General features: G+C 68.6%; 103 protein-coding genes and 1 pseudogene (1 of these 104 only partly in view). 67 read left to right on the top strand and 37 right to left on the bottom strand.

All coding sequences use genetic code 11. The features are described from left to right. Window positions 1–416: 416 nt before the first annotated feature. On the top strand, window positions 417–1,532 hold the full coding sequence (locus VGP60_RS06620) for an SGNH/GDSL hydrolase family protein (RefSeq protein ID WP_327546976.1): 1,116 nt from the start codon (window positions 417–419) through the stop codon (window positions 1,530–1,532). A gap of 58 nt (window positions 1,533–1,590) precedes the next feature. Next, the gene (locus VGP60_RS06625) at window positions 1,591–2,232 is read left to right on the top strand and encodes a class I SAM-dependent methyltransferase (RefSeq protein WP_327546977.1); all 642 of its coding nucleotides are present in this window, start codon (window positions 1,591–1,593) and stop codon (window positions 2,230–2,232) included. A gap of 1 nt (window position 2,233) precedes the next feature. Here VGP60_RS06625 and VGP60_RS06630 read toward each other — a convergent pair whose 3' ends face one another. Continuing rightward, the gene (locus VGP60_RS06630; protein WP_327546978.1) at window positions 2,234–3,388 is read right to left on the bottom strand and encodes an MFS transporter; all 1,155 of its coding nucleotides are present in this window, start codon (window positions 3,386–3,388) and stop codon (window positions 2,234–2,236) included. 401 nt (window positions 3,389–3,789) lie between these two features. On the opposite strand from VGP60_RS06630, the pseudogene VGP60_RS06635 reads away from it, so the two are divergent. Next, window positions 3,790–4,532: pseudogene (locus VGP60_RS06635) on the top strand (class I SAM-dependent methyltransferase). A 12-nt stretch (window positions 4,533–4,544) separates the two neighbouring features. Here the strand turns inward: VGP60_RS06635 and VGP60_RS06640 are convergent. Both VGP60_RS06640 and modA read right to left on the bottom strand, forming a co-directional pair. Next, a complete protein-coding gene (locus VGP60_RS06640; protein ID WP_327546979.1) occupies window positions 4,545–5,414 on the bottom strand; it encodes a hypothetical protein in 870 nt (289 codons plus the stop codon). A 29-nt stretch (window positions 5,415–5,443) separates the two neighbouring features. Next, window positions 5,444–6,223, bottom strand: coding sequence for a molybdate ABC transporter substrate-binding protein (gene modA / locus VGP60_RS06645; RefSeq protein ID WP_327546980.1), 780 nt, complete (start codon window positions 6,221–6,223; stop codon window positions 5,444–5,446). Between the two features lie 245 nt (window positions 6,224–6,468). Here modA and VGP60_RS06650 point away from each other — a divergent pair, with 245 nt between their 5' ends. From VGP60_RS06650 to VGP60_RS06660, 3 genes are read left to right on the top strand one after another with little or no spacing between them, the layout of a single operon-like run. Then, complete coding sequence (locus VGP60_RS06650) at window positions 6,469–6,750, top strand: hypothetical protein (protein ID WP_327546981.1); 282 nt, start codon at window positions 6,469–6,471, stop codon at window positions 6,748–6,750. A 28-nt stretch (window positions 6,751–6,778) separates the two neighbouring features. Next, window positions 6,779–7,282 carry a SigE family RNA polymerase sigma factor gene (locus tag VGP60_RS06655; RefSeq protein WP_327546982.1) on the top strand — a complete coding sequence of 168 codons (504 nt, stop codon included), beginning with the start codon at window positions 6,779–6,781 and terminating at the stop codon, window positions 7,280–7,282. Beyond that, entirely contained in the window at window positions 7,279–7,953 is a 675-nt protein-coding gene (locus VGP60_RS06660) for a hypothetical protein (RefSeq protein WP_327546983.1), read from the top strand. Before VGP60_RS06655 ends, VGP60_RS06660 begins: the two co-directional genes overlap by 4 nt. Before the next feature lie 274 nt (window positions 7,954–8,227). Here VGP60_RS06660 and VGP60_RS06665 read toward each other — a convergent pair whose 3' ends face one another. The 4 genes from VGP60_RS06665 to VGP60_RS06680 all read right to left on the bottom strand — a co-directional run bounded on the left by VGP60_RS06665 (window position 8,228) and on the right by VGP60_RS06680 (window position 13,567). Continuing rightward, window positions 8,228–8,548: a hypothetical protein gene (locus tag VGP60_RS06665; protein ID WP_327546984.1), complete on the bottom strand. Its 321-nt coding sequence runs from the start codon at window positions 8,546–8,548 to the stop codon at window positions 8,228–8,230. A 93-nt stretch (window positions 8,549–8,641) separates the two neighbouring features. After that, complete coding sequence (pip, locus tag VGP60_RS06670) at window positions 8,642–9,595, bottom strand: prolyl aminopeptidase (protein ID WP_327546985.1); 954 nt, start codon at window positions 9,593–9,595, stop codon at window positions 8,642–8,644. A 41-nt stretch (window positions 9,596–9,636) separates the two neighbouring features. After that, window positions 9,637–10,818 carry a lanthionine synthetase C family protein gene (locus VGP60_RS06675; protein ID WP_327546986.1) on the bottom strand — a complete coding sequence of 394 codons (1,182 nt, stop codon included), beginning with the start codon at window positions 10,816–10,818 and terminating at the stop codon, window positions 9,637–9,639. A 391-nt stretch (window positions 10,819–11,209) separates the two neighbouring features. Next, window positions 11,210–13,567 (bottom strand): glycosyl hydrolase family 95 catalytic domain-containing protein, encoded by a 2,358-nt coding sequence (locus VGP60_RS06680; RefSeq protein ID WP_327546987.1) that lies wholly within the window; start codon window positions 13,565–13,567, stop codon window positions 11,210–11,212. A 214-nt stretch (window positions 13,568–13,781) separates the two neighbouring features. Here VGP60_RS06680 and VGP60_RS06685 point away from each other — a divergent pair, with 214 nt between their 5' ends. From VGP60_RS06685 to VGP60_RS06695, 3 genes are all read left to right on the top strand, one after another. Beyond that, on the top strand, window positions 13,782–14,945 hold the full coding sequence (locus VGP60_RS06685) for an FAD-binding oxidoreductase (protein ID WP_327546988.1): 1,164 nt from the start codon (window positions 13,782–13,784) through the stop codon (window positions 14,943–14,945). A 185-nt stretch (window positions 14,946–15,130) separates the two neighbouring features. Further along, window positions 15,131–15,934, top strand: coding sequence for an ABC transporter ATP-binding protein (locus VGP60_RS06690; RefSeq protein WP_327547081.1), 804 nt, complete (start codon window positions 15,131–15,133; stop codon window positions 15,932–15,934). Further along, window positions 15,931–17,304, top strand: a complete 1,374-nt coding sequence (locus VGP60_RS06695; RefSeq protein ID WP_327546989.1) for a hypothetical protein — start codon at window positions 15,931–15,933, stop codon at window positions 17,302–17,304. The genes VGP60_RS06690 and VGP60_RS06695 overlap by 4 nt, the downstream gene beginning before the upstream one ends. Before the next feature lie 296 nt (window positions 17,305–17,600). On the opposite strand, the gene VGP60_RS06700 is transcribed toward VGP60_RS06695, so the two are convergent. Continuing rightward, window positions 17,601–23,102, bottom strand: coding sequence for a carboxyl transferase domain-containing protein (locus tag VGP60_RS06700; RefSeq protein ID WP_327546990.1), 5,502 nt, complete (start codon window positions 23,100–23,102; stop codon window positions 17,601–17,603). A 243-nt stretch (window positions 23,103–23,345) separates the two neighbouring features. After that, entirely contained in the window at window positions 23,346–24,647 is a 1,302-nt protein-coding gene (locus VGP60_RS06705) for a protein kinase domain-containing protein (protein ID WP_327546991.1), read from the bottom strand. A 165-nt stretch (window positions 24,648–24,812) separates the two neighbouring features. Between VGP60_RS06705 and VGP60_RS06710 the strand changes: the two genes are divergently transcribed. The 5 genes from VGP60_RS06710 (at window position 24,813) to VGP60_RS06730 (ending at window position 29,839) form a co-directional block, all read left to right on the top strand. Then, window positions 24,813–26,522: a protein-arginine deiminase family protein gene (locus VGP60_RS06710; RefSeq protein ID WP_327546992.1), complete on the top strand. Its 1,710-nt coding sequence runs from the start codon at window positions 24,813–24,815 to the stop codon at window positions 26,520–26,522. Between the two features lie 245 nt (window positions 26,523–26,767). Beyond that, window positions 26,768–27,781, top strand: a complete 1,014-nt coding sequence (locus VGP60_RS06715) for an alcohol dehydrogenase catalytic domain-containing protein (protein ID WP_327546993.1) — start codon at window positions 26,768–26,770, stop codon at window positions 27,779–27,781. A 1-nt stretch (window position 27,782) separates the two neighbouring features. Beyond that, window positions 27,783–28,502, top strand: a complete 720-nt coding sequence (locus VGP60_RS06720) for a hypothetical protein (RefSeq protein WP_327546994.1) — start codon at window positions 27,783–27,785, stop codon at window positions 28,500–28,502. 146 nt (window positions 28,503–28,648) lie between these two features. Further along, window positions 28,649–29,218 carry a TetR/AcrR family transcriptional regulator gene (locus tag VGP60_RS06725; protein ID WP_327546995.1) on the top strand — a complete coding sequence of 190 codons (570 nt, stop codon included), beginning with the start codon at window positions 28,649–28,651 and terminating at the stop codon, window positions 29,216–29,218. A 12-nt stretch (window positions 29,219–29,230) separates the two neighbouring features. Continuing rightward, a complete protein-coding gene (locus VGP60_RS06730) occupies window positions 29,231–29,839 on the top strand; it encodes a GNAT family N-acetyltransferase (protein WP_327546996.1) in 609 nt (202 codons plus the stop codon). Between the two features lie 140 nt (window positions 29,840–29,979). Here VGP60_RS06730 and VGP60_RS06735 read toward each other — a convergent pair whose 3' ends face one another. The 4 genes from VGP60_RS06735 to VGP60_RS06750 form a co-directional block, all read right to left on the bottom strand. Next, window positions 29,980–30,555, bottom strand: a complete 576-nt coding sequence (locus tag VGP60_RS06735; RefSeq protein WP_327546997.1) for a helix-turn-helix domain-containing protein — start codon at window positions 30,553–30,555, stop codon at window positions 29,980–29,982. 64 nt (window positions 30,556–30,619) lie between these two features. Next, complete coding sequence (locus VGP60_RS06740) at window positions 30,620–31,063, bottom strand: nitroreductase family deazaflavin-dependent oxidoreductase (protein ID WP_327546998.1); 444 nt, start codon at window positions 31,061–31,063, stop codon at window positions 30,620–30,622. Between the two features lie 27 nt (window positions 31,064–31,090). Continuing rightward, window positions 31,091–31,441 carry a VOC family protein gene (locus VGP60_RS06745; RefSeq protein WP_327546999.1) on the bottom strand — a complete coding sequence of 117 codons (351 nt, stop codon included), beginning with the start codon at window positions 31,439–31,441 and terminating at the stop codon, window positions 31,091–31,093. 17 nt (window positions 31,442–31,458) lie between these two features. Beyond that, window positions 31,459–32,178 (bottom strand): SDR family oxidoreductase, encoded by a 720-nt coding sequence (locus tag VGP60_RS06750; protein ID WP_327547000.1) that lies wholly within the window; start codon window positions 32,176–32,178, stop codon window positions 31,459–31,461. 85 nt (window positions 32,179–32,263) lie between these two features. Here VGP60_RS06750 and VGP60_RS06755 point away from each other — a divergent pair, with 85 nt between their 5' ends. Continuing rightward, window positions 32,264–32,860: a TetR/AcrR family transcriptional regulator gene (locus VGP60_RS06755; protein WP_327547001.1), complete on the top strand. Its 597-nt coding sequence runs from the start codon at window positions 32,264–32,266 to the stop codon at window positions 32,858–32,860. Between the two features lie 73 nt (window positions 32,861–32,933). Here VGP60_RS06755 and VGP60_RS06760 read toward each other — a convergent pair whose 3' ends face one another. From VGP60_RS06760 to VGP60_RS06775, 4 genes are all read right to left on the bottom strand, one after another. After that, entirely contained in the window at window positions 32,934–33,545 is a 612-nt protein-coding gene (locus tag VGP60_RS06760) for a hypothetical protein (protein WP_327547002.1), read from the bottom strand. A gap of 71 nt (window positions 33,546–33,616) precedes the next feature. Further along, window positions 33,617–34,576, bottom strand: a complete 960-nt coding sequence (locus VGP60_RS06765; protein ID WP_327547003.1) for a phosphotransferase — start codon at window positions 34,574–34,576, stop codon at window positions 33,617–33,619. Further along, window positions 34,573–35,454, bottom strand: a complete 882-nt coding sequence (locus tag VGP60_RS06770) for an SRPBCC family protein (RefSeq protein WP_327547004.1) — start codon at window positions 35,452–35,454, stop codon at window positions 34,573–34,575. The genes VGP60_RS06765 and VGP60_RS06770 overlap by 4 nt, the downstream gene beginning before the upstream one ends. Then, on the bottom strand, window positions 35,447–36,034 hold the full coding sequence (locus VGP60_RS06775) for a helix-turn-helix domain-containing protein (protein WP_327547005.1): 588 nt from the start codon (window positions 36,032–36,034) through the stop codon (window positions 35,447–35,449). Before VGP60_RS06775 ends, VGP60_RS06770 begins: the two co-directional genes overlap by 8 nt. An 80-nt stretch (window positions 36,035–36,114) precedes the next feature. Here VGP60_RS06775 and VGP60_RS06780 point away from each other — a divergent pair, with 80 nt between their 5' ends. Both VGP60_RS06780 and VGP60_RS06785 read left to right on the top strand, forming a co-directional pair. Beyond that, window positions 36,115–36,609 carry a hypothetical protein gene (locus VGP60_RS06780; protein WP_327547006.1) on the top strand — a complete coding sequence of 165 codons (495 nt, stop codon included), beginning with the start codon at window positions 36,115–36,117 and terminating at the stop codon, window positions 36,607–36,609. A gap of 93 nt (window positions 36,610–36,702) precedes the next feature. Further along, entirely contained in the window at window positions 36,703–37,737 is a 1,035-nt protein-coding gene (locus VGP60_RS06785) for a helix-turn-helix domain-containing protein (protein ID WP_327547007.1), read from the top strand. Here the strand turns inward: VGP60_RS06785 and VGP60_RS06790 are convergent. Continuing rightward, the gene (locus VGP60_RS06790) at window positions 37,724–41,431 is read right to left on the bottom strand and encodes a S8 family serine peptidase (RefSeq protein ID WP_327547008.1); all 3,708 of its coding nucleotides are present in this window, start codon (window positions 41,429–41,431) and stop codon (window positions 37,724–37,726) included. The genes VGP60_RS06785 and VGP60_RS06790 overlap by 14 nt on opposite strands. Before the next feature lie 401 nt (window positions 41,432–41,832). On the opposite strand from VGP60_RS06790, the gene VGP60_RS06795 reads away from it, so the two are divergent. Continuing rightward, window positions 41,833–44,823 (top strand): S8 family serine peptidase, encoded by a 2,991-nt coding sequence (locus VGP60_RS06795; protein WP_327547009.1) that lies wholly within the window; start codon window positions 41,833–41,835, stop codon window positions 44,821–44,823. A gap of 202 nt (window positions 44,824–45,025) precedes the next feature. Next, a complete protein-coding gene (locus VGP60_RS06800) occupies window positions 45,026–46,051 on the top strand; it encodes an ion channel (RefSeq protein ID WP_327547010.1) in 1,026 nt (341 codons plus the stop codon). Window positions 46,052–46,094: 43 nt separating this feature from the next. Here VGP60_RS06800 and VGP60_RS06805 read toward each other — a convergent pair whose 3' ends face one another. Next, window positions 46,095–46,469 carry a MerR family transcriptional regulator gene (locus VGP60_RS06805; protein ID WP_327547082.1) on the bottom strand — a complete coding sequence of 125 codons (375 nt, stop codon included), beginning with the start codon at window positions 46,467–46,469 and terminating at the stop codon, window positions 46,095–46,097. Between the two features lie 114 nt (window positions 46,470–46,583). Between VGP60_RS06805 and VGP60_RS06810 the strand changes: the two genes are divergently transcribed. Next, entirely contained in the window at window positions 46,584–48,068 is a 1,485-nt protein-coding gene (locus tag VGP60_RS06810) for a SulP family inorganic anion transporter (RefSeq protein WP_327547011.1), read from the top strand. Here VGP60_RS06810 and VGP60_RS06815 read toward each other — a convergent pair. Beyond that, window positions 48,055–48,399 carry a MerR family transcriptional regulator gene (locus VGP60_RS06815; RefSeq protein WP_327547012.1) on the bottom strand — a complete coding sequence of 115 codons (345 nt, stop codon included), beginning with the start codon at window positions 48,397–48,399 and terminating at the stop codon, window positions 48,055–48,057. The genes VGP60_RS06810 and VGP60_RS06815 overlap by 14 nt on opposite strands. 178 nt (window positions 48,400–48,577) lie before the next feature. Between VGP60_RS06815 and ligD the strand changes: the two genes are divergently transcribed. From ligD to VGP60_RS06850, 7 genes are all read left to right on the top strand, one after another. Next, on the top strand, window positions 48,578–49,504 hold the full coding sequence (ligD, locus tag VGP60_RS06820) for a non-homologous end-joining DNA ligase (protein WP_327547013.1): 927 nt from the start codon (window positions 48,578–48,580) through the stop codon (window positions 49,502–49,504). A 123-nt stretch (window positions 49,505–49,627) separates the two neighbouring features. Further along, the gene (locus tag VGP60_RS06825) at window positions 49,628–50,251 is read left to right on the top strand and encodes a response regulator transcription factor (RefSeq protein WP_327547014.1); all 624 of its coding nucleotides are present in this window, start codon (window positions 49,628–49,630) and stop codon (window positions 50,249–50,251) included. A 173-nt stretch (window positions 50,252–50,424) separates the two neighbouring features. Further along, entirely contained in the window at window positions 50,425–51,231 is an 807-nt protein-coding gene (locus VGP60_RS06830; protein ID WP_414640300.1) for a 2-keto-4-pentenoate hydratase, read from the top strand. After that, entirely contained in the window at window positions 51,228–52,124 is an 897-nt protein-coding gene (locus tag VGP60_RS06835; protein WP_327547015.1) for an acetaldehyde dehydrogenase (acetylating), read from the top strand. Before VGP60_RS06830 ends, VGP60_RS06835 begins: the two co-directional genes overlap by 4 nt. After that, the gene (gene dmpG / locus VGP60_RS06840) at window positions 52,121–53,152 is read left to right on the top strand and encodes a 4-hydroxy-2-oxovalerate aldolase (protein ID WP_327547016.1); all 1,032 of its coding nucleotides are present in this window, start codon (window positions 52,121–52,123) and stop codon (window positions 53,150–53,152) included. Before VGP60_RS06835 ends, dmpG begins: the two co-directional genes overlap by 4 nt. After that, window positions 53,149–53,934 (top strand): 2-keto-4-pentenoate hydratase, encoded by a 786-nt coding sequence (locus tag VGP60_RS06845; RefSeq protein WP_327547017.1) that lies wholly within the window; start codon window positions 53,149–53,151, stop codon window positions 53,932–53,934. The genes dmpG and VGP60_RS06845 overlap by 4 nt, the downstream gene beginning before the upstream one ends. Before the next feature lie 161 nt (window positions 53,935–54,095). Continuing rightward, entirely contained in the window at window positions 54,096–54,323 is a 228-nt protein-coding gene (locus VGP60_RS06850; protein WP_327547018.1) for a hypothetical protein, read from the top strand. 64 nt (window positions 54,324–54,387) lie between these two features. Here VGP60_RS06850 and VGP60_RS06855 read toward each other — a convergent pair whose 3' ends face one another. The 3 genes from VGP60_RS06855 to VGP60_RS06865 all read right to left on the bottom strand — a co-directional run bounded on the left by VGP60_RS06855 (window position 54,388) and on the right by VGP60_RS06865 (window position 56,950). Beyond that, entirely contained in the window at window positions 54,388–54,897 is a 510-nt protein-coding gene (locus tag VGP60_RS06855) for a PepSY domain-containing protein (RefSeq protein WP_327547019.1), read from the bottom strand. Window positions 54,898–54,974: 77 nt separating this feature from the next. Continuing rightward, window positions 54,975–56,258 carry a HAMP domain-containing sensor histidine kinase gene (locus tag VGP60_RS06860; RefSeq protein ID WP_327547020.1) on the bottom strand — a complete coding sequence of 428 codons (1,284 nt, stop codon included), beginning with the start codon at window positions 56,256–56,258 and terminating at the stop codon, window positions 54,975–54,977. After that, on the bottom strand, window positions 56,255–56,950 hold the full coding sequence (locus VGP60_RS06865; protein WP_327547021.1) for a response regulator transcription factor: 696 nt from the start codon (window positions 56,948–56,950) through the stop codon (window positions 56,255–56,257). Before VGP60_RS06865 ends, VGP60_RS06860 begins: the two co-directional genes overlap by 4 nt. Window positions 56,951–57,052: 102 nt before the next feature. On the opposite strand from VGP60_RS06865, the gene VGP60_RS06870 reads away from it, so the two are divergent. The 3 genes from VGP60_RS06870 to VGP60_RS06880 all read left to right on the top strand — a co-directional run bounded on the left by VGP60_RS06870 (window position 57,053) and on the right by VGP60_RS06880 (window position 59,474). Further along, window positions 57,053–57,511 carry a hypothetical protein gene (locus VGP60_RS06870; RefSeq protein ID WP_327547022.1) on the top strand — a complete coding sequence of 153 codons (459 nt, stop codon included), beginning with the start codon at window positions 57,053–57,055 and terminating at the stop codon, window positions 57,509–57,511. 63 nt (window positions 57,512–57,574) lie between these two features. Continuing rightward, window positions 57,575–58,408 (top strand): lysozyme, encoded by an 834-nt coding sequence (locus VGP60_RS06875; protein ID WP_327547023.1) that lies wholly within the window; start codon window positions 57,575–57,577, stop codon window positions 58,406–58,408. Window positions 58,409–58,559: 151 nt separating this feature from the next. After that, window positions 58,560–59,474 (top strand): DMT family transporter, encoded by a 915-nt coding sequence (locus VGP60_RS06880; protein ID WP_327547024.1) that lies wholly within the window; start codon window positions 58,560–58,562, stop codon window positions 59,472–59,474. Window position 59,475: 1 nt separating this feature from the next. Here the strand turns inward: VGP60_RS06880 and VGP60_RS06885 are convergent, their stop codons facing one another. The 3 genes from VGP60_RS06885 to VGP60_RS06895 all read right to left on the bottom strand — a co-directional run bounded on the left by VGP60_RS06885 (window position 59,476) and on the right by VGP60_RS06895 (window position 62,383). Beyond that, on the bottom strand, window positions 59,476–60,888 hold the full coding sequence (locus VGP60_RS06885) for a hypothetical protein (protein ID WP_327547025.1): 1,413 nt from the start codon (window positions 60,886–60,888) through the stop codon (window positions 59,476–59,478). A gap of 166 nt (window positions 60,889–61,054) precedes the next feature. Beyond that, window positions 61,055–61,921, bottom strand: coding sequence for an aldo/keto reductase (locus VGP60_RS06890; RefSeq protein ID WP_327547026.1), 867 nt, complete (start codon window positions 61,919–61,921; stop codon window positions 61,055–61,057). Between the two features lie 120 nt (window positions 61,922–62,041). After that, window positions 62,042–62,383, bottom strand: a complete 342-nt coding sequence (locus VGP60_RS06895; protein WP_327547027.1) for a TetR-like C-terminal domain-containing protein — start codon at window positions 62,381–62,383, stop codon at window positions 62,042–62,044. On the opposite strand from VGP60_RS06895, the gene VGP60_RS06900 reads away from it, so the two are divergent. Beyond that, on the top strand, window positions 62,366–63,490 hold the full coding sequence (locus VGP60_RS06900; RefSeq protein ID WP_327547028.1) for a hypothetical protein: 1,125 nt from the start codon (window positions 62,366–62,368) through the stop codon (window positions 63,488–63,490). The genes VGP60_RS06895 and VGP60_RS06900 overlap by 18 nt on opposite strands. Here VGP60_RS06900 and VGP60_RS06905 read toward each other — a convergent pair. Next, entirely contained in the window at window positions 63,468–64,250 is a 783-nt protein-coding gene (locus VGP60_RS06905; protein WP_327547029.1) for an NAD(P)-dependent oxidoreductase, read from the bottom strand. The two genes, VGP60_RS06900 and VGP60_RS06905, sit on opposite strands and share 23 nt — an antisense overlap. Before the next feature lie 83 nt (window positions 64,251–64,333). Here VGP60_RS06905 and VGP60_RS06910 point away from each other — a divergent pair, with 83 nt between their 5' ends. The 9 genes from VGP60_RS06910 to VGP60_RS06950 all read left to right on the top strand — a co-directional run bounded on the left by VGP60_RS06910 (window position 64,334) and on the right by VGP60_RS06950 (window position 74,845). After that, window positions 64,334–65,017, top strand: coding sequence for a GntR family transcriptional regulator (locus tag VGP60_RS06910; protein WP_327547030.1), 684 nt, complete (start codon window positions 64,334–64,336; stop codon window positions 65,015–65,017). After that, complete coding sequence (locus VGP60_RS06915; protein ID WP_327547031.1) at window positions 65,014–66,075, top strand: 4-oxalomesaconate tautomerase; 1,062 nt, start codon at window positions 65,014–65,016, stop codon at window positions 66,073–66,075. Before VGP60_RS06910 ends, VGP60_RS06915 begins: the two co-directional genes overlap by 4 nt. Window positions 66,076–66,156: 81 nt before the next feature. Next, window positions 66,157–67,140, top strand: a complete 984-nt coding sequence (locus VGP60_RS06920) for a DUF6282 family protein (RefSeq protein WP_327547032.1) — start codon at window positions 66,157–66,159, stop codon at window positions 67,138–67,140. Further along, on the top strand, window positions 67,137–67,853 hold the full coding sequence (locus tag VGP60_RS06925) for a PIG-L deacetylase family protein (protein ID WP_327547033.1): 717 nt from the start codon (window positions 67,137–67,139) through the stop codon (window positions 67,851–67,853). Before VGP60_RS06920 ends, VGP60_RS06925 begins: the two co-directional genes overlap by 4 nt. Next, on the top strand, window positions 67,850–68,494 hold the full coding sequence (locus tag VGP60_RS06930) for a 4-carboxy-4-hydroxy-2-oxoadipate aldolase/oxaloacetate decarboxylase (RefSeq protein WP_327547034.1): 645 nt from the start codon (window positions 67,850–67,852) through the stop codon (window positions 68,492–68,494). The genes VGP60_RS06925 and VGP60_RS06930 overlap by 4 nt, the downstream gene beginning before the upstream one ends. Beyond that, window positions 68,491–69,255 (top strand): ABC transporter ATP-binding protein, encoded by a 765-nt coding sequence (locus VGP60_RS06935; RefSeq protein ID WP_327547035.1) that lies wholly within the window; start codon window positions 68,491–68,493, stop codon window positions 69,253–69,255. The genes VGP60_RS06930 and VGP60_RS06935 overlap by 4 nt, the downstream gene beginning before the upstream one ends. Further along, on the top strand, window positions 69,252–70,103 hold the full coding sequence (locus VGP60_RS06940) for an ABC transporter permease (RefSeq protein ID WP_327547036.1): 852 nt from the start codon (window positions 69,252–69,254) through the stop codon (window positions 70,101–70,103). The genes VGP60_RS06935 and VGP60_RS06940 overlap by 4 nt, the downstream gene beginning before the upstream one ends. Next, window positions 70,096–71,121 carry an ABC transporter substrate-binding protein gene (locus tag VGP60_RS06945; protein WP_327547037.1) on the top strand — a complete coding sequence of 342 codons (1,026 nt, stop codon included), beginning with the start codon at window positions 70,096–70,098 and terminating at the stop codon, window positions 71,119–71,121. The genes VGP60_RS06940 and VGP60_RS06945 overlap by 8 nt, the downstream gene beginning before the upstream one ends. A gap of 94 nt (window positions 71,122–71,215) precedes the next feature. Next, window positions 71,216–74,845 carry a discoidin domain-containing protein gene (locus tag VGP60_RS06950; RefSeq protein WP_327547038.1) on the top strand — a complete coding sequence of 1,210 codons (3,630 nt, stop codon included), beginning with the start codon at window positions 71,216–71,218 and terminating at the stop codon, window positions 74,843–74,845. A gap of 153 nt (window positions 74,846–74,998) precedes the next feature. Here the strand turns inward: VGP60_RS06950 and VGP60_RS06955 are convergent, their stop codons facing one another. Continuing rightward, complete coding sequence (locus VGP60_RS06955; RefSeq protein WP_327547039.1) at window positions 74,999–76,099, bottom strand: winged helix DNA-binding domain-containing protein; 1,101 nt, start codon at window positions 76,097–76,099, stop codon at window positions 74,999–75,001. A gap of 70 nt (window positions 76,100–76,169) precedes the next feature. Here VGP60_RS06955 and VGP60_RS06960 point away from each other — a divergent pair, with 70 nt between their 5' ends. The 12 genes from VGP60_RS06960 to VGP60_RS07015 all read left to right on the top strand — a co-directional run bounded on the left by VGP60_RS06960 (window position 76,170) and on the right by VGP60_RS07015 (window position 83,740). Then, on the top strand, window positions 76,170–76,598 hold the full coding sequence (locus VGP60_RS06960; RefSeq protein ID WP_327547040.1) for a contact-dependent growth inhibition system immunity protein: 429 nt from the start codon (window positions 76,170–76,172) through the stop codon (window positions 76,596–76,598). A gap of 158 nt (window positions 76,599–76,756) precedes the next feature. Further along, window positions 76,757–76,993 carry a hypothetical protein gene (locus VGP60_RS06965; protein WP_327547041.1) on the top strand — a complete coding sequence of 79 codons (237 nt, stop codon included), beginning with the start codon at window positions 76,757–76,759 and terminating at the stop codon, window positions 76,991–76,993. Window positions 76,994–77,005: 12 nt separating this feature from the next. After that, complete coding sequence (locus VGP60_RS06970) at window positions 77,006–77,872, top strand: xanthine dehydrogenase family protein subunit M (RefSeq protein ID WP_327547042.1); 867 nt, start codon at window positions 77,006–77,008, stop codon at window positions 77,870–77,872. A gap of 1 nt (window position 77,873) precedes the next feature. Further along, window positions 77,874–78,392 carry a (2Fe-2S)-binding protein gene (locus tag VGP60_RS06975; protein ID WP_327547043.1) on the top strand — a complete coding sequence of 173 codons (519 nt, stop codon included), beginning with the start codon at window positions 77,874–77,876 and terminating at the stop codon, window positions 78,390–78,392. A 10-nt stretch (window positions 78,393–78,402) separates the two neighbouring features. After that, window positions 78,403–80,793 (top strand): aerobic carbon-monoxide dehydrogenase large subunit, encoded by a 2,391-nt coding sequence (locus VGP60_RS06980; protein WP_327547044.1) that lies wholly within the window; start codon window positions 78,403–78,405, stop codon window positions 80,791–80,793. Between the two features lie 9 nt (window positions 80,794–80,802). Beyond that, window positions 80,803–81,723: an XdhC family protein gene (locus tag VGP60_RS06985; RefSeq protein WP_327547045.1), complete on the top strand. Its 921-nt coding sequence runs from the start codon at window positions 80,803–80,805 to the stop codon at window positions 81,721–81,723. After that, complete coding sequence (locus tag VGP60_RS06990) at window positions 81,717–82,298, top strand: SRPBCC family protein (RefSeq protein WP_327547046.1); 582 nt, start codon at window positions 81,717–81,719, stop codon at window positions 82,296–82,298. The genes VGP60_RS06985 and VGP60_RS06990 overlap by 7 nt, the downstream gene beginning before the upstream one ends. Window positions 82,299–82,307: 9 nt before the next feature. Then, complete coding sequence (locus VGP60_RS06995) at window positions 82,308–82,562, top strand: hypothetical protein (RefSeq protein WP_327547047.1); 255 nt, start codon at window positions 82,308–82,310, stop codon at window positions 82,560–82,562. Window positions 82,563–82,574: 12 nt separating this feature from the next. After that, window positions 82,575–82,802: a hypothetical protein gene (locus VGP60_RS07000; protein WP_327547048.1), complete on the top strand. Its 228-nt coding sequence runs from the start codon at window positions 82,575–82,577 to the stop codon at window positions 82,800–82,802. Window positions 82,803–82,848: 46 nt separating this feature from the next. Further along, entirely contained in the window at window positions 82,849–83,088 is a 240-nt protein-coding gene (locus VGP60_RS07005) for a hypothetical protein (protein WP_327547049.1), read from the top strand. Window positions 83,089–83,090: 2 nt separating this feature from the next. Next, complete coding sequence (locus VGP60_RS07010) at window positions 83,091–83,378, top strand: hypothetical protein (protein WP_327547050.1); 288 nt, start codon at window positions 83,091–83,093, stop codon at window positions 83,376–83,378. Next, a complete protein-coding gene (locus tag VGP60_RS07015) occupies window positions 83,375–83,740 on the top strand; it encodes a hypothetical protein (RefSeq protein WP_327547051.1) in 366 nt (121 codons plus the stop codon). Before VGP60_RS07010 ends, VGP60_RS07015 begins: the two co-directional genes overlap by 4 nt. A 63-nt stretch (window positions 83,741–83,803) precedes the next feature. Here VGP60_RS07015 and VGP60_RS07020 read toward each other — a convergent pair whose 3' ends face one another. From VGP60_RS07020 to VGP60_RS07040, 5 genes are read right to left on the bottom strand one after another with little or no spacing between them, the layout of a single operon-like run. Then, on the bottom strand, window positions 83,804–84,244 hold the full coding sequence (locus tag VGP60_RS07020) for a hypothetical protein (protein WP_327547052.1): 441 nt from the start codon (window positions 84,242–84,244) through the stop codon (window positions 83,804–83,806). After that, on the bottom strand, window positions 84,241–84,513 hold the full coding sequence (locus VGP60_RS07025; RefSeq protein WP_327547053.1) for a hypothetical protein: 273 nt from the start codon (window positions 84,511–84,513) through the stop codon (window positions 84,241–84,243). Before VGP60_RS07025 ends, VGP60_RS07020 begins: the two co-directional genes overlap by 4 nt. A 9-nt stretch (window positions 84,514–84,522) precedes the next feature. Next, entirely contained in the window at window positions 84,523–85,650 is a 1,128-nt protein-coding gene (locus tag VGP60_RS07030; RefSeq protein WP_327547054.1) for a vWA domain-containing protein, read from the bottom strand. Beyond that, window positions 85,643–86,518, bottom strand: coding sequence for a MoxR family ATPase (locus VGP60_RS07035; protein ID WP_327547055.1), 876 nt, complete (start codon window positions 86,516–86,518; stop codon window positions 85,643–85,645). The genes VGP60_RS07030 and VGP60_RS07035 overlap by 8 nt, the downstream gene beginning before the upstream one ends. 2 nt (window positions 86,519–86,520) lie before the next feature. After that, window positions 86,521–86,775, bottom strand: a complete 255-nt coding sequence (locus tag VGP60_RS07040; RefSeq protein WP_327547056.1) for a hypothetical protein — start codon at window positions 86,773–86,775, stop codon at window positions 86,521–86,523. A 246-nt stretch (window positions 86,776–87,021) separates the two neighbouring features. Here VGP60_RS07040 and VGP60_RS07045 point away from each other — a divergent pair, with 246 nt between their 5' ends. The 10 genes from VGP60_RS07045 (at window position 87,022) to VGP60_RS07090 (ending at window position 100,832) form a co-directional block, all read left to right on the top strand. Then, window positions 87,022–87,918: a bile acid:sodium symporter family protein gene (locus tag VGP60_RS07045; RefSeq protein WP_327547057.1), complete on the top strand. Its 897-nt coding sequence runs from the start codon at window positions 87,022–87,024 to the stop codon at window positions 87,916–87,918. Between the two features lie 156 nt (window positions 87,919–88,074). Continuing rightward, on the top strand, window positions 88,075–88,530 hold the full coding sequence (locus tag VGP60_RS07050) for a MarR family winged helix-turn-helix transcriptional regulator (RefSeq protein WP_327547058.1): 456 nt from the start codon (window positions 88,075–88,077) through the stop codon (window positions 88,528–88,530). Beyond that, window positions 88,527–89,327, top strand: a complete 801-nt coding sequence (locus VGP60_RS07055) for an ABC transporter ATP-binding protein (protein WP_327547059.1) — start codon at window positions 88,527–88,529, stop codon at window positions 89,325–89,327. The genes VGP60_RS07050 and VGP60_RS07055 overlap by 4 nt, the downstream gene beginning before the upstream one ends. Continuing rightward, window positions 89,287–90,108, top strand: a complete 822-nt coding sequence (locus tag VGP60_RS07060) for an ABC transporter permease (protein ID WP_327547060.1) — start codon at window positions 89,287–89,289, stop codon at window positions 90,106–90,108. Before VGP60_RS07055 ends, VGP60_RS07060 begins: the two co-directional genes overlap by 41 nt. A 38-nt stretch (window positions 90,109–90,146) precedes the next feature. Next, window positions 90,147–92,258 carry a transglycosylase domain-containing protein gene (locus VGP60_RS07065; RefSeq protein WP_327547061.1) on the top strand — a complete coding sequence of 704 codons (2,112 nt, stop codon included), beginning with the start codon at window positions 90,147–90,149 and terminating at the stop codon, window positions 92,256–92,258. 140 nt (window positions 92,259–92,398) lie between these two features. Continuing rightward, entirely contained in the window at window positions 92,399–92,668 is a 270-nt protein-coding gene (locus VGP60_RS07070) for a hypothetical protein (RefSeq protein WP_327547062.1), read from the top strand. 43 nt (window positions 92,669–92,711) lie between these two features. Continuing rightward, window positions 92,712–94,538 carry a glutamine--fructose-6-phosphate transaminase (isomerizing) gene (gene glmS, locus VGP60_RS07075; RefSeq protein WP_327547063.1) on the top strand — a complete coding sequence of 609 codons (1,827 nt, stop codon included), beginning with the start codon at window positions 92,712–92,714 and terminating at the stop codon, window positions 94,536–94,538. A 137-nt stretch (window positions 94,539–94,675) separates the two neighbouring features. Continuing rightward, on the top strand, window positions 94,676–94,978 hold the full coding sequence (locus VGP60_RS07080) for a hypothetical protein (RefSeq protein ID WP_327547064.1): 303 nt from the start codon (window positions 94,676–94,678) through the stop codon (window positions 94,976–94,978). Window positions 94,979–95,450: 472 nt separating this feature from the next. Next, window positions 95,451–98,120 (top strand): AAA family ATPase, encoded by a 2,670-nt coding sequence (locus VGP60_RS07085; RefSeq protein WP_327547065.1) that lies wholly within the window; start codon window positions 95,451–95,453, stop codon window positions 98,118–98,120. Window positions 98,121–98,123: 3 nt separating this feature from the next. Continuing rightward, the gene (locus VGP60_RS07090) at window positions 98,124–100,832 is read left to right on the top strand and encodes a LuxR C-terminal-related transcriptional regulator (protein WP_327547066.1); all 2,709 of its coding nucleotides are present in this window, start codon (window positions 98,124–98,126) and stop codon (window positions 100,830–100,832) included. On the opposite strand, the gene VGP60_RS07095 is transcribed toward VGP60_RS07090, so the two are convergent. Beyond that, the gene (locus VGP60_RS07095) at window positions 100,822–101,583 is read right to left on the bottom strand and encodes a DeoR/GlpR family DNA-binding transcription regulator (protein WP_327547067.1); all 762 of its coding nucleotides are present in this window, start codon (window positions 101,581–101,583) and stop codon (window positions 100,822–100,824) included. The genes VGP60_RS07090 and VGP60_RS07095 overlap by 11 nt on opposite strands. A 503-nt stretch (window positions 101,584–102,086) precedes the next feature. Here VGP60_RS07095 and mtlA point away from each other — a divergent pair. Beyond that, on the top strand, window positions 102,087–103,148 hold the full coding sequence (gene mtlA / locus VGP60_RS07100) for a mannitol-specific PTS transporter subunit IIC (protein ID WP_327547068.1): 1,062 nt from the start codon (window positions 102,087–102,089) through the stop codon (window positions 103,146–103,148). Window positions 103,149–103,348: 200 nt separating this feature from the next. Here the strand turns inward: mtlA and VGP60_RS07105 are convergent, their stop codons facing one another. Continuing rightward, window positions 103,349–106,087 (bottom strand): ATP-binding protein, encoded by a 2,739-nt coding sequence (locus tag VGP60_RS07105; RefSeq protein ID WP_327547069.1) that lies wholly within the window; start codon window positions 106,085–106,087, stop codon window positions 103,349–103,351. A 291-nt stretch (window positions 106,088–106,378) separates the two neighbouring features. Here VGP60_RS07105 and VGP60_RS07110 point away from each other — a divergent pair, with 291 nt between their 5' ends. Further along, complete coding sequence (locus VGP60_RS07110) at window positions 106,379–106,660, top strand: hypothetical protein (RefSeq protein WP_327547070.1); 282 nt, start codon at window positions 106,379–106,381, stop codon at window positions 106,658–106,660. A gap of 29 nt (window positions 106,661–106,689) precedes the next feature. On the opposite strand, the gene VGP60_RS07115 is transcribed toward VGP60_RS07110, so the two are convergent. Then, on the bottom strand, window positions 106,690–109,449 hold the full coding sequence (locus VGP60_RS07115; protein ID WP_327547071.1) for an AAA family ATPase: 2,760 nt from the start codon (window positions 109,447–109,449) through the stop codon (window positions 106,690–106,692). Between the two features lie 1,013 nt (window positions 109,450–110,462). On the opposite strand from VGP60_RS07115, the gene VGP60_RS07120 reads away from it, so the two are divergent. Next, window positions 110,463–111,155 (top strand): PAS domain-containing protein, encoded by a 693-nt coding sequence (locus VGP60_RS07120; RefSeq protein ID WP_327547072.1) that lies wholly within the window; start codon window positions 110,463–110,465, stop codon window positions 111,153–111,155. 22 nt (window positions 111,156–111,177) lie between these two features. On the opposite strand, the gene VGP60_RS07125 is transcribed toward VGP60_RS07120, so the two are convergent. Next, window positions 111,178–111,939, bottom strand: coding sequence for a DeoR/GlpR family DNA-binding transcription regulator (locus VGP60_RS07125; RefSeq protein WP_327547073.1), 762 nt, complete (start codon window positions 111,937–111,939; stop codon window positions 111,178–111,180). A gap of 264 nt (window positions 111,940–112,203) precedes the next feature. Here VGP60_RS07125 and pfkB point away from each other — a divergent pair, with 264 nt between their 5' ends. Further along, a complete protein-coding gene (pfkB, locus tag VGP60_RS07130) occupies window positions 112,204–113,145 on the top strand; it encodes a 1-phosphofructokinase (RefSeq protein WP_327547074.1) in 942 nt (313 codons plus the stop codon). A 63-nt stretch (window positions 113,146–113,208) separates the two neighbouring features. Further along, window positions 113,209–113,868, top strand: partial view of a PTS mannitol transporter subunit IICB gene (locus VGP60_RS07135; protein ID WP_327547075.1) — the 5' portion only. The gene runs 462 nt beyond the window's last position; 660 of the gene's 1,122 nt are visible here — the first part of the coding sequence; it begins with the start codon at window positions 113,209–113,211; its stop codon lies beyond the right edge, outside the window.

Genomic DNA, 113,868 nt, shown 5'->3' on the forward strand with positions numbered 1-113,868 from the left:
CGTGTCCTTCACCGCGCTGCAGGACGACAACTGGGGTGGCCCGGTGACCTACAGCGGTACCCGTACCTCTTACCTCGTCCGCAACGGGGTGGCCACGCCGTCCGCCCAGTACTCCTTCACCGGAGTCAGCCGGGACAGCGCGTGGGTGAACGGGAACCCCGCCACCTGCGCTTGATCCGCCCGGGCCTTGGGGGTTCGCCTCCACGGCCCGGCGTCATCGCTTGACAGCGGTCTCGGTCTTCTGATCGGGTCTTGCTGTCGTATTCGAGTCTTTCGCGTGAATGCGGGTGACGATGGTGAGTGGCGGAATCCGGGCGGCGGCACTTGCCGGATGCCTGGTCTTGGCTTTTGCCATGGGGTGCGGGCCGGCCCCGACTCCTGAGGACCGGCCGACCCCGGCGACTCCCGATAGCTGGGTGGGCACCTGGGGCGCGTCACCCGCCGGGGCCAAAGCCGGAACCGGCACCGGCTACGCGGGTTACTCGATTCGCAACGTGGTCCACACCAGTGTCGGGGGAACCTCCGCGCGGGTGCGGCTGTCCAACGCGTTCGGCGGGGTCCCGGTGCTCATGGGCCATGTCACCATCGCCGTCGCGGCGGGCGGTGAGACGGCCGACGCGGTGCCGGGCACCGTCCGGGAGCTGACCTTCGGCGGGCGTTCCTCGGTGAGTGTCCCGGCCGGTGGGAAAGTGAGCAGCGACGCGGTGGCGTCGGCGGTGCCGGCGGACGGCGACCTGCTCGTGACGACGTACACCCCGGAGCCGTCCGGGCCGGTCACCTACCACCCGATGGCGGCCGAGACCTCCTTCTACACCCGCGACGGCGACCACGCGATGGACACCGCGGGCGACGCCTACCACGAGCGCACGGATTCCTGGCACTACGTAAGCGAAGTCGCCGTGCTGGGTTCGGGCGCGACCGGTTCGGTGATCGCGTTCGGCGACTCCATCACCGACGGCCACTCCTCGACATCCGGCGCCGCCCACCGATGGCCCGACTTGTTGGCGGACCGGCTCAAGGAAGCACCCGGCGGTTCCCGTCGCGGTGTGCTCAACGCCGGCGTCAGCGCGAACCGATTGTTGCTGGGACAGGCCGATTCCGCCGGCCGCAGCGCGCTCACGCGGTTCGACGACGACGTGCTCGCCAGCACCGCACCGCGCACGGTGATCGTGCTCGAAGGCATCAACGACATTCTGCTGACCCCGCGGCAGACCGATCCCGCCCCGATCATCGACGCCTACCGCCGGCTCACCGAACGGGCTCGCGCGGCGGGACTGGCCGTCCTCGGCGGCACGCTCACCCCGTTCAAGGGTTCGGCCACCTCCGAACAGCTCGAAGCGACCCGCACCGCCGTCAACGACTTCATCCGGACCGGTGGCCTGTTCGACGCCGTCATCGATTTCGACGCCGCTGTCCGCGACAAGACCGATCCGGCGAAGCTCGCCCCGGAATTCGACTGCGGGGATCACCTGCACCCCAACGACGCCGGCTACCGGGCGATGGCGAACGCCGTCCCGGTGGACCGGCTTTGACCGGCCGTCACCCCTCCGGAGATGGCTGATCGGTTCCATCGGGTGTAAAGGTGATCACATGACTGAATCTCGCGTACCCGTGTCGGCGGCCGAAGTGTATGACGACCTGGGTGGGGCCTACGAAGAAGCATTCGGGCATCAGCCGTCGTCAGCCGCTCTCGACCATCTGGTGGAGGTGCTGCGTCCCGGGTCCAGGGTGCTGGACCTGGGATCGGGCACGGGATGGCCGGTCGCCGCGACCGTCGCCGCGGCCGGTCATGAGGTGATGGGTTACGACGTGTCGGAGACGATGGTCCGTCTCGCGCGTGAGCGGGTTCCGGCGGCCCGGTTCGACCGTGCCGACATGCGGACCTTGGATTTCACCCCGGGGACCTGGGACGCGGTCCTGGTGTTCTTCTCCATGCTGCAGCTCCCGCGACCGGAACAGGACGCGATGGTCGCGAAGGTGGCGGGGTGGCTCGCGCCCGGTGGTTATTGCGTGCTGGGGACGGTGCCCAGTGACATCGACGGAGTTACGGCGGAGTGGATGGGGCATTGGATTCAGGTGTACAGCTATTCGATTCCCGTTCTGCGTCAGCGATTCGAGGAGGCCGGCCTGCGGATCATGCGTGAGGACCTCGTCCACTTCGAGCCGAAAACACCGGACGCCGCCCCGGAACCGCAGGTGTATCTGACAGCTCGCAAACCCATCGACGGCTGAGTCACTCCTTGAGGCTGGTTTCCTTGACGCGCAAGGCGGGCGCCAGGAAGAAGACCGCCAACGTGAGCACGCCGGCTCCGGCGATGGCCCACTGCAGTCCGACCAGCTTGGTCAGCGCCCCGACGAACACGGGCTCGACGAGGAAGCCCAGATAGCCGCACGCGGCGACAGCGGCGATGGCGCGTCCCGGCGATTCGGGCTGTTTGCGTCCGGCGACGCTCCACGCGATCGGTACGATCCCGGCGACACCGAGGCCGACCACGGCGAAACCGATGATGGCCACGACCGGGACGGGCGCGGCGAACACCAGCGCGAAACCGAGCACGGCGACCGCGGTCACCACCTGGATGAACAGCACGGTGCCGATCCGCAGCACGATCCGGTCGGCGACCAGCCGCACCGCGATCATCGTGATCGAGAAAGCGAAGTAGCCCAGCGAAGCCAACGCGGCCGGCGCGGCGGTGACGTCGCTGAGGTACACCGCGCTCCAGCTGTTGACGGTGCCCTCGGCGAGGAACCCGCAGAACGCGATGATGCCCAGCGGGATCAGCGCACGGCTGGGGAGCGCGAACGCCGCTTCGCCCTGGCCGCGGTCGGCGCCGGTGAGGAACCTGGTGCCTGTCGCCCACAACGCGAGCAGGAGCAAAAGCGCGCCCGCACAGGAGAAGTGCACCGACAGCGGTACGTGCCAGGTCGCCATCAGCGCCGCCACCCCGGACCCGGCGAGCCCGCCGATGTTCCAGAACGCGTGGAACCCCGCGAAGATCGGGCGGCCGTACTCGTCCTCGACCCTGGCCGCGTGGGCGTTCATCGAGACGTCGAGCAGGCTGTTGCCGATCCCCACCACGACCAGCGCGCCGACGAACGGCGCGAACCCGGGCGCGAACGCGACCATCGGAAGCCCCGAGCAGATCACGACCGCGCCGATGACCACCCCCGACCGGCTGCCGATCTTGGCGATCAGCGGCCCGGCCACGAGCAACGCGACCACCGACCCCGCCGCCAGCCCGAACAGCCCGACCGCCAGCTGCCCGGTGCTCAGCCCCAGCCGCTCCTGCACGGCCGGTACCCGCGCGGCCCACGTCGCGAACGCCGCTCCGCACACCGCGAAGACCACCGAGACACCCACGCGCGCTTGCCGAAGCTCCCCAGCCATGGCCACACCGTACCTGCGGTTGATCTTGGGTATCACGAGATGTCGACATCACGTGATACCCCGCGTCCGCAACTACCGCCATCTGTCGACAGCTTTTATGGGGCCCTGGTGGGCCATCGTGAGCGGCGGAAAGTTTTCACTCCAGCTGGCGGGTCGCGCGGACTCTGCGAGAGAGGCACTTTGGTGAGAAAGCGCGCCGCGTCGTGACCCCAAAGCGGCGTTGGGGGCAGTGAGTGACCCCAACGCCGCATTGGGGTACTTCCCAGCCCACCCCACCGACGACAGCGGCGCCGCGACCTGGAAGTCGACTCCGGCCCACGCCAATTTTCACTACAGATGGCGAAGGTCGTTACCCCTGATCACGGCCTCGGTGTTTGATGAGCCTTGAGGAAAGGGGTGGCATGGAGGGTGCGCTGTACGACGAAATCGGCGTCGGTTACGCGCTCGGGAGGCGCACGGACCAGCGATGGCTGACACCTGTGCTCGCCGCGCTCGGCGGTGCGCGCACGGTGCTCGACGTCGGTGCCGGTACCGGATCCTACGAGCCCGCGGATCGGGCGGTTTACGCGGTGGAGCCGTCGTCGGAGATGATCCGTCAACGGCCGGGTGGTGCGGCGCCCGTGGTCCGGGCGGTGGCGGAAGCGCTTCCGGTGCGGGATTCCGCGGTCGAGGCGGTGCTGGCGGTACTCACCGTGCACCATTGGGCCGATTGGCGCCGAGGGCTCGCCGAACTGCGGCGAGTCGCGCCGTTGCGGGTGGTGCTTGCTTACGACACCCGGCGCCACGCGGAGTTCTGGCTCGTGCGTGAGTACGTCCCGGAGATCGCCCGGCTTGAGTTGTCACGGCCGTCCGCCGAACAGATTGCCGAGGAATTCGGTGCGCAGGTGGTTCTTTCGCTGCCGGTGCCGTGGGACTTCGCGGATGGGTCTTTCCGGCGCACTGGCGGCGTCCGGCCGCCTACCTCGACGAGCGGGTCCGTCGTTCGTGCTCGGCGTTTGCCCAGGCCCCGGCCGCCGCGGTCGAGCGGGGAATGCGGCGCTTGCGCACGGATCTGGCCAGTGGACGGTGGCAGCGTGAGCATGAGGAGTTGCTCGGTCTCGCGGAATGGGACGCCGGGTTTCGGTTGATCGTCTCCCGTGACTGACTCGCTCGCCGGTCAGCCGACCGCGAGGGTGACGACCCCCGAGACATAGCGCCCGCCTTTGACGTCGCCGTTGGGCACGAGCCGGGGCTGGGTCAGCGGAACGCCATCCTTCACAGTGGACACCAGCAGCTCCCGGCCGCCGACATAGGTTTCCGCGAGGGTGACGGCCGCGCCGTAGCCGTCCCCGCCGATCGCGACGACCGTGGTGTCCGGCAGTGGGAGGATCCCGGCGGCGAGCAGGACCAGGCTCAGCGGCGGTCCGGATTCCGTGTGGGTCTGCGGGGTCGTGCCCGCCAGGAACGTCGATGTCACGCGGCGCGCGGGGAGACGGGACAGCAGGGCCGCGGACAGCGTGACCGTCCGATGCGGACCGATCACCCGGATCGAGCCCGGTGCCACGGCGTCCGCACCGGCCGTGGACACGGCGACGCGGATGGCTGTCAGGCCGCTGATGCTCCGGGTCCGGGTGCGGTCGCCCGGCACGACGAGCTCGATCTCGCGCCCGGCGGTGGTGAGGACGGCCGGATGGTTCCCGAAATCGGGAGTGAGCTCACCCAGCGCGAAGGTCACCGACCGGTGGTGTTTCCCGGTCACCGTAAGGGAAACCCGCAACGCCGTGTTCTTGCCTGGCGGCAGGTTCGGGGTGGCCGCGGTGACGAGGTCGTCCAGGTCGGTTCCGGTCACCGTGCGCGGGCCGTGCCCGGGATTGGTGATCGGATAACCGGTCTGGGGCAACGCGGCGAGCTGGGCGGCGGTGTAGCTCGCGGGGGAGGCGACGGCGCCGGTGATCGAGACCGTGCCGGTGTCCGCCGCCGTCGCCGTGCCGGACAACGCGAGGAGCAGCGCGCCGGTCAGGACCGCTGTTCGGGCAAACCTGCGCATGGACTCTCCTCCGTTCGCCGCTTTCGGTGTTATGGCGTGACGAACCCGACCTTGCCCAGCTCCTGCTTCCCGGCCGCACCAAGCACGAAATCGGTGAACTCCTTCGCCAGCGCCGCCTGCGGAGCGTCCTTCACCACCGCGATCGGGTAGTCGTTGACCGCCCCCGACGCCTCCGGGAAGTCCACCTTGTCGACCTTGCCCGCCGCCGACGTCGCATCCGTCACATACACCAGCCCCGCGTCGGCGTCACCGGACTGCACCTTCGCCAGCACCGCCTTGACGTCCTGCTCCTGACTCGCCGGCTTCAGCGTGACGCTGGTGCTCTTCTCCACCTTCTGCTCAGCGGCACCACACGGCACCTGCGGCGCGCACACCACCACGATCACGCCGTCCTTCGCCAGGTCCGCGAAAGACTTGATGCCCTTCGGGTTGCCCTTGGGCACCGCGATCGTCAACGTGTTCTTCGCGAACACCGTCGGCTGACCGTCGACCAGCCCGGCTTTGGTGGCTTTGTCCATGTTCGCCTGATCCGCCGACGCGAACACATCGGCCTTCGCGCCCTGCGTGATCTGCTGCACCAGCGCCGAGGACCCCGCGAAGTTGTACTTCACGTCCACCCCGGGATGCGACGCCTCGAACTGCTTCTCCAACGCCCCGAACGACTCCGTCAGCGACGCCGCCGCGAACACCGTCAACGTCCTCGACTCCGGCGCAGCCGAGCTGCTCGGCGCGGAACCGGAGTTCGTGTCCGAACCACACGCCGTCGTCACCAGTGCGACAGCGGCTACGGCGACCAGGATCTTCTTCATCGAACTCCTTCAGACAGGCAGGGCGCACCCACGAGGGTCCGCAGATGCGGTTCCGATCAGGAATCCTAACCGATTCCACGGATCACACCAGGTGTGTCCCGCCTGTTATGCGTTGTCGGGCTCGGTGACTTCTTCGTCGGTGAGAGGCCTCGGCAGGCGCGGTAGGCGGTGTTCGTGTCGCTGGTCCACGAGATGTCGACATCACGTGATCTCTTAGTTTCTGAGAGATCGCCATCTGTCGACAGATGGCGGAGGTCGTTTCATGCGCCTTGCCGTCCCCGCTCGACGCGGCAACCCCGTGCCGCGTACAGCACCAGCCCGCCGACGCCGAGCCCGTAGGCGATCAGCGACGCCGTGAGGTCGTTTCCGGTTGGCCGCCGCAGGCCGCGAGGGACAGGACCGCGATCGCGGCCGCCGCGTACCTGAACCGGAACAGTGAGGTGGTGGTCATGCCGGGAAAGACGGGCGAACGCGCCGGGAAGTTGACTGGCCGGGTACTCAACCTTTTGCGCGCCTGGCTCGTCTGAGGGGATATGTATCCAGGTTGGGCCCGGTATGGCCAGGGGTGACGCCGAGTTCGTCGCGTTCGTCGAGGCGTTCTCGGCCCGCCTGCTGCACGCCGCCTATCTGCTCACCGGCGACCGGCACCAGGCCGAGGACGACGTGCAGACCGCGCTGGTGCGCACCTACGCGTCCTGGTCGGGGATCCAGCGCAAGGACCCGTTCGCCTACACCCGCAAGGTGCTCGCCAACCACGTCATCGACCGCTGGCGCCGCCCGATCCGGGAGAATGCGGGCGAACTGCCCGAACGGGCGGTGGGCGACGATTTCGTCGACGGCGTCGCCGCGCACGAATGGCTGATGCGGGCGCTGGCCGGATTGAGCGCGCGGGAACGTGCGATCGTGGTGCTGCGGCACTACTGGGATCTGTCCGAAGTGGACGTCGCCGCCGAGCTCAAGGTTTCGGTCGGCACGGTGAAAAGCACCAACTCGCGGGCGTCGGCCAAGATCCGTGTCGCCGTCGAGCCGGAGACGTCCACGGTGGGACCACGATCATGACCGATCTCGAAGCGCTGCGCTCCGCGCTCACCGCGGTTCCGGCAGGACAGTTCGGCAAGGTCGACGTGGACCGGATCATGGAACTCGGCGCGCGGAAACGCGCCCATCGGCGGATGGGCGTCGTCGGCGGCGCGCTGACCGCCGTCGTCGCCTTGACGGGCACGGTTTTCGGCGTCGCCCAACTGCGGGAGGGACCGCCGCCGTCCCTTGCCGTCGCCTCGCCGGAAACGGTCATCACCACCCCGGCGTCGCCTCCCGGGATCGTCGTGACCACCGGTGCCAGTGATCCCGGCGGCGAGATCGTGCTGGTGCTCCAGCAAGGGACCTCGTCCGGCACCGTCGCCTACGGGCTGTCCCTTGAGCACCGGGACGCATCAGGCCGGGTTACCGAGGACACTACGACGGGCCTGCGCGCGGCGTCCCCGGGTTTCCACGCGCTCACCGCCGGCAGGCCGGGACGCGATCTGCCGCTCTACGGCTACTACGCCGGCCCGGCTCGGCGGATCACCGCGCAGGTCCACGACCTGACTGTGACCGCTCAGGCAGCCGTGCTGCCCGGCTTGGATGTCACGGTGTTCTGGTTTCCCACCAGGCACACCGACCTTTTCGGCGACGCGCCCTGGGTCCCGCTCTACGCCTACGACGCGAACGGGCTCCGCATCGGTTCGTAAGGGTAGCAACGTGACAGCCGGCGCCGCTCTGCTCGGGGCGTGCGGCACCACCGACTGCGCCCCCTCATAACGTTCTTGAGCGCACCGGCGGGCCCTCCTAGCCACGAGATGTCGACATGACGTGATACCCCGCGTCCGCAACTACCGCCATCTGTCGACAGATGGCAAAGGTCGTTCAGGACCTCCCACGACATGCCACGTTTGCTTTGCCTATAGAACACTTGTTGCCACTCACGACTCCACCTGACCAGCGGAAACGTGCGGCAGGGGCCTGTCAGTGCTGTGTCCGCACTTCGCATTTCCAGACACCGGAAGCGGATTCCTCGCAGCTGACGTAGTGGGTGTCCGCGTCGGACTTGCTGCGGCGCCAGGGCATGGTCGCCTTGCCCGCGAGCAACGCCTCGATCGTCTGGACCTCCTGATCGCGCGGCTCCGGGTGGTGCTCGTAGGACGCGCGCCCGAGGGCCAAGGCGACCGACATGGCGAGGAGGTTGAGTTCGTTGGGCAGCTCGGGGGTGGTCGAACCGGCGGTGGGTTCAAGACGCACGCCCTCGCCGGGGACCTCGACCACCTGAGCGGTGTACTTGCTGGTCATGAGCCGGATTCCCTTCACCGAACGGATGTCTTCTGGTTCGCGACGCCCAGCGTAAGCCGTTCCCGCCCGCCCGCCCGCAGCCGTAGCGAGCACTCACGCCCGGGCGAACTTGTCGAGCGAGTCGCGGATCCGGTCGAGCATGGCCGCGCTGCCGGTGTGCCCGGAGTCGTCGATGACGGCCAGTTCCGCGTCCGGCCACGCGTTGGCCAGCTCCCACGCGGTATTGAGCGGGCAGCTGAGGTCGAGCCCGCCGTGGATCAGAACCCCGGGGATCCCGGCCAGGCGTCCCGCGTCCCGCAGCAGCGCGCCCTCGTCCAGCCAGGCCGCGTGGGCGAAGTAGTGCGTGCAGATGCGGACGATCGCCAGCCGGTCCGCGAGCGGGCGGCCGCCGAAGGCGTTCGACGTCTCGCCCGGTTCCTGCGCGATCACCGCGTCTTCCCAGGCGCACCAGGCATTCGCAGCCCTGATCCGGACCTCCGGATCGGGGTCTTCCATGAGCCGTGCGTAGGCGGCGGGGAGGTTGCCGTCGGACTCGCCGGCGCTGTCGCGGAACCGGGCCCACTGCTCGGGGAGGAAGCGCCCCGCGCCCTCGTAGAGCCAGCCGATTTCCGTGCGGCGGCTGGTCGTGACCCCGGCGACGACGATCTCCGACACCCGGTGCGGGTGCCGCTCGGCGTAGGCGAGGAGCAGGGTGGAGCCCCAGGATCCGCCGTAGAGCAGCCATCGGGGAACGCCGAGGTGCTCGCGTAGCCGTTCCATGTCGGCGAGCAGGTGTTCGGTGGTGTTGTGGCTCATGTCGGTCTCGGGGTCGCTCGCGTGCGGGGTGCTGCGACCGCAGCCGCGCTGGTCGAACAGGATGAGCCGGTAGCGGTCGGGGTCGAAGTACCGGCGCCGGACGGGCAGGGCTCCCCAGCCGGGACCGCCGTGGACGAACAGCGCGGGCTTGCCGTCGGGGTTGCCGGAAACCTCCCAGTAGACATGGTTTCCGGTGCCGACGTCGAGCAGGCCGTGGTCGTACGGCTCGATCGGCGGATACAGCTCGGTCATGCCGGGTCCCTTCGCCGTCCTGATGTAATAGTGCTGTTATATCAGGCGAGGAGGAGCGCGGCGTCCCACGGGACGGTGCCGGGCGCGGCGAAATGGGCCAAGGCCAGCGCGGTCCCGGCGGCGCCTTCGAGAAGACCGGCCCGATCCTGGCCGTGGTAGCGGAAACCGAACGGGGCGCCGTCATCGAAGTGCGTCAAGACGTCCGCCGCGAGGATCGGCAGGTGGGCCAGCAGCGTGGGGTCGTCGCTGTCGGCGGCCATCTGCCCGGTGATGTGGAGCAGCCCGGCGGCGCCGTGGCAGAGGGAGGCGTCGATGAACCGGCGCTCGTGTCGCGGCCGCGCCAGCAGCGCCCGCATCGAGTTCACCGCGAGATCGGTCCAAGCACGCTCCGCCAGCGCGAAACCGGCGAGCTGCAGGGCACGCGCGACCCCCGGCGTGCCGTCGCACCACCCCGCCAGCGCCGGCGAGGCCGTCCCGTCGAAGGCGACGTGCCGGGGCCAGCGCGGGCCGAGTCCGGCCAGCCACCACGCCATCGCCTCGATGGTCAGGTGCTGGTCCGCCACGATGATGCCCCGATGGGTGGCGAGCGAGAGCAACGCCAGCGGCCCGGCGACACCGTGCGCGAGCCCGACGCCGAAATGCCCGTGGGGGAAGGCTTCTTCCGGTTCACCGGACGGTCCACTCGCGACCCACCAGCCCGGAACCTCCCTTCCCTGAACCGAATGCGGGTGTGCCAACGAAACCAAGGCGGTGAGTACCGCGCGCAGCTCGTCTTCGCGTCCGGCGGCCAGCAGATAACGGCCGAGTCCGGTGAGCCCGGTGACCGTGTCGTAAGCCCGGTAGTTCTCGCGCCGCAAGGCTTTCTCGGTGAGGGCGTCGACCGCGCGCACGGCGGTGTCGGCGGCGGTGTCACGCAAGGAGCGGTAGTCACCATCGGAGGTCGCGGCAAGCTGAGCGGCGAAGGCCAAGGCGACGTCCCCGCCGAAGAGCCCGTTGTACCCTGTGCTCGTCCGCCCGTGCGTCGCCGCGGCGAGATGGGCGTGGGCGTGTTGCCTCATGTCCGGCAGGCTCGCGAAGAGCACGGCGACCCCGGGGTGGCCTTCGCCCAGCCCGGTGGCCGACCAGGTGCAGGCGGTTTCGCGGACTCGCGCCGGGTCCGCGAGACGACCGGCGACGAGTTCCGCCACCTCGGCCGCCCGGCGCCGCACATCCACCGGGGTCATCCCGCCCACGCCTGCCGATTGCCGTCGGTGACGGTGGGGCGGAACAGCTCTTCAGAAGCCATGAAACCTACTGGGAATTCGGGTTCCTCCGGACGGCGCCGACCCGCACGACTCTATTTCCGCCGCCGACGGGTTCGCCATCGAACGAGCGGCCTCTGGCAAATGAGGCATGAATCGGTGCGCGTTGTGCCAGGCGTGAGTCGCCGCCGTCCCGTTGAGCGGAATCAGGTCGCCGAGCCGACGAGCCGGTAGCCGGCCTCGCGCAGGGTATCGGTCGTCGTGCGAATCCGCCTTTTCCGTGATCGCTCGGCACGTCGTGTACGTGCCGGTGCGACGTTCTCACCGGCACGTACACAAAAAATGGACGCCGAGTGCACGAATCAGGTCTCGGTCAGTTCGGCTTGACGGTGACCGACTGGCCCGGGCGCAGGCTGATCTTCTTGCGCCAGCCACCCGCGCGGAGTTCGGTGTCTGTCCCGCCGACACTGCGGACGACGGCCTGCGTGACCTTCCCCGACTTCCAGCTCAGGTCCACTTCGAACCCGCCGCGTGCGCCGATTCCGGTCACCTGTCCCGAGTCCGCCCACGCCTTCGGCAGCGCCGGGAGGAACTCGATGACCCCGGGGCGGGAGTACAGCAGCATTTCGAGCATCGCGGCCGGGGCGCCGAGGTTGGCGTCGATCTGGAAGATCGTGTAACTGCCCTGGCTGTACATGTCGAAGAAGTTCGCCGAGGTGCCGTTTCCGTTGCTGACCGAGGGCTTCAGGACGTTCTTCAGCAGTTCGTAGGCGCGTTCGCCGTCCTTGAGCCGCGCCCAGCACAGCGCCCGCCACGCGCACGCCCAGCCGAAGCTGTCCATGCCGCGCGCGATCAGGAGCTGGCGGATGCCTTCGATGAGCGCCGGGGCGGCGGTATCGGTGGCGATGCGGTCACCGGGGAAGAACCCGACCAGCGGCGAGAGGTGCCGGTGGGTGGTCTCGCCGAGGTTGTCCGGCGACATCCATTCCTGCAGCCAGCCCGTTTTCGGGCTCACCTCGGGCAGGTGCAGCTTGGCCTGCAGGCCCGCGATCGTGTCGCCGTAAGGCTTGTCCTTGGCCAGCAACGCCGTCGCCGCGCGGTAGTGCTCGAAGAGGTCCCACACGATTTCCTGCGAGTAGGTGTTGCCCTTGCTGTCCTGCGGGCCGTGCTCGGGCGACCAGTCGCCGTCGTCGACGAGCACGTCCCGGCCGTTGTGGCTGATGGTGATCAGCCGCGACTCCCAGAACTCGCAGGCGCCCTTGAGGATCGGGTAGATCTTCGCCAGGAACGCCTTGTCCTGAGTGAATTCGTAGTGCTCCCACAGGGAGTTGCACAGCCAGGCGTTGCCGCCGGGGTGCCACCACCAGCCCTGCCCGCCGTGGATGTTGGTCGAGAACGCGACGGCCCAGCCGCCGATCTTCCCGGTGGAGTTGCGGAAACGGTTGCGCGAATCGTTGAACAGGCGCTGGGTGATATCGGACCACGACGAAAGCTGCGACACGAGGTAGTCGGCGAGCGCGTCGAAGCACTGGGCGAGCCCGGCGCGGTCGGCCAGCCAGTAGTTCATCTGGATGTTGATGTCAGTGTGGTAGTCGCCCATCCAGTCGGGCGTGTTGTTGCTCAGCCACAGGCCCTGCAGGCCCATCGGGAGGCTGTTCCGCGAACCGGTGATGGTCAGGTAGCGGCCGAACTGCAGGTAGCTGGCCTCGAGTTCGGGGTCGGGCTGGGTGGGGTTGGTGAAGCGCACGGCGATCCGGGACCACGAGTCCAGCGACCGCTGGGTCTGGTTGGAGCGCCCGAGGTCGATGGTCATCCGGTTGTAGAGCGCGTGGTAGTCGGCCACGTGCGTGGCGAGCAGGGTGTTCCCGGCGACGGCCGCCGCGGTGCCGGCCTTCGTCTTGGCGATGGCCAGCGGGTCGCTGCCAGGGGCGCGGAAGCCGGTCGTGGCGTCGGGGGAGTAGTTCGTCCCGCCGCTGACGACGATCACGACCTCCTTACAGCCGGAGAAACTGACCTGCGTGCCGGTGACCTTCACCGTGCCGGTGCTGCTCGACGCGGTGATCGTCGCCGCGTACTTGAGGCCGTTGTCGAACGCGGCGGAGAAGGCGTTGTCGGCGATCTTCTCGTCGTGCGTGCCCTCCAGCGACACCGTGCCGGTGTACGAGCCGCCGCCGCGCTGGGTCAGGCGGATGACCACCACGTCGTCGGGGTGGCTCGCGTAGACCTCACGCTGGTACCGCACACCGCGGTGGTCGTAGCTCGCCGACACCACGCCATTGCTGAGGTCGAGCTGGCGGCGGTAGCCGCTGATCGCGGACGCCGCGTGCGCGGGAACGGCGATCCGGACCTTGGCGAGCAGGTTGAAGCTGCCGAAATGCACGCGCTCGTAAGGGAACTGGCCGTCCCCTTCGAGCTCGGTGTTGCGATCCCCGGTCCATAGCGACGCGTCGGTGACGTACAGGAAATCCGACATGGCATTCCCGCCGACGAGCGCGCCCAGCCTGCCGTTCCCGACGGGCAGGCCCTGCTCGATGATCCGGTTCTCGTCGGCGGGCGTCGGGTACCAGAGCGTCGAAGCCTGCCCTTCCGGGACGAGCGTGACGTCCAGAGGTCTGATGACTTCGGCGTGGGCGGTGAACGTGGGCAGTCCGCTGAGGGCGAAACCCGCCCCCACAGCACCACCGAGCTTGAGGAAGTTTCGGCGAGAGGGCGAGGAAGAGGTGTTCGTCATAAGGGCGAGTCCGTTCGGTGACTACAGTGGCAACCGGCCGTGAACCGCCCAAACATAGGATGTATGTTTCCCGCTCGTCAACCGACGATCGGGGCTGGTTATTTTTCCCCGCCCCGATCTCTCAGTGGCCAAGAGATCGCCACCTGTCGACAGATGGCGAAGGCGCACGGCACTAGCCTGGGTTTGCGGTGACGACGCCGGGGCGGGAGTGTTCGTGCATGCTGGTCGACGAGCTCGCCGGGGTTCTCCCGGCGGACAGGATCGTTCGCGATCCGGACGCGAGGTCGAGCGGCTGGCGGTCGTCGAGCCCGGGGTCGTCAACGACGATCTGCGCGCGGCCTGTGCCGAGCGGGGGCTCTGGTATCCGCCGGATCCGGCCAGCTCACCGTGGTCGACGCTCGGCGGGAACGTCGCGACCAACGCCGGCGGGCTGTGCTGCGTGAAGTACGGCGTCACCCGCGATTACGTGCTGGGCATGCAGGTCGTCACCGGGACGGGCGAGCTGGTGCGGCTCGGCCGCCGGACCGCGAAGGGGGTAGCGGGCTACGACCTCGCCGGGCTGATGGTCGGTTCCGAGGGCACGCTGGGGGTGATCACCGAAATCACCGTGCGGCTGCGGGCACAACGCGCGCCGGAACGGACCGTCGCGGGCTACTTCTCTTCGACAGTCGCGGCCGGAGTGGCGGCCGCGGAGATCGCGGCGGCCGGGATCGTGCCGTCCGCACTCGAGCTGATCGACAAACACTGCCTCGCGGCGGTGGACGCGTGGAAGAACATGGGCCTGTCGGCCGACGCCGAGGTCGTCCTGCTCGGCCGGAGTGACGCGCCGGGCGCGGCGGGCGAGGTCGAAGCGGCGACCATGTTGTCCTGCTTCGAAAAAGCGGGCGCGACCTGGGCGGCGCAGTCGTCGGACCAGGCGGAGGCGGACGCGCTGTTCGAGGCGCGGCGGTTGGCGTATCCGGCGCTGGAGCGGCTCGGCCCGGTACTGACCGAAGACGTTTGCGTGCCGGCTTTCCGGGTCCCGGAGATGCTCGCGCGCATCGACCGGACGGCCCGGCGGCACGACGTCGTGATCGCGAACATCGCCCATATCGGCGATGGGAACCTGCACCCGCTGCTGATCACCCCGCCCGGTGACGACGCCGCGCGGGCCCGCGCGCAGCTGGCCTTCGACGAGATCATCGCCGACGCGCTCGACCTCGGCGGCACGGTGACCGGCGAGCATGGCGTCGGGCTGCTCAAACGCGACGGGCTGCGGCAGGAACTGGGCCCGGTCGTGCTGGACCTGCACCAGGCGGTCAAAGCGGCGCTCGATCCGCACGGAATCTTCAATCCCGGCAAGGTGATCCCCGAAAGGATGGCCCGAGTATGCGAGTGACCGCCAATTCCCGCACGTCGCCCCCGTGGTCCGACGTGCCCGCTAGGCCCGTCCATGAGATCTTGGGCCTGTGACGCGCGACACAGGAAGCCGAGAACCCATCCCGCGATCGCGGCGTCTTGCCTGAGGTGGCGGAACCGGACGAAGCGCAGGTCGTCCGCCGCACGGCGAAGGGGGACAAGGCGATGCGTGCTGTCGAGGCCGCGGAGGTCGCACCGGCGACCTATGCGTGGAAGATCAAGGCGGAAGGGCTGAAGGTCCGGGTCGGCAGGCGAAAGCTGGCCGTGAACGGCGTCGACTTCGAACTGGGGCCGGGGGTCCACGGGCTGCTCGGCCCGAACGGGGCGGGGAAGACCACGCTGATCCGGGCGCTGGCGACGGTGCTCCGGCCGGCGGAAGGCGGGCTGGCGCTGCTCGGTGAGCCTGTCGGGGGGCGCGTCGACCAGCGCCGCCTGCGCCGCCGGATCGGTTACCTGCCACAGACTTTCGGGTACTACAGGCGATTCACGGTCCGCGAGTTCGTCGAGTACATCGCGTGGCTCAAGGAAGTGTCCAAAGAGGACATCCCCGGTGAGGTCCAGCGCGCGATCGAACGGGTCGGCCTGGCCGATCGCGCGGGTGACCAGCTGAAGACCCTGTCCGGCGGGATGCTGCGGCGGGTCGGGATCGCCCAGGCGATCGTGAACGATCCGGACATCCTCCTGCTGGACGAGCCCACCGCCGGGCTGGATCCCGCGCAGCGCGTGCGGTTCCGCGAGCTCATGGCCGAGCTGGGCCGGGACGCGTGCATCGTCATCTCGACGCATCTCGTCGAGGACGTCGCCACCGCGTGCACCGACGTCATCCTCTTCGACGAAGGAAGGCTTGTGTTCCAAGGAACTCCGGACGCATTGGCCGCGGCCGGCGGCCCGGAGCACGTCGGCGACAGCCCGATCGAACGCGGCTACTCCGCGCTGCTGGGCCACGACTCGGGGAAGGGGAACTGGTGAACGCGCGCATCCTGCGGATCGAACTCCGCCGGACCATCGCGCCATGGGCCGCGCTCGTGAGCCTGGTCGTCGCGCTCGGTTTCCTGTATTCCTTCTCCGGTCCGTGGACGAAGGAACTGCTCGCATGGAACGAACAGTGGACGCTCGCCGCGTACTGGACCCGGTTCCTGCTGGTGTTCCTGTGGCCGATCGCGATCGGTGCCGGCGTCATCGGGGGCATGCGCGACAGCCGATCCGGCATGGTCGAACTCCTGACGACGATGTCGCGTCCGGGCCTGCACCGGGCGACGAAACTCGCCGTCGCGCTGGGTGGCCTGCTGGCGCTGAGCTACCTGGTGGTCTTCGCTGTCGGCGCGGTCCAGGCAATGCTGAACGGCGGGTTCTTCTCGTTCGCCTGGCTGCCGATCGTGCTGGTCGGCGTGCTCTCGCTGATCGCGGGCGCCTGGATCGGACTCGGCGTCGGCAGGCTGCTGCCCCATCCGCTGACCGCGCCCGCGCTGGCTGTGCCGGTGTTCGCCGCGGTGCTCGTGTTCCCGAGCGTGCCGGCTCCCGAAATCATGTTCGAGGGGCCCGTCCCGCTTCGAGTCGGGCTGCTGTCGCCCGCTTTCCATGTCGTCGACGACCCGTTCCTCATCACCGCGGGCCGGGTCGACCTCGGCCAGTCGATCTGGCTGGCCGGGCTGGCCATCACGGGACTCCTGTTGCTGGCGGCGGGATCCAGGCGGGCGAAGGCGCTCGCGGCCGTTCCCCTGGTGGTGGCACTCGCGGTCGCGCTGCCCGTCCTGCCCGCCACCTCGGCCGAGAGCAAGAGCGTCGATCCGGTCGCGATCGAGCAGGTGTGCGATGGCCCGGTCTGTGTCACGCGGATGAATGAAGCCCAACTCGCCCGGATCGCGGGGCCGGCGAAGGAAGCGTTGCAGCTCTTGGGAACGTTGCCGGGCGCCCCGGTCAAGGTCGTGGAGCTGGACCGGCGGCTGGGGCTCGACGAGGTGCCGCCGCGCGCCGCCGACGCCGTGATCGCCGATCTCAGGGACTGGTCCCTGCGCTTGTCCACCGAGACGGGTGACGTGAAGCGGGCTTTGCTCGCCGGTGCCGGCACGCCGTCGTGCTTCGGCTACCTAGGCGGTCCGTCTCTGGACGAACGCACTGCCAGGACGATCGCGGCAGCCTGGTTCCTCGGCGACCTGAAACCGTTGAAGTTCAGCGGCTGGGTCAACAAGGAGTATGCCGCGTCGACCGAACGGCTATGGGCGACGTTCAGGGCCCTGCCGGAAGGGGAACAGCGGACGCGGATCATCGCGCTGCGACAGGCCGGCTTGACCTGTCAGGGAAACCAGCTCGACATCCTCGTCGGCGGAGGCGCTCGGTAAGAGCCGGGATCGCGGAGCCGGAGGCTTCGTGAGGGTCTTACTACATCGATGCGCGTCAGGAATCCGACGTCCTACGACTGTGTTCGGCGCTGGCACCATCACGCGCATGAGCCAGACCGGACCAGTGGCGGTGCCCGAGTGGCGGGACTTCCCGCGCGGCTACAGCGAAGACTATCTTCAGCGCCTTGATGGTTGCCGCTGGGCAGGCCGTCGTGAGTGGCTACGAGTGCTAGAACACTCGTAGCCACTCACGAGCCACCCATCCAAGCCGCGCCTGCATCGGCTGTCGCCAGGGCCTACTTCAGGCCGTTGGCGATGGCCTCGATGATCTTCGGGCGGATTTCGGCGGCGCTGATGATGGCGTCGACCGAGCCGACCTCGACGGCCCGCTGGATGTTGTGCACGGCGTCGAACTCCGCCGCCACCTCACCCAGCTTCTCCGTCCGCACCGCGCCGCGGACTTCGGCGAGTTGCGCGGCCAGGGGAGCGCGTTCCGCACCGCTCGTCTCGGCGACGCGGGCTTCGAGGTCGCTGACGCGGGGGTCGTTCTTCGTGCGCTTGTTGACCTCGCCCACGAAGACCACCGCCGCGGCCGGCGCGCCACCGAGGACCGACGCGAACGAGCCCTCGACGGCGAGCACCGTCATGTTCGGGTTGAGCGCCTTGGAGAACACGACGAACGCGCCACCGTGGTACCGCGAGATCACGACGAACACGATCGGGCCCTCGAAGTTGACGATGGCCCGGCCGATCTCGGCGCCGTACTCCAGCTGCAGCTTCCGCATCGACTCCGGCGAGCCGTCGAACCCCGAGAGGTTCGCCAGTACCACCAGCGGCCGGTTCGCGCTGGCCGCGTTGATCGCCCGCGCGGCCTTCTTCGCCGAGCGCGGGAACAGCGTGCCCGCGGTGTAGGTGTCGGGACCGTCGTTGGGCGGGAAACCCCGCCGCGGCACCGCGCGCGACTCGATCCCGAGCAGGCACACCGGCCAGCCGCCGAGGTGCACGTCCTGCACGACGGCGGTGTCGGCGTCGGCCATCCCGGCCCAGCGCTCCAAGATCTCGTGGTCCTGGTCGGACACCGCCTTCATCACCGAGCGGATGTCGAACGCCTTCTTGCGGTCCTTGTTGGTGAGCGGCGAGAAGATCTCGCCGACCGTGGTGAAGTCGCTGCCCGCCCCGGCGTGCGGGTAGTCCGAGACGTCCCGGTCGACCGGGTCGGTGGTGACGGCCTTGCGCGGCGTCGCCTCGCCCGGCGCGATGTAGGCGTGGTCGTAGTACGCCATCAGGATGTCGCGGGCGGCCAAGAGGTTCGGCGCCCAGTACTGTGCCTGGCCGTTCGGGCCCATGATGCGGTCGTAGCCGCCGATGCCGTAGTTGTCCTCGGCCGACACACTGCCGGAGAAGTCGAGCGACTGCTTACCGGTCAGCACCATCGCCGAATCCGGGGTCATCACGAGGATTCCCTTGGTGTGCATGAGCATCGTGGCTTCAGCGTTCCAGTACGGCTGCGCGCCGACGTTGATGCCCGCGGAGACGATGTTGATCTCGCCGCCGTCCTGGGTGAAGGTGATGATCCGCTTGAGCGCGGCCGCCACCCAGTCCATGTTCTCGGTGCCCGACTCCATCGAGATCCGGGCGCCCGCCGACAGCGCGAACCACTCCAGCGGCACCTTCATCTGCTCGGCCAGGTCGAGCGCGGCGATGACCCGCGCGCACTCCGGCTCGGACAGCGCGCCGAGCGACTTCGTCGGGTCGCCCAGCAGGATCACCCGCTGGACGCCTTCCGGATAACGCTCTGTCGGCGTGCTGACGACACCGGCGACGATGGCGGCGGAGTTCTTGCCCCGCGGGCGATCCGTCGCGGCCAGCGCACCGCTTTCGTCGAAGTCGTACTCGACGAACGAACCCCGCGAGCCGGTCAGCATGCCCGTCAGCTCGTACGGGTACACCGTGCCGCGACGGGCCGACGTCAGGACCTTCTGGCGATAGTCGTCGAGCGGTTCGATGATCTCCAGCGACGGCTCTTCGACCCTGAGCCGCACGCCGGTACCGGCGTCGTAGCCGATCCGCACGGCGATGTCGGTCAGCTCGCCGGTCTCACGATCCCGTTGGCGCCCAAGGAAAAGCACCTCTTCGAGGCCCGCGTCCGCCGTCGTCGGCAGCACGCGCCGGGCGACGTCGTTGAGCTCGTCCATGGTGAGCTCGCTCGGCGGCCAGATGTAGACCAGGATCCGGTTGGTGTCGAACCGTTTGCGCGCCGGCCGCCGTGCCTGCACGCTGCGGATCGAGTCGAGGCAGGTGGCGAGGGTGTCCTCCACCGCGGGCAGCGACACGAGCCTGCCGTCGTTGTCCCGCAACGGGGTCAGGTCGCGGACCTGCGCCAGCGCGACGAGCCGTTCGTCGCTCGGGTTCTTCGGCGCGACGCATTTGAACAGGTACACCTCTTCGTCCGACGACCGCAGCCGCGTGAGGTCGAAGTTGCGCAGCCGCTCCAGCTGCATCCGCTGCGCGATGAGCGGGTGCAGCCCGCGGATCAGGCGCTCTTCGGCGAAGCCGGTCGACGACGGCCGGAAGGTGAAGTGGTGGTGCATGACCGCACCGCGACGGCCGGCGACCGTCGTGGTGATCCGGCGGACCTGGCTCGGCAGCTGCTGTGTCGCGAGGACTTCGCGCAACGCCGCCGCCAGCGCGTCGGGGTCGTCGGGCTGGTCGGTCCAGGTGAGGTAGACGTCGGCGACCAGGTCGCCACCGTCGGCGAGCCCGCCGAGGGCGTGGACGGCTTCACCCAGCGAGGAGAAGTCGACCGCGGTCGACGCCACGCGCGACTGGCCTTCGCTGCCCTTGTGGTCGGCGACGACGAACGTGCAGTTCGTCAGCCTGTCGACGCGGAGGTTCTCCAGCGACCGGTTGCCGTAGTAGCGGCGGGTGAGCACCTCCAGCAGCGTCGCCGGGTCGGCGCCGGGCCGGGCGATCTGCTGTCCGAGCAGCCGGACGAGCGGCTCGGCGACGGCGACCATCGCGGCGATCCGCTCGGGGCGGTCAGCGGCGTCGGGGTGTTCGGCGAGGTACCTGGCGTGCGTGCGCACCCGGGTGTAGTCCTCCGCGCGGCCGCGCCGCAGCAGCGGCTGCGCGAACCAGCGGAACACGACCCCGCGGGCGATGTCGGAAACCGCCGGGAACCGTAGCTGCGTGGCGGCGACGAGATGCTCCAGCGCCAGCCCGGCGGGTTCGCGCGACGCACCGCTCGGCGGTGCCTCGACGAGCCATTGCCGCAGCAGGGTGTTCACCACGGTGACGTCGGACGCCGCGCGCTGCTGGGCGAGGAAGATCCGGAAGACCGCTTCCTCCAGCTCGGGCGTGCGCTCCAGGTCGGTAACGCCGTAGTGCCCGAGCGCGCGGGAAAGGCGCTCCTGGAACAGTTCCGGCAGCCCGGCGCGCTTGACGTCGAGGCTGTGCAGGTAGGTGTGGAAGTACTCGCGCGGGCTGTGGACCGCGGTGTTGCCGATCGGCTCGTCACTGCTGGCCCGGTTGCGGCTCAGCTCGGACAGGTCGGCGAACACCTGGAGCAGCTCGATCTCGCCGTCGAGCGGACGCTGTCCGGCCTCGGCCAGTTCGGCACGTGCGGCGAGGTACTGCTTCAGGACGCGGCGCTCGTCATGCGGGTCCAGGTCGTAGCCGAGAAGCAGGCTGCGCAGGCTCTCCTGACCGTGGACGGCCCTGTCACCAGGCTTGACGTCGACGAGCTCGGGGGGCAGAGCCAGCTCGCTGGCGCTTCCACCCTTCCCCGTTTCCGCGGCGGCGGGCGCCTCGGCATCGATGTCGCCGAGCGGCTCGAGCCGTAGCAGCGGGGCGCCGGTGTCGACCTGGCTGCCCACGGTGACCGCGGATTCCCGCAGGATGGCGCGGAACGGCGCACGCAGCACCGTCTCCATCTTCATGCTTTCCAGCACGAGCAGCGGCGCACCGGCCTCGACCTCGTCACCGACCTGCAGCGGGGTCGCGACGACCAGCGCGGGCGCGGGCGAGCGCACGACGCCGCCTTCGTCGCGGCTGACGCGGTGCGTGACGCCGTCGACCTCGACCAGGTGGATCGGGCCGTGCGTGCCGGTGACCAGGCGGAACCGCTGACCGTTGACGGTGATCTGCCCGGTGTGCCGATCGAACCGCTCGACGCCGACGTCGGCCGTCTGGAGCTCGGTGGCCGCGCCCGAGACGCCGACGCGGAACTGCTGCGGCCCGACACGCGAGACCTGCACCTTGTAGCCGGCGCCGCGGAGCTTGAGCTCCAGCGTGCGGCCGCTTTCGTGCTGGACCTGCGGCCGGCCGCCGTGCGCGGTGGTCAGAAGCCGTTGCCGGGCAATGCCTTCTTCGTCCTCGTAGGCTTCGATGGCGGCCGCGGCCAGCGCGATCGCGGAGTGCCGGTGGGTGACGAGCCTGCCTTCGGCGCGGACCCGGTCGATCCAGCCGGTGTCGGCGGAACCGTCGAGCACCTCGGGCTGGTCGAGCAGGTCGAGCACGAAGCTCTTGTTGGTCGCGCCGCCCTCGATGATGACCGTGGTTTCGGTCATCGCGCGGCGAAGCCGGCTCAGTGCCTCTTCGCGGTCGCGGCCGAAGGCGATGATCTTGGCGATCATCGAGTCGAAGTCGGCCGGGATGGAGTCGCCTTCGCTGACGCCGGTGTCGACCCGGATACCGGGGCCGCTCGGGAGGACGAGCCGGACGATCTTGCCGGGGGAGGGCGCGAAGTCGCGGTCGGGGTCTTCGGCGTTGAGCCGCGCTTCGATGGCGTGACCGGCTTCGGCGGGCGCGGTGCCTTCGAGCTTGCCGCCCGCGGCGACGTGCAGCTGCGCCTTCACCAGGTCGACGTCGGTGGTGATCTCGGTGATCGGGTGCTCGACCTGCAGTCGCGTGTTGACCTCGAGGAAGGCGAACAGCTTCTCACCGGGGTGGTACAGGAACTCCACGGTGCCCGCGCCGCGGTAGTCCACGGCCAATGCGAGCTGCTCGGCCGAGGTCTTGAGCTCCTGGACCTGCTCCGGGCTCAGTACCGGCGACGCCGATTCTTCGATGACCTTCTGGTTGCGCCGCTGGATCGAGCAGTCGCGGACACCGAGCGCCCACGCGATGCCCTGGCCGTCGGCGATCACCTGGACCTCGACGTGCCGGGCGCCGGTGACCAGCCGCTCGAGGAAGACGACACCGCTGCCGAAGGCGCGCTCGGCCTCCATGCGGGTGCGCTCGTAGGCGTCGGTCAGCTCGTCGGCGGAGGTGATGACCCGGATCCCGCGGCCGCCACCGCCCGCGGTCGCCTTCAGCATCAGCGGGTAGCCGATCTCGTCGGCCGCCTTGATCGCGGCGTCGAGGTTCTCGACCGCGCCGCGGCTCCACGGCGCCACCGGGACGCCGACCTCTTCGGCGATCAGCTTCGAGCCGATCTTGTCACCGAGCTTGCGCATCGCGTCGGCGCTCGGGCCGACGAAAGCGACGCCGAGCTTCTCGCAGAGCTCCGCGAACGCCGGGTCCTCGGCGACGAAACCCCAGCCGACCCAGGCGGCGTCGGCACCGGTTTCCACCAGCGCGCGCTCGAGGACGGCGTGGTCGAGATAGGGACGGGCGGACGCCGGGCCGAGGTAGTAGCCGAGGTCGGCCTCGCGGACGAAGGTGGCCGTCCGATCGGCGTCGGTGTAGAGGGCGACGGTCTCGATCCGCGTCCCGGTCTCGGTGGCGAGCTCCCGGACGGCGTGGATCAGCCGCATCGCGGCTTCTCCACGGTTGACGATTGCGACACGACTGAACACCGGGTGAGCCTCCTGCTTTTCGGGCGTACCGGGCGCGCTGTCGCCCCGGACCTGTACATATTCTCGTCTACCTCGCACTATGAATATGTCTGACCCGGTGCGCGCCGGGTGCGCTGAGTTGTAGGAACCCGCCAAAATGCCGGTTCAGACGGGCCTGGCCAGCGGATTCGGCCGAACGGGTGGGAACCCAGGTCGGGCCGGAACCTTGTGAGTCTGCTCATAACCCCAGAGTTCTGTCTGAGTTCAGACGCCCTCGCAGCTCAGTGCCGGCCGGGCGACAGAGCCCTTCGGCGCCTTCGCGACCAGCCCGAAGGTCGTCGTCGCGCCGGCGGCGACCGTGCCGTTCCAGCCCGCGTTCGTGACCATCACCGACGAACCCTCCCGCGAGAGGACGCCGTTCCACAGGTTGTCGATGGAGTGCCCGGCCGGGAGTTCCCAGCGCACGGTCCAGCGGGCCAGCGACGGCTGGTCGTCGCCGCGCACGGTCACCTCCGCCTGGTAGCCGTCCGGCCAGGCGTTGGTCACCTTGAATTCGGCCACGCAAGCCGGTGGTGGTGTTGTTGACGGGGTGCTCGCCGCCGCTTCGCCGCCCGGCTGCCCGCGGTTGAACAGCGTGCCGATCAGGATCCCGGCCGCGACCAGCGTCACCGCGGCGACGCCTGCCGCGACGAGCGGGCGCCGGGAGCGGCGCTGGGGGAGCAGCAGGGTCGGCGTGCGCGGGGGCAGCAGGACCGGTTTCCCGTCGGCGACCGCTTCGAGTGCTTCGTGGACCTCGGCCATGGACGGCCGCTCGGCCGGGTCCCGGCGCAGCATCACCAGCAGGACGTCCACGAGCGGGCCGGTCTGCCGGGGCGGATTGATCTCACCGCGCGCGACGCGGCGCAGCAGTGCCATCGGGTTGTCGTCGGTGCCGAACGGGGGAGTGCCCTCGACGGCGGAGTACAGCGTCGCGCCGAGGGAGAAGACGTCCGACGGGAAGCCCGCCTCTTCGCCGTCGGCGACCTCGGGGGCGAGGAAGGCCGGGGTCCCGGCGATCAGCCCGCCGCCGGTCACCGTGCCTTCCCCGGCGGCCCGCGAGATGCCGAAGTCGGCGATCTTCGCGACACCTTCCGGAGTGACGAGCACGTTGCCCGGGGTGACATCGCGATGCACGATGCCCTCCGCGTGGGCCGCGGCGAGCGCGGACGCGACCTGGCTGCCGACGCGCGCCGCGTACTCCGGCGCCGGCACGCCGAGCTCGGGCAACGGCTTCGATGGCAGGAATTCCATGATCAGATAAGGCTTTCCGGCGTGCTCGACCACGTCGTGCACGGTGATCGCATGCGGATGCCGCAACCGCGCGGCGACGCGGGCCTCCCGCATCACCCGCAGGCCCGCCTGCTCGGCCGTCACCGGGTCGGCGGCGTCGTCGAGCAGAAGTTGCTTGACCGCAACAACCCGGTCCAGCCGCTCGTCGGTCGCCCGCCACACCACGCCCATCGCGCCGCGGCCGATCCGGGACAGCAGCCGGTAGCGCCCGGCGATCAACTCGTCCTCTTCGGTCAAGGCGAACCTCCTGTGCGGGGTGTGCGTGGCGATTATCGTCCTCCCGCCGTCTGTGGCGAGGGTGAAGGCGAATCCGATGTCAGCCTGCCGGTCCTTCCAAGGGAGGACGCCGCGAGTCGTTGATCTTCCTAGTCTCGGAAGGGAGACAACGAAAGGACAGCGAACTTGAGGCTCAGGGGGCTTGTGCTCGCCATGCTGATGGTGGCCGGCGCGGTGGCGGTTTCCGCGGCGGCGACGGTGGTACCGGTGGCCCCGCAGCTGCGGGGCGAGGGGATCTTCCTGCCCAACCTCGACGACGACGCCCGGCGCTGCCGCGTCGACCCGGCCGAGCTGGACCGGCCGGGAGTCGAGGTCGACGCGCGGCTGGCCGCGTGCAACGACGCCGCCGACGAGGAAGTGAACGGTGCCAACGACGAAGCCGATCTGACCATGATCGAGCTAGTCGGCGCACCAACGGGTGAAACCGTACGGGTGAATGCGACCCCGGCTCAGTACGTCCGGATCTTTGTCCGGCACGGCAACGGGTTCCGGCCGATCCTGCCCGGCGACGGGGTGATCACCGCGGTGGAAGTCCGCGCGGGCGCCGAAATCGCGGTAGAGGGCCGCGACATCATCCGTGACCCGGCGCGCTGGGACGGCCGCGTGACGCTGTCGGTGGTGCTGGGAGACCGGCAGCTCGACAAGGAACTGCGCGTCGCGCCGTTGTTGCTGCAGCACGACTTGATGAAGGCCACCAAGGTGTTCGCGGGCAAACCCGCGCCCGGTCTCCCGCCGTTGCCGGGAAGCCATCCCGGCGAATGGGGGAAGTTCAGCGCGGCGCTCAACCGTGCCACCCGGGCCGAAGGCATCGAGACGCAGTACATCGCGGGTACCGAACCGGGCTGGCAGGACGTCTGGTGGCAGGACGTGTTCGAACCGGCCGTCGCGAGCATGCCCGCCCGGCACGGCGTGCAGGCCATGCGGGTGATAATCCGCTCGGCGAACATGTGGGACCTCGGCGTTCCGACCCCGCGGCCGCTCGGCCGGTTGCTGTTCCGCGATCTTCGCGGGCCGGATGTCGCCGTGGTACAGGAATTGGGCGACACCGCCCCGGTCGACCTGTGGGTGGACCAGCGCGGCGCGACCGGCAACATCGAGGCGCTGCCGCCGTACGCGGGTTTCCCGCACGGGCGGATCGTGTACGGCTCCGCGCCCGCCGACAGTAATCGGAAGCCTGCCGCGGCCTTCGTCGGAATGCTTGCGGGACAAGGATTGCAGCCGCCGGTGGTGGTCGACACCTCGTGGCTGCTGGTCGGGCACGCCGACGAGACCCTGCACGTGGTCCGCGCGGACAACGCCCGCGGGTGGACGCTGATGGTCGCCGACCCACGATCGGCCGAGCGGTTGTTGCGTCAGGCCAAGGATTCCGGTGGCGGGACGGCGAAATTGTTCGAGGACACCAACGCCACGCGCAAACCGTCGGTCGACGAGCTGCTGGGCGACGCGAAAATGCTGGCGGGCAACGAAACCGCGGCCCGGAACATCGACGTGCAACTGTCGATCATGCTCGCCGCCACCGGCCTGACGCCGGGTGAACTGGTCCGCGTGCCGGTGTTGTTCGAGGAATCCAAGCGGGGGCCGGGTTTCGCCGCACTCACCCCGGGCATCCCGAACGGGATCTCCCTGACCGCCGAGAGTTTCGCCGCGCCGGACCCGCACGGCCCGCGCGTCGACGGGCGGGACCTGTTCCGCGTGGCCACCGAGGAGGCGCTGGCCCGCAACCGGGTCCGGGTGCACTGGGTGGAGGACCTCTACTGGGCCCACTTCGGCGGTGGCGAGGTGCACTGCGTCACCAACGCCTGGCGGGACACCAGCACCGTCGAACGCTGGTGGTGACCTTCAGGGCGCTCCGGTGACAGGCCCGCGGCAGCCCGTTTCCGCTGGTCAGGTGGGGTCGTGAGTGGCAACAAGTGTTCTAACACTTGTTGCCACTCACGAGCCACCCACCCGAGCCGCGCGTGCAGCTGAGTCCTGCTCGGTCATTCGCGAACGCATCTTGACAAGTCTAAGATGACCGGTCATATTGGATCTGGACACCGGCCAGGCGGCCGCGAAAATCCCAGCACTGGTGAGGAAGAAGCATGGCTACTTATCGCGCGTTCGAAGTGACCGGAGCGCAGAACTTCAAGCTGGTCGACCGTGAGCTCACCGCACCCCTTCCTGGCCAAGTCCGGCTCCGCGTCGAGGCTTGCGGGGTTTGTCATTCCGACGTGCTCGCTGTCGAGGGTCTGCGCGAGGACCCGTCTTCGCCGCTGGTCCCGGGACACGAGATCGTCGGCGTGATCGACGCGGTCGGCCCTGGGGTCAAGGCCTGGCGGGTGGGGGAGCGGGTCGGCGTCGGTTTCCTGGGCGGACATTGCGGCGAGTGCCAGTTCTGCCGCCGCGGCGACTTCGTCAACTGCCTGGACCAGCCGCAGACCGGGACCACTGTGGACGGTGGGTACGCCGAGGTCGCGTACGCCAGGGCCAGTGGCCTCGTCCGCATCCCCGAGGGCATGTCCTCGGTCGAGGCGGCGCCGCTGTTGTGCGCGGGGCTGACGACGTTCACCGCACTGCGCCAGATCAACGCCCGCCCGGGCGCGCTGGTCGCGGTGCAGGGCATCGGCGGTCTCGGCCATCTGGGCCTGCAGTACGCGAGCAAGCTCGGCTTCCGCGTCGCCGCGATCGCGCGCGGCGCCGACAAGGCCGCGCTGGCGGCGGAACTCGGTGCGCAGCACTACATCGACAGCTCCGTCGACGACCCGGGTGCCGCGCTGCGGAAGCTCGGCGGTGCCGCCGCGATCATCGCGACCGCCGCGAGCGGCGCGTCGATGACGCCGCTGATCCCCGGCCTGGCGCCCCGCGGCCGCATGGTCGTCGTGGGTGCCGCGCCGGACCCGATCTCGGTGCAGACCACGGACCTGATCTTCGGCACCCGCACGGTCAGCGGAAGCCTGACCGGCAGCTCGATCGACAACGAGGACAACCTCGAGTTCAGTCTCGCCGGCGGCGTTCACCCGATGAACGAGGTCCTGCCGATGGCTGACGCTCCCAAGGCTTACACGCACATGCTCTCCGGGCAGGCCCGGTTCCGCGTCGTACTGGAAATGGTGTGAAATGACCGACCTCAAAGACTTCGTGATCGCCGCCCATGGTGGCCTCGAGCGGTGGAACGAGCTCGGCAGCGTCACCGCGCATCTCGACACCGGCGGCGTGATCTGGCCGGTGAAGGGACAAGAAGGCTTCGCCGACGTCAACGTGCGCGTCGAGCTGCATCGGCAGTTCACCAGCCACTTCCCGTTCCCGGAACCGGGGACGCGCACGGCCTTCACCGGCGATCGGGTGGCCGTGGAAACCGATGGGGGAGAAGTGATCGAGGAGCGGAAGAGTCCACGGGACGCCTTCGCCGGGCACTCCCTCGAGACCCCATGGGACCGGCTGCATCTCGCCTATTTCGGCGGCTACGCGATGTGGACCTATTTGACCGCCCCGTTTTCGTTCTCGACACCGGGCTTCCGGACCGAGGAACTGTCGCCGTGGCAGGAAAAAGGTGAGACCTGGCGCCGGTTGAAGGTCGAGTTCCCCGAGCACATCGCGACCCACAACGCCGAACAGATCTTCTACTACGGCCCCGACGGATTGCTCCGGCGGCACGACTACACCGCCGAGGTCATCAACGCGGGTTCCGCGGCGCACTATGCCTCGGAATACCGGGAGTTCGACGGCATCATGGTCCCGACCAAGCGCCGCGTCTACGGCCTCGGCGAAGACGGGACGGTGATCCCGGAACCGGTGCTCGTCTCGATCGACCTCACCGACATAAAGTTCGAGGCGTGATCGTGGAACCGATTCTGGTCTCTCGAAGCCACGGCCGCCGGCACGCGAGCACGGCAGGCTGGAGATCTTCGTCAACATGTCCCGGATGACGAATCCTGGCCTGGCCAGGGCTTGACAAGAACAAGACGACTGGTCATATTGATAGGATGCCTAGGCCCAGTGTGCGTGAAAACATCGTCGAAGCCGCGTTGGTGGAGTTCCACCGGCGCGGCTTCAACGCGTGTTCGGTGGAGGACATCACCAAGGCCGCCGGGGTGCCCAAGGGGTCTTTCTACAATCATTTCAAGAGCAAGGAAGACCTCGGCGCCGAGGTGGTCGATCGCTACACCACCGGCTCCGGCTGGCGGGCGGAGACGCCGGGTTTGTCGCCGCTGAAACAGTTGCGTGCGCGGTTCACCGCGATGCGGGACGCCCAGGTCGGCTACGAGTTCACGCGCGGCTGCCTGATCGGCAACATGGGCGCGGAAGTCGCCGACCACAGCGCGGTGATCCGGTCCCAGGTCGGCGAAAGCCTCGAAGGCTGGTCGGCGAGCATCGCCGATTCGATCCGGGACGCCCAGGCCATCGGCGAAGCGCCGGCCGATCTCGATCCGGACGTGACGAGCCGGTTCATCCTGAACGCCTGGGAAGGCGCGCTGCTGCGGGGAAAGGTCGTCAAGACCACCGAGCCGATGGACGACTTCTTCGCCGTGGTGTTCGGCAACATCCTCCACTGACATCATGCTGGAATGCCCGCATTGATGCCTCCGGCCATCCCGCCCGGCGGGCTGTGCCGCCACACTCAGCCCGGGTTCACCGTCGACGAGCTGCTCGTGCGGCCGTGGGAACCTTCGGACGCGCCGTCGGTGCACGAGGCCTATCGCGACCCCGACATCCAGCGATGGCATGTCCGGACCATGGCCGGTGACGAAGCGCTGAGCTGGGTGCGATCCTGGTCGGACCGCTGGGCGGCCGAGACCGATGCGAGCTGGGCCGTCACGCGGGACGGCCTCCTTGTGGGGCGCGTCGGCTTCCGCGCGTTGAGCCTCGCCGAGGGCTCCGGTGAAGCGGCCTACTGGGTCGTGCCCGCCGCTCGTGGCCGCAAGATCGCCGCCCGGGCGTTGTGGGGGGTGACGGCGTGGATGTTCGGTCAGGCCGGTTTCCATCGCATGACGCTCGGACATTCGGCGAGGAACGAGACTTCCTGTCGGGTCGCGGTGAAGGCGGGCTATGCCTACGAAGGGACACAACGACTTCAGGGGCTGCACGCCGACGGCTGGCATGACATGCACTTGCACGCCCGGATCAACGACGCGAAGGTGATTCGCCGGTCGGCCTCTGTGACGGATCACGTGTAAAGGTCTTCGGCCGTGTGACATGCCGGAACCACGGCGGCGATCGTGGACCTGCTCAACTCACGGGCGCCTTCAGTGGAGCTGTCCGGCCGCACTTTCTCGCCAAAGCGCTTGAGTTCGGCTCCCCACCCCATCAGCAACACTCACGAGCGGCGGTAGCGCAGGCCGTCGGTGAGGAGGTCGAGGAGGCGGCCCGCCTGCTCACGCTGAGTGGGCTCGCCCGCCGCGAGCGCCACACCGCTGAGGCTGATCAGGACGTCGTCGGCGTCGATGTCGGTCCGGAAGGCGCGGACGGCTCCGGCGGCGTCGAGCAGCTTCTTGAGCGCGGTGCCGAGCAGGTCGCGGCTGTGGGCGTACGGATTGCCGCCCGAGGTGATCACCGCCCGCAGCGCGTCGGACATGCCGCGTTTCGTGGTCATGTAGTCGATGAACCGGTCCATCCACGCTCGCGTGGCCTCTTCCGGCGAGAGGGCGGCGAGCAGTTCGGGGACGGCGTCGCAGACTGTCGTGAGTTCGTTGCGGTAGGCGGCTTCGATGAGGGCTTCGCGGGTGGGGAAGTGGCGGTAGAGCGTGCCTATCCCCACCCCGGCGTCCTTCGCGATCGCGTCGACCGTCGCGTCGAGCCCGTTCTCGGAGAACGCGCGCACCGCGGAGGCGAGGAGCAGATCACGGTTCCGCCGCGCGTCCGCGCGCAACGGGCGATCGGCCGGTGCCACCACGTGTCTTCTCCTCGCCGGGTCTATCGGAGTGCACTCCGCTTGCCCTCGATGTTACGCGGCTTGATCAGTCGACCGGTTCGAGTACCAGGACGGGGATCTCACGCCCGGCGGTGGCACGGTACTCGGGGTAGTGCGGCCACTCGGATTCCGCCACTTCCCACCAGCGCGTCTTCTCGTCGCCGGTCACTTCCCGTGCGCGCAACGTGTGGACGTCCGCGTGGTCCTGGAGTCGCACGAGCGGCTGGGCGACGAGATTGTGGTACCACTGCGGGTGTTTCGGCGCGCCGCCCGCCGAGGCGACGACGACGTAAATCCCGTCCCGCTCGATGCGCATGACCGGGGTCTTGCGGAGTTTGCCGGTCTTGGCGCCGGTGCTGGTGAGGATGACTACAGGCTTGCCTTCGAGCGTCCCGCCTTCACGCCCGTCGGTGGCTTCGTAGCTGGCGACCTGGTCGCGGACGGCGGCCGCCGGGCTGGGCTGGTATTCGCCCTCGATTTGGGTGGACACAAGGATTCCTTTCTGCGAGCGGGTGGTTCAGCCCGCGACGAGGTCGAACTCGTTGCCTTCGGGGTCGGCGAACGTCGTCCACCGGGCGCCGCCCTGTTCGACGTCGTGGACGCGGGTGGCGCCGAGGGCGAGCAGCCGCTCGGATTCGGCGGCGAATTCGGTGCTCAGCAGGTCGAGGTGCAGCCGGTTCTTCGCGGTCTTCGCTTCGGGAACTTGGTGGAACACCAGTCGTGGCCCCGAATCGGTGGCGTCGATAGCGGCGAATTCGGTGCTCGCGCCGGGGTTGACGGTGCGCCCGAGCGCTTTGGCCCAGAATCCGGCCAACGCGGCGGCGTCTCCGGTGTCGATGCTCAGCCCGATCACCTGTGGGGTGCTCATTGCGGGGAAGTCCTTTCTCAGATGGCGGTGCGGCCGCCGTCGGCGGCCAGGATGGCGCCGGTGACGTAACTTGCCTTGGGGGAGGCGAGGAAACCGACGACTTCGGCGATCTCTTCGGGGTCGGCGCCGCGGTCGAGCGCGGTCGTGGTGCCGAGCTGCTTGATGAAGTCGGCGTCGGTGCCGTCGGTGTAGACCGGTCCGGGCGCGACGAGGTTCACGCGGACGTTCTGGGGGCTGAACTCCGCCGCCCAGGCGCGGGTCATCGAGGACAGCGCGCCTTTCGTGCCGCCGTAGGCAGCGCCACCGGGGAGGCCGAGTTCCCCGGCCATGCTGCCGATGTTGATGATGCTGCCCTGGCCCTTGGCCGCCATGCCGGGGGCGAACGCGGCGACGAGCAGGAACGGCGCGCGGACGTTGGCCGCGAACAGCGAGTCGAACGTTTCGACGTCGAGATCGGCGCTCGGGCTGAACGCGGAGAACCCGCCGTTGTTGACCAACACGTCGACGTCGCCCATCTCGCGGGCCATGCGCTGGACGTCGGCGGTGTCGGTGAGATCGGCGGCGACGAACCGGGCCTTGCCGCCCGCCGCGGTGATCGCGTCGACCGTTTCCGCGCCGCGGACTGAGTCGCGCCCGTGGACGACGACGTCGAGGCCCGCTTTGCCGAGGTGGGTGGCGATGGCGCGGCCGATTCCGGAGGTCGCGCCGGTGACCAGAGCGGTCTTCTGTTCGGACATGGAGTGTCTCCTGAGTCATTGCCAGACAGGTCGGTCTGTCTGTGTAACACCAAACGTAGACAGACCGGTCTGGTATTGTCAAGACATGGCCGAAAAAGCCCCGTCACCCCAGGAACGCAAGGTCGCCGCCCGCGCGCGGTTGCTCGCCGCGGCCGACGAGCTCTTCTATCGGGAGGGCGTGCAGGCCGTCGGCATCGACCGGGTCATCCAGCACGCCGGCGTCGCCAAGGCGACGCTGTACAGCGCGTTCGGGAGCAAGGAAGAGCTGGTTCGCGCGTATCTGCGGCTACGGCATGACGCGACGATGGAACGCATGAGCCAGGAGTTGGCCGCCCGGTATTCGACCGCCCGTGAGCGGCTGGTGGGGGTTTTCGAGGTCCAGGGGCTGTCGTTCAGTGACCCCGGTTTCCGGGGATGCGCGTTCATCGGCGCCAACGCGGACGCGCCGCCACCCGGCGGGGCGATCGAACAGGAGTCGAACGACTATCGCGAGTGGGTGCATTCGTTGTTCTTCAACCTCGCCACCGAGGCCGGGGCGAAGGATCCGAAGGGGCTGGCGAAGCAACTCGTACTGCTTTACGACGGAGCCGGGATCGGAGCCTGGATGGACCACGATCCCGGCGCCGAGAGCGCGGCCCGTTCGGTGGCCGCCGCTCTAGTAGACCTGGCAATCCCGGCCTGATTTACGCCATCTGTCGACAGAACGTGATCTCTCAGTTCGTAAGAGATCGCCATCTGTCGACAGATGGCGGGGATTAGGTGCTGACCGCGATGGGGGGCAGTTCGTTCAGGTTGTCCGGGGACAGGGCCTGGGCCGCGGTGAAGACGGTTTTCTGCTGGGTTTTGATGCGGTCGTCGACCAGGCGGCTCAGCTCGAAGGCCAGGCGGCCGGTTTGGCGGACGGTGGTTTCGTCGACCTGGGGTTGGACGATCGAGGTGATGACGATGCCGTCCGCGGTGCCGGAGTCCGACTGAGAAACGCCTACGGAGAACAACTCCCGGGGGTTCGCGTTGCTGTCGACGTAGAAGTTCCGGAGTTTGCCGAGCAGTGAGTGCCATTCCACCACGTCGCCTTTGAGGCCGGTGGCGCTCAGATCGGTGACGGCCAGGCCCATGCCGCGTTCGCCGGGGCGGAAGCAGCGCGCGTACGACGTCAGCGCCGCCACCCAGAGGGACTCGATGACAAGGTCGTCTTGCTCCGAGGACGCTGAGTCGCGTTCCAGTTCGGTGATCAGGCGTTCGCAGCAGCGGAGCACGAACTGCAGGTCGTCGAAGATCGCCGCGAGGTCGGCGAGCGCGAGCGCCGCCGGGCTCCGGAGTTCACGCGCGCTCGAGGGCGGCGCCGCACCTTGGGTCTGCTGGGACATCCTGGGATGCTCCTGTCTGCCGCGGGAAGACTGAACTCCCAGCAGACCGCACTAATCGCCCGGCCCGCGTCTCACTTTGCGACAACGGGCTCAAGACTCAGTGCGAGGCTGGAGTCGGCCAGCAGCGCTTCGAGCGACCTCAGCGGCTCGTCGGCCCGCCCGCCGACGGCCCTGGCCCAGGTCAGCACCCGGGCGATCTTCGCGACCCGGCACGCCAGTTCCATCTCGGCGACCAGTTCGCCGTGCGGGGCGAGGTCGCTGAACACCTCCAGGTAGGCGTCTCTCGGCCGCAGGATCGCGTCGTCGCCGAGTTGCTCGCGAACGAAACCGAGGGCGACGAGCATGCTGGCGAACGGATGTGCGACGACGCTGTCACCCCAGTCGTAGAACCGGACGGGCTCGGTCGCGGCGTGGAAGATGTTCCACGGATGCAGGTCGTTGTGGTCCAGGCTCGGCGCGGCAGCCGCAGTTTCCAGCTCTTCGCACCACGACACGAAGGTGTCCCGCATCGCGGCCACCCGGCGGGCGGTCTCCGTGGCACGCACGGTGGCCACGGCTTCGTCGAACCGGCGCGGCATGACTTCGGGGCGCATGTCGGCGATGCCGAACGACAGCAGGCTGCCGACGTGCGGGGTGAGGTCGCGCTGGAATTGGCCGTACTGCGGGAGAACCTTCACCAGCGTCTCGACGAGGTCGAGCTCGCCCAGCCGGTCCCCGAGCGTGATCCCGCCGTCGGGCAACAGGATCCAGCCGCGGCCGACGTCGGCGGCGAGGGGAGGCAGGACCCACTCCGGCGTGACGCGGGCCAATAGCGGGTACAACCCCACCTCGAACGCTGTCGCCGGTCCGGGCGCCTTCAGCCACATCGGACCGCGGCTGGTCGGCGCCCGGAGTGCGGTGCCCCACCGCTCCAGGTGCGGCTGCGTGACGTCGCCGGTCCGTTCGATCCCGGCCGCGGCGAGTTGTTCGTCGAGCCAGGACACCGCGAGCGTCCGCCACTCCGGCGACGACCAGACCTCGACGCCGGTCATTGGTTCGTCAGGAGGCCGTCGGGAACGCCGTCGAGCTGGATCTGGGTCCAGATCGGTCGCCAGTTGTCCACCTCGAGGTAGCGACGCAGCTGCGAGGTGCCACCGAGCGAGCCCATCCACGCGGCGTACGGAGCGTGTCCTTCGTCGAAACCGCTTTGCACGAAGGTGAGCTGGGTTTTGCCACCGGATCCCTCCAGCTCCCAGCTCTCCACCAGGCCATCAGGCCACCGGAGGGACAGCTTGTGATCGGCCGCCAGCTCGACGATTTTCGCGGCCTCGGCGTTCGCCTCCAGCGGACCCATGCACCAGCGGCCGCCGACGTGCATCTCGGCTTCGATATTCGCGCCGAACCACGCGGTCACCTTCGCCGGATCGGTGAGTGCGTCGTAGACGGCGTGCGGGGCGGCGTCGATGAGCAGTTGCGCCCGCAGCTCTTCGGAGGTGAAATCGCATTTCGGCGTGAGTTCACGGCCTTCGAGATGGTCGACGAGGTTCGCGAGCGAGGCCGTCCAGAAGGTGTACAGCAGGCCCAGCACGTTGTTCTGCGCCAGCATCTCGTGGAAACCGGGCAGCCCGGTCAGCGTCAGCGTCACGATGGTCGAATCCGGCGCCTCCTCCTGGAGGACGAACTCGGCTGTCGTCTCCTGCCCTTCGAGTTCCCACGAAAATCGCAGAGTGTGGTCGTCGGCGTGGAGCGGGCGCTGATGCGGCGCGTCCCCGGCGGGGGTGTGGCGGCCCCAGAACTCATAGCGATGCGGCAGCTCGACTTCGGCGTGCTCAGCCAGCCAGACCCGCAACTCACCGGCGTCGGTCAGCGCGTGGTGCGCTTCTTTGACCGCCGCTTTGACCCGGATACTGATCTTGGTCGGCTCACTCATGGTTCTTCTCCTTGGGATAGCAGGCGACGGCCAGTTTGAAGGCGTCTCCTTCGGCGCCGCCGTAGCGGGTGAAAAGGTCTTGCAACGTGTTCTTGAGGTCGTCCAGGAATTCTTGGCGTTGCTCGGGCCGAACCCGGATCTCGCCTGAGACACCGAGCGACGGCAGGTGCGGCGGCTCGTCGCCGTCCGCTGTGTTGTCGAGCACGGTCTCGTCGAGCGCGGCGACGTCGGCCTGGACCTCTTCCATCAGGTCCAGCAGATGCCCCAGGCTCAGCTTGTCCCGGGACGCCCGCAGGCCGACGCGGCCCACGAGACGCGGCGAAAGCCAGTAGGAATGCGCGCTCGCCCGGTACACCCCTTCGTGGATGCCCCGCACCTTGCGCTCCAACACCAGCGTGACGAGATCGGCGTCCACCAGCCGCTTGACGTGGTAGTAGACGCGCTGCGGGGTCTGGTCGAGGAGCAGCGCGACCTCGGTGCACGACCGGGGTTCCGCGAGCAGCCGCAGGACCTCGATGCGCTGGGGCTTGAGCAGGGCCTCTGCCTGCTCTAGCCGGTCCAAGTACTGAACTTCCCTCATGGTCAAAAGAGTTTGAACATAAAAATCTATTTTGTCAATGGGGCGTGACAGACTTCGGGCAAACGATCATGAGGGGTTCGATGCCGTCCAAGGAACGACGTGCGCTCGCCGCGCTGCACATAGCCAAACCGATCCGGCTGCGCGTCCGGATCTACTTCCTGATCTTCCTGGTGATGGCCGTGATCGTCCTCGTGGACAGCATCCGCATCGGCGGTGACAGCGTGCTTCCGGTCCTCGCGAGCCTGGTGGGTGGCGTGGTCGTCGGGATCATCGCGAGCCGCATGTTCTCGCTGAGCTGGGATCACGTTTCCGGCAAGGTCGTCGGGAAGCTCGACGCCGTCGGCGGGGTCATCCTGCTGGCATACCTGGCGTTCAGCATCTTCAAGAGCAAGCTGCTCGGCGTGTGGTTCGACGGCCCGGTCCTCGGTGTCGCCGGGCTGGCCGCGCTCGCCGGGGTGATGGCAGGCCAGGTCTTCGGCACCGGACGCGGTGTCGCGCGCGTGTTCGCGATCCTCATCGGCAAGGCAAAAGAACGCCAAGAGCAAGACGAACGCGGAGAACCCGAGGCAACCTGACCCCTTCGCTGGTCTGAACCTCGCGTTGTCTACGTTGTGGCCAAGCCGTCAGCGCCGATGGGAAACCCTGTGGCCGCGACGCTAGGAGGCATTGTGCTGGAAGCACTGGGCATGACTCCCGACGAAGAACGGGTCTACCGCGTGATCGTCGGCGGCTACCGGACCGCCCCCGACGAGATCGTGGGCAAGGCGGGCGTCGGCCGCGGCGAGGTGGACCCGATCCTGGAGAACTTGCTGGCGAAGGGTCTCGTCAGCAAGGCCGACGAGCACTACATGTCCGCGCCGCCGGACGTCTCGCTCGGTCCGCTGCTGGTACACGGCCAGGAGAAACTGGAGGCCGCCAGGGCCGCGGTGTCCCAGCTCGCCGAGGAGTACCGCGGCAGCGCGCGGCGGCGTGACTCCGCGCAGCTCGTCGAGGTCATCACCGGGGTGGACGCGATCCGGCGGCAGGCACTCAGCATCCAGCGCGGCGCCCGTGAAGAGTCGCTGTGGTTCTGCCTGGAGGGCAACGTCGCGATGGCGGCGTCGGAGAACGTCGAGGAGGCGCTGGCGCTGGCGCGTGGCGTGAGCTACCGCGTGATCTACGAGACCGGCCTGCTCGAAGAACCCGGCAGGATCGTCAACGTCCTGGAAGGGATCGAGGGTGGCGAGATCGCCCGCTCGACCTCGAAACTGCCGGTGCGCCTCGCCATCGCCGACCGCTCGGTGGCTCTGTGCCCGCTGGTCAGCCACGACAGCACGGGGGAGCCCACCGCCGCGCTCGTCCGCGAAAGCAGCCTGCTGTCCGCGTTGATCGCGTTGTTCGAGATCTACTGGGAACGCGCGTCACCGCTGCGGATCGGCGACACCGCGCCCACGAGCCATCTCGACCCCGACGAGCGAAGACTGTTGTCCCTGCTCATCGGCGGCGTCAGCGACAAGTCCATCGCGACGCAGCTCGACGTCAGCTACCGGACCGTCCAGCGGCGCCTGCAGGACCTGATGCGCCGGGTCAACGCCCACACCCGGATGCAGCTCGCTTGGCAGGTCAGCAAACTCGGCTGGCTGGACGAACCGAGCCCCGGGCGCCTCCTGCCGGAAAACGGCGGAAGGCACCCGGAGCCCTTGAGCGACGCTATCCAGCGCTGAGTCCGTACGCCCGCGTCACCGTCTGGTCGACGATGTCGCCCGCGCTGTCGGTGGCCTGCACCCGCAACGCGACGTACTTGTTCGTGGCCCCGAGCGATGGATGGTCGATCGTGGCCTCATAGGACTTCCCGGTGCGCTTGACGTCGACGGCACGCCAGGTCTTGCCGTCGTCGTAGGACGCCCAGGCCTTCATCGACCGCACGTCCGGCGCGGCCATCCCGTCCTGGAACCGCGCGGTCAGGCCGATCTTGGCCTTGCGCCCGGCCGGGAGACGGTTGCCGGAGTCGGCGTCCACCGCGTAATCCAGCTGCAGCAACGGAAGCAGCGCCGGTGACGCCGACCGTGCCGAGCGGAACGTCCACGACGTCTGGGTGGCGGTGCCGAACAGCCACTCCGGCGAATCGCGCCGCACCGACAGGTCGAGCCGGTAGGTCGCCGGGTCCGCGCCGGCGGGGAAGGTGCCGAACGCGTAGGGCTGTTCCGACACGAGTTTGCCGTCACGGAACAACTTCGCCGACGTGGTGGCCGGGGCGGCCTGGTCGTCGCCTTCGTTGAAGCCGTAGTGACCGGCTTGGCTGTCGACGAACTCCGGGATCTGGATCCGCAGGTTGTCGCCGTCACGCGTCGAATCCAGACCCGGCACGCCCCGCGGGATGGCGGGCCGCACGACCGGCGCGAACCAGTCCTCGGTCAGGTTCTCCTTGCCCGTATAGGTTCGCGGCGCCGAGGTCATACCGCCGTCGAGCGGCGAGTCGTTGTTCCACACCAGGCCGTGCTTGACCCGGTGCTGCCACTGGATGTCCCCGGAGCTCACGTACTCCTCCCGGGTCGACGGCGTGGCCACGAACCGCTGGTACTCGTTGACGGCGAACTCCTGCCACGGCTTCCAGGCGAAGCGCTGTTCCTTGGCCTCACCACCGTTGCCGGCCTGGCGGTAGCTGGTGGTGATGGTCGCGGTGTTCGCCGCGGTGACCTTGTGGACGACCTTCTCCGGGATCCGGCCCTGCTCGGTCTGCACCACGTCGTAGAGGTACGGACTGACCGCGATCGCCTGCAGGCTCAGGAAAGTCGGGAAGCGCTTGATCTTGGCGAGCAGCGCCACGCCGTCGTTCCGGTAGAGCTGGACGGTCGGGAGCGGCAGGAACGGCGCCGCGCTGATCGACGGCGCCGCGGCGGTGCCCCACCCGTCCGGCACGACGATGAAGACCATCGTTGCCCCGGCGTCCGCGGCGGCGCGGGAGACGTCGTCGCGGTTGTAGTCCTCCGGATTCGGGTCGACGACCGCGGCCTTCCCGCGCACGTTCGCCTTCTTGAAGTCCGCCGGCTTGCCCGCACCCGCGGAGACGGCTTGAAGCAGCCGCCATCCGTCCATTTTGGGCGATCCGGGCAGGTAGCGTGTCGTGAGCGGATCACGGCTGCCCAGGACGTTCGCCGTCAACGGTGGCGCGATCCTCGACCAGCGGGAGCCGAATTCGAAGGCACCCGTCGTCACCTTCGGCGTCGGGGTGACCCAGAGTTCGCGGGTGTAGTCGAACTGCATGGCGTAGTTCGCGATCCTGCGCGAGCCGAGTTCCCGGTAGGTGTAGTAGCTGAAGATCCCGGCCTGTTCCGACGGTTTCGGGGTTTCGACCTCCACCTTCACCGCCTTGCGGGCGTCCAGCACGATGTTCGTGTCGCCGGTGATCCGGATCTCCGGCTGAACGACCTGGTACACGAAATCACTGCTCTGGACGCCGTTGATCTGCGCGGTGAGGTAGTACACGCCCGCGCCGAGTTCGACCGTCAGACCGTCGCCCGCCAGCCAGGTGCTCACGTCGAAGCGGTAGTCCTCGCCGTACATCACCAGCCACGGCGCGACGGCCGGGTTGCCCTGCAGGTCGAGCGCGGAGATGGTGACCTTGTGCTTCGGCGCGGTCTTGTCCGCGCCGAGCGAGGTGTGCACGGCCACGCCGTCCGCGGTCGCGGTGAGCCGTCCGCTGTAGGTGCCCGAGGCCAGCTTCGCCGGGTCACCGGTGATCGTGACCGTCGTCTTGCCGCTGGCCGGAACATCCACAGTGGATTTGTCGATCCGGATCCCGTCGGCGGCGGGGATCCCGGCGAGGGACTTGGCGTCGAGCGTGAGCTTCAGCGAAACCGGTGTGGTGCCGACGTTGGTGTAGGTGACCTCTTTGGACACCGGCGCTTTGCCGTCCTCGACCGCGCCGAGGTTGAGCGTGCCGGTGGAGAAGACCTTCTGGTTCACCGCGCGGGCCACGTCGACCCGGCCGCCACCCTGCTCGAACACCGACAACCCGTTGGCGGTCAAGGAGGTGCTGGACAGCGCGTCCTTGAGCTGGCCGCCCTTCCAGCCGGGGTGCTGCTGGGCGAGGATTGCCACCGCGCCCGCGACGTGCGGCGTGGCCATGGAAGTGCCGGAAGCGGCGGTGTAGTACTGGTCGACGACGTCGCCCATGGCGGTGCCCGCGGCGCGGGCGGCGACGATGTCGACGCCGGGCGCGGTGATGTCGGGCTTGACGGCGTTGTCGCCGAGGCGCGGGCCGCGGCTGGAGAACGAGGCCAGGCTCTCGTCACGGCCGACGGCGCCGACGGTCAGCGCGGCTTCGGCGGTGCCGGGCGAGCCGATGGTGTAGGCACCTAGCTGGCCGTCGTTGCCGCCGGCCACCACGAAGAGCGTGCCGGTCTGCTCGCTGAGCGCTTCGAGGCCGAGGCTGAGCGCGTCGGTGCCGTCGGTCGGGCCGCCGCCGAGGCTCATGTTGACCGCCTTGGCGCCGGAGTTCGCCGCCCACTCCATCCCGGCGAGGACCCAGGACTCGTAGCCGAAGCCGTCGTCGTCGAGCACCTTGCCGACGAGCAGTTTCGCGCCGGGGGCCGCGCCTTTGAGCCTGCCGCCCGAAGCGGCGCCGGAGCCCGCGATCGTCGAGGCGACATGCGTTCCGTGGCCGAACCGGTCGGTGGTGTCGGGGCTGGTCGTGAAGTTGACCGCCTCGCTCACGCGACCGGCCAGGTCGGGATGCGTGGGGTCGTACCCGGTGTCGAGCACGGCGACCGTGGTACCGGTGCCGTCGTAACCCGCGGCCCACGCCTGCGGGGCGCCGATCTGCGGGACGCTCCGGTCGAGGGAGGCACGGACCTTGCGGTCCAGGGAGATCCGCTCGATCGCGGCACCGCCGGACGAGGTCCAGAACGCGGTGGCGTTGGCCTTGCTGGCCCGTGCGGAGCGGCCGTTGACGCTGGTCAGCGTCGCGCCGAGCTCGGCTGCGGCCGGGGCCGCCTCGGCGGTGCGGAGGTCGGCGCCCTTGCGGTAGGTGAGGATCAGCGGGAGTGTCTTCGACTGCTCGTCGGCGTAGCCCTCGGCGATCAGCTCGGTGACGTCGAACAGGTTCCGATCGACCTGCTTCGAGCCCAGCCGGGGGGCGACGTCCTCGGGGAAGACGCTGAGGTGGCCGTCGATCTCCTGCTGGTGGAACCGGATCTTCTCCCGACCGGGTGCGGGCTGGATGGTCGCGGCCTGTTTGCCGCCGGGCTGACGTTCCACCTGGACGACGTCACCGGTGAGCAGGGTGACCGAATGACGTTCGGTTCCCGCAGGTGAGGTGGCCGCTGTCGGGCCGGGGGCCGCGTTCGCGGCTCCGGCGGTGCCCGCGGCCAGGGTGCTGACGCAGGCGAGGACCAGAACACGTGATCTCCAATGCATCACACCAGGCTTACGGTGTGGCCGCCTTTCGTCACTAGGGCAGGCGCGTCCAAATCAGGACACGTCGCATCTTCGACAGCGGTTGGCAGGTCACGGAATGGTCTCAAGGGAGGGGCTTGGCGCCATTGTTTGTTCCTCTATTCCCCGGCAAGGGAATTGCGCAAACAGGGCGTTACCGATTCAGAGTCCTTGCGACGATCGGAGTATTGACGTGGGCCGGAGCTCGTCGGCATGGTGTGTCAGGGAGAAACAACGGTTTCCTTCGAGCCCGACTGTGTCGCTGACAATACGAGTCAATGAAGTCTTGTGTCATTTTCTGTCATCGGCGTGCAATGGACTTTCCGACATCTGCAACCTGCCTTGCGCACCATTCCTGGTCCCCCTCATGCCTAAGGAGAAACGTGGCCTCGAAGTCACGAAGAACTCGTGCTGCCCGCGGTTCGGTGACGATCACCGTCGCCGCCGGGTTGATCTTGGCGACCGTCCCGGGCACGGCGTCCGCCGCCGTGCCCGCGGCGGCGAGCCTGCTTTCGGGACGGTATGTCGTCACGCTGGCCCAGAAACCCCTCGCCACCTACCAGGGCGGGGTATCCGGCCTCGCGCCCACGAAGCCCGCCAAGGGCGCCAAAGTGGATGTCGCGGGCGCCGACGCCCAGCGCTACCGCGGCTTCCTGAACGACACGCAGACCAAGGTCGCGGCGTCGGTCGGCGTGAAGCCGGTGACGCACTATTCGGTGGCGACCAACGGTTTCACGGCGACGCTGTCGGGCGCGCAGGCGTTGAAACTGATGCACACGCCCGGCGTCATGTCGGTGACCAAGGACGAACTGCACAAACCGGCCGACGACCACAACTCGACCGACTTCCTCGGGCTGTCCGGTAACAAGGGCCTGTGGTCCGCTTTGGGCGGCACGGCCAACGCGGGCAAGGGCGTGGTGATCGGCGACATCGACACCGGGATCTGGCCGGAGAGCCGCTCGTTCGCCGCGCCGGCACTGGGCACGAAGCCGCCGGCGGCCGACGAGCCGTACCGGCCGTACCTGCAGGGCACGACCACGGTGATGCAGAAGGCCGACGGCAACACCTTCACCGGCACCTGCCAGATCGGCGAGCAGTTCGACGCCTCGCTGTGCAACCGCAAGCTCGTCGGCGCCCGGTACTTCGGCGACAGCTGGACCTCGGTCGTCCCGCCGGAGAAGCGCGCCGACTACCTCTCGGCGCGCGACGGCCAGGGCCACGGCACGCACACGGCGTCGACCGCCGCCGGTAACGCCAAGGTCGCCGCGTCCATCGACAACGTCGACTTCGGCGATATCTCCGGGGTCGCGCCGGGCGCGGTCGTCTCCGTCTACAAAGCACTGTGGGAGGGCAAGGACGCGGCGTCGACCGGCGGCTACACCGGCGACATCGTCGCGGCCATCGACCAGGCCGTCGCGGACGGCGTCGACGTGATCAACTACTCCGTCGGCAGCATCTTCGAGTCCTCGGCGGACAACCCGATCCAGCTGGCGTTCCTTTCGGCGGCTTCGGCGGGCATCTTCGTGTCCACTGCGGGCGGCAACTCCGGGCCGGAGGCGTCCACATTGGACAACACATCGCCGTGGGAGATGACCGTCGCGGCCAGTACGGTCGCGCCGTTCACCGGCACGGTCGTGCTCGGCAACGGCACGAAATACACCGGCATCAGCACATCGGTGACCTCGACCGTCGGGCCGAAGCCGGTCGTCCTGTCGACCGCGGTCAAGACGGCCGCGGCTTCGGCGTCGGACGCGGCGCTGTGCATGCCGAACTCGCTCGACCCGGCTCTGGTGGCGGGCAAGATCGTGACGTGCGACCGCGGGGTCAACGCGCGGGTGGAGAAGTCCGCCGAGGTCAAGCGGGCCGGCGGGGTCGGCATGGTGCTGGTCAACCTCTCCGACTCCAGCCTGGACGCCGACTTCCACAGTGTCCCGACCGTGCACATCAACACGCCGGATTCCGTGGCGTTCAAGGCTTACGCGGCCACGGCCGGTGCTCAGGTGACGCTGGTCAAGGGCGGTACGGCGGCGCCGTACCCACAGGTGGCGGCCTTCTCCTCGCGCGGCCCGTCGCTCGCCAGCAAGGGCGACCTGCTCAAGCCGGACATCGCCGCGCCGGGCGTCTCGATCCTCGCCGCGGTCGCCCCGCCGACGAACAGCGGCCGGAACTTCGACTTCCTGTCCGGTACCTCGATGGCGACGCCGCATATCTCGGGCCTGGCCGCGCTGTACCTCGGCAAGTTCCCGACCATGTCGCCGATGCAGGTCAAGTCGGCGATGATGACGACCGCGGTGGACACCAAAACCGCGACCGGCGCGGCGTCCACGGACCCGTTCGCGCAGGGGGCGGGCGAGGTGACCCCGGCGAAGATGTTCAACCCCGGCCTGGTTTACGACTCGTCCGATGTGGACTGGCTCGGCTATCTCGAAGGCATCGGGGTCGCCACGGGAACCGGTGTCCCGGCGATCGATCCCAGTGACTACAACGCGCCGTCCATCGCGATCGGCCAGCTGCTGGGCTCGCAGACGGTGACCCGGACGGTCACCGCCGTCACACCGGGGCTCTACCGGGCGACGGTCACCGTGCCCGGCGTCAAGGCCACGGTCACGCCGTCGATCCTGGACTTCACCGCGGCGGGGCAGACCAAGCAGTTCAAGGTCACCTTCACCCAGGACACCGCGAACTCCGGTACCACCGTCACCGGCGCGCTGAACTGGGCCGGAGCGGGCACGACCGTGCGCAGCCAGATCGCGCTGACCCCGCAGAGCGCGCTGGCTCCGGTGGACGCCACCGGCACCGGTACGTCGGGCAAGGTCACCTTCCCGGTGACGCCGGGCTTCGCGAAGTTCCCGATCGCGGCGTACGGGCTCGCGTCCGGACCGCTGCAGGCGGGCACCGTGTCGGCGTCGACCGGGAACCCGGCCGACCAGGAGCACGACTACACGTTCTCGGTGGCTCCGGGCACCAAGGCGCTGCAGTTCTCGGCGAAGACGGACAACCCGGCGGCCACGCTCGGCATGGTGATCGTCCGGGTCGCCGCGGACGGGCGCCAGGAGATCGTCGGGATCTCCGACCTGCTCACCGCGGACGCGCGGCTCAGCATGTCGCAACCGGCACCGGGTAACTACCTCGTGGCGGTCATCACCCTCGGGGACGCGGCCGGTACGACGTCGACGCCGTACCACTTCCAGCACACCGCGATCACCGCGAAGGACAAGCTCGGCACCTTCACGGTCTCCCCGACGAACCCGAAGGCCACGCCCGGCAAGCCGCTGGACGTCACGGCTTCGTGGGCCGGCGCCAACGCCGGGACGCGCTACGTGGGCTACGTCGAGTACCCCCACGCCGTCGGCACGATAGTCACCATCAACTAACCGGGACACACGACTACGCAGACGGGACACACGACTACGTGACTGGGAAACACGGCTGCACCGGCGGGAAGCCCGTCTGTGCAGCCGTGTTTCCCGTTCCCGTAGGGGTGTTCCCCGCTTGCGTAGGCGTGTTTCCGAGTTGTGACCGGCGGTTGTCCGCTTCGCCGGGTTACAGTGGCCGAAATCCTGACCAGGGAGAACCGTGCCATTCGTGCTGTCGCGCCTGCTAGCCCGGCTGAAGCTGCTGCGCAGCTGGTCGACGCCGATCGCGGTGGTCGTGGTCGTGTTCTTCACCAGCTGGCCGCTCATGGCGCTCGCGGAACCGGCGGGCAGCGAGCTCGTCGAGCCGGGCAACTTCTGGTGGTACTTCGTGGTCACGGCGTCGACAGTCGGCTACGGCGACTTCTCCCCGGAAACCGGCTTCGGCCACCTCGTCGGCGCGTACGTGATCGTCGGCGGTATCGCCACCCTGACCAGCGTGTTCGCGAAACTGGCTTCGGTGATCGAACGAGCGAAAGGACGGCGCATGCAAGGGACGAACACCGTGGACGCGTCCGGCCACACCGTGCTGCTCGGCTACACGCCGGGACGGACCGAACGCGTCGTCCGCCAGCTGCGGGCCGACGGCATGCGCAACCTCGTGCTGTGCGCGTGGGACGACGTGTCCACCCACCCGATGCCCGAGGACGACCTCGACTTCGTCCGTGGCGACCTGACCGATGAGGACGTCCTGCGCCGGGCGGGCATCGACCGCGCGCAGAACGTGCTCGTCGATGTCCGTGACGACAACGAAACGCTCGCCGTCGCGGTGACCGCCGACCACGTCACCAACGCCACACATCTCGTGGTCACCTTACGGGACATGGAAAAAGTCTCACTGCTGACCTATGTGGACAGGAATGTCCGCTGTGTACAGTGGCACACCTCGCGGATGATCACCGAGGAACTGACCTCGCCGGGGATCGCCGAGATGTACTCGGTGCTGATGACCCACGGCGGCGCCAACACCTACTCGGTGCCACTGCCGGATTCGCTCGGCCCGGTCCTCGTCGAACGCTGCCAGACCGCGTTGGCTCGCCGGCACGGCGTGAACGTGCTGGCTGTCCGTGTCGACGGGGAACTGATGGTGAACCCGGCCTGGCAGACCGAACTGCCCGCGGGCGCCGTGCTGTACTACGTCAGCCCGGAACGCCTTACCCCCGAGCAAATCGAGCAAGCCCTGCGCTGACCCCGGGGGAATATGTCGACACTTTCCCGAGGGGCAGCACGTTTCAGGCGTCGTCGAGTCGCCGACGCAGGGTGGCGGCGAAGTCTTCCGCTCGTTCGAGCTGCACCCGGAGGTCGGCGCAGCGTTGCTGGGCGTCGCGTTCGAAAGCCCGGAGCTTTTCGAGGTCTTGCTCGCGGCCCTCGCCGGTGGACGTCGCGTCCAGGCGGTCGGAGGCCTCGAGCAGTTCACGCATCTGTTCGAGGGTGAAGCCGAGGGGTTTCATGCGGCGCACCAGCATGAGCCGGGCGATGTCGGCGTCGGTGTAGACGCGGAATCCGCCGGGGGTGCGGGCGGAGGGCACGACGAGACCGGCTTCGTCGTAGTGCCGGATCGTGCGCAACGACAGTTCGGTGCGGGACGCCACTTCGCCGATGTGCATCCGGTCCTCCTGTCCGTTCGCGGAGTCCTCGGCCACAGCCGAATGATCTCTACCCTAACGTAAGGGTAGGTTTCGTTCCGGTAGTCACCACGCCCCGATTCGACAGGTTGACCGTTGCCCCAGCTTGCGTCCGTCCGTTCGTTCCGTCCGCCGTGGTTGTCGCCGAAGGTCGCGCGCACCGAGATCCTCGCCGGACTCGTTGTCGCGCTGGCGCTGATTCCCGAGGCGATCTCGTTCTCCATCATCGCCGGGGTAGACCCGAGTGTCGGGCTGTTCGCGTCCTTCACGATGGCGGTGGTGATCTCGTTCGTCGGCGGACGCCCGGCGATGATCTCGGCGGCCACCGGTGCGATCGCGCTGGTCGTCGCGCCGCTGGCCCGTGAGCACGGGTTCGGGTACCTGGTCGCGACGGTGATCCTGGGCGGGGTGTTCCAGATCGTGCTCGGGTCGCTGGGGGTCGCGCGGCTGATGCGGTTCGTGCCGCGCAGTGTCATGGTCGGGTTCGTCAACGCGCTGGCGATTCTCATTTTCCTGGCGCAGGTTCCCGAGCTCATCGACGTCCCGTGGGCGGTCTACCCGCTGTTCGCGGGCGGGCTCGTGGTGATGGTGTTCTTCCCCAAGCTCACCAAAGCCGTTCCAGGGCCGCTGGTGGCGATCGTCGCCCTGACCGCGCTCACCATCGGCGCGGGGATCGCGGTGCCGACGGTCGGCGACAAGGGTGCCTTGCCGTCGTCCTTGCCGGTGCCGGGGCTCCCGGACGTTCCGTTCACTTTGGACACACTGGCGTTGATCGCGCCTTACGCGCTGGCGTTCGCGTTGGTCGGGCTGATGGAGTCGCTGATGACGGCGAAGCTCGTCGACGACATCACCGACACGCATTCCAACAAGACCCGCGAATCCATCGGGCAGGGCGTCGCGAACGTCGTCACCGGGTTCTTCGGCGGCATGGGCGGCTGCGCGATGATCGGCCAGACCATGATCAACGTCAAGGCCGCGGGCGCCAGGACCAGGCTTTCGACGTTCCTCGCCGGGGTGTTCCTGATGATCCTGTGCATCGTGTTCGGCCCGCTCGTCTCCGACATCCCGATGGCCGCGCTGATCGCGGTGATGGTGCTGGTCGCCTTCGGCACCTTCGACTGGCACAGCATCGCGCCGGCCACGCTCAAGCGGATGCCGGTCGGCGAGATCAGCGTCATGGTCATCACCGTCGCGGTCGTGGTGGCGACCGGCAATCTCGCCATCGGGGTCATCGTGGGCACCATCACCGCGATGGTCATCTTCGCCCGCCGCGTCGCGCATCTCGTCGAGGTCAGCCCAGTTCGCGACCCGGACGGCACGCAGGTCGTCTACGTCGTCACCGGCGCGTTGTTCTTCGCCTCCAGCAACGATCTCGTGTCGCAGTTCGACTACGTGGACGATCCGGACGAGGTCGTCATCGACCTGACCGCGGCCCATGTCTGGGACGCCTCATCGGTCGCCGCGCTCGACGCCGTCACCACGAAGTACGCCTCGCGCGGCAAGACCGTGCGGATCATCGGCTTGAACGAACCCAGCGCCACCATGCACGGCAAGCTCACCGGTGAGCTCACCAGCCACTAGGCCGTGTCCGGCCGGTTTCGACGGTGGTCAGGTAGCTGCTGATGGCGTCACGGTTGCGCGCCAGTGTTTCGGTGCGCCGCTCGACGGTGGTCAGGTTTTGTGTGGCGGGCTCGGGCCAGCCTTCCGAACAGGGCAGCATGTCCCGGATGATCTGCGTGGTCATCCCGGTTTCGAGGAACTCGCGGATCTGCAGGACGCGGTCGACCGAGGACTCGCCGTACGCCCGGTAACCGTTGGCGTCCCGCGAGGAACTGAGGATGCCTTGCTCCTCGTAGTAGCGCAGCAGCCGAGTCGGCACGCCGCTGCGGCGCGCGAGCTCCCCGATCATCATCCCACCACAGTACGGTGCTCAACCGCGGCAACTCCGATGTTCCCCCGAAGCGGCGGCAGCGTGCCCGTGAACAGCTTTCCGGATCCGTCCCTACCAAGGCAAGGGAAAACCGTCCCCCCGGGGAATATGCCGACACTTTCCCCGGGCCGAGAGGAGCGGGAGCGGTGAGTTTGTCTTCATGGCTAAAGAGTCCGCGGTGGAGCTTGAGGTGGGGCACCGGACGGTGCGGGTGTCCAATCCGGACCGGGTCTACTTCCCGGCCCGCGGCGAGACGAAGCTTGATCTCGTCAACTACTACCTGTCGGTCGGCGACGGGATCGTGCGGGCGCTGCGGGACCGCCCGTGCATGATGCACCGCTTCCCCAAAGGGCTGGCGGGGGAGAAGGTGCACCAGAAGCGCGTCCCGAACGGCGCGCCGCCGTGGCTGGAGACGGTCCGGGTCGACTTCCCGTCCGGCCGCCACGCCTACGAACTCTGCGTCACCGAACTGGCGAGCGTGATCTGGGCGGTGCAGATGTCCACTGTGGAATTCCACCCGTGGAACTCGCGCCGCGCCGACACCGAGCGCCCCGACGAGTGGCGGATCGACCTCGATCCCATGCCGGAGTGCGGGTTCGACACGGTCCGCCGGGTCGCCCACGTCGCGCACGAGGTGCTCGACGAACTCGGCGCGGTCGGCTGGCCGAAGACCTCCGGCGGCGCCGGGATGCACATCTACGTCCGGATCGAGCCGCGGTGGGAGTTCTCGGAGGTGAGGCGGGCCGCGCTCGCCTTCGCCCGTGAGGTGGAGCGCCGGGCGCCGGACGTGGTGACGACGACGTGGTGGCGCAAGGACCGCGACCCGTCGACGCTGTTCGTCGACTACAACCAGAACGCGCGGGACCACACCATCGCCAGCGCGTACTCGGTGCGCGGCGTGCCCGAGGCCGTGGTGTCGACGCCGATCACCTGGGACGAGATCGACGACGTCGAACCCCGCGAATGCACTATCGCGACTGTGCCCGCGCGGTTCGCCAAGCTCGGCGACCTGCACGCGGGCATCGACGACGCGGTGTATTCACTGGACACGCTGCTGGAGTGGGCCGACCGCGACGGCCTCGAGTAACCGCCGGCCTGTGTGAATCCGCTTCCCCCGAGGGCGGTCCGGCGAGCCGCGAAATTCGATTGAACCGAATCGGCCCGCGCCGCGTGTGAAGGGCGACGAGGGTGAGAAATTCGAGGGGAATCGATGAAGAAGATACATGTCGCGGTCCGTGCGACGGATCCGATGACGCTCACTGGCGTGATCAGCATTCTGGAGTCACGCCAGGAGATCACGGTCATCCCGGAGCAGGCGTTCGCGACCGCCGAGGTCGTGGTCTACGTGGTCGACCGGATGTCGTCGGACGAACTGGCCGGACTGCGGCGTACCGCGTGGACCGTAGGCGTGCCAACGGTTCTGGTGACCAGGGAGATCAACGAGGACGCGCTGCTGACCGCGATCAACCACCACGTGGTGGCGGTGATCCCGCGCGGCGCGGTCACCGGCGAACGGCTCGTGAGAAGTATTCTCGCGGCGGAGGCCGGTGACGGTGTCATGGCCCCGGATCTCGTGGGGAGCCTGCTGAAAAGTGTGCGCGGCCTGCAACGTGACGTCCTCGCGCCGCGCGGGCTGAGCCCGTCGGGGCTCAACGATCGTGAGATCCAGATCCTGCGGCTGCTCGCCCAGGGCCGCGACACCAACGAAGTCGCCGCCGAGCTGCGGTATTCCGAGCGGACGGTGAAAAGCGTGCTCCACTCGCTGACGAGCCGGTTGAACCTGCGCAACCGGACGCACGCGGTGGCTTACGCCATGCGGACAGGCGTCATCTGACGTCCGGTCCGTGGGAGTCTCAGAAGAGGGTGGCTACGCGGACTAGGTCGGCGAGTGCTCGAGAGCGGCTGTGTGGCGGCCACGAGGGCCGGGACGATGTCCGTGAGTCTTCGTTCCGCCTGGCGGAACGTCCGGCTTGCCCCCGAGCTCGCCCGGAGCGCACTGTTCTGGGCGTGACATCTGACATCGACGTCGACGCGGCCGCGAAATCGCTGCTGGCCGCGTATGACGAACGCGCGGGTATCGCCCCGCTGTCCGAGACCTATCCCGGCCTGACCGTGGCGGACGCGTATGCGATCCAGCTGCGGCAGGTCCGGGTCTGGACCGGCGAAGGCCGCCGGATCCGCGGGCACAAGGTCGGCCTCACCTCGGCGGTGATGCAGCGCCAGTTCGGCGTCGACCAACCCGACTACGGGCATCTGACCGACGACATGTTCCACCTCGAATCGCTGCCGATCGCGGTGGACCGGCTGATCAGTCCCCGGGTCGAACCCGAGATCGCCTTCGTGCTCAAGTCGCCGCTCACCGGGCCGGGGGTGAACGTCGCCGACGCGATCTCCGCGGTGGAGTACGTGCTGCCGTCGCTGGAGATCATCGACTCCCGGATCCGCGACTGGAAGATCACCCTGCCGGACACGATCGCCGACAACGCGTCGTCCGCCGGGGTGGTGCTCGGTTCCACGCCCACCCCACTGTCCTCAGTGGACCTGCGGCTCGTCGGTTGTGTGGTCCACCAGGCGGGTCAGGTCATCGCCACCGGCGCGGGCGGCGCCGCGCTCGGCTCGCCGCTGAACGCGCTGGTCTGGCTGGCCAACACCCTCGGCCCGCTGGGCGTCACCCTCGAAGCGGGCTCGGTGATCCTGCCCGGCTCGATCACCCGCGCGATCCCGGTCGTACCGGGGGATTCGGTGACGGCGACGTTCGCGGGGCTCGGCAGTGTCACGGCCAGGTTCGCCGAATCCACAAAGGACTCACTATGACCACCGCAGCCATCGTCGGGCCCGGCAACATCGGCACCGACCTCCTCGTCAAGCTCCAGCGCACCGGCGACTTCGACGTGCGCTACATGATCGGCGTCGACCCCGAGTCCGACGGCCTGCGCCGGGCCCGCGACCTCGGGGTGGAAGCCAGCGCCGGGGGAGTCGACTGGCTGCTCTCCCGGTCCGAGCTGCCCGACTTCGTGTTCGAGGCGACGTCCGCGACAGCGCATCTCGGCAACGCGCCGCGCTACGCCGAAGCGGGGATCACCGCCATCGATCTGACGCCCGCCGCGATCGGCCCGTTCCTCTGCCCGGTGGTCAATCCCGGCGCGCACGCGGCCGCGGAGAACGTCAACATGATCACCTGCGGCGGCCAGGCCACGATTCCCATCGTCTACGCGGTTTCGCGGGTCACCGAGGTCTCCTACGCCGAGATCGTCGCGTCCATCTCGTCGCGGTCCGCCGGTCCCGGTACCCGCGCGAACATCGACGAGTTCACCGTGACCACCTCCCAGGCGCTGGAATCGGTCGGTGGCGCCAAACGCGGCAAGGCGATCATCATCCTGAACCCGGTGGACCCGCCGATGATCATGCGGGACACCGTCTTCTGCGCGATCCCGCCCGACGCCGACCGGGACGCGATCACCGATTCGGTGCACCGCATGATCTCCGACGTCCAGCGGTACGTGCCCGGCTACACCCTCATCGCGGACCCCCAGTTCGACGACCCGGCGCCGGGCTGGAACGGCCAGGCCAGGGTCGCGATCCTGCTCGAAGTCCGCGGCAACGGCGACTATCTGCCCGAATGGGCCGGCAACCTCGACATCATGACCGCCGCCGCGGTGCGCGCCGGCCAGTTGCTGAGCGAGGCCAGGAAGGTGACGACCCGATGAGCACCCTGCCCCCGGTCCGGTTGACCGACACCACCCTGCGCGACGGGAGCCACGCCGTCGCGCACCAGTTCACCCGCGCGCAGGTGCACGACGTCGTCGCGGGCCTCGACGCCGCGGGCATGCCGGTGATCGAGGTGACCCACGGCGACGGGCTCGCCGGGTCGACCTTCAACTACGGCCACAGTCATACCGACGAGATCGAGCTGATCAAGGTCGCAGCCGAAACAGCGAAGCAGGCGAAGATCGCCGTCCTGCTGCTGCCCGGGCTGGGCACGGTCGAGGATCTCAAGCGCGCCCAGGGCGTCGGCGCGTCCGTCGCCAGGATCGCCACGCACTGCACCGAGGCCGACGTGTCGATCCAGCACTTCGGCGCCGCCCGCGATCTCGGCATGGAGACCGTCGGATTCCTTATGCTGTCCCATCGCACCACCCCGGAGACGCTCGCCGGGCAGGCCCGCATCATGGCCGACGCCGGTTGCCAATGCGTGTACGTCGTGGATTCGGCCGGGGCACTGCTGCCCGGTGGCGTCGCGGAACGGGTCGCCGCGTTGGTCGCCGAACTCGGCGAGGACGCGCAGGTCGGGGTGCACGCGCACCAGAACCTGTCGCTCGGGGTCGCGAATTCCCTTGCGGGGTACCAAGCCGGGGCCCGGCAGGTCGACGGGACGCTGTGCGCGCTCGGCGCCGGCGCCGGGAACTCGCCGACGGAGATCCTGGCCGTCGCCTTCGAACGGCTGGGCGTGCCGACCGGGGTCGACCCCGACGGGGTGCTCAACGTCGCGGAAGAAGTCGTCAAGCCGTTCATCCCGAGGTTGCCGGTGGCGGACCGCAATTCGATCATCCAGGGGCGCTACGGCGTCTACAACTCGTTCCTGCTGCACGCCGAACGTGCCGCGCTGCGCTACGGCGTGCCCGCACACCAGATCCTCAAGCGGGTCGGCGAGGCCGGGTACGTCGGCGGACAGGAAGACATGATCATCGACGTCGCGCTCAAGCTCGCGGCGGACAAGGCGGGGATCCCCGCATGAGCACCTGGAACGTCGAGTCCGCGGCGCGAACCCTCTTCGACGCGGAGGCGTCCCGGGCCGCGCGCGGGCCGCTGACCGACGACTGGCCCGAACTCGACCTCGCCACCGCCTACGAGGTGCAGGACGCCTTGCTGGCCAAGAAGATCGCGGCCGGAGAACAGCTCGTCGGCATCAAACTGGGGCTCACCTCCCGCGCCAAGCAGGAGCGGATGGGCATCGGCTCCCCGCTGACAGCCTGGCTGACCGACGCCATGGTTCTCGAAGCCGGGAAGCCGATCCCCTTGGGGGAGCTGATCCATCCGCGGGTCGAACCCGAGATCGTCTTCGTCCTCGGGGAGCGGCTCAGCGGTCCCGGGGTGACCGCGGCGAAGGCGATGTCCGCGGTGAAATCGGTCTACGCCGGGATCGAAGTCATCGACAGCCGTTACCTCGACTTCGAGTTCACGTTGCCGGATGTCGTCGCGGACAACGCGTCGGCGTCGAGATTTGTTTTGGGTGGCAAGGAGTTCGCCCCCGCGGACCTCGACCTCGTGCTGGAAGCCTGCCTGCTGCAGGTCGGTGGCGAAGTCGTCGATTCGGCCACCGGCGCCGCGGTGCAAGGACATCCGGCGGAAGCGCTGGCGCTGGCCGCGAACTCCCTCGCCGGACGCGGGATCGCCCTGGAGCCCGGCTGGTTCGTGCTCACCGGCGGGCTGACCGACGCCGTGGCCGCCGAACCAGGGCGGCAGATCGTCGCCGAGTTCACCCATCTCGGGTCGGTCACCGTCGCCGGTGCGCACTGACGGACCTGGTGCTGTGATCACCCACGGTCACCAGGCGTAACGCCCGTGTGCGCGGCGGTTGTCCGGTTTGCCGTACAATTCTTCTCGTAACGGACATTTTGTCTGTTGGTCTCCGTGGCGCACCAGCCGCGACCGCCGCACCACCGAGCCGGAGGATTGTCATGAGCTTGTTCGACATGTTGAAGGAAAAGGCGAGCGAACTGCTGGGCGGTGCCACCGACAAGGTCACCGAGATGACCGGGTTCGAATCCCCCGCGGACGCCGTCGGCGGTGTCACCGAAGCAGGTCAGGGCGTCGTCGATTCGGCCACCGGCGTGATCGGCGACGCGAGCGGCGCTGTCACCGATGTGACGGGTTCGATCACCGACAACCTCCCCGGCAGCAAGTAAGGACCGCCGGACCGGCGGTGATCCGCCGGTCCAGCCCGTCCTCTTCTATCGGGTCAGGTCAGCGTCAGCGACGGCCGTGGTCGTCGTCCGAGTCGTGGCGGTCGCCGCCGTGGTCGTCATACAGGTCGTGACCCGGCCCGTCGTCGGAACCGCCACGCGAAACGTCGTCACGGCCATGGTCGTCCGGCACTACCGCGCGGGGAGTCGTGGGCACGGTCGTGCTCGCCGCGGGGGCGGACTGTCGCGAATCGTCGTCACGCTCGGTCTTGAGGATCCGGCCGTCGGCCGAGTCGACGTACACCTCGTACCGGGCATCCGCCGTGCTGAGATGGAATTTCCAGGCCGGGTGGCCGTTTTCGGTCTCCAGGTCGGTCTCGGTCACCCGGCTGCCGGGCACGCTGTCGGTGGCGATCTTCCGCGCGTCGGCTTCGCTCGTGTTCGGTGCCACCCCGGCCGAGGTGCTCGCCGAGGGAGCCGGTGCGGGCCCCGTCCGGTCGGTGGACGCGACGGCGGCGGCCGTGCCGCCCAGTACGAGTGCGGCGCCCACCGCGCTGATCACCAAGGTCTTGCGCATGATGGCTTCTCCTTTTTCCGTTGCGGTTACAGGGAGAAGCCTGTCGCGCGGCGGTATATGCGCGCGCTGTGTGAAGGTTAACGAGCGGCTAAGCCGGGCGGGCCGAGTTCGAGGAGGATCCGCGCCCCGCGCTGTCCGGCCGGGGTCACGGTGAAACTGCCGCCCGAGGACTCCGCGGTCCGGCGCGCGATGTCGAGTCCGAGTCCGGTCGATCCGGCACCGCTCGCGCCTCGCGCGCCCACCGCGGCCTCACGGAAGCCCGGTCCCTGATCCTCGACGACCAGCAGCGCGCCGCCGCCATGATGCGCGGAGAGCCGCACCGCGTACGGCGTGCCCTCCGGGGTGTGCGCGAAGACGTTGCCCAGCAAGGCATCCAGACACGCGGCCAGATCGGGTTTCGAGGCCGCGACCGGGAGTGGCCCGGGATCGACGTCGATGATCATGGGCCGCTCCTGGTCCTGCGCGAGAACCGACCAGAACGCCGTCCGCTCGGCGACGACCTGGGCGGCGTCACAGGCCGCGGGACCGGCGTTGCGGTTGCGCGCCTCTTCGATCAGCGCGGTGACTTCGCGTTCCAGCGTCTCGACGTGCCCGCCGATCCGGCTCGCGTCTTCGGGGTCACGTAAGGATTCCGCGTCGAGACGCAATGCGGTCAGCGGGGTGCGCAGCCGGTGTGAGACGTCGGCGACCGATTCCCGTTCCTGCAACACGAGTTCCCGGATCCTGGCCGCCAGCTGGTTGAGCGCCGAAGCCACCGCGCGCACCTCGGCCGGTCCGCCGGGACGGGCACGCGCCTCGAGGTCACCCGACGCGAGCTGGTGTGACACGGCGGCGAGCTCGTCCACCGGACGCACGATCGTCCGGGCCAGCCTGTCGGCGACCACGACACCGAGGATGAGCAGCACGATGCCGAGCAGGCCCAGCACCAGCCACGCGGATTGCAGGCCACGGCTCAGATCCGCCTGCTCGACGAAGGTGCGTACCACCGCCGTGCCCTGGGGAAGTCCTTGTACCGCAACGAGGATCTCCCGGCCGCCGTCCTCATCGACGGTGATGCTCCCTTGTATCGCGGCCAGCTGGACGCCCGGACTGCGCGACGCGGACTCACCCAGGATCGTGCCGTCCGGCAGGTACACCGTCACCGGCGGGCCGTCGGCGGTGTTGAGCTGGTCCACGGCGGGCCGCAGCGTGCGACTGTCCGAAGTGGCCACCAGCGAGGTGAGCGACTGGACCCGCGAGGTGGCGGCCGTGGTCGCCCGATCGGCGGCGACTTCCCGCAGCAGCAAGGCGAGCGGGACGAGGAAGGCGATCAGCACCAGGCTCATCGCCGCCGCGACCAGCAGCGTCAGCCGGCGTCTCATTGCGAGGGTCCCGGTACCGGGGCGGCGAGCTTGACGCCGACGCGGCGCACGGTGTGCAGATAGCGGGGCTCCTGCGCGGTCTCGCCGAGCTTGCGGCGCAACCACGACAGATGCACGTCGACGGTCTTGTCCGCGCCCGCGTACGGCAGGTTCCAGACGTCGGTGAGCAGGTTCCGTTTGCTCACCACGGTGCCCGCCCGCGACGCGAGGTAATGCAGCAGGTCGAATTCGCGCGGGGTGAGCTCCAGCAACGCGTCGTCGAGGAACGCTTGCCGGGTCCTCGCGTTCACCGACAGGCCGCCGACGACCACCGCGGCCTCCTCGGCCTCGCCTTCGGTCCGCCGCAGCACCGCCCTGATCCGCGCGTCGAGCTGGGCACCGCCGAACGGTTTGACCAGGTAGTCGTCGGCGCCGGCGTCGAGCAGCCGGACCATCTCGGACTCCATGTTGCGGGCGGTGATCACGATGATCGGCACCTGGTTCACCGCGCGCAGCATCCGCAGCACCTCCCGGCCGTCGAGATCGGGCAGGCCCAGGTCGAGCAGCACGACGTCGGGCTTCTCCGACACGGCCAGCTGCAGCCCGGTCATCGCGGTGGGCGCCGAGGTCACCACGTGCCCGCGTTCGGTCAGCGAGCGGATCACCGCTGTCCTGATGGTCATGTCGTCCTCGACGATCAACACCGTGGCCATTCTCGGCAGGCTATACCGGCTTCGGGCGTGTGGCGGCCATCAGACATGCACTAACCGCGCCTTAGCGTCTCGTTAACCTTCCGGGGCGCGATAATGGCGGTCATGAGCAGGCGCGGAATATGGATGGTCGCGGGGTGGGCGGTGGCCGCGGTGGTCACTGCCGCTGTCGGCACGGCCGCGCTCGACATCGTCGGGGCGGGCATCCTCGGGCCGGCCAACCGGCCGCTGAGCCAGGCCGAGGTGGCCAGGGACCTCGCCGGCGCGAGTGCGCGCCCGTCGCCCCCGAGCGCATCGTCCACACCGCCTTCGTCTAGCCAAAGTGGCCCCGCTCCCCGCGGGCTGTCGACGACGGGCGGTTCGCTCGTCGCGATCTGCGACGGCGACGTGGTCACCCTGCAGTCCTGGAGCCCGGCCCAGGGGTTCCGCACCGACGACGACATCGAGCGCGGCCCGGGACCGGCCGCGTCGCTCAAGTTCAAGCGCGACCATGAGGAGTACGCGGTAACGGTCACCTGTCGGGCGGGTGAACCGAACGTCGTCTCGGTGCCCGACGACCACTGATCGCCACTCGTTCGAGTGAGTATCGGTCGCGTGATTTGATCTTCGAGGGCATCGTGTGTGCGCATGGGAACCGATCACCGCCGCGCATCCGCTCTTGTGGCCGTCGCCGCGCTGGCGCTTCCGCTGATCCTGGTTTCGGCGCCCGGCACCGCGGCGGGCACCGAACAGGCCGACTACTCGCTGGCCGAAGAGAACTACGCGGGCTCGCAGATCGCGCTGCGGGAGGGGGTCCACGGCAGCCCGCTGGACGCGCGCGCCGAGTCCGAAGTGGAGCAAACGCTGGGGCACGATGTCAGCGGGCATCAGGGTCCGGTGGACTGGCTGTTCGCGGCGAACGCGGGCGCGAAGTTCGCCTACGTCAAGGCGACCGAGGGCACCGGCTTCGTCAATCCCCAGTACCGCCAGCAATACGACGGCGCGCACGACAACGGTCTCATCCGCGGTGCCTACCATTTCGCGCGCCCGGACATCTCCGGCGGCGCCGAGCAGGCGGAGTACTTCATCGCCAACGGTGGTGCCTGGCGAGGCGACGGCAGGACCCTGCCCGGTGCGCTCGACGTCGAATACAACCCGTACGGGGATGCTTGTTACGGCAAGGACGCCGCCGCGATGACCGCCTGGATCACCGATTTCACCCGGACCTATCTCGCGAAGATGGGCCGCAGTGCGCTGATCTACACCAGCACGAGCTGGTGGAAACTGTGCACCGGCAACAACTCGGGCTTCGGGAACACCAATCCACTGTGGCTCGCCCGCTATGCGCCGGAAATCGGCGAACTCCCCGCGGGATGGGAAAAGCAGAGCATCTGGCAGTTCGCCGACAAGGGTGGCCTGCCGGGGGACCAGAATTACTACAACGGTCCGATGACCCGAGTACAGGCCCTGGCCACCGGCTGACGTCGGCATCACGTGATACCCCGCGTCCGCAACGACCGCCATCTGTCGACAGATGGCGAAGGTCCCGCGGCTTGAAGCTGTAGGGATGCTTAACGATTCTTCCAACTCTTTTCACTTGTCCTGTCGAATGACTTGCGGCAGCGTGAGAAGAATGATGAACGGCAAACACGGCACAGTGGTGCGCATGGGGGTGCTCGCCCTGTTGTGGGGCTCGAGTTTCCTGTGGATCAAACTGGCGTTGAACGGGCTGGCCCCGGTCCAGGTCACGCTCATCCGCTGCGTGCTTGGGGCGGCCGTCCTCTGGGGAATGTGCCATTTCGCGCGGCAGCGGCTTCCCCGTGACCGCGCCACCTGGAGGCGTCTCGTCGTGGCCGCCTTCTTCTGCAACGCCTTGCCGTTCGCACTGTTCAGCATCGGCGAGCAGACCGTCGACTCCGGGGTGGCCGGGGTGCTGAACGCGACGACCCCGTTGTGGTCCATGCTGATCGGCCTCGCGCTGGGCACCGAACGGGGACTTTCGCCGATCCGGCTTGGTGGGCTGCTGCTCGGGTTCGCGGGCACGGTCCTGATCTTCGCGCCGTGGAACCAGGCCGGGCTCGCGAGCTGGGGTGCGCTGGCCCTGCTGGGGGCCGCGGTGAGCTACGCCATCGCTTTCGCTTACATGGGAAGGAAACTCGTCGGGACCGGCACCGCGCCGCTGGCACTCTCCGCGGCGCAGCTCATCACCGCGTCGGGACTGAGCACGCTGGCCCTGCCCGCGGGCGGCCTGGAGTGGACCGAGGTCAACACCGGTGCGCTGCTCGCGGTGGCGGTGCTGGGGATCTTCGGCACCGGCTTCACTTTCGCCCTGAACTACCGGCTGATCGCGGACGAAGGCGCGGCCAGCGCCGCCACCGTCGGGTATCTGCTGCCGGTGGTTTCGGTGGCGCTGGGCGCGGTCGTGCTCGGGGAGGACATCGGCCCGCGGGTCGTCGCGGGGATGGCCGTGGTACTCGCCGGAGTCGGCATGACGCGGTGGCGCGCTCGCACGCCACCGCGTCAGGAGCTTTCCGAAGTCGGCGCCTGAACTACTGGACCGCTTGGGTCAGCAGTGACTGATACCAGGCGTCGTACGGATGGTTGGTCGCCGGATAACTGGCGAGCGGGTTCGTCGCGTTCCCAGCGGAATCGAAGTCCCAGCCACGGACGATCCGCCCGGCCTGGCGGGCCGAGGTGATGAACGACTTGCTGGAGGCGGGTGCGGCGTAGAACAACGCACCCTGCTTCAGTTCGGCGTTGTCGCCTTCCTGGTACTCGTCGAACGCGGTCGCCTGGTAGCGGACGCGGTCACCCGAGACCCGGTCGGTCGAATACCGCAGCGTCTGGGCCGGGGTGGCGCCGTCCGCGCCGGTCGAAACCGATACCCGCGAGGCACCTCGCACGGAGACGGCCTTGTCGTAGCCGGCATCGGCGGTCTTCGCGTTGCCGCTCCACGTCACCGCCGACGTGGCCGTGTTGAGCGCGCCGCGCCACTCCCAGTTCTGGGTGTTGCCCTCACTGCGGTTGATCTGTCGCAGTGCGGTGCCGGCCGGGTCGGTGAAGGCCACCGTCGGGAGCACGCCGTTGCCGTACTTCTTGCTGGCGGACCAGGTGATCTCCCCGTCGGCACCCAGGCGTCCGGTACGCGACCAGAGCGTGTTCTCGTTCTGCGACTGGTGAACCTCGACGAGCCAGCCGTTGTCGTTGAGCGCGACCGCCGGTGTCTTACCGGTGTCGTACTGCCCGTGGCGGACCCATTTCACCCGGCCGTCCGTGCCGTAAGTGCCGGTCCAGTACCAAAGTGTGCCGGAGCCGGAGTCGTGCACCTCGACGATCTGGCCCCGGCCGTTGAGGGCCACCGCCGGGCTGTACCCGACGTCGCGGCGGTACTCGGCGCGGCTCTTGCCGTCACCGGAAAGCAGCGTCAATACTTTGCCGCGCAGCGTGTCGACCGAGGGCAGTCCGGCGGGATAATCCTTGGCCAGCACCAGATTCGCCCCGAAGGCGCCGGTGAGTTCCTGGTTGAGCGCGCTCAGGTTGCCCGCCGCGAAAGACGGGTTGTCGGTCAGGTCGTCCTTGATGTCGAGCATGACGACCAGCGGTGCGTGCGTGGGATGGGCGTCGGACCAGGCGTTGACCGAGCCCAGCCAGTCGCGCAACGCGTTCGACGCCGGGTTGCCCGCATGGTCGACGAGGTCGCCGGGACTGCCGTGCCCGACGCCGTAGTCACGGGACGTGCCGTAGCCGTTGTCGTGGATATCGAACTCGAGGAACCGGACCCCGTGGTCGAGCTGATAGGTCAACGAGCCCTTGGCGCCGTCGACGTTCCCCGAGTAGCTGTTGTGGGTGGCCCGGAAGACCGCCGACGCGAACGGGACGTCGGCCGCCGCCGTACCGCCGGTCAGCAGCGCGGCCGTGACCAGCGCCGCAGCGAATACGGCGCCGGATTTCAGTCGGAACATGGCTGGATCCTCATTTCTTCCCCCCAGTTGCGGAGCACGAGGATGATCGCACCAGCCGGGCCTTACCGGGGGAAGAATTCACCAACAACCGGCAACGGTTTGCCAGTGGCGGAGGAAATCGTGGACGGGGCCCGCCGAAACCGGGCCGGCCCCGTCCATCTCGTTGTCAGACCGCGTTGCTCAGCGCGGTGAACTCCTCGTCGGTGAGTTCGAGCTGTGCCGCGGCGATGTTGTCCTCGACGTGGGAAACCGTGGACGTGCCGGGGATCGGCAGCAGCGCGGGCGAACGCTTGAGCAGCCACGCCAGCGCCAGCTGGGACGGCGACGCGCCGTGCTCCTGGGCGATCTTGTCGAGCGGGCCGCCCTCCTTGGCGAGCTTGCCGGTCGCGAGCGGGAACCACGGGATGAACCCGGGGCCGTTGCTCTCGGCGTACTTCAGGAGTGGCTCGGCGTTGCGCTGCGACAGGTTGAACAGGTTCTGGACCGAGACGATGGTGGCCGTTTTCCCGGCTTCCTTGACGTCGTCGATCGAGACCTCGCTGAGGCCGATGTGCCGGATCTTGCCCTCTTGCTGAAGGCTCGCCAGCTCGCCGACCTGATCGGCCACCGGGACTTTCGGGTCGATCCGGTGCAGCTGCAGCAGGTCGATGCGCTCCAGGCCGAGATGGCGCAGACTCAGTTCCACCTGCTGGCGCAGGTACTCCGGCCGCCCGATCGGCACCCAGGCGCCGGGGCCGGTCTTGGCGAACCCGGCCTTCGTCGCGATGACGAGGTCGTCGGCGTAGGGGTGCAGTGCCTCCTTGACCAGCAGGTCCGCGGTGAACGGGCCGTAGGCGTCCGCGGTGTCGATGAAGTTCACGCCGAGCTCGACGGCTCGCCTCAGCACGCGCACGGCTTCTTCGGGGTTCCGCGATTCGCCCCAGACACCGGGTCCGGGGAGCTGCATCGTGCCGTAGCCCAGGCGGTTGACGGTGAGGTCGCCGCCGAGGGTGAACGAACCCGAGGCCGCGGCCACGCTTGTTGGGGAAACCATGGTGTCCTCCGAAACTGAACTGAACGTCCAGTTCACGCTATGACCGGCGAAGCGCCCCCGGCAACGTCCAGTCGGATCTGTCACCCGCGGGAATATGTCGACACTTTCCCCGGGCGCGGGTCAGGGGGTACGGCCGCGGATGAGGGGCAGGTAGACCTCGTCGACGATCTCGACGACGACGCTGTCCGGCAGGGTGGCCAAGCCGCGAGTGACGTACTCGTTGCGCAGCAACGTGAGGGCCACGGTGGCGACCCTCGGATGCAGGGTCTCGGGGGACGCCTCGCCGCGGGCGACCGCGCGCCCGAGGATCGTCAGCCAGACGCCGGTCGCGCTGTCGACAGCCTGGTCCCGCAGTTGCGCCAGCAGGTGCGGCTCGTCGCCGACGCTCGAGAGCAGGCCGCGCAGGATGTCGCCCTTGGGGGAGGACAGGTCGCGGTTCGTGGTGTGCAGGAGTTCCAGCACGTCGTCGCGCAGCTTGCCGGTGTCGGGAATCCGCGTGTTGGCCACGACCAGGAGCCGGTACGCGGCGACACCGAGCGCGGCCCGGTTCGGCCAGCGGCGGCCAAGGGCATCACCTACGACACCGGGTTCATCAACCAGGGGACGAGCACCCACGAGCGGTTCGACTCGGAGCTCGTGCGGCGCGACCTACGGGTCATCCGCGACGACCTGCACTGCACCGCCGTGCGGGTCACCGGCGGCGATGTCGACCGGCTCGAGATCGCGGCCAAGCACGCGGCCGACCTCGGCCTGGGGGTCTGGTTCTCGCCGTTCACCTGCGACCTGACCACCGACGAGCTGCTCACCTGCCTCACCGACTGTGCCGAGCGGGCCGAACGGCTGCGCCTGACCGGCGCCGGCGTCGTGCTCGTGGCGGGCGCCGAGCTGAGCCTGTGCACCATCGGGTTCCTGCCCGGTGACACCCTCGGCGACCGGATCGGCATCCTCTCGCCCACCTTCCCGCGACTTCGTGAGGTGATGGCCGCGGTTCCCCCGCTGATCAACGACTTCCTGGCCAAGGCCGTGGCCGTCGTCCGCGAGCGGTTCGGCGGGAAGGTCACCTACGCCTCGATCCCGTTCGAGGGCGTGGACTGGACGCCGTTCGACTTCGTCGGCGTCGACTCCTACCGCACGACGGAGATCGCGGAGATGTACCCCGGCGCGATTCGTTCGCTTGTGGCGCAGGGGAAACCGCTCGCGATCACCGAGTTCGGCTGCGCCACGCACCGGGGCGCGGCGGGCGAAGGCGCCCGCGGCGGGATGATCGTCGAATGGGATGGCAAGGCCAACCCGCTGCGGCTGGACGGCGACTACGTCCGCGACGAGGACGAGCAGGCCACCTGTATCCGTGAGCTGCTGGACATCTACACCGCCGAAGACGTCGACAGCGTGTTCCTCTGCACCTTCGCGTGCTACCACCTGCCGCATCGCGAAGGGTCACGCGAAGACCTGGACATGGCCAGTTACGGCGTGGTCAAGGTCGCCGAAGACCGCGTGGGCTGGGAGCCCAAAGTCGCGTTCGGTGTCCTCGCCGACTACTACGGAGTCAGCTCTTCGTCAGCCGGATAAGGAAATCCCGGGTGGCCGCGGCCATCGTCGGCTCGACAGCGAGTTCGACGAGCATTTCGGTGGCCGCGGTCATTTCGTCGGCCCGGCGGACGGCGTGCTGGTGTGTACCGCGGACCAGTCTGTCCACAGTGGAGGCATCGGCACGGGTCAGTTCCTCGGCGATGTTGTCGCGCAGCCAGTCTTCACACCCCGCCGCACGTCCGGCTTCGAGCGCTTCGACGACCGCGGCCGCGAGTCCCTTGAAGAACACGCTGCGCAGCAGTTTGCGTTCCGCCGCCAGCCCGGCTTCGCCGTCCATCACCGTGACGGACGCGCCCAGTGCGCCGAGGATCCGCGCGACGTCGTCGGCCGCGACTCCACTGATCAGCAACGGCGTGCGCAGGCCGCGGCCGGGAACCGGCGCCATGATGGCGATGTCCGCGAACGGCACGCCGTGTTCACGCGCGATCCCGGCGAGTTGCTTCTTGGTACCGGGGGAGGCGGTGTTGAGGTCGGCCCAGATACCGTCGCCCACCGCGCCGGCTCCGGCTCGTAATGCGCCGATGGACGCCTTGGAGCTGTTGACGCTGAGCACCAGATCGGCGCCCGTGGCGGCCTCGGCTTCGCTTGCGGTGTCGATGATCCCGTCGCCCGCGGTGACCGCGGGGTCGTAGCCACGGACCACGGCGCCGGCCTCGACCAGGTCCCGGGCGATCGTTCCGCCGGCCTCACCCAGCCCCAGAACCGCTACGGTGACAGGGTTTGCCTGTTCGTCGGACATCTTCGCCCATCCTTTCCCGTCGAGACGCTACACTAGGCTAACGCCAAAATTGGCGACAATATCGGTGAGGATTCGGCGGGAGCGTGACGGTGACGGTAAGCGGGGGAGAGCCCAGGCCCGACGGCGAGCAGTCGGTGGTGGCCGCGATTCGCGAGGCGATCGTGCGAGGGGACTTCGTACCCAACCAGCGCCTGGTCGAGGCGGACCTCTCCGAGCAGTTCGCGGCCAGCCGGGCCAGCGTACGCTCCGCGCTGCTGGAACTCACCAACGAAGGGCTCGTCGAGCGCGTCCAGAACAGGGGTGCCCGCGTCCGCGCGGTGTCCCTCGACGAGGCCGTCGAAATCTCCGAGGTGCGGATGGTCCTGGAAGGACTGTGTGCGGCGAAGGCGGCCGAACACATCACGGCCGCCGAGATCCGTGAGCTCAAGGCGATCGGCAAGGGCATGCGCAAGGCCGTGTCCAGCGGTGACGTGCTCGGCTACTCGCAGTTCAACCAGGAGTTGCACCGGCGCGTCCGGGAGATCAGCGGCCAGGCCACGGCCACGAACGTGCTGGAACGGCTGCGCGCGCAGAGCGTGCGCCACCAGTTCAAGCTGGCGATGCACCCCGGCCGGCCCACGGTGTCGCTGCCCGAGCACCTGGCGATCATCGACGCGATCTGCGCGCACGACGCCGAGGCCGCCGAAAGCGCGGCGCGCGCACACCTTCGCAGTGTCATCGGCGCGTTGCGGGAAGTGGACCAGTCGGCGGTGAGGAGCGTTCGATGACTAGGCCTGGCGGCCTGCGGTGCATGCTCATGCGCGGCGGTACGTCCAAGGGGGCGTACTTCCTCGCCGAAGACCTGCCCGTGGACCCGGGTGAGCGTGACGACCTGCTGCTGCGGGTGATGGGCTCGCCGGACGAACGCCAGATCGACGGCATCGGCGGCGCGCATCCGCTGACCAGCAAGGTCGCCGTGGTCTCGCGCTCCGAAAAGTCCGATGTGGACGTCGATTACCTGTTCCTGCAGATAGCAGTGGATCAGCCTGCGGTGTCGGATCGGCAGAACTGCGGGAACCTCCTGGCCGGGGTGGGCGGGTTCGCGATCGAACGCGGGCTCGTGCCCGCGCAGGACGGCCGCACGCCGGTGCGGATCCGGATGGTCAACTCGGAAAGCGCCGCCACGGCCCTGGTGCCCACGCCCGGCGGAATCGTCGACTACGACGGCGATGTCGCCATTTCGGGCGTGCCGAACACCGCCGGGCCCGTGGTGCTCGACTTCGAGGACACAGCCGGTTCCGCGTGCGGTGCGCTGCTGCCGACGGGCTCGGTGGTGGACGTGATCGACGACGTCCCGGTGACCTGTATCGACAACGGGATGCCGGTGGTCGTCCTCCCGGCCGCCGCGCTCGGCGTCACGGGCTACGAGACGCCCGCCGAGCTGGAAGCGAACTCGGAATTCCGGGAACGACTCGAGAAAATCCGGCTCCGCGCGGGCGAAATAATGGGTTTGGGCGACGTTTCGGATACGAGCGTGCCGAAGATGTCGCTCGTGGCCGCTGCCCGCGACGGCGGCACGGTCGCGACCCGCACGTTCATTCCGCACCGCTGTCACGCCTCGATCGGCGTTCTCGGCGCGGTCACCGTCGCGACGGCCTGTGCCCTGCCCGGAAGTCCGGCGCACGAGGTGGCGATTCCGCCGGAAGGCGCGCGTTTTCGGATGGAACATCCCACGGGTCACCTCGACGTCGAAGTCGAGGTGGACGAGACGGGCGCGGTGCGGCGCAGCGGTGTCGTCCGCACCGCGCGAAAGCTGTTCGACGGCGTCGTTTTCCCGCGTTCCTGAGGTTGGTCCCGCGCCGTGCTTGACTCTTGCCGCCAAGATTGTTAACAATCTAGGTGAAGATTATGGCCGCAAAGGAGCGACATGACAGGGTCCTCGACTCAGCACCCGCAACCGTCCGACCACGCTCGCGCGTTGGTCCAAGGTGCCTATGACGTGCACATCCACGTCGCGCCGGACGTGATGCGCCGGCTCATCGACGACGTGACCCTCGCCGACCGGTTCGCCGCCGTCGGGATGGCCGGGTTCGTCCTGAAGTCCCATTACGTCCCCACCGCCGAACGCGCCGAGGTCGTCCGCCGGGCCCGGCCCGGGATCGACGCGGTCGGCGCGATCACCCTCAACGCCTCGGTCGGCGGCCTCAACCCGATCGCGGTCGAGATCGCCGGGCGCGGTGGCGCGAAGGTGGTCTGGCTGCCCACTGTGGACAGTGCGAACCAGCGGCAGTGCCAGGCCACCGAGCCCAAAGGCGCGACACCGCCGATGTGGGCCCAGCTGCAGGCGGACCTGCGAGACGCCGGAATGGCCGCTGACCCCGTCGACGTGCTCGACGCCGACGGTTCGGTGAACGAAGTGACCCGGCAGGTGCTGCGGCTGATCGGGAAGCACGACATGGCACTGGCCACGGGGCATCTGCACTCGGACGAGTCGGCGCGGGTCATCGACGCCGCCGTCGAGGAGGGGGTGCGGCGGATCGTCGTCACCCATCCCGAGTTCACCTCGCAGCGCATCGGCCTCGACCGGCAGCGCGATCTGGCCGCGAAAGGCGCTTTGCTGGAGCGCTGCTTCACCACGCCGTACACCGGCAAAGTGGCCTGGGACCTGTGGTTCACCAACATCCGCGAAGCGGGCCCGGAGAACTCCGTGCTGTCGAGCGATCTCGGTCAGCCGTTCAACCCCCCGGTCGAAGACGGCTTGGCGCTCTGCGCGGACAAGCTGCTCGAAGCCGGGTTCACCGACGGCGAAATCCGCACGATGGCCGTGCACAACAGCCGGTGGCTGGTCGGCGCCGACGCGCTGCCCGACGCCCCCGCCCGCCGCACCGAGAAGGCAGGTATACGCGCATGAGCAAGCGACGGTTGCTGGTGGTCGGGGCGCACAGCGCGGACTTCGTGTGGCGGTCGGCCGGCGCGGTCGCGACCCACACCGCCGCGGGCGGTGAGGCGCTCGTCGTCGCGCTGTCCTACGGCGAACGCGGCGAGTCCGGCGAGTTGTGGAAGGCCGAGGGGCAGACCGAGGAGAACGTCAAGCGGATCCGGCACGAGGAGGCCTCCAAGGCCGCGGCCGTGCTCGGCGCGGAATTCCAGGGCTTCGACCTCGGCGACTACCCGCTGGAGGTCGGCCAGGCGGGCCAGGACCGGCTGGTCGAGGTCATGCGCGACTACGCGCCGAACGTGGTGCTCACACATCCGGACAAGGACCCGTTCAACCCCGACCACCCTGTTGCCCACCAGGTGGTTTCCCGGGCCCGGCTGCTGACTTCGGGCGCCGGGGTTGCCAGCGGGTTCAAGACCGCGCCGCCCTCGGAGTTCCTGGTTTTCGAGCCGCACCAGCCGGAACTGTGCGGTTTCCTGCCGACCGTGTACGTCGACATCACGGCGGTTTTCGAGCAGAAGGTCGAGGCGATGAAGCATATGGCCGCTCAGAAATACCTGCAGGAGTACTACGCGCAGCGCGCCGAACACCGCGGCAACCACGCCCGCAAGGTGACCGGCAACGCCGCGATCCGTCAGGCCGAAGCTTTCCAGCGGCTGCTGCCCAACGTGGTCGGTGCGCTATGACCGATGTCTACCGGGCCGATGTCTGTAAAGAGTTCGCCGATGCCGGGGTGGCGACGGTGTACGAGGCCTACGGGCGTCGCGGTCTGCTCGACGTCGAGTGGACACCGATCATCGCCGGCCGCCGGGTCGCCGGTCCGGCGCGGATCGCGTTGTGCGGGCAGGACGACAACCGTGCGGTGCACGAGGTGATGGCCCATCTCCAGCCGGGCGAGATCCTCGTGCTGACCATGCCCGAAGCCAGGCCGGTCGCGCTCGTCGGCGACCTGCTGGCGACTCAGGCGCAAACGCTTGGTGCGGCCGGGATCCTCGTCAACGCCAGTGTCCGCGACAGCGCGGACCTGGCGAAGTTCGACACCCCGGTGTGGGCTCGCTGGCGCCGCTCCAAGGGCGCCACCAAGAACGTCCGGGGCAGCGTCAACGTGCCGGTGACCATCGGCGGGACGACGATCGAGCCCGGTGACGTGATCGTGTTGGACGACGATGGCGCCACCGCAGTCGCCAAAGCCGATGTCGAGAGTACCCTCGACGCTGTCCGCCAGCGTCTGTCCAAAGAGGATGGACTGCGTCGGCGCTGGGCCGCGGGCGAACTCAGCTACGACGCCTACGGGATGCGCGCCGAGGACGAGAAGGCGACGCCATGACCGCCCTCCTGCACGCCGAAGGCCTGAGCAAGCAGTTCGCCAAGGACGACGTCGCCATCGTGGCGTTGCGGAACTTTTCGCTGACCATCGAGGAAGGCAGTTTCGTCTCGGTGCTCGGCCGGAGCGGCTGCGGCAAGTCGACCATGCTGAACCTGCTGGCCGGGCTGACGCAGCCGACCAAGGGCGAAGTCCTGTACCGGGACCGGAAACTCTCCGGCCCGGACATCGAAATCGGCTACCTCACCCAGTCCGACACTCTCATGCCGTGGCGTGACGTGCTCCGTAACGTCGAGATGCCGCTCGAAGTCCGCGGCGTCCCGGCCAAGGAACGCCGGCGCGTCGCGACCGAACTGGTCGCCCGCGTCGGGCTCAACGGGTTCGAAAAGCATTACCCCCGTGAGCTTTCCGGTGGGATGCGACGCCGGGCGAGCCTGGCGCGAATGCTCGCCGGCGCCCCCGAGACGCTGCTGATGGACGAGCCGTTCGGCGCGCTGGACGCTCAGCTGCGCACAGAACTGCAGGAAGAACTGCTGCGGCTGTGGCAAGGCACCGGTCAGACGGTGGTGTTCGTGACCCACGACATCGAAGAAGCCTTGCTGCTCGGTGACCGCGTCGTCGTGCTGGGCGGCCTCGGCCGGATCGTGCTGGACCGGCCGATCGGCCTGGCACGTCCCCGGACGGTCGACGAGCTGCGGGTCGACCCGGAATTCGTTTCGCTGCACGGTGAACTCGCCGCGGCGCTGAAGGAGGGCTCCCGATGAGCCGCACGGACGAACTCGTCGCCCCGGCCGACGAACTGGCCACCGGCCCGGTCCGCGTCAACCTGGACCGCACCTGGTGGCAGCGCCACGGCGTGACCACCACGGTGTGGCTGGTGCGCGTGCTGCTGGTGGCGGCTTTCCTGACGCTGTGGGAGATCGCCGCGGACCGGTGGATCGACATTACCTTTATCAGCAAGCCCAGCGACATCATCGAACGGCTCGGCGAGTGGATCGGCGACGGCACCCTCTGGTTGAACAGCTGGATCACCATCCAGGAGATCGTCTACGGCTTCCTGCTGGGTGCCGCGGCGGGCGCGATCGCCGGTTTCGTGCTGGCGTCGTTGAACTTCGTGTACCGCGTGCTCGACCCGTTCATGATGGCGCTGTACTCGATCCCGAAGGTGGCGCTGGCACCGCTGTTCATCGTGTGGTTCGGCATCGGCATGCACATGAAGGTGCTGCTGGCCGCCGCGACGGTGTTCTTCCTGGTGTTCCTCAACACCGCGGCCGGTGTGCGTGAGGTCGATCGCGGGCTCATCGACGCCGTGCGGCTGATGGGCGGCAACCGCTGGCACATCGCGCGCAAGGTGGTGCTGCCGTCGTCGATGACCGGGGTGCTCACCGGGCTCAAGGTCGCCATCCCGTACGCGTTGATCGGTGCGGTGATCGGGGAGCTCGTGGCGTCGAACCGCGGTCTCGGTTACCTGATCAACGACGCCGCCGCGCAGTTCGACACGGCCGGGGTATTCGCGACACTGGTGGTGCTGAGCATCATCGCCGGAGTGCTGAACGTCTTCGTGAGCCTGATCAGCAAGCGGGTCAATCGCTGGAAGCCGATCGATGACTGACCGGATCGGGCGCAGGAGCGTCCTCAAAGGACTGGCCGCGGCGCCGGTGGTGATGCTCGCGGGCTGTGCGCAGCGCGAGTCGACCACACCGGAGGGCGTGCTGAACATCGGGCAGATCAGCAACTCCGTCGCGTTCCTGCCGCTGTTCATCGCCGAGAAGAAGGGCTACTTCACCGCGGAGAACATCAAACTCGGCGAACGCCCGCGGCTCGGCACCGGCGCGAAAGTGGCCGCGGCGTTGAAATCCGGCAGCGTCGACCTCGGCGCCGGGGTGATCACCGACGCGTTCAACCTCGCCAAGATCGAGGACGGCACGCGGATCGTGACCAGCCTGGTGACCGAGTACTACGTCGACATCGTGGTGTCGCCGTCGTTCCAGGGGCCGGCCGACGACGCGCCGATCGAGGAGAAGGTCGCCGCGCTGGTCGGGAAGACGATCGGCATCACCGGGCCGGGCAGCGGGACCGAAGCGCTGGTGACGTACTTGTTCGGCAGCATCGGGAAAAACGCGGCCGTCGACTCGACACTGGTCAACCTCGGCAGCGCGACGACAGCGGCCATCGGCGCGCTGAAATCCCGCCGGGTCGAGGCTTTGGCGTTCTTCCAGCCGATCGTCCAGCAGGCCGAAGCCGCGAACGTGGGCCGGACATACATTTCCCCGGCCCGCGGGGACGTCCCCAGCCTGCGCGGCGCGTTGCACGGTGTCGTGTTCAGCACGCGGAAACTGCTGGACCGCAAGCAGAACGAGGTCGCCGGATTCCAGCGGGCCATGCAGCTGGCGCTGGACGACATCCACGCCGATCCGAAGGAAGCACGGGTGCTGCTCGGGCAGTACCTGAAGGACACAGACCCGAAGGCGCTCGACGCGCTGATGCCGATCCTGACCAAGGAGGTCCCGACGTCGCCCGCCGTCGGACGGGAGGCGTACAACACCGCGCTGAAGTTCCACCTGGACAGCGGGCTGGTCAAAAAGGCCCCCGCCTACGAGTCCGTCATCCCGGAGGCCCTCCGCGCCTGAGCTCTCGCGCAGCGGTCCGTGAAGGCCACGTTGAGGGACTCAGAGTCCCTCAACGTGGCCTTCACGGCGTTTGCGGGTTTGTGGGGAGGAACGAGTGACGATCGAGCACGGCCTGGATCCGGTGTCCCGCCGCAGGTTCATCTCGACCACGGGCGGGGTGCTCGCCGGTTTCGGCCTGGCCGCCGCGCTGCCCGGACAGGCGCTGGCGGTGGGCGAGACCGCCGACGCCCGCGCGCGGACCGACCTCGCGTTGTACCGGCCGGTGACGGTGTCGTCGACAGACTACGCCGCCGCACCGGCCAAGTTCGCCGTCGACAGGCTCGCCGTCCCCGGCGTACGCGGCTCGGGCTGGCGAGCGGCCGGAACGGATCCGCAGTGGATCGTGGTCGACCTCCAGGCGTCCTGCCGGATCGAAGGCGTGACGCTGGTTTTCGACGCACTGGCGTCGGATCCGCCGTTTGTCCGTTCCGACGGGAACCCGTGGGGCCAGACCACCGGCCAGGAGATCCTCTCCAGTTCACCGGTCGACTTCCGGATCGACACCTCCGCCGACGGGTCGTCGTGGCCGACCGTGCACCAGACGAGTTCCGGTACGGGCGGGGTCGTCGCGATCACGCTGCCCAGCCCGGTCAACGCGCGCTGGGTCCGGCTCACCGCGACCGGCCAGTCGAACGCGAACCCGCTGGGCCTCAACGGCTTCCAGGTCTTCGGTACCTGTGACCGGGAACGTCCGGCCGCCACCGGCTGGACCGCGTGGGGCACCCACCACGTGAACCCGCCCGCACTGAGCGTGGCCGCCGACGGCACTGTGCCGCTGGAATCCGGCTGGGATCTCACTCTCGATGACTGGGCAGGCACCGCCGACGGCGCCACGCTTTCCGCCCCGGCCACCGACACCTCGGGTTGGCTGCCCGCGACCGTCCCCGGCACCGTGCTCGCCTCGCTCGTCGAGCAGGGGCACCTGCCGGACCCGGTCGAGGGGATGAACAACCTCGAGATCCCGGAGGCGCTGTCCCGCCACGCGTGGTGGTACCGCCGCGGGTTCGCGCTCCCGAAGCAGCTCGACACTGGCGCCGGCCGGCATGTCTGGCTCGAGTTCGACGGGATCAACCATCAGGCCGACGTCTGGCTCAACGGTGTCTCGGTGGGCTCGCTCAAGCACCCGTTCGCGCGGGCGTCGTTCGACGTCACCAGCGCGCTGCGGGCTGGTCGCGACCAGCACGCGCTCGCGGTGAAGATCACGCCGATGCCGCATCCGGGCAGCGCGGGGGACAAGGGCGCCGACGGGCAGGCGTTCGTGCAGTCAGGGAAGCTGTACCTCGATTCGCCGACGCTGCTTTCGGCGTCCGGCTGGGACTGGATGCCCGCGGTGCGTGACCGCGCCGCCGGGATCTGGAACCACGTCCGGCTGCGCTCCACCGGCGCGGCCGTGCTCGGCGACCCGCGGGTGGTCACCACCCTGCCGAAGCTGCCCGACACCGGTACCGTGGACGTCGTCCTCACGGTGCCGGTGCGCAATGTGGACACCGTGGACCGCGCGATCACCGTGCGCGCCGCGTTCGACAACGTCTCGGTCAGCTCGACGGTGACGGTGAAGGCGGGCCAGCGCGCGGAGGTCGAGTTCGCCCCGGCTCAGTACCCGCAGCTGCGCCTGACGAACCCGAAACTGTGGTGGCCCAACGGTTACGGCGCGGCCGACCTGCACGAGCTGGCGCTGACGGCGTCGCTCGGCCCGGCCGTCAGCGACAAGCGCTCGGTGAAGTTCGGCATCCGGCAGTTCGGCTACAGCTTCGACCTGCCGATCAAGGTCGACCCGAAGACCGACCGCGCGACGCAGACCGTCGACTTCCCGAAGCAGACGGCCCAGCACGTCCGGATCCACTGTGGACGCCGCGCGACCAGCTGGGGCGATTCACTGTGGACACTGTCCTTCTTCGACAGTGCCGACCCAGGAACCGACCTCGCGCTGAACAAGACCGCCACTTCGTCCTCTGTGGACAATGACGGCAATCCGGCGTCCAACGCCGTCGACGGAAATCCCGGCAGCCGATGGTCTTCCGCCTACAACGACGGTGAGTGGATCCAGGTCGACTTCGGCTCGGCCGTCGCCTTCGACAAGGCTGTCCTGGTCTGGGAACAGGCCTACGCGATGGACTACGTCATCCAGGTCTCCGCCGACGGCAAGGCGTGGACCGACGTCAAGGCCGTCAGCAACAAGCCGGTGCCGCTGAAGATCAGCGTCAACGGTGTGCAAGTGTTCTGCCGCGGCGGGAACTGGGGCTGGGACGAGCTGCTGCGGCGGATGATCCCGGACCGGATGAACGCCACGATCGCGATGCACAAGGACATGAACTTCACCATGATCCGCAACTGGATCGGGTCGAGCACCCGCGAGGAGTTCTACGCGCAGTGCGACGCGAACGGCATCCTGGTGTGGAACGACTTCTGGGAAGCCGGCGAGTTCACCGACGATCTGCCCGGCTACGTCGAGATCGCCCGTGACACCATCGTCCGCTACCGCACGCACCCCTGCATCGTGATCTGGTGCGGTGCCAACGAGGAGCACCCGCCGGCGAACATCGATGCCGGGGTCACCGCCGCGGTGGCCGAAGAGGACGACGAGATCCTGTACCTCCAGGACTCCGCCGCCGGTTTCGTCTCCGGCCACGGCCCGTACTACTGGGTCGAGCCGGTGAAGTACTTCGACGCCAGTACCTATGACACCGGGAACTTCGGTTTCCACACCGAGATCGGCATCCCGACCATCCCGGTGGTCGAAAGCATGCGGAACCTGGTCGGCAAGGACGCCCCTGGCTGGCCCATCGGCCTGCCGTGGTATCACCACGACTGGTCGACCCACGGAAACCAGCACCCGGAGACCTACCTCGCCGCGATCGACGACCGGCTCGGCGCGTCGAGCGGGCTCGAGGAGTTCTGCCGCAAGGCGCAGTTCGTCAACTACGAGAGCATGCGGGCCATGTTCGAGGCGTGGACGGCGAACCTGTGGGACGACGCGAGCGCGCTGCTGCTCTGGATGTCGCACCCGGCCTGGCACAGCACGGTGTGGCAAACCTACGACTACGACCTGGACATCAACGGCAGCTACTACGGGATCCGCAAGGGCTGCGAGCCGATCCACGTCCAGGCGAACCAGTCGGACTGGAAGGTCGTGGTGTCCAACCACTCCGCCGCCGCGCTCGCCGGGGCGACGGTGACCGCCGAACTGTTCGACCTGAACGGCAAGTCGCTTGGCGCGCAGCAGAAGCAGACCGTGTCCGCGGGCCCGTCGTCGATCGCGAAGGCGTTCACCGTCGAGTTCGGCGACGCGCTGCCCGCGTTCCACCTGCTGCGCCTGAAGCTCACCGGCACCAAGGGTGAGCTGCTGTCCGAGAACTTCTACTGGCGCTACCGCAAGGCCACGGACATGCAGGCGCTGAACCAGCTCGCCAGGACGCGGCTCACGGTCAAGACGAGCTCGGCGGGGCGCGGCAAGTTCACCACGACAGTGCGTAACGACGGTCGCACGGTCGCGGCGATGCTCCGGCTTTCGTTGCGGGACAAGCGGTCCGGTGAGCGGGTCCTGCCGGTGCTCTACGACGAGAACTACTTCTGGCTGCTGCCAGGGGAAAGCCGCACGGTCACCGTGACGACCGGAGCGGGCGCGCCCCAGACCGGCGACTTCCAGATCGTCGTCGACGGCTACAACGCCTCGGCGGCAGGGTAGGCCCCAAGAAACCATCGCCATCAGTGGTTCTTCTGCGCTATCCGTGGACGCCGTTTCATAGCGAGCAAAGCGCTGGGGATGGTGGGTCGGGGCGTTGGGCGTGCCTGTCGCGAAGCGGATCGCCATCTGTCGACAGATGGCGAAGCGCGGGAGTCAGGTTTGCCGGAGGTCGAGTTCGCCGCCGAAGAACTCGGCCAGGCCGGCGGCTTCCTTCTCAATCGCCACGCGCACGTTCTTCGCCACCGGGCGGAACGGCGTGATCGTCACGTTGACCCGCTTGTCGGTGACCTCGTGCGTCCAGGTTCCCGCCATCCCGCCGTTGACGAGCAGCACCGGGGAAAGGCGCTCCCACGGGCGGTAGATCCGCGCGGTGAAGTCGCCGGTCGTCAGGCGGCGGGCGTGGGACTCGGCGGACACGACGTACGGGTCGAACGCCGGCAGCAGCCGGACCGAGCGCACGGGCGGCGCGTCCCGTAGTTCCGCGAGCAGCGCGGCGGGGAACCACGCGTTCGTGCCGTTGACGTCGACGACCGCGAGTTCGTCGCCCATCCGCTCGAAGATCCGGCCCGCCTCGGCCGGTCCGACGCCCCACCAGCGGCCGAGATCGGATTTGGTGGCCGGGCCGTTGAGCGTCAGGTACCGGCGGGCGAGCTCCGCCACCGCGCGGGCCGGTCGATGTTCGGCGGCCCGGGGGAGCCAGGTACGTGGGTTGGTGAAGCCGTCGTCCGAGGCGAAACACAGTTCACCGAGGACGGACGCGGATCTCAGCAGCGTTTCCCAGTCCTGCCGCAGCCGTTCCGCTTCGTCCCGCCCGAGGCGGGCGGCGACCTCGTCGAGCAGCCCGTCCCCGGTGAGCGTGGTTCCCATCAGTACCGCGCCGACCGTCTCGGTCAGCCGTTCGTTCCGTACGGTCCCGCCGCCGGTGAGCTGCGGATGGTAGGTGCTCAGCGCGGCCTGCCAGAGCGCGTACTCGTCGGACGGCAAGAGGTGCGGGACGCCACGGGTGGCCCACGTCTTGACGAGATCGCGGCGTTTCCAGAGCGCGTCCGGCACCGTCTCCCTGGTGACGCCGCGCATTCTCGCCCACAACGCGAGTTCGGGGGACGTCTGCAGCCGCGCGTGCAGTCCACAAAGACCGGTCACGATCCCCCGCAGGTCACCGGCCGCGCCACGGCGGTTCAGGTGGTGTGCGGCCACGCGCCAGCGGCGGATCACCGGCCAGTCGATCTTCGCGGTCGCGGTCGGGGTGCGCATCTGCCCATCCTCGCGGTTTTCCGCGCGAGATGTCGGCATAACGTGATCTCTTCTCGCTAGAGTGCGACACATGGAGCCTGAGATCCGCCGCGACCGGTCGCTCGAGGACGTCGAGGGAGATCGCTGGGCGGCTCCTTCCGGCGAGACGACTTATCTCATCTCCGAAGTCCACAAACTCAGGCGGAAGTCGGTCGGCGAACTGACCGTGGAAGACCTGCGCCTGCTCATCGGCCAACTGATCGGGCTACCCGTCCTCGTTCCGTTGGCGATCGAGAAGCTGCGGCTGGATCCTCTCGCCGAAGGGCACATGTACGAAGGAGACCTACTGGCTTCGGTCGTGCGGGTTGGCGGTGACTTCTGGACCGCGCATCCGACGTTCACCGGGCAGGTCGGGGCCATTCTGGATGGGCTGCCGAATCCGCCTGACCTGCTGGCCCGAGATATCAAGCGTTTTCGTGAACTCACCGCTTTTTCCCCGCGAGATGTCGGCATAACGTGATCTCTTAGTTTCTGAGAGACCGCCATCTGTCGAGGAGATGGCGGAGGTTAAGCAAAGCGTTATTCGTCGGTTGCCCGCCGCCGTCCGCGGGGGGAGCATCCCTTCCACCACGAGCGACGGCGCCCAGGGGCCGTCCGGTAGGAAGCGGGTGGCGTCCCATGCCGATCGAGTCCAGCGGGCACAGCCGGGGTAATCCGCGGCTGTACGAATTGGTGGAACACGCCCCGAGAACGGGGAAGAGCCCGACGGTCTGGGCCTGGCCCCAGTTGATGGACTACCTCAAGGTCGCCGGTCAGCCCGTGCCGGGCCCGTGGCCGCCGCACCAGGAACCCCGGCCCGACCCCGAAGAGGACTCGCTGCCCGTCGCGGTGGCCGAGCCCGACGACCGGGCCTGAGGGGAGGGTGGCATGTATCCGTCCCGATTCCGCTATCAGGCCGCACACTCCCTCGAAGAAGCCATCGGGTTGCTCCGGTCGAACGGCGACGAGGTGAAAGTCCTCGCCGGTGGCCAAAGCCTGGTCCCGCTGATGAAGCTGCGGTTCGCCTCGCCGGACCTGCTCGTCGACATCAACACCGTCCCCGGTCTCGACTACCACAGCCTCGACGCCGACGGGAACCTCCACGTCGGCGCGTTGTGCCGGCACGCCGACCTCGAACGTTCGGCGCTGCTCAAGGCCAAGCAGCCGACGATGGCCGCCGCCGCGCCCCTGATCGCCGACCCGATCGTCCGCAGCCGGGGCACCCTCGTCGGTTCCCTGTGCCACGCGGACCCGCAGGGCGACTGGGCTTCGGTGGTGCTGGCGCTCGGTGGTTCGATCGTCGCGGCCGGGCCTTCGGGCAGGCGGACGATCGCGGCCGCGGACTTCGTCGTCGGTCCTTTCGAGAATGCGCTGGCGCCGGACGAAATCGCCGTCGAAGCCGTCATCCCGGCCGCTCGCGGTACGCAGGTCGGCGGCTACCTCAAACTCGAACGCCGGGTCGGCGACTTCGCGACGGTCGGGGTCGCCGTGGCCGTCGAGCTGTCCGGGGAAACCGTTACCAGGGCCGGAATCGGACTGACCGGCGTGGGAGGAGCCACCATCCAAGCCTCCGCCGCCGAAGCGGAACTGGTCGGGAAACAGCTGACCGAGGAGGTCGTCGACCGCGCGGCCGGACTGGCGGCGGAGGCGGCCAGGCCCAAGACCGACCACCGGGGCAGCGCGGAGTTCAAGCGGCACATGGTGCACACCTTCGTCGTGCGCGCACTGGCCCAAACCGGCGAGAGGGCGGCCTGAAATGACCATCGTCCACGAAGAACGCACCGACACCGGCGCCGGGATCCCCGAGAACCGGATCACCGTGACGGTCAACGGAAAACGCTCCGTCGTCGAGTGCGAACCGCGGCTCCTCCTGTCCCACCTGCTGCGCCAGGGACTGCGGCTGACCGGCACCCACATGGGCTGCGACACCACGAACTGCGGCGCGTGCACCGTGCTCGTCGACGGCCGCCCGGCGAAGTCCTGCACCATGCTCGCCGTCCAGGCCGACGGCCGCGAGGTCACCACGGTCGAAGGGCTCGCCACGGCCAGTGAGCTGCACCCACTGCAGGAGGGTTTCAAGGAGGAACACGGACTGCAGTGCGGGTTCTGCACCTCCGGGATGATGATGGCCGCCAAGGCGCTGCTCGACGAGAACCCCGACCCCACCGAGGAAGAAGTGCGCTGGGCGTTGTCCGGCAATCTCTGCCGCTGCACCGGCTACCAGAACATCGTGAAATCGGTGCTGTGGGCCGCGAAAAAGCTCCGGTCCGAGTAGGAGGCAGAACGTGTCGCAGGCATTGGACGAGAACAAGATCGGCGGGCTGGGCGCGAGCCGCAAGCGCGTCGAGGACAACCGGTTCATCCGTGGCCGGGGGAACTACGTCGACGACATCGTGCTACCCGGCATGCTCCACATGGAGATCCTGCGCAGCCCGATGGCCCACGCCCGGATCAAGTCGATCGACACCAGCCGGGCCTGGCAGGTCCCCGGCGTACGGCTGGTGCTCACCGGCGAAATGGCCGCGACGCGCAACCTCGCCTGGATGCCGACGCTGTCCTACGACACCCAGGCCGTGCTCGCCACGGACAAGGTGCGGTTCCAGGGGCAGGAGGTCGCCTGTGTCGTCGCCGACGACCCGTACATCGCCAAGGACGCGTGCGATCTGATCGACGTCGAGTACGAGCCGCTGCCGGTGATCGTCAACCCGCGCCAGGCGGTCGCCGAGGGTGCGCCGATCATCCGTGACGACAAGGAAAACCAGCCGGACAACGTCATCTACAACTGGGAAGTCGGTGACAAGGCCGGTACCGACCGCGCGTTCGCCGAGGCCGACACGATCTCCAAGCTGCGGCTGCATTATCCGCGTTCGCATCCGTCGCCGATCGAGTGCTGCGGGTCCATCGCGGACTTCGACCGCGCCACCGGGAAACTCACCGTCTACATGACTTCCCAAGCGCCGCATATCATCCGCGCCGCCGTGGCGATGGTGGCCGAACTGCCCGAGCACATGATCCGGATCGTCTCGCCGGACATCGGCGGCGGGTTCGGCAACAAAGTGCCGGTATATCCCGGATACGTCTGTTCCATCCTGTGCTCGATCCTGCTGGAGACCCCGGTCAAGTGGATCGAGGACAAGACCGGGAACCTGATCTCCACCGGGTTCGCCAGGGACATGTACCTCGACAGCGAAATGGCCCTGCGCGCCGACGGCAAGATCCTCGGTGTCCGCATCCACGCCGACGCCGACCACGGCGCGTTCTTCTCCGACGCGCAGCCGAGCAAGTTCAAGATCGGCCTGCTGCACTCGGCGTTCGCCTGTTACGACATCCCGGCCGGGCATCTCACCGCCCGCGGCACCTACAGCAACAAGGCACCCGGCGGGGTCGCCTACCGCTGTTCGTTCCGGGTGACCGAGGCGATGTTCTTCCAGGAGCGGATGGTCCACGCGGCGGCGAACGACCTCGGGATGGACGCGGCCGAATTCCGGCGGAAGAACTTCGTCCGGGACGACCAGTTCCCGTACCGCACGGCGTTCGGTTTCCTGGTGGACTCCGGCCAGCCGCAGAAGTGTCTCGAGGTCGGCCTCAAGGCCGTCGGCTACGAGGACTTCCTGCGACAGAAGGAAGAAGCCAAGAGCCGTGGCAGGCTGTTGGGCATCGGGATCTCGACCATGACCGAACCGCTTGGCGCCGGGAACAGCCGGGAATACGACATCCTCGGCATCAAGATGTTCGACTCCGCCGAGCTGCGCGTCCACATGAGCGGCAAGGCCATCCTCCGCACCGGCGCGAAAAGTCAGGGGCAGGGCCACGAGACGACGTGGGCCCAGATCGTCAGCCACGAACTCGGCATCCCCGCCGACGACGTGACGGTCGAGGAGGGTGACACCGACACCGCGCCTTTCGGCATGGGGACCTACGCCTCGCGCAGTACGCCGGTCGCGGGCGCGGCGGTGTCCATGGTGTCCCGCAAGATCCGTGCCAAGGCACGGAAATTGGCCGCGCATCTGCTCGAAGTGTCCGAAGAGGACATCGAGTGGGAACTGGGCCGGTTCTACGTCCGCAGCGCCCCGGATCGCGGAGTGTCCATTCAGGAATGTGCGATGGCGGCGTACTCCAACATGCCCGACGGGATGGAACCGGGGCTGGAGAACAACGCCTACTACGACCCGCCGAACCTCACCTGGCCGTTCGCGGTGTACATCGTCACCGTGGAGGTGGATCCCGAAACCGGGGTCTGGGACGTGTTGAACATGGTGGCAGTCGACGACTGTGGTGTGCGGATCAACCCCATGGTCGTCGAGGGGCAGATCATGGGCGGGCTCACCGAGGCGTACGCGATGGCCAACATGCAGTTCATCACCTTCGACGCGGAAGGCAACTGCGTCGGCTCGAACTACATGGACTACCTGCTGCCGACCGCTTGGGAGACACCGGGATTCGAGCTGCACAGCGAGGTCGTCACGCCGTCGCCGCATCACCCCATCGGCGCGAAGGGCGTCGGGGAATGTGCGGCGGTGGGCGGGCCGGCCGCGTTCGTCAACGCCGTCATGGACGCCATTGGTGACACCGGCGTCCGCAACATCGACATGCCGCTGCTGCCGGACCGGGTGTGGGAGGCGATCAAGTACCGCCGCGACATCTCCGGTGCGCCGCCGGTCCGCACGGACGACTGAGGACTCGCCGTGGACGGATGGGATGTGCTGGAAGAGGCCGGGGAACTGGCGCGACGCGGTGAAGCGTTCGCGCTGGCGACCGTGGTGTGGCGGCAGGGCCCGTCGTCGGGCAAACAGGGCAACCGGGCGATCATCACGCGGTCCGGTGAGCTGCGCGGCTGGATCGGTGGCGCCTGCGCGGAACCCGTGGTCGTCCGGCAGGCCCGCGAGGCCATGACCGACGGCGTGCCCCGGTTGCTGCTGCTCGGCACGCCGGATCAGTTCGGCTCGGCCGTGCAGGACGGCATGACCGTCGTCCCAGTCTCGTGTCAGAGCGAAGGAGCGCTGGAGGTGTACATCGAGCCGGTGCGGCCGGTGCCGCATCTCGTGGTGGTCGGGCGGTCGCCCATGGCGCAGTTGCTCGTCACACTGGCCGAGGCACTGGAGTGGCGGGCGGACCTTGTCGACGGCTCGGTGTTCACCGCCGCGGACGTCGATGAGCGGTCGCTGGTCGTCGTCGCGACCCAGGGCCATTTCGACGAGGAAGCGCTCGAACAGGCCGTCGCCGCCCAGCCCGCGTACCTGGGCTTGGTCGGCTCGAAACGCCGTGGCGAATCGGTGCTCGGCTACCTCGCCGATCGTGGCCTGCCCACCGAGCAGCTGAGCCGGGTGCACGTCCCGGCGGGACTGGATCTCGGCAAGGTGTCGCACCGGGAGATCGCCGTCGCGATCCTGGCGGATCTGGTGCGGCTGCGGGCTTCTGGCGCATTGGACGAGGACGTGAGCGTGACGACCCCGGCCGAGGCCGTCGACCCGGTGTGCGGCATGACCGTTCCCGCGAAGGATCCGGTGGAGTACGCCGGTGCCGCGTACTACTTCTGCTGCCCCGGCTGCCGTGCCGCGTTCGAGCGGGACCCGGCCGTGTACGTCAAGAAGGAGACCCGATGCTGATCAAGAACGATTTCGAGGTCGCGCAGCCGGTCGACAAGGTCTGGCGCTTCTTCGACGACATCCCGCGGGTGGCGGCCTGCCTGCCCGGCGCCGAGCTGACCGACGACCTCGGCAACGAACAGTACAAGGGGCGGGTCAGCGTCCGGATGGGCCCGGTTTCGCTGCGGTTCGCCGGGACCGCGGACATCACCGAACGCGACGACACCGCGAAACGCATCGTGGTGACCGCGGCGGGTGCGGAGGAGAAGGGCAAGGGACAGGCCAGCATGGTCGTCACCGCCACCCTCGTGCAGGCGGGCGCGGGCACGAAAGTCGGTGTCGTGCAAGACCTCCAGGTGTCCGGCGCCGCCGCGCAGTACGGCCGCGGCATGATCTCCGACGTCACTTCCGTGCTGATGCGGAACTTCGCCGCCAATCTCCAGGACAGTATTACCCGCGCCGAACGTGGTGAGAATCCGGTGGCGCAGCACGCGGCGCCGGCGAAAGGCTTCACCATCGGCCTGCAGGCCACGCTGATGGCGCTGAAACGGGTGTTCCGCCGGTTCTTCGCGCCCTACCCGAGCACGCCGAGTTGAGGAGTCGACATGGTCCTGTGGTGGATCGGGAACGCGGTCCTGCTGTTCGTCGTGCTGCCGGTGGTCATCGCGTTGCTCAACCGCGTGCTGGCCGCGCTCGAGCGGATTCGCGGTGCCAGTGACGAGATCCTGGCCGGTGGCGTCGCCCTCGCCGGGCAGCTCGACGGCGTCCCGCAAGCGCTGGCGACGACCGACAAAACCATCAAGGAAGTTTCCGTCGGCGCGGTCCGGTACGCGGGCAGTGTCGCGAAACTCCTCGGCTGAAGGGAAAGAGCCATGCCTGCGGTCGCCTGGACGACGCTGGTCATCGCCGCGCTGATCATCGCGGTCACCGCGGTGGGCCTGCTGCGGGTCATCCTGCACCTGAAGCGGATCCGCGAAACGCTCGGCTCGGTCGTCGGCGGCGTAGAGCTCGTCGCGGCCCGGACGAGCACGGTGCCTTCGGCGTTGACCTCGGTCAACGCGAATCTCAAGCCGGTACGGGACTTCTGCGAATCGGTGTGAAAGGACCTGCCATGCCCGAGCTCCACTGTGGACGGAAGGTGATCCCATGACCGGCTGGTACGTGGGCTTCGCGATCGGCATCGTGATCGTGCTGGTGGTCGTCGCGCTGGTGGTGCCGATCCTGCTGCTGGCCCGCTCGATCGGCAAAGCCGCGCCCCTGATCGACAACGCGCTGGGCAAGGCGGTCGCGAACACCGCCGCGCTGGCGGAGCTGCGGACCACGATCGACCACGCGGAGGTCATCGTGGCCGGGCTCAACCGCGGACGTACCAGGCTGGGAGGTTAGCCATGACCCTCGCACTGACTTCGGAAGAGGAAACCGCTTGGTGGATCGCGGTCATCGCGGGTTTCGTGGTGGTGCTCGCCGTCGCCGCGCTGCTGACCGTGTTGATCTACCTGGTGAAGATCATCGACCATCGGGTCGTCGAGGTGCGGGAGACCCTGCACGCCGCCGCGGCCAACACCGAGAACACCGCGCTGATCGCCCCGACCGCGGACCGGGTCGACGCGGTGCTCGCCGAAGGGTTGCAGCACCACCTGTTCCTTGGGCGGGTCTTGGGGAAGGTGCGGTCATGACCACCACGTTGGTAGTGCTCACCGTCGTCGACATCGTCCTGCTGATCGCCGGGCTCGCGTTCTACCTGTTCTGGGTCGGCAGCCTGCTCGCCCGGGTCGCCGGGAACCTCGAGGACTGCGCGGAAACCGTGCGGAAGATCGTCGGGCACGCGGAGCTGATCGGACCGGGGGTCACCCACATCAACCGCACGGGCGGCGTGGTGGCCGGGGCGTTGCCCCTGCTGTACGGGATGGCCGAGGGGATTGTCGTCGGCGTCACGCCGAAGCCCGAGGCGCCCACCGAGAACCGTCCGCCGGCGCTCCCCGCGTCGGGCCGCCGCCGCTCCCGCCTCCATGACGCGGTCGGCTTCGCCCCTCGCTGAACCGGCGGACGCTTGCTGGAGGGGACTTTCCCGATCCCACCCCGACTGTCGGGCGAGTCCCCTTCAGCTCTCCTTCTCGGGCCCGCGCGGGGTGAGCGGGCCGGTGGTCGACGGCGCCGAGTACTCGCCGATCCACTGGTCCTTCCAGGATTGGTCGTACTGCCGGGAGTTACAGCGCGGGTGATACACCGACGCGAGTTCGTTGGCGATCATCTCCCGATGCGAACGTAGGCCACCGGCGACCTGGTAGGTGCAGATGTAGATCTTCCAGCGGGATCCGGCGCGCTCGATCCAGCAGTGCGCGCGCGGATGCCGGAAGGGGAGCCGCGCGGTGGACAGATCGTCGGAGTGGTCGACGTAGATCACCGCGTACCGCTCGGGTTTCTTGTCCGGGGAAGGCTTGTAGAGGATCGCGTAGACCGCGGGGACGCTTGGCGGCGTCCAGCCACCCAGCAGTCGCGGGCCCTCGAACGGGTAGCCGGCCAGCGAGCCGAGCCGGATCATTCGTCCTCTTCCTCGTTGATCGCTTCGACTCGCACGATCGGGAACACCGGGAGCCCGGCCTTCGCGACGGCTTTCTCGAACTCGCTTGTCGCTGTCTCGATCGCTTCCTCGCGTGTTCCCGCGAGCACGATGAGCTGGGCGCCGTACCGGTTCGAGCCGATGCCGGTCGCGATCCCGCCGCTCGGCGCGACGGCGTCAGCCAGCTCGACGACCTCCTCGCGCTTCAGGACCCTGTCGCCCTCGGTCTCGATCCCCACACTCCACCGCATCGGCGTCTCCTATCCCAGTGTCGGCAACAGTTTCGCGAGTTCTTCGAGGCTGCTCAGGTCGTGCCCGGACAGCATGAGGTCGACGTGCGGCGCGGCCACCATCATCCCGAGCGTGCTCGGGTGGAAGTCCCGGTCGTCGCCCTTGTGCGGGTTCAGCCACACGATCCGGTGGCACAGCCGGGAAAGCCGCTCCATCGACGTCGCCAGTACGTCCGGATCACCGCGGTCGAGACCGTCCGAGCAGATCACCACGATCCCGCCGCGGCACAGGCCACGGCGGCCCCACTGCCGGACGAAGACGTCGAGCGAGTCGCCGATCCTGGTCCCGCCTTCCCAGTCGAACACCACTTTCGCGGCCTGCTCCAGCGCGATGTCCGGGCTCCGGGTTTTCAACGCCGTGGTGACCGAGGTGAGCCGGGTGCCGAAGCAGAACACCTCGACCTTCGCCGCCGCGCGTTTCGCGGAATGGGCGAACTGCAGGAGGTTGCGCGAGTAGTCCGCCATCGATCCGGAGACGTCGAGGATCAGGATCAGCGGCCGCAACCGGACTTTCCGTTGGCGCCAATACAGTTCGGCGGGCTCGCCGAACATGCGGAGCGATTCGCGGACCGTGCGGCGCAGGTCGGGGGAGCGGCCGGACCGGGCGGGACGGGTTCGCCGCGTACGCCGTTTCGGCGGGGTCAACCGGATGCGGGCCATGATCCGGCGCAGCGCGGCGAGCTCCTCGGCGGTGCACGCCGAGAACGACCGATGTTTGAGAGCCTCCACATCGGACGCCATCAGGCCGAGCATCGCCGGTTCCTCCTGGTCGTCCCCGGGCGGTTCGGTGGCCGGGAGGTTCAGCACCGCCTGGGTTTCCGCGTCGGAGCGCGACTTGAGCATCAGGAGTTCCCGTACCGGGTCACTCGCGCCGAGGAAGAAGCCGCGGAACACCCGGTCGTAGGTCGCGATGTCCTCGTGCCGGATGACCAGCGTCGTCCGTCCGGCCCAATAGAGGTCCACCAGATCGGTGGGGTCCAGCGGGGCCATCGCCGCGCAGAAGGTCAGGACGTCGCCGGAGCCGACAGCGAGTCCCGCCGCGCGCAACGCGCGGGCGAAGTCCACCAGCACCGCGACGAACGGCGGACGGTCAGCCACCGGAGGTGATTTCCTGGAGGTTTTCCCGGACCAGCTCGAGATCGTCGCGATCCTTGACCACCGCGCCGAGGGTGTCTTCGGCGGTCGCCGGGGTGAGGTCGGTCTCGCCGAGGAAGTCGAGCATGCGGGCCCAGTCGATCGTCTCGGCGACCCCGGGCGGCTTCGCGAGATCCAGCCGCCGCAGCCGGTGCACGGCGTCGACCACCTTGTGCGCCAGCGTTTCCGAGACGCCGGGTTCCCGGACGAGCACGATCTCCACCTCGCGCGCGGCGGGTGGATAGCCGATCCAGTGGTACAGGCAGCGGCGCTTCAACGCGTCGTGCAGCTCGCGCGTGCGGTTGGAGGTGAGTATCACCAGCGGTGGGCTCGGTGCGACGATCGTGCCGACCTCGGGAATGCTGAGCTGGAAGTCGGAGAGCAGTTCGAGCAGGAACGCTTCGAACTCGTCGTCGGCGCGGTCGATCTCGTCGATCAGCAGGACGGCCCGGTCCCCGGCGCGCACCGCGGCCAGCAGCGGGCGCTCCAGGAGGAACTTCGGGCCGAACAGCTTGTCGACGGCGTCCTCGTCGGCCACCTGGTGCTCCGACAGGGCGCGGATGTGCAGCAGCTGGCGGGCGTAGTCCCATTCGTAGAGCGCCTGGCTCGTGTCGATGCCTTCGTAGCACTGCAGCCGGATGAGCTCGCGCCCGAACACCGAGGCGACCGTCTTGGCCAGCTCGGTCTTGCCGACGCCGACCTCGCCCTCCAGCAGGAGCGGCCGGTGCAGGGACAACGCGACGAGCAACGCCGTGGACAGTCCGCGGTCGGCCAGATACCCGCCGTCCCGCAGGGTTTCGCTCAGCTCGCCGACGGTCTCCGGGTAGTCCATGCCTAGTGGCGGTGCGGCTCGGCCGGGCCCAGGATGCCGGTCGCCTCCGGGTTCAGTTTGCCCTCGCGTTCCAGTTGCGCGCGCCAGGCAGCGCGCAGGTCGCCGTCCTCGCCTGCCAGCGCGTCGAACCCGACATGCGCCATGTTCTTGCAGGACTTCTTGTGCCCGTGGGCGTCGTCGAGGTCCGTGCCGGTCTGTCCCTGGGCGGCCCAGACCGCGCGCAGCACTTCGAGGGTTTCCTCCGGTTCCTGGCTCATTCTCCGGCACCTTTCCTCGGGTCCCGTCACCGTAGCGCCGCCCCCACTCTCCAGTCCCCACAAATTAACCCTTCCCTTATGCCGCCCCCGCGCGTGTTTCCCGTTCCGGTAGTCGGCTTTCCCCGCTGCGCAGCTGTGTCGCACGGGCGGGTGCCGAAACGTGACAAGTCCACTTGGCCGGGAAAGTCCCCTTCCGGGTACTTTGGGCGCTAATCTCCGTACTCCCGACCAGTTCAGGAGACGCCGGTGTCGCTGACGCTCATCTCGATCCTCCTTCCCGCGGCGCTCGGCATCGTGATGTTCGGCCTCGGGCTGACGCTGACCGTGTCGGATCTCGTGCGGGTGTTCAAGGCGCCCAAGGCCGCGGTCATCGCGCTGGTCTGCCAGCTGCTCGTGCTGCCCGCGATCGCCTTCGGCCTGGTGTTGCTGTTCGATCTCGCGCCGGAGCTCGCTGTCGGGATGATGCTGCTGGCGGCGTCGCCGGGAGGTAGTTCGGCGAGCCTGTTCAGCCACCTGGCGGGCGGGGACGTGGCGCTGAACATCTCGGTGACCGCGATCAACTCGATCATCGCGCTGGTCACCTTCCCGATCGTCGCCCAGCTCTCGATGGCGCATTTCCTGGGCGAGGGTCAGTCGATCGGGCTGCAGCCGGACAAGCTGATCCAGATCTTCGCGACCGTGGTGCTCCCGGTCGTGCTCGGCATGTGGGTGCGCCACCGGTTCACCGCCTGGGCCGAACGCATGCGCGGCACGGTCAAGATCGCCTCGATCGTGGTGCTGGCGGTGGTCATCGTGGGCGCGGTGTCGCAGAAGTACCAGGTGCTGCTGGACAACGCCGGCGCGCTGGCCGTCATCACGCTGCTGTTCTGCGGGTGCGGCCTGACCATCGGCTACTTCGCGCCGCGGGCCTTCCACGTGAGCCCGGAGCAGGCGATCGCGTCGGCCATGGAGATCGGGATCCACAACGCGGTGCTGGCGATCACGGTCGCGATCTCGGTACTGGGCAACGAAACGATGGCTATCCCGGCGGCGGTGTACGGCATCCTGATGTACTTCCCGGTCGTGCTCGTGGCGTACCTGTTCGCCCGCCGGACGCGGGCGGGTCACCTCGTTAACCAGCCACGAGATGTCGACATGGCGTGATACCCCGCGTCCGCAACTACCGCCATCTGTCGACAGATGGCGGAGGTCGTTGGCCCAGGTCCTCCGCGGCTGACTCGTCGGAAAGTGCCGGTTCCCGCCGGTTTGGGCGAAAGGTGAGCGTTGCTAACTACTCTGATTAAGAGCTAACTTGGGAGTATGACCCGTATCGGAGACCTCACTCTGGCGGAGCAGCTCATGAGGACCGTGCTGGGCTTGCGCCGCGTGGTCCGCCGCCGCGTGCGGACCGAAATGTCAGGGCCGCCGCTGCGCGGTGCGCAGGCCGAGCTGCTGCGTGTCGTCGAGGAGCAGCCCGGAATCGGCGTCGCCGCGGCCGCGCGCGAACTGCATCTGGCAGGCAACTCCGTCAGCACACTGGTGAACCAGCTCATCGACGCGCACATGCTGCGGCGTGAGGTCGACCCGCTGGACCGGCGCGCGGCGCGGCTGGAGCTCACCGAGGAAGCCCGGCAGCGGCTGGACACCTGGCGCCGCGCCCGGACCGGTGTCGTCTCCGGTGCGCTCGACGCCTTGTCCGAAGAGGACACCCGCGCGATCACCGATGCCTTGCCCGCTCTCGAAAAGCTGATGGCGATCTTGAAGGAGCAGCCATGACGGCCGCGATCCGCTGTGTGGACCTGAAACATTCCTTCGGTGACAAGAAGACCGTCGACGGCGTCGATCTGGAGATCGTGCCCGGCGAGGTCTTCGGCCTGCTCGGGCCGAACGGCGCCGGGAAGACCACCACGATCCGGATGATCACCACCCTGCTGCCGACCCCGCCCGAAGCGATCACCGTGTTCGGGCTGGACGTCGCCCGCAAGAAGATGGCCGTCCGCCGGTTGATCGGGTACGTGCCCCAGCAGCTTTCCGCCGACGGCACGCTCACCGGCCGCGAAAACGTGTCGCTGTTCGCGCGGCTCTTCGACGTGCCGAGAGCGCGGCGGCGCGAACAGGTCACCACCGTGCTCGAGATCGTCGGCCTGCTCGACGACGCCGACCGGCCCGTCGGCGGGTACTCCGGCGGCATGATCCGGCGGCTCGAACTCGCCCAGGCGCTGGTCAGCGCGCCCAGGCTGCTGATCCTCGACGAGCCGACCATCGGGCTCGACCCTGTCGCGCGCTCGACCGTCTGGGAGCGCATCACCCAGATCCGCGAGGAAACCGGCATGACCGTGCTCGTCACCACGCACTACATGGACGAAGCCGAGCAGTTCTGCGACCGGGTCGCCCTCATGCACCAGGGCCGCATCCGCGCGCTCGGCACCCCGGCCGAGCTCGAAGCCGAACTCGGCCCGGAGTCCACTTTGGACGACGTGTTCCGTTCGGTCACCGGCAACCAGCTCGAGAGCGACCAAGGAGGGATCCGCAATGTCCGTGCCACTCGTCGCACCGCCCGCCGCCTCGGCTGATCCGGCGTTCCCACGCCAGCTGGCCATTCTGGCCTCGCGGGTCGGGGCCATGTGCCTGATCGAGCTCCAGAAACTGCGCCGGGACCGCTCGGAACTGCTCACCAGGGCGATCCAGCCCGCGTTGTGGCTGCTGATCTTCGGTGAGACGTTCACCAGGCTGCGCACGATCCCCACCGGCTCGATTCCCTATCTGGATTACCTCGCGCCCGGCATCCTGGCCCAGTCCGCGTTGTTCATCGCGATCTTCTACGGTATCCAGATTATCTGGGAACGCGATGCCGGTGTGCTCTCCAAACTGCTCGTGACGCCGACACCGCGGGCGGCTTTGGTCGCGGGTAAGGCCTTCGCTGCCGGAGTTCGCGCGCTCGTCCAGGCGCTGATGGTGCTGGTGCTGTCCGCGATCCTCGGTGTCGGGCTGACCGCGAACCCGCTGCGCCTGCTCGCGATGGCCGTGATTGTGGTGCTGGGCGCGGCCTTTTTCTGCTGTTTGTCCATTGTGATCGCCGGGCTCGTCCTGTCGAGGGAACGGCTGATGGGAATCGGGCAGGCCATCACGATGCCGCTGTTCTTCGCCTCGAACGCGCTGTACCCGGTGGATCTGATGCCCGGCTGGCTGAAAGTACTCAGTCACGTCAACCCGCTCAGCTATCAGGTCGACGCGTTGCGCGGATTGTTGATCGGCACTCCGGCCAACCTCGGACTGGACTTCGGCGTCCTTATAGGTGCGACGGCCATCGCCATTACCGTCGCTTCGGCACTGCTCGGCCGATTGGCCCGATAAGTGCGGATCCGTTAAGCGATAAGTAAAGGGAGTTCTGTGTGAATACCCGGCAAAGTGCCGTGCGCCTGTTCGGTTTGTGTGTGCTGGGAGGCGTGCTGCTCGCCGGTGCGGTGTCCCCGGTGGTGCTCGGCGCGGGCGCGTTGTCCAACCAGGTGAGCAATTCCGTCGGCACGATCGCTGCGGACCTCGTCACGGACAACCCGCCGCTGGTGACCACGGTGACCGATCGCGACGGCACCCCCATCGCGACGCTGTACGACCAGTACCGCCTGCCCGAGACAGCGGCGCAGATCGCGCCCGCGATGAAGGCCGCGATCGTGGCCGTCGAGGATCGCCGCTTCTACGACGAAAGCGGCGTCGACGTGAAGGGCATGGCGCGGGCCGCCGTGCACGACAGCGCCGGCGGGGGACTGCAGGGTGCGTCGACGATCACCCAGCAGTACGTCAAGAACTACCTGATCAACGTCGCCGACCGTGGGAACAAGGCCGCGCAGCTGGCCGACAAGGAAGACTCGATCGGGCGCAAACTGCGCGAAGCGAAGATGGCCGTCCAATTGGGACAGACGATGTCCAAAGACAACATTTTGGCCGGATACCTCGACGTCGTCGAGTACGCCGGGAACATCTACGGCGTCGGCGCCGCGTCCCACGCGTATTTCGGGACGACAGCGGACAAACTGACCGTACCGCAGGCGGCGTTGCTGGCCGGGATGGTCAACAACCCCAACATCTACAACCCGTATACCCACCCGGGCGCCGCGGTGCAGCGCCGGAACCTGGTGATCGACGACATGGTCAGCGGCGGCAGCCTGCCCGCCGCGGCCGGCGCCGACGCGAAGGCCGCGCCGATCGGCGTCCTGCCCGGCGGGCCGCTGACCCCGGCCAGCACCTGCATGGGGGCGAGCGCGGACGCCGGTTTCTTCTGCCAGTACGCGGAAACCTACCTCCAGCAGGCCGGGTTCACCGCCGACCAGCTCGACACCGGCGGCTACACCATCAAGACCACCTTGGACCCGAAGGTCAGCCAGACGACCAAGGACGCCGTCGACGCGAACGTGCCGACGACGGCGGACGGCGTCGCGAACACCTTCGCGGTGATCCAGCCGGGCCAGGACTCGCACCAGGTGCTCGCGATGGTCGCCAACCGGAACTTCGGCAACGACCCGGCGAAGGGCCAGACGTCGACGAACATCGTCGCCGACGCCAGCAACAAGTTCGGCGCCGGTTCGTCGTTCAAGATCTTCACCTCAGCCGCGGCCATGGTCACCGGCAAGGCCGGGCTGAACACCCCGCTGCCGAACCCGCCCAGCAGCTGTTTCACCCCACCGAACGCGAACAAGTACACCTCGTGTTACCCGGTGAGCAACGACGGCACGAATTATCCTGACCCGATCACCGTCGCCGATGGGCTCGCGACGTCACCGAACGTCGCCTTCGTCGGGCTGGAGTCGCAGGTCGGCATGCCCGCGGTGCTGCAGATGGCACACAACCTGGGCCTGCGGAACACGTTGGCCACGAACGACGACGGGAGCGCGCCGATCACCGACCCGGCGGACGCGCGGTCGAAGAACACGCAGTACGACCAGCCGCAGTCGCAGTACTTCCAGGACAAGCTGTCGTTCACCCTCGGCGACAGCCCGGTGAGCCCGCTCGAGATGGCCAACGTGTCGGCGACCCTGATGAGCGGCGGGACCTGGTGCCCGCCGAACCCCATCCTGTCGGTGACCGATCGCAACGGCCAGGCCGTGCCCGTCCAGCAGCGGGCCTGTGAGCAGGTCATCCCGTCCGGGGTGGCGAACACGCTGATGGCCGGGCTGAGCCGGGACACCACCATCGGCACGTCGGCCGCCGCGGCGAGGTCCGCCGGGTGGACGCGGCCCGATATCGGCAAGACCGGGACCACGCAGAACAGCGAGTCGGTCGCGTTCGTCGGCGGGGTGAACGACTACGCGGTGTCGTCGATGGTCTTCGCCGACGGCCCGCATCCGCAGGAGATCTGCCCCGGTACGCCGGTGCATCTCGGCAACTGCGGCCACGGCGCCTTCGGTGGCACGGTCGCCGCGCCGCCGTACTTCCACTCCATGTCGCAGCTCCTCGCGGGCCAGCCGGACCAGGCCATCCCCGGCCCGGACCCGGCCTACTCAAACTGAGCTGAAGGGGACTTTGCCTGCCCACAAGGGAGCGAAAGTCCCCTTCAGCCCCTTGTGGCGGGAGCGGTAAGCGCCACATTTCTGCCCGATTTCGGGCAGGGAAGTTGCGCAGGCCGCGATTCGGGTGCCAGAGTCCTGCCATGGACCCGTCGCCGCACGCCGAACTGGCGTTCCACATCGCGGCGTCGACAGGTCTGCCCGTGCCGACGGCCACCAGGGTCGTCGCCGACGTGATCGCCTTCTTCGGGGAGACGACCGAACAGTTCGTCCGGCGGCGCCACGGCGAGCTGCAGCGGCGCGGGCACAAGAACGCGCGGATCTGGGTGGCGATCGCGGGGGAACTCGCCGGTCGCCCGGTCGGCGCGGGAGAACTCAGCGAGCGCCAGCTCCGGCGGATCGTCTACGGCTAGCCCGAGCTGTCCGTTCTCACACTCCTGGAAGGTTACTTCGTTTATGTGCGGAATCGTGGGCTACATCGGCCGTCGTGAGGCCACTCCCATCCTGCTGGAAGGGTTGCACCGCCTCGAATACCGGGGTTACGACTCCGCCGGGATCGCGGTGGCGCATCGCGGCAAGCTGAAGGTGACGAAGGCCGCCGTGCGGGTCGACGAGCTCCGCGAACTCGTCGGCAAGGGCTACCCGTCGCAGGTCGGCCTCGCGCACACCCGCTGGGCCACCCACGGTGAGCCGACCGACGCGAACGCCCACCCCCAGGTCGACACCAGCGGCCATGTCGCGGTGGTGCACAACGGCATCATCGAGAACGCCGAGCAGCTGCGCGGGAAACTGACCGCCGACGGCGTCGTCTTCACCTCCGAGACCGACACCGAATCGCTCGCGCACCTCATCGCCCGCGCGCTCGACGCCGGTGCCTCCTCACTCGAAGAGGCCGTCCGCCTCACGCTGCGCGAGGTCGAGGGCGCCTACGGCATCGTCGTGTTCGACGTCCGCAACCCCGACGAGCTCGTCGTCGCGCGCAACGGCAGCCCGATCGTGCTCGGCATCGGTGACGGCGAGATGTTCGTCGCCTCCGACGTCGCCGCGCTCGTCCGGCACACCCAGCGCGTGGTCTACCTGGACGACGGTGAGCTCGCGACCGTCCGCGCCGACGACTTCCGCACCAGTACCCTGCAGGCGCACCGCACCGCGAAGACCCCGACGACCATCGACGTCGCCGACGAGGACTACCAGCTCGACGGGTACGCGGACTACATGAGCAAGGAGATGGCCGAGCAGCCCGACGCCGTGCGGCGTGCCCTGCTCGGGCGCCTTGACGAGCGGTTCTCCACCGCGCATCTCGGCGGGCTCGAGCTGGAACCCCATGTGCTGCGGTCGTTCCGGCGCGTGAAGTTCCTCGGCTGCGGCTCGGCGTACTACGCCGGCCAGCTCGGCGCCAACCTGGTGGAGGAGTGGGCGCGGCTCCCGGCGGACGCCGAGCCTGCCTCGGAGTTCCGCTACCGGAACCCGGTCGTCGACCCGGACACGCTGTATGTCGCGGTCAGCCAGTCCGGGGAAACCCTCGACACCCTGGCCGCGGTGCAGGAGATCAAGCGCAAGGGCGGCCGGGTGATCGGCGTGGTCAACGTCGCCGGCAGCGCGGTGGCGCGGGAGTGCGGCCGTGGCGTCTTCCTGCACGCGGGCCCCGAGACCTCGGTGGCCTCGACCAAGGCCGTGACCAACATGTGCGTCGCGTTCGCCATGCTCGCGCTGCTGCTCGGCCGCGTGCGTGACCTCTCGATGGCGCACGGCAAGCGGATCGTGGCGGCGCTCGACGCGCTGCCGGGCCTGCTCGAAGAGGTGCTGGCGGCCCAGGACGAGATCACCGCCGCCGCCGAGCGTTACGCCAACGCCGAGCACATGTTCTTCGTCGGCCGGGTCCGCGGCTGGCCCGTCGCTCGCGAAGGCGCGCAGAAGCTCAAGGAAATCTCCTACATCCACGCGGAGGCCTACCAGGCCGCCGAGCTGAAGCACGGCCCGCTCGCCCTGATCGACCCGAGCATGCCGTCGGTGGTCATCGTGCCCGACGACGAGGTGCTCGCGAAGAACATCGGCACCATGGAGCAGATCAAGGCCCGCGGCGGCCCGGTCATCGCGATCACCAACGCGGAGCTCCCCGAAGGCCTCGCCGACGTCGTGATCCGCGTTCCGCGCACGGAGCCGGAGCTGGAGCCGATCCTGTTCAACATCCCGCTCCAGATCTTCGCCCACCGCATCGCGGTGCACCTCGGCCGCGACATCGACAAGCCGCGCAACCTCGCGAAGAGCGTCACGGTCGAATGACGGACGCGGGCTCCCGGGAAAGCCAGGGAGCCCGCCGCCGGAAATAGCCGAACCCGATGTCATTTTCGGGTGGGCAAAGAGATCTGACCCAGGTGACACTGGGGTTTTCCTGGAAAGCGCCGTGTCAAAATGATCTTGTGGGCGCCGAGGAGAATATCGGCGGCGTCGCGGCGATACTCCGCCCGGTCGCCGCGGTGATCGTGAGTGTTTCGCCAAGTGGATGTGTGGAGCTCCGGCTGCCGTCGAGGCGGCGGAGTTGGCGGTGCGACGGCGTCGGCAGTGCGATGTGGATCGCTTTGCGGCAGCACGACGGGCGAATCGGCGAGGCTTCGGAAATGCTCGCCGGAATATGGCGGCTGGATCCGGTGGACGTACGCTGCGTGATGAATTCCTGGGCCGCCGAACTATGTGACGCCGGTTTTTTGAGGCTGGAGAAATAATATATTTCCCGGTCCGGGTAAATGGTGGAACGCGGGCGGAGAGGGCCGATTCCCTGGGCTTTCGTGTTCTCGTACGGCCACTCATGCACAACCAAACGCAGGTAAAACGACGAAGGTTGGTTGCGAAACCACATCGGGCTGACTAGAGTGATCTGACCGATGCGGGCAGGTGCGCCTGGCGCGAACGGTCGCCCGGTTCGTTGTGGCGCAAGGAAGGGGATCGGAGTCGCGGCGGCCCGGTGTCGGATGCGTGAACCGCAATGTGATAACTGATTGTAGTTCGGGTTCTACGCTCCGAATATGGTCGGCTGTAACGCCACTCCGCTCCATACCCGCGAGTTCCGGATTTCCCCGCGTTTTTTCATTATGCCCGGGATATTCTATCATCGCATTGCGTGTGCCGCCGCGATGGGTAATATCCGGGGGCGAGGCCGGGAAAACGATTCACCGTCGTCGGGTCAGGAGGATCAGCGTGCCGGAGCTACTGCTGGGACGCTCGGCCGAGCTGACCCGGTTGGCCGCCCGCGCCGCGGCCGCCAAGGCCGGCTCCGCTCAGGTCGTCGTGCTGCGGGGAACGCGGGGAAGCGGCAAGACGGCGCTGCTCCGTCACCTCGGCGACCGGGAAGCCGCCGTCCGGCGTGCGTCCCCGGGCGAAGCAGGCCAGGAGGTCGCCTTCGGTGTCGTCCGGAGCCTGCTCGAAGACGACGACCTCGTGGACCGGCACGCGGCCACGTTCCTGCCCGCCGCCCGCCGCCGGGTGCTCGCCCTGCTGACCGAAGCGCCACTCGTGCTCTTGGTGGACAACGTGCAGTGGTGCGACGAAATGTCGTTGCGCTGGTTCGAATTCCTGCTGCGTCGCGCCGACGAGTCGCGGCTCCTGGTGGTGTTCGCGCTGCGCGCCGACGAAGTGTCCCCCTTGGACAGACGGCTGGCCGCGCTGGTCCCCTCCGCGCGGTTCCGGCTCATCGAACCGGCGAGCCTCGGCGCCGCGGACGTCGCCCGCCTGGCCGAACGCGAGTTCGGGCGGCGTCCGGAGCCCGCGTTCGTCCGTGCCTGCACCGAGTTCTCCTCCGGCAACCCCGAATTCGCGACCTGGCTGTTCGCCACTCTGCGCGCGGAGGGCGCCACCCCGGACGAAGACGGGATCGCGCGGGCCGGCGCGGTGAGCTTGGCGATGGGCCGGCTCTGGGTGCGTGCTCGCCTGGAGTGCGAACCCAGCCATGTCCGGGAGGTGATCCGAGCGGTCGCCGTGATCGGACCCGAAGACGTCGAACTCGTGGCCATGCTCGCCAGGGTGCCCGCCGGCGCGGTCGCCGAGGTGCTCGAAAGCCTGGAGCGGGCCCCTGGTTTCGGCCAGGTGGTCCTCGCCGGGATGCTGGACGAGCTTCCCGGCGCCGAGCGCGCGGAGTTGCGGCTGCGTGCCGCGCGGCTGCTGAACGACTCGGGCCGCCCGGCCGGGCTCGTCGCGGACCAGTTGCTGCTGCTCGCGCGGCTGGACGAGCCGTGGATGCGCGAGACGTTGCACGAGGCCGCGATGAGGGCGCCCGAAGCCGGTAGCGCGGCACGGTATCTGCGGCGGCTGGTGGCGACCGATCCCGACGACGTCGGCGCGCGCATGGCCTTGGCCAAGGCGCTGGCCGAGATCAACCCGCTGGAGATTTCCGGCCTGCTCTCCGAAGCGCTGCCCCGCGTGACCGATGTCCGGGAGCGGGCCGCGATCGTGGCGCGGCTGGGCGCGATCGAGCTGATCATGCCGGGCGCCCGCATGCCGATCCGGCTGCTGCGTGACGCCTTGGCCTCGCTGGACGCACGCGGGCCGGAGGAACCGCGGACGGCGGCCGACACGGATCTGCGGATCCAGCTCGAATCGCTGCTGTTGTTCTCGCCGCGGAGCGGATCCGCGCGCACCCGCGAGCCGGAACACGGGGACACTCCGGGCGAGCGTCAGGCGCTCGCCGTCCGCGCCCTCCTCACCACGCTGGGGGGAACGTCGGCGGCGGAGGCCACCGAGTTCGCCCGGGGCGCTTTGCGTGACGAGCAGGCGAAAAGCGGCTGGACGGCCACGACGGCGTCGGTCGTGCTGTTCCTGGCCGACGAATTCGACGAGGCGCGGCGGGGGATCGAAGCCGCGATCGCCGAGAGCGAGGAGCGGGGCGCGGTCTGGCCACACGCGCTCGCGTTGAGCACGAAAGCCTGGATCCTCGTCAGCGCCGGGAAGATCACCGAGGCCGCGACCTGCACGAGCGCCGCGATGGCGATAGCCGCGACGCAACCGTGGGACACCAGCGCGGTCATGACCAGGGTCATGCACGCGCTGGTGCTGTTCAACCAGGGTGACGTCGAGGGATCGACGGCGCTGCTCGACACGATCGACCCGTGGGAGAAGTCTTCGGCCGGCCCGTTCGACGGCTATTACTACCTGATCACCAAGGCGAAGATCAGCCGCTTCGAGCATGATTTCGAAGCCTCACTGGCCTACGCCGAGCGCTGCGGCGCCCTGCTCGAAGCCGGCGGTATCCGCAATCCCGTGTTCGCGCCGTGGTGGCTGCACGCGGCGGAGCTGCTCATGGCGCTGGGCCGCCCGGCGCACGCGGCCGGGCTGGCCGAGCGCGGCGAGGACCTGGCAGAACGCTGGGGGACGGCGCGCGCCACCGGCCTGGCTCTGACGGCCAAGGGGATCACGACCCCCGGCCACCGTGGCATCACCGCGTTGACCGAGGCCGTGGAGGTGCTGGCGGGCACTCAGGCCGGGGCCGATCACGCCAAGGCCGAGACACTGCTCGGCATGGCGCTGCTGCGCGACGACCACCCAGGCGGAGCGCGCGAGCACCTCCGGCGCGCGGTCGACCTTTCGGTGCGCCACGGCGGCTGGGCCGCGGCGACGACGGCGCGGAACATGCTGGTGGCCGCCGGGGGCCGGATGCAGCAGGTGAGCGGCGATCGCGTCGGCGTGCTGACGGCCAGGGAACGGAAAGTGGCCGCGATCGCGGCGCGCGGGCTCAGCAACACCGACATCGCCGAGACGCTGTCGGTCACCTTGCGCACGGTCGAGGTGCATCTCACGAGCGTGTACCGCAAGCTCGGTGTCGCCAGCCGGGGAGACCTGTCGACGGTGTTCGACGCGGCCGGGACAGAGGGCTGAGCCATGGTGGTGGACCGGGAGGCCGAGCTGTCCATAATGGACAAATCGGTGCGGGATGCCTTGTCCGGCAACGGGTCGGTGCTGGTGATCAGCGGTTCGCGTGGCTCCGGGAAGACCGCCCTGCTCGGGGAGCTCTCCCGGGTGGCCCACGCGCTCGGCGCCCGGGTGCTGCGTGCGCGCGGGGCCGAGCTCGAGTCGGTGTTCCCCTTCGGGATCGTGCACCAGCTCCTCGAACCGGTGCTGGCCACGGTTCCGTCCGACATCCCCGAACTCGTTTCCCTGCTGGAAAAGCTGTGCGCCGAGCGTGCCATGGTCATTCTCGTGGACGAGCTGTGCTGGATCGACGTCGAGTCGATCCAGGTGCTGGCGGAGGTGACGAGGCGGCTCGACGGCCTGCGGCTGGTGGTCGCGGGAACGGCCGGGACGGACGGCTATCAGGCCGACCAGGTACGGGAGCGCGGCGTCAGCACGCCGTGCTACCGGCTGCGGCCGGCGAGCCTCACCCTGCCGGGCACCACCGCGCTGGTGGGTGTCCACTTCGGACAGACCGAGGCGGACTGCGACGAGCGGTTCGTGGCGGCCTGCCACGACCTCACCGGCGGAAACCCGGCCCTGCTCACGACATTGCTCGCCGGTCTGACTGCCTCCGGGCTCCGACCGGTCGCGCGGGACGCCGGGCGGGTCGGGGAGCTGGGGCCCGCGTTGCTGCTGGGCACCCGCATGGCGTGGCTGGGCGAAGAAGACGAAGCGGTGCGGTACTTCGCGTGGGCGATGGTCGTGCTCGGCGCTCAAGCCGAACCCGCGCTGGTCGGGCAGCTGGCCGGGCTCGACGAAGCCGGTCGCACGGACGCGCTGGTGGCCCTTGACGGGCTCGGTCTGGTGGCGGACGGACAGCTGATCGACGTGACGGTCGAGCGGGCCGTCGAGGCGTCGATTCCGGTGCGCGAGCACGACAAACTGCGCTGGGAGGCCGCGTGGGTGCTGCACAGCGACGGCCATCCCGCCGAACTCGTGGCCGACCAGCTGGTCATGGTGTCCTCGGTGCTCGACCGGTGGGCGCTGGACGTGCTGCGGGAAGGCGCGGCCGCGTGCCTGCGCCGGGGAGCGGCCGACATCGCGACGCGCTATCTGCGCCGCGCGCTGCAGGACGCTTCCGGCGATCCCGCGCTCCGGGCGAGACTGCTCGTCGATCTGGGGGTCAGCGAGCGGGGCTTCGACCCGGCTTCCTCGGCGCGCCATCTGTGCCAGGCCATCCCGTTGCTGGAGACGGTCACCGATCGCGCGGCGGCCGCGGTGATGATCTCGCCCGCGGCGATCCGGTCCCGCCCGCCGGTGGCGAAGGTGGTCCGGGAGATCGCCGACGCGCTCGGTGACGCCGAGGAAACCCCAGGGCCGCAACGGGAATTCGCGCTCCGGCTCGCCGCGCGGCGAACATATCTCGGGGTGGAGGACCCGCGGGCGCTGGTGGCGTCGGTCTCGGTCCTGCGGGGGTTCGGCCGGGATCTGCCGCTGGCCACCGCGGGCGAACGCGAACTGGCCGTGATGCGGCTGCACGCGGCGATGCTGACCGGGGATGTGCCCGCGCACGAAATCGCGTGGCTGGGACACCGGATACTGGACCGTGAACCGGCTTCGTTCGTCCACGTGCACACCGCGTTGCCGCTGCTGGTGACCGTCCAGGTCGCGGCCGACTCCGCCGAGGACGTCGCCGGTTGGCTGGACAGCGGGCTCGCCCAGGCGCGGCGGCAGCACGCTGTCGCGGCCGAAGCGCTGATCCACGCCGAGCGGACACACGTGTATCTGGCCTCGGGGCAGATGCCGCAGGCGAGGGCGAGCGCGCTGCGGGCGTGCGAACTCGCCGACGCGGGCTGGCCGGAGACGGCCTCCCAAGCCACGATCGCGCTGGCGCTGGTGGCGATCGAGACCGGCGACCCGGACTTGGCCACCATGGTCTTCGACGCGAAACCCGACGAGACCGACTTGGCCGTGAGCGCGGTCCTGCGGATGCTGCGCGGTGTGGTCGCGTCCGCCCGCGGTGACCTCGTCGACGCCTTGGAACACTTCCTGGGCTGCGGGCGTCAGCTGGAGCAGGCGGGCTGGCACAACCCGGCGGCGCATCGGTGGCGTGCCTGGGCGGCCACGGTGCAGCACCGGCTCGGGAAGGTCGGCGCGGCGACGGAGGTGTCCGAAGAGGACCATGAGCTGGCCGCGCGGTGGGGCGCGCCGGCCGCGCTGGGCCGCGCGTTGCGGATACGGGGCTCGGTCACCGCCGGGAAAGCGGGGATCGAGCTGCTGCGCGAGTCGGCCGACGTGTTCAGCGGGTCCGGAGACCGTCTCGGTATGGCCAGGACGTCCATCGTGCTGGGACGGCGGCTGATCGCGGAAGACGGCCCGGACGGACCCAAGTTCCTTTGGCAGGGCCAGGAACTGGCGACGGCCTGCGGGGCGAGCTGGCTGGCCACCGAACCGGGCCCGGAGCCGGCGGGGGCGGAGCTGGGGCTCGGCGCGCGGACCGCGTTGACCCGCACGGAGAACCGGGTCGCCGGCTGGGTGGTCCGGAACTTGACGAACCAGGAGATCGCCGAGAAGCTCGGCGTTTCCCGCCGGGCGGTGGAGAAGCACCTCACGAACTCGTACCGGAAGCTCGGTGTCGACGGCAGGGCCGGACTCGCCGAGGCCTTGGCGACCCGGCAGTCCGAGGTCAAGCGGTGACGATCTTCGGGCCCTCGGCGGCGATCTCGGCGGCGACGGCGGAGTCGATGCCGTTGTCGGTGATGAACGTGTCGATGTCGCTGAGGTCGGCGAAGCGGGCGAAGTGATCGTTGCCCACCTTGGTGTGGTCGGCGAGCAGCACGGAACGGCGCGCACTGGCGATGGCGGCGCGCTTGACCATCGCCTCGGCGGAGTCCGGTGTGGTCAGTCCGCGTTCGGCGGAAACGCCGTTGGAGGCGATGAACGCGACCTCGACGAAAGTGTCCTTCAACGCCTGCAACGCCCAGGCGTCCACCGAAGCGAGTGTCCGGCTGCGCAGCCTGCCGCCGACGAGCATGACGGTGAGGTTGGGGCGGGTGGTCAGCGACAGGGCGATGCTGACGGAATGGGTGACCACGGTCAGTTCCCGGTCCGCGGGCAGGATCTCCGCCAGGCGGGCGGTGGTGGTCCCCGCGTCGAGCAGGATGGTGCCCTCGTCGGGGAGCTCGGCCAGCGCGGCCTTGGCGATGCGTTCCTTCTCCGCGGTCATCACGCCTTCGCGGGTGGCGAGTGCGGGCTCGAAACCCAGGCGCTCCACGGGAATCGCGCCGCCGTGGACCCGCCGGAGGACACCGTGGCGTTCCAGGACGGTGAGGTCGCGGCGGATGGTTTCGGTGGTGACGGTGAATTCCTCCGCGAGTGCCGTCACATCGACGCGGCCCTTCTTCCGGGCCCGTTCGAGGACTATCTGCTGCCGCTCTTCGGCGTACATCCCCTGCCACCTTCCCCGTCGGATCCCACAAACAAGTGAGTTTATGTTGCTTTTTTCCGGATCGCAATGTGATCGTGTGGGTATCAACTACCGCGAAAACCCCGTGCCTAGAGCTCCGAAGCCGCGTCCGCTGTCCCGAAGGTAGTCCTCCGGGCGCCTGCCGGAATGCCTCACCAGGGTCGACCCTACCGCGTATTCCGCCACCTTGCTGGGAAAACCCCAGCGTCCGGCAGGAACTGACCAGGCTTTGACCAGTGGATACACCGGTCCGATAACGGCAGTGTTGCTTTGCTAAAGCAATCTTTGGAATCCCTTGAAAAGCAACGTGAAGCCATGCAAAATCACTCAAACGATCGCGCAAGTGCGAGCAGGGTCACATGGCGAAGTCGGCGGAAATCCGCTACTCAGCCCGCTGAGATCCCTGTAGCAGGGCTTCCCCCTTCGAACTGGAAGTGTCGACGATGACAACAGAGACGCCTTCAAAGGCGCATACCGCCCGAGTAGTGGTTCAGCGATTCGGCGGGTACCTGGCCAGCATGGTGATGCCCAACATCGGGGCGTTCATCGCCTGGGGCCTCATCACGGCCCTGTTCATCCCCACCGGCTGGACGCCGAACGCGCATATCGCCGAACTCGTCGATCCGATGATCAAACTGCTGCTGCCGGTCCTGATCGGCTACACCGGAGGCCGGCTGGTGCACGGCCAGCGCGGTGCGGTCGTCGGTGCGGTCGCCACGGTCGGTATCGCCGTCGGCGCGGACATCCCGATGTTCCTCGGCGCCATGATCGTCGGCCCGCTCACGGCGTACCTGCTGAAGAAGTTCGACGAGCACGTCGGCAGCCGCGCGGGTGCCGGGTTCAAGATGCTGGTGGACAACTTCAGTGCCGGGATCATCGGCGGCATCATGGCCGTGGTCGGCATGCTGAGCATCGGCCCGGTGGTCCAGGGCATCACCAAGGCACTCGGCAACGGCGTGCAGGCACTGGTCGACATCCATCTGCTGCCACTGGTTTCGGTCATCGTCGAGCCGGCGAAGGTGCTGTTCCTCAACAACGCCATCAACCACGGTGTGCTGAGCCCGCTGGGCATCGCCAAGTCGGTGGACAGCGGCAAGGCGATCGAGTTCCTGATCGAGCCGAACCCCGGCCCCGGTGTCGGCATCCTGCTGGCGATCACGTTCTTCGGCGCCAAGGCGATGCGGGCCACCGCGCCGGGCGCGATCGTCATCCAGTTCTTCGGCGGGATCCACGAGATCTACTTCCCGTACATCCTCGCCGCGCCGCGGCTCATCATCGCCGCCATCGGCGGCAGCGCGGCGGGTCTGCTGGTGTTCAGCGTGACCGGCGCGGGTCTCACCGCGACGCCGTCGCCGGGCAGCATCATCGCCGTCCTCGCGGTCACCCCCAAGGGCGGGTTCTTCGGGGTCCTCGCCGGGATATTGGTCTCCGCGGTCGTCTCGTTCTTCATCGCTTCCGCGCTGCTGAAATTCGGCCGGAGCGCGAAGGACGAGGAAAAGGCCCGAGAGCAGGAAATCGCCGACGGCGGTCCGGTCACCGCCAAGTAAGCAATCCGTGCTCGACCCGCGAAGGCCGTTTCAGGAGCCCTTCCCGCTCCCGAAACGGCCTTCGTTTGCTTATTGATGGGAAGGCCTTCACGGCGTTCCCGGGGTCCGTTGGGGCGGTTCTGCTGGGTGGGTGGGTCTTGAGTGGCTACGAGTGTTCTAACACTCGTAGCCACTCACGAGCCACCCACACTTGTTGCCACTCACGAGCCGACGGGAGGGAAGGACTCCAGTGCACGGGCGAGGTCCGCGCGACCGTCGACGCCGAGTTTCCGGTAGGAGTTCGTGAGGTGCTTTTCCACCGTGCGCACGGTGATCTCGAGTTTCCGCGCGATGAGCTGGTTGGTCATCCCGCTCACGGCGAGCTCGGCGACCTTGCGTTCGGACGCGGTCAGCGACGTCCTCGAGGCCGGGACGGCGGACGGCTTGGCGTCGGGGAGGACGAGCCAGGACGCGCCGCATTCGGCGGCCAGCTGCCGGGCCCGCGCCAGGTGTGACCCGGCGTCGGGATGACCGGTGTCGCGCAGACGCTGACCGAGAAGCAACGCCGTTCGCGCCTGCTCCAACGGGTTTTCCGACTCCGCGAGGACTTCGGCCGAGCGGGTCAGCAGCTCGATTCCGGCTGCCCCGGTGGTGATCGCGCCCCGGACGCGCAGTGATCGTCCCTGCCCCTGCGGGGTGCCCCAAGTGCGCGCCCGCGTGTACTCCTCGTCGGCGAGTTCCTTGGCCGTGGCCTGTTGTCCCAGCCGGAAATGCAGCATCGCGGCCCAGCCGCGCCACGGCACGATCTCGGGATTGCGCCAGCCCGTGCTGTCCAGCTGCCGCCCGGAGGCGTGGAAGTACTTCAGCGCGACTTCCGCGTTCCCGGCCTTGGCCGCCGCGACGCCGTGCACCAGCTTCCGCAGCCACGAGCTGTGGAGCTCCGTTTCGTGCTCCGCGCAGCGGGCCAGCGCACGCGCGGCCAAGGCCGCGTCGCCGGTGTCCATCGCGACGAGGACCAGGGCGTGCACCCCTTGTTCCAGCGACGGCTGTGCCGACGGGCTGATCAGGTCCAGTGCGTGGAACGCCAGGTCCGCGGCTTCGGCGAGCCTGCCCCGGCGGGTCGCGATCAGCGCTCGCTGCACCCCGATGAACGTCCGCAGCGAGGGCACGCCGAACCGTCGTTCTTCCGCGGCGGCGAGGTCGAGCCACGCCGAGGCGTCGGTCAGCGAGTCGGCCGTGATCAGCGACCGGACGATCAGGGGAGTGGCAGTGTGCATCTGGTCGAGGCTCGGTGGTTCGCTCCGCAGGATCCGCCCGCCGAGGGTGGCGACCCCGGAAAGATCGGTGCCCGACAACGTGGCAGCGAACAGCAGCGCACCGGCCAGTTCCCGCTCGCCCACCGTGCCGAGCGGAGGTTCGCCGCCCAGCCCGGCGAGCCGCTGGGCGGCGTCCGCCAGGTGCGGCGGATCCTTGATCTTCGCGTACCGCAGCCTGGCTTCCAGCCGTAGCGCCATTTCGCGGGATTCCCCGGTGGCGGTGGCCGGATCGGCGAGTTCCCCGTGCAGTTTCTCCATCAGGTCGAGCGCGGCGCCCTGTCGCAGGCCCAGCATCATCGGCTCGATCCGTACCGCGGCGTGACCGCGTTCGATGGCGGAATCGAATAGCGGCAACGCTTCGGCGAGATGCTGGGCCGAGAGCAACGGGTCGAACCGGCGCTCGGTGGTGGCGAGATCGATGAGCAGCTGCGCTCGCCCCCGGTCCTCGTCCGGGCAGTTCATCAGGGCGCGCCGCAGATACCGGGCCGCGGCGTCGGAATCACCGCGTCCGGACGCGGCTCCGCCCGCCGCCCGGAGCACGTCGGCGGCCCACGGCACCGGCCGCGGTTCGGCCCGCAGCAGATGCGCGGCGATCTCGTCGACGGGGGAGCCGCATTCGTGGAGTGCTTCCGCCAGCCGGAAATGCAGCTCGGCGAACTCGCCGGGGGAGATCGACTGCTCGACGGCGTCACGGACCGCGTGGTGGAAGAACCGGAGTACCCGGCCGGGGTCCACCAGGCCCAGTGTTGCCAGCGTTTCGGCCGCTCCGGCGAGTTCGTCGGGACTGAGCCCGGAGATCGGCGAGAGCAGTTCCCGGCTGTCGGGTTCGTTGAGCGCCGCCAGCGTCTGCGCGAACCTTTGCGTGGCGGCGGACTGCGACCGCAGGCAGGCCGCGAGGTGCGCGCGCAACGCCGTCGGCCTGATCGCGCGCGCGACGGCGGCGTGTTCGGCGATCGGCTGGTACCCCCGCAGCCGGAGCTCCGACAGGACGGACATCAGGAACAGCGGCCTGCCCCCGGAGGCCTCATGACAGCCGCGCACGAAACCTTCTTCGCCGGGCCGGTCGAATTCCGCCGCGACCGCCTGCGCGGTGGCGTCCGGGGAGAGGGGGTTCAGCGCCAGTTTCCGGTCCGCGCGGCCGAGGATCTCCAGTACCGCCGCGTTTTCGGCCGCGGGTTCCCCTTCGGACACGGTCACCACGACCACGATCCGGTGGGAGCCCAGCTCGTTCGTCAGCCTCTCGAGCCAGGCCAGCGAAGGCGCGTCGGCCCACTGGACGTCGTCCACCAGCACGAGGAGGGGCCGCCGCGCACTGAGCCGCATCATGAGCCCATACAAGGTCTCGAGCGCTTTGCCTTCCGGGGTAACGGAAAGCCACTGATCACGCGCTTCGGGCAGTGCGACGAGCAAGGCCGAGTCGAGGAACTGGTGCACCACGCCGAACGCGAAGTCCTGTTCCTCGAGCGCGCCGCTCGCCCGCAGGACCACCGTTTCCCCGGTGGCCTGCCCGGGCAGGGCGTGCAGCAGGCGGGACTTCCCGGAACCCAGCGGGCCGGAGATCACGACCAGTGCGCCACGGCCGTTCGCGGCTTCACGCAGGCAAGCGGCCACCGAATCCACTTCGGAGTCCCGCTCGAGCAGCACGTGATCCAAACTCCTCACGGAATTCCGGGGGCACTCGTCCGCCCGATCCGACTCGAACAGTAGCAACTTCGGGTCCCAGTCAACCCCGGATCGGGCCCATAAATCACTAGTCTTCAGCGCGTTCGAGCGAGTCGTACCGGATTCTCCTTAGTTTTCCGGTTCATGATCGATTCCCGGTTGACGGCCTGTCTCCGGTCTTTCTACTGTTGCCTTGTTCGCGGCGCCGATTGTTCACCCGGTCGCGGAAATCCGCCGGGGCATTCTTGTTCGAGTGAGTCGAAGGGTACCGACATGCCAGAAGACGAGATCCGTACCGCTCGCCGCATCGTCGGTGACCTGCAGAACCTCGCGGACGGCCTGCGTTCGCGCCTCGGCGACGTCTTCCCCGTCCGCCGGTTGCTCAACGATCTGGAAAGTATCGACATTCACCTGGACGAACTGTTTTCCGGAGTCGTGCCATCGCCCCGCGGTAAGGAGGTCGTCCTGGTTCCCGACACCCCGTACGACCCGCAGATGTGGCATGCCGCCGACGACGAAGGATTGGGCGGGCGGCGGCACCACAGTGTCGATTGAGGCAGGCCTGGTGGAAAAGGCCAGAAAACTCAGTTTTCCATCGGCTGGCGCAGGTACACCGAACGCAGCCCGGTGCGGCCGGTGACGCCGAGTTTGCGGTAGATCTTGGCGAGCCGCAGCTCGACGGTCCGGGTGCTCACCGAGAGGGAAGCCGCGATCTCGGTGTTGGAGCGACCGGCCGCGGCGAGCCCCGCGAGATGCTCCTCCTGGCCGGAAAGCACGCTGTGGCGGGAAAAAGGAGTCCGGAGGTCCGGGGCGGAGCGTTTGGCGGCCAGCCGCTCGGAGAGCTCGCGGAGCCTGCGGACCAGGCCGTCCGCCAGGTGCAGTTGTGCCACATCCTCGGCCCCGCGCAGCAAGGCGGTGGCTTCGTCGAGTTCGCCGGCGTCCAGTCTCACCGCGGCGAGGTCGATGACCGCGGTGGCGTATCTCAGCCGGGCCGGAGAATTCCGGAGCAGCCACACGGCCTCTTCGAGGTAGCCGGTTCCCTCGGCCCCGCCGAGCGCGTTCCCCGCACCGAGATGCGCGACGCCCAGCGCCGTCGGCGAGCCCCATTCCCGGGCCAGTTCGACTTCTTCGCGGACCAGGCGCCGAGCCGCGTTTTCGTTGCCGCACCGGCGGTTCGCGGTCGCGGCGAGTACCCGCCACGGTACCAGCGCGGGGTTCATCCACTGTCTGCTCACCAGCACCCGGCCCGCCTCCTGGAACCGGTGGAGCGCGGCTTCCGGGCTGCCGGTGGTCAGTTCCACGACGCCCCGGGCACAGAGCAATCGCGCCCAGCCGATGCCGTTTTCGGCGTCAGGAGGCAGTTCCACCGCCGCCGCGCGCTGGGCACGGTCCAGTGAGCCGCGTTCCAGGTTCACCAGCACGTCCAGCGCGAGGAAGGCCGGTAACGCGCTCGGCGACCAGCAGTTGAGCGGCAGCTGAGCCCGCGCGGAGGCGAGGTCCTCGGCGGCTTCGGCCAGCTGCCCGTCACGCTGGGCGAGGATGGCCCGGTGCAGCAGAGCCTGCCCCGCGGCGGCCCTGGCGTTCTGGCGGCGGGCGTCGGCGAGCACGCCGTCGAGCCCGGCCATCGCCTCGGCCGTCTCGCCGGTGTACCCCAGCGCCATGCCGGCGACGATTCTCGGCGTCAGCGGCCGGTTCTGGTCCACACCCCGGTTCAACGCGGCTCGCGCGAGCGTCTTCGCCCGGCTTCGTCCCCGGCCGCGGCAGGCCAGCTGCCAGGCGACGATGGCGGCCTGCGTCGGATCGGTGGGGAGATCCGGCAACGGCGGCAGGATGGGTGCCGACGCGACCGGGAACTCGCGTTCGTCGGTTTCCCCGCCGTGGGCGAGCCAGCCGAGCGCGGTCAGCGTTTCGAGTGCGGCCGGATCGACGCCCTCGCGGGTGCACACCGTGGTGAGGACCCGCCTGGTGTCCGAAGTGGACCCCCGGGCGACGAGGAGATCTGCCGCCTTCACCAGCACCGGCCCGTCACCGCGGGTTTCCGGGGAGAGCAGGATCTGCCGGAGCCGCCGGTCACTGCCGTCGGGCGATTCGCGGACCTCGGCGGCCGCGAGGTCCATCAGCAGCCGCCGGCGCCGCGGTTCGTCCACGGGTTCGAGCAGCGCCCGCCGGAGCAGGGCCATCGCCTGCGAAGCCCGGCCTTCGACCCGGTGGCGGGTGGCCGCCCGGTGCAGCGTGTCGACCGCCCAGGATTTCCCGACCGCCGGTGCGCCCAGCAGCAGCGTGCCCAGTGGTGGATCGGAGATCGCGGCCAGGTGCCCGAGCTCCGCGGCACGGGAATATAGGGCATGGCGGGTCTTGGCGGCCATGCCTGCCAAGACCTTCCCGGTGACTTCCGGAGCCGCCGGACGTGAGCCGGACGGCTCCACGAGGCCGGCGCTCACCAGCGGTCCAAGCAACTCCGGCGTCGGCGTGCCGGGGGAACCGGCCAGCGTGCGGACGAGTTCGAAGTCGAGACTGCCGTCGGCGACCGCCATCGCGCGCAGCAGATCCAGCGCGCCCGGCGGCACGTCCAGCATGATGTCGTCGAGGTAGTGGTTCACGGTTTCGTTCGCGCGCAAGGAAAACGCGGGCAGCTGCGCGGCGGCGGGAGGCAGGCCGGTCAGCGCGAAGCGGCCGAGCGCGGCCTTCAGGACGGCGGGGATACCGCCGGTCGCGGTCGTCGCGCAGGCCGCGAACTCGTCTTCGACCGCGCCGCTGTAGCCGGCGGCGATGATTTCCCGGACCTCGTCGGTGCCCAGCGGGCCCAGTTCGAGTACCGACCCCGAGACCCAGGGACCGTTGATGTCCACTTCGGACTGGCGGCCACGGACCGCGCACACGAGGAAGAGCGACGTCGTGTGCAGCCGCCGGGCGACGGTTCGCAGCCACCGCTGGGAGAGCGGGTCCGCCCACTGGAGGTCGTCGACGGCGACGACCGTCGGCCGGTCCCGGGTGACGGCGAGGAATTCCCCGCACTGGGCGGGTCCGGCAGGCCGGGGGAAGTCGAGCGTCGCGGCGAGCCGGGAAACCAGGCCGTACGGGACGTCGGCGTCGGCACGGGAACACCGGAGCGCAACCGTCCGCACCCCGGCGTTTTTGGCCAGCAGCAAGGCTTTCCGCAGCAGAGCGCTTCGCCCGGTACCGGGCCGCCCGGTCACGGTCGCCACCGCGGACCGCCCGGCGCGGAGGCCGGCGATCCGGTCGGCGAGCAGCGCGACTTCCCCGTCACGCCCGACCAGTTCGTCCCCGGGCCTGTCCTCGTGCCATCCGGGCGGGCAGCGATCGGAAAGCTGTCGTTCGGACAAGGATCGCCCTCCCATCTCGAAATTGTCGGGGAACGGATCAGCGCGCTGAACGACCGTACAGGTGGTTTTTCACTCTATCGGGGGGCATGTTGGTTTGCAACCTACTTCACGTGGTTTCGCTTGCGTTTGCCTGCTATCCATGGCGGTTGCGCCGCCAGTCTTGCATGATCGCGGGCGGTCGTACGACCCTGGCTAAGGTGAAGACTTTTCGCAGTTCAGGGCCACTTTAGGGGTCTACCTGCGCTTGGCTTGGCAATGTCGGGTGTCGATCTTCGGGGACGCGTTGCTCGATGGACGTAAAACGGGCAAGTCTGTAGGTAAACGAAGGCAAAACCATGGACATGGGTTGTAAGCCCACATTGGCTCCGCTAACATCCGGGTCCTGGGTTCCTGATCTCATGGCTCGGCCGACCCGAAGGGAGTGGAGCATGGAGCACGTTCGGCAACGGCTGTCCTCGGCCGTGCCCACGCCCGAATTCCACGGTGGCCGAGTGCCGGCGGCGGGCGTGGAGCACGATCCGGCCTGTCGGCGAGATCGATACTCCGCCGCCACGTGAATTGCCGGTTGTTTTCTTGCGGCAAGTAATCTGATCCGATTGTTCCGCGAGCGTTCTTCCTCGCGATGAATTCTTGCCCGGCGCCCGCGCGTCTATTGGTTCGCGCGTGATTGCCGCGTCGAATATATCCCGCTCAAAAGAGCGGGAAGACGTTTACCCCGCGCCGCCGGTTCCCCTGTCCGTCGTGTGCTGTTGCCCGCGAGTTTCCCTGGTACGTACCGGTTTGTGTCGCCAGTGTGGCGAGTGGTGCGGGGTACCGAACCGCACCGTACCGAACCCCGGTACCCCGGGTCCGAACCAAGCGGTGTTCGCACCACAGTCTTAAGCGTCACTATTCCGCTGGCGTTGACTTCCGATTCTGCAGGCGTCCATAGTGCTAAAGGGTAAGGACATGGGGAATTTTCGTCCCCCGCAGGGCGTGGATCTTCATCTCATGAAGAGAGGAATGGTCGTAAAATGAGCACAGGCACCGCTGCCACTCTGGTCGAACCGGTACAGGCCACTATTTCGGTACGACGACCAGACGACGGATTCAACGACGTCTTCCGCTCATTCTTCGACCGCTCGGGCATGTGCATGGCGAGCTTGGATCCGAAGCTCCGGGTGGTCAAGGCCAACGTCGAGTTCTTCCGCCAGTTCGGGAGGAACTCGGCCGACGTGTGCGGGAACAGCTTCTTCGAGCTTCTCCACCCGAGCGTCCGCGACAAGGTGGAGCACCAGTTCGCCCGGCTGGCCGAAGGCCGCCGCGTCCGGTTCACCGAGCGGATGGTCGCGGTGCGCCCTGGCGAGTCGGCGTTCACCGCCGAGCTCACCGGCATCGCGGTGCTCGGCGAGAGCGGGCAGGTCGAGAGCGTCATGGTACTCGTCCGGCCCGAACTCGAACGGGACCCGCAGGTGCTGACCGGCCGGAAGAAGCCGCTCACCGCGATGGACGCGCGCATCCTGGAAGGGGTGGCGGCCGGGATCTCCACCGTCCAACTCGCCGCGATGCTCTACCTCAGCAGAGGTGGCGTCGAGTACCACGTGAGCACGTTGCTGCGGAAGCTGAAGGTGGCCAACCGGCCGGCGCTGGTGTCCAAGGCCTATTCGATGGGCATGTTCGGGGTCGGCTGCTGGCCGCCGAAGGTGCTGCCCGACTATATCCAGTGACGGGCGTGGTCCCGTGCCGGCTTCAGGCGGTGATCACTTTCGGTCCCGCCGCCGCGAGTTCGGCGGCGGACCCGGCGTCCAGGCCGCTGTCGGTGATCACCGTGTCGATTTCGTTGAGTGCCGCGAACTTCGTGAAATGGTCGTCACCGACCTTCGTGTGATCCGCGAGCAGGACGCAGCGCCGCGCGCTGCCGATCGCGGCGCGTTTGATCGACGCCTCCGCCGAATCCGGGGTCGTGAGCCCTCGTGCCGGCGAAACGCCGCTCGTGGCAAGGAAAGCCACCTCGACGAAGGTGTCCTTGAGCGCGCGCAGCGCCCAAGTGTCCACAGTGGCCAGTGTGCGGCCGCGCAGGCGCCCGCCGACGAGCATCACCGTCAGGTTCGGCCGCGTGGTGAGCATGAGCGCGATGCGGACCGAGTGGGTCACCACGGTCAGGATCCGGTCGCTCGGCAGCTCGTCGGCCAGCCGTGCGGTCGTGGTGCCGGCGTCGAGCAGGATCGTGCCCTCTTCGGGCAGTTCGGCGAGCGCCGCCCGCGCTATGCGCGCCTTTTCCGCCGTCATGACACCACCGGTGGGCATGGGGACGGGCTCGAACCCGATCCCTTCCACCGGGACCGCGCCGCCGTGCACCCGGCGCAGCACGCCACGGCGTTCCAGGACCCTGAGATCCCTCCTGATGGTTTCGCTGGTGACCGCGAGTTCCTCGGCCAGGGCCGAGACCTCGACACGCTGCCGCGCGCGGCAGCGGTCGACGATCCTCTGCTGTCGTTCTTCGGCGTACAAGGGGTGGTTCCTTCCGCAGGTCGCGGTACGGGATGTGAGGTTATGTGGCGTTCTGCCGGTTGGCAACAAACCGATAACACCGAACTCGGTCAAATCTGTTGGAGGTCAAGGACCTGCACGCCGGGCGTGTGCGGAAGCAAACCCATGCAGGTATTGCAAAACAACGAGAACACAGGCAAAATCACCCAAATCCAATATTGGTCAGTGTCGCACCACCTGGTGGCCGTCCAGTTTTGGGCCGATGAGGCGGAGGTGGTGTTCCCAGTGTTCGTAACCGTGACGGCGAACCCGAGTGTCGACCGGACCGTTGAGGTCGCCGAACTCGTCCGGGGTGGCCTGCATCGTGCGTCCGCCGTGCACATCCATCCCGGCGGCAAGGGGATCAACGTCGCGAGGGCGTTGGTGCGCAACGGACTCAAGGCGCGGGCCATCGTGCCCGCCGGGGGAGTCGAAGGCGAGCAGCTGATCACGCTGCTCGGTGAATACAGCATCGATGTGGTCCGCGTACCCGCCACCGGGCCCGTGCGCAGCAACATCAGCGTGATCGAGCCCGACGCCACCGTGACCAAGCTGAACGAGGCGGGCGCGGAACTCAGCGAAGAAGAGACGAAAGCCTTCTCCGAGGCCGTTCTCGGCAATGTCGCGGACGCCTCCTGGGTGGTCGCCGCCGGCAGTCTGCCGCCGGGGATGAGCGACGAGTTCTACGCCGGCCTCATCCGCCGTCTCGAGCCCGGCGGCGCGAAGGTCGTCGTGGACACGAGCGGCCCGGCGCTGCTGGCGGCGGTGAAAGCCAGGCCCACCTTGATCAAACCGAATCTCGAAGAACTCGAAGAGGCGGTCAAACGTCCACTGTGGACGCTAGGGGACGTCGTCGAGGCCGCGCGGGAACTGCGCGCGCTCGGTGCCGGATCCGTGCTCGCCAGCCTCGGCAGCAAGGGCGCGGTCCTCGTGGCGGCCGACGGCGTGTGGCACGCCGAAGCGCCCGTCGTCGCGCGCAGCACCGTCGGTGCCGGTGACGCCATGCTCGCCGGGTTCATCGCGGCGGGCGGCGCCGGGGTGGCCGCGCTCAGCGCCGGTGTCGCCTGGGGTGCCGCGGCCGTGTCCCTGCCCGGCAGCACGATGCCGGGCCCCGAAGACGTTCGGTCCCATCCGGTCCACGTACACGCGGAACCGGACTGGGACCGGAAATTGCGGGACGAGCCCTGAGCGGGCCGCACCCGCAGAAGTTGTATCTCAGGTAGCCGGATCGATTGCTGGGAAGTGTCAATGATGACGAAGACAGATGCCGAGCCCACCAGGGCGGAGCGATCTCGGGTCGTGGTGCAACGGTTCGGTGGGCAGCTGGCCAGCATGGTCATGCCGAACATCGGCGCGTTCATCGCCTGGGGTCTCATCACCGCCCTGTTCATCCCCACGGGCTGGGCCCCCAACGCGCATATCGCCCAGCTCGTCGATCCGATGATCAAGATCCTGCTGCCGGTCCTCATCGGGTACACCGGTGGACGCCTGGTGCACGGCCAGCGCGGCGCGGTCGTCGGCGCGGTCGCCACCATCGGTATCGCCGTCGGGGCCGACATCCCGATGTTCCTCGGCGCGATGGTCATCGGCCCGCTCGCCGGTTACCTCCTCAAACTGTTCGACGAGCACGTCGGCAGCCGCGCGGGCGCCGGGTTCAAGATGCTGGTCGACAACTTCAGCGCCGGGATCATCGGCGGCCTGATGGCGGTACTGGGCATGCTGGGCATCGGCCCGGTCGTGGAGGCCATCACCAAGGGCCTCGGCAACGGCGTCCAGGCGCTGATCGACATCCACCTGCTGCCGCTGGTCTCGATCATCGTCGAGCCCGCCAAGGTGCTGTTCCTCAACAACGCGATCAACCACGGTGTGCTGAGCCCGCTGGGTGTCTCGCAGTCCGCCAGCTCCGGCAAG

This window comes from Amycolatopsis sp. (assembly GCF_036008905.1).
Taxonomy (GTDB): Bacteria; Actinomycetota; Actinomycetes; order Mycobacteriales; family Pseudonocardiaceae; genus Amycolatopsis.

Excerpts from the sequence above, each read along its gene's own strand:
- VGP60_RS06665 (WP_327546984.1), bottom strand. The coding sequence starts at position 8,548 with ATGACCAGCAAGTACACCGCTCAGGTGGTCGAGGTCCCCGGCGAGGGC.
- VGP60_RS07120 (WP_327547072.1), top strand. The coding sequence starts at position 110,463 with ATGAGCACAGGCACCGCTGCCACTCTGGTCGAACCGGTACAGGCCACT.
- glmS (WP_327547063.1), top strand. The coding sequence starts at position 92,712 with ATGTGCGGAATCGTGGGCTACATCGGCCGTCGTGAGGCCACTCCCATC.
- VGP60_RS07000 (WP_327547048.1), top strand. The coding sequence starts at position 82,575 with ATGCCTGCGGTCGCCTGGACGACGCTGGTCATCGCCGCGCTGATCATC.
- VGP60_RS07040 (WP_327547056.1), bottom strand. The coding sequence starts at position 86,775 with ATGAGCCAGGAACCGGAGGAAACCCTCGAAGTGCTGCGCGCGGTCTGG.
- VGP60_RS06725 (WP_327546995.1), top strand. The coding sequence starts at position 28,649 with ATGCCTAGGCCCAGTGTGCGTGAAAACATCGTCGAAGCCGCGTTGGTG.
- VGP60_RS07050 (WP_327547058.1), top strand. The coding sequence starts at position 88,075 with ATGACCCGTATCGGAGACCTCACTCTGGCGGAGCAGCTCATGAGGACC.
- VGP60_RS06730 (WP_327546996.1), top strand. The coding sequence starts at position 29,231 with ATGCCCGCATTGATGCCTCCGGCCATCCCGCCCGGCGGGCTGTGCCGC.
- VGP60_RS06920 (WP_327547032.1), top strand. The coding sequence starts at position 66,157 with ATGACAGGGTCCTCGACTCAGCACCCGCAACCGTCCGACCACGCTCGC.
- VGP60_RS06675 (WP_327546986.1), bottom strand. The coding sequence starts at position 10,818 with ATGACCCCGGTGGATGTGCGGCGCCGGGCGGCCGAGGTGGCGGAACTC.
- VGP60_RS06825 (WP_327547014.1), top strand. The coding sequence starts at position 49,628 with ATGAAGAAGATACATGTCGCGGTCCGTGCGACGGATCCGATGACGCTC.
- VGP60_RS06805 (WP_327547082.1), bottom strand. The coding sequence starts at position 46,469 with ATGCACATCGGCGAAGTGGCGTCCCGCACCGAACTGTCGTTGCGCACG.
- VGP60_RS06960 (WP_327547040.1), top strand. The coding sequence starts at position 76,170 with ATGGAGCCTGAGATCCGCCGCGACCGGTCGCTCGAGGACGTCGAGGGA.
- VGP60_RS06690 (WP_327547081.1), top strand. The coding sequence starts at position 15,131 with ATGCGTGCTGTCGAGGCCGCGGAGGTCGCACCGGCGACCTATGCGTGG.
- VGP60_RS06970 (WP_327547042.1), top strand. The coding sequence starts at position 77,006 with ATGTATCCGTCCCGATTCCGCTATCAGGCCGCACACTCCCTCGAAGAA.
- VGP60_RS06875 (WP_327547023.1), top strand. The coding sequence starts at position 57,575 with ATGGGAACCGATCACCGCCGCGCATCCGCTCTTGTGGCCGTCGCCGCG.
- VGP60_RS06930 (WP_327547034.1), top strand. The coding sequence starts at position 67,850 with ATGACCGATGTCTACCGGGCCGATGTCTGTAAAGAGTTCGCCGATGCC.
- VGP60_RS07025 (WP_327547053.1), bottom strand. The coding sequence starts at position 84,513 with ATGCGGTGGAGTGTGGGGATCGAGACCGAGGGCGACAGGGTCCTGAAG.
- VGP60_RS07110 (WP_327547070.1), top strand. The coding sequence starts at position 106,379 with ATGCCAGAAGACGAGATCCGTACCGCTCGCCGCATCGTCGGTGACCTG.
- VGP60_RS06935 (WP_327547035.1), top strand. The coding sequence starts at position 68,491 with ATGACCGCCCTCCTGCACGCCGAAGGCCTGAGCAAGCAGTTCGCCAAG.
- VGP60_RS06750 (WP_327547000.1), bottom strand. The coding sequence starts at position 32,178 with ATGTCCGAACAGAAGACCGCTCTGGTCACCGGCGCGACCTCCGGAATC.
- VGP60_RS06845 (WP_327547017.1), top strand. The coding sequence starts at position 53,149 with ATGAGCACCTGGAACGTCGAGTCCGCGGCGCGAACCCTCTTCGACGCG.
- VGP60_RS06640 (WP_327546979.1), bottom strand. The coding sequence starts at position 5,414 with ATGCGCAGGTTTGCCCGAACAGCGGTCCTGACCGGCGCGCTGCTCCTC.
- VGP60_RS07070 (WP_327547062.1), top strand. The coding sequence starts at position 92,399 with ATGGACCCGTCGCCGCACGCCGAACTGGCGTTCCACATCGCGGCGTCG.
- VGP60_RS06660 (WP_327546983.1), top strand. The coding sequence starts at position 7,279 with ATGACCGATCTCGAAGCGCTGCGCTCCGCGCTCACCGCGGTTCCGGCA.
- VGP60_RS06775 (WP_327547005.1), bottom strand. The coding sequence starts at position 36,034 with ATGAGGGAAGTTCAGTACTTGGACCGGCTAGAGCAGGCAGAGGCCCTG.
- VGP60_RS07015 (WP_327547051.1), top strand. The coding sequence starts at position 83,375 with ATGACCACCACGTTGGTAGTGCTCACCGTCGTCGACATCGTCCTGCTG.
- modA (WP_327546980.1), bottom strand. The coding sequence starts at position 6,223 with ATGAAGAAGATCCTGGTCGCCGTAGCCGCTGTCGCACTGGTGACGACG.
- VGP60_RS06865 (WP_327547021.1), bottom strand. The coding sequence starts at position 56,950 with ATGGCCACGGTGTTGATCGTCGAGGACGACATGACCATCAGGACAGCG.
- VGP60_RS06680 (WP_327546987.1), bottom strand. The coding sequence starts at position 13,567 with ATGACGAACACCTCTTCCTCGCCCTCTCGCCGAAACTTCCTCAAGCTC.
- VGP60_RS06955 (WP_327547039.1), bottom strand. The coding sequence starts at position 76,099 with ATGCGCACCCCGACCGCGACCGCGAAGATCGACTGGCCGGTGATCCGC.
- VGP60_RS06915 (WP_327547031.1), top strand. The coding sequence starts at position 65,014 with ATGACTAGGCCTGGCGGCCTGCGGTGCATGCTCATGCGCGGCGGTACG.
- VGP60_RS06855 (WP_327547019.1), bottom strand. The coding sequence starts at position 54,897 with ATGCGCAAGACCTTGGTGATCAGCGCGGTGGGCGCCGCACTCGTACTG.
- VGP60_RS06905 (WP_327547029.1), bottom strand. The coding sequence starts at position 64,250 with ATGTCCGACGAACAGGCAAACCCTGTCACCGTAGCGGTTCTGGGGCTG.
- VGP60_RS07090 (WP_327547066.1), top strand. The coding sequence starts at position 98,124 with ATGGTGGTGGACCGGGAGGCCGAGCTGTCCATAATGGACAAATCGGTG.
- VGP60_RS06975 (WP_327547043.1), top strand. The coding sequence starts at position 77,874 with ATGACCATCGTCCACGAAGAACGCACCGACACCGGCGCCGGGATCCCC.
- dmpG (WP_327547016.1), top strand. The coding sequence starts at position 52,121 with ATGAGCACCCTGCCCCCGGTCCGGTTGACCGACACCACCCTGCGCGAC.
- VGP60_RS06890 (WP_327547026.1), bottom strand. The coding sequence starts at position 61,921 with ATGGTTTCCCCAACAAGCGTGGCCGCGGCCTCGGGTTCGTTCACCCTC.
- VGP60_RS06625 (WP_327546977.1), top strand. The coding sequence starts at position 1,591 with ATGACTGAATCTCGCGTACCCGTGTCGGCGGCCGAAGTGTATGACGAC.
- VGP60_RS06965 (WP_327547041.1), top strand. The coding sequence starts at position 76,757 with ATGCCGATCGAGTCCAGCGGGCACAGCCGGGGTAATCCGCGGCTGTAC.
- VGP60_RS06715 (WP_327546993.1), top strand. The coding sequence starts at position 26,768 with ATGGCTACTTATCGCGCGTTCGAAGTGACCGGAGCGCAGAACTTCAAG.
- VGP60_RS06765 (WP_327547003.1), bottom strand. The coding sequence starts at position 34,576 with ATGACCGGCGTCGAGGTCTGGTCGTCGCCGGAGTGGCGGACGCTCGCG.
- VGP60_RS06650 (WP_327546981.1), top strand. The coding sequence starts at position 6,469 with ATGGCGGAGGTCGTTTCATGCGCCTTGCCGTCCCCGCTCGACGCGGCA.
- VGP60_RS06760 (WP_327547002.1), bottom strand. The coding sequence starts at position 33,545 with ATGTCCCAGCAGACCCAAGGTGCGGCGCCGCCCTCGAGCGCGCGTGAA.
- VGP60_RS07095 (WP_327547067.1), bottom strand. The coding sequence starts at position 101,583 with ATGTACGCCGAAGAGCGGCAGCAGATAGTCCTCGAACGGGCCCGGAAG.
- VGP60_RS07005 (WP_327547049.1), top strand. The coding sequence starts at position 82,849 with ATGACCGGCTGGTACGTGGGCTTCGCGATCGGCATCGTGATCGTGCTG.
- VGP60_RS06925 (WP_327547033.1), top strand. The coding sequence starts at position 67,137 with ATGAGCAAGCGACGGTTGCTGGTGGTCGGGGCGCACAGCGCGGACTTC.
- VGP60_RS06755 (WP_327547001.1), top strand. The coding sequence starts at position 32,264 with ATGGCCGAAAAAGCCCCGTCACCCCAGGAACGCAAGGTCGCCGCCCGC.
- VGP60_RS06885 (WP_327547025.1), bottom strand. The coding sequence starts at position 60,888 with ATGTTCCGACTGAAATCCGGCGCCGTATTCGCTGCGGCGCTGGTCACG.
- VGP60_RS06945 (WP_327547037.1), top strand. The coding sequence starts at position 70,096 with ATGACTGACCGGATCGGGCGCAGGAGCGTCCTCAAAGGACTGGCCGCG.
- pip (WP_327546985.1), bottom strand. The coding sequence starts at position 9,595 with ATGACCGAGCTGTATCCGCCGATCGAGCCGTACGACCACGGCCTGCTC.
- VGP60_RS06995 (WP_327547047.1), top strand. The coding sequence starts at position 82,308 with ATGGTCCTGTGGTGGATCGGGAACGCGGTCCTGCTGTTCGTCGTGCTG.
- VGP60_RS07035 (WP_327547055.1), bottom strand. The coding sequence starts at position 86,518 with ATGGACTACCCGGAGACCGTCGGCGAGCTGAGCGAAACCCTGCGGGAC.
- VGP60_RS07055 (WP_327547059.1), top strand. The coding sequence starts at position 88,527 with ATGACGGCCGCGATCCGCTGTGTGGACCTGAAACATTCCTTCGGTGAC.
- VGP60_RS06815 (WP_327547012.1), bottom strand. The coding sequence starts at position 48,399 with ATGATGATCGGGGAGCTCGCGCGCCGCAGCGGCGTGCCGACTCGGCTG.
- VGP60_RS06780 (WP_327547006.1), top strand. The coding sequence starts at position 36,115 with ATGCCGTCCAAGGAACGACGTGCGCTCGCCGCGCTGCACATAGCCAAA.
- VGP60_RS06835 (WP_327547015.1), top strand. The coding sequence starts at position 51,228 with ATGACCACCGCAGCCATCGTCGGGCCCGGCAACATCGGCACCGACCTC.
- VGP60_RS07060 (WP_327547060.1), top strand. The coding sequence starts at position 89,287 with ATGTCCGTGCCACTCGTCGCACCGCCCGCCGCCTCGGCTGATCCGGCG.
- VGP60_RS06880 (WP_327547024.1), top strand. The coding sequence starts at position 58,560 with ATGATGAACGGCAAACACGGCACAGTGGTGCGCATGGGGGTGCTCGCC.
- ligD (WP_327547013.1), top strand. The coding sequence starts at position 48,578 with ATGGCTAAAGAGTCCGCGGTGGAGCTTGAGGTGGGGCACCGGACGGTG.
- VGP60_RS06745 (WP_327546999.1), bottom strand. The coding sequence starts at position 31,441 with ATGAGCACCCCACAGGTGATCGGGCTGAGCATCGACACCGGAGACGCC.
- VGP60_RS06990 (WP_327547046.1), top strand. The coding sequence starts at position 81,717 with ATGCTGATCAAGAACGATTTCGAGGTCGCGCAGCCGGTCGACAAGGTC.
- VGP60_RS07010 (WP_327547050.1), top strand. The coding sequence starts at position 83,091 with ATGACCCTCGCACTGACTTCGGAAGAGGAAACCGCTTGGTGGATCGCG.
- VGP60_RS06870 (WP_327547022.1), top strand. The coding sequence starts at position 57,053 with ATGAGCAGGCGCGGAATATGGATGGTCGCGGGGTGGGCGGTGGCCGCG.
- VGP60_RS07020 (WP_327547052.1), bottom strand. The coding sequence starts at position 84,244 with ATGATCCGGCTCGGCTCGCTGGCCGGCTACCCGTTCGAGGGCCCGCGA.
- VGP60_RS06790 (WP_327547008.1), bottom strand. The coding sequence starts at position 41,431 with ATGCATTGGAGATCACGTGTTCTGGTCCTCGCCTGCGTCAGCACCCTG.
- VGP60_RS06850 (WP_327547018.1), top strand. The coding sequence starts at position 54,096 with ATGAGCTTGTTCGACATGTTGAAGGAAAAGGCGAGCGAACTGCTGGGC.
- VGP60_RS06720 (WP_327546994.1), top strand. The coding sequence starts at position 27,783 with ATGACCGACCTCAAAGACTTCGTGATCGCCGCCCATGGTGGCCTCGAG.
- VGP60_RS06655 (WP_327546982.1), top strand. The coding sequence starts at position 6,779 with ATGGCCAGGGGTGACGCCGAGTTCGTCGCGTTCGTCGAGGCGTTCTCG.
- VGP60_RS06940 (WP_327547036.1), top strand. The coding sequence starts at position 69,252 with ATGAGCCGCACGGACGAACTCGTCGCCCCGGCCGACGAACTGGCCACC.
- VGP60_RS06630 (WP_327546978.1), bottom strand. The coding sequence starts at position 3,388 with ATGGCTGGGGAGCTTCGGCAAGCGCGCGTGGGTGTCTCGGTGGTCTTC.
- VGP60_RS06860 (WP_327547020.1), bottom strand. The coding sequence starts at position 56,258 with ATGAGACGCCGGCTGACGCTGCTGGTCGCGGCGGCGATGAGCCTGGTG.
- VGP60_RS06770 (WP_327547004.1), bottom strand. The coding sequence starts at position 35,454 with ATGAGTGAGCCGACCAAGATCAGTATCCGGGTCAAAGCGGCGGTCAAA.